128 protein-coding genes and 2 pseudogenes (1 of these 130 only partly in view) are annotated in these 110,186 nt (G+C 74.9%); 97 read left to right on the top strand and 33 right to left on the bottom strand.

Annotation, left to right across the window (positions count from 1 at the left end; all coding sequences use genetic code 11):
* From BMZ33_RS06280 to BMZ33_RS06270, 3 genes are all read right to left on the bottom strand, one after another.
* On the bottom strand, positions 1–214 hold the start of the coding sequence (locus BMZ33_RS06280) for an LLM class F420-dependent oxidoreductase (RefSeq protein WP_091108675.1). Its footprint begins 830 nt before the window's first position; only the first 214 of its 1,044 coding nucleotides appear in the window; its start codon is at positions 212–214; its stop codon lies beyond the left edge, outside the window.
* A gap of 90 nt (positions 215–304) precedes the next feature.
* On the bottom strand, positions 305–535 hold the full coding sequence (locus tag BMZ33_RS06275; protein ID WP_091108674.1) for a hypothetical protein: 231 nt from the start codon (positions 533–535) through the stop codon (positions 305–307).
* Between the two features lie 135 nt (positions 536–670).
* Positions 671–1,636: a chymotrypsin family serine protease gene (locus tag BMZ33_RS06270; protein WP_091108673.1), complete on the bottom strand. Its 966-nt coding sequence runs from the start codon at positions 1,634–1,636 to the stop codon at positions 671–673.
* A 626-nt stretch (positions 1,637–2,262) separates the two neighbouring features.
* Between BMZ33_RS06270 and rpsL the strand changes: the two genes are divergently transcribed.
* The 37 genes from rpsL (at position 2,263) to truA (ending at position 25,311) form a co-directional block, all read left to right on the top strand.
* Positions 2,263–2,637, top strand: a complete 375-nt coding sequence (gene rpsL / locus BMZ33_RS06265; RefSeq protein ID WP_012950487.1) for a 30S ribosomal protein S12 — start codon at positions 2,263–2,265, stop codon at positions 2,635–2,637.
* Between the two features lies 1 nt (position 2,638).
* The gene (rpsG, locus tag BMZ33_RS06260; protein WP_091108672.1) at positions 2,639–3,109 is read left to right on the top strand and encodes a 30S ribosomal protein S7; all 471 of its coding nucleotides are present in this window, start codon (positions 2,639–2,641) and stop codon (positions 3,107–3,109) included.
* 100 nt (positions 3,110–3,209) lie between these two features.
* On the top strand, positions 3,210–5,309 hold the full coding sequence (fusA, locus tag BMZ33_RS06255) for an elongation factor G (protein WP_091108671.1): 2,100 nt from the start codon (positions 3,210–3,212) through the stop codon (positions 5,307–5,309).
* An 88-nt stretch (positions 5,310–5,397) separates the two neighbouring features.
* Complete coding sequence (gene tuf / locus BMZ33_RS06250) at positions 5,398–6,591, top strand: elongation factor Tu (RefSeq protein ID WP_091108670.1); 1,194 nt, start codon at positions 5,398–5,400, stop codon at positions 6,589–6,591.
* 164 nt (positions 6,592–6,755) lie between these two features.
* Entirely contained in the window at positions 6,756–7,061 is a 306-nt protein-coding gene (gene rpsJ, locus BMZ33_RS06245; RefSeq protein WP_014742859.1) for a 30S ribosomal protein S10, read from the top strand.
* Between the two features lie 16 nt (positions 7,062–7,077).
* Positions 7,078–7,743 (top strand): 50S ribosomal protein L3, encoded by a 666-nt coding sequence (rplC, locus tag BMZ33_RS06240; RefSeq protein ID WP_091108669.1) that lies wholly within the window; start codon positions 7,078–7,080, stop codon positions 7,741–7,743.
* Positions 7,740–8,555, top strand: coding sequence for a 50S ribosomal protein L4 (gene rplD / locus BMZ33_RS06235; protein ID WP_091108668.1), 816 nt, complete (start codon positions 7,740–7,742; stop codon positions 8,553–8,555). Before rplC ends, rplD begins: the two co-directional genes overlap by 4 nt.
* Positions 8,552–8,854, top strand: a complete 303-nt coding sequence (gene rplW / locus BMZ33_RS06230) for a 50S ribosomal protein L23 (RefSeq protein ID WP_091108667.1) — start codon at positions 8,552–8,554, stop codon at positions 8,852–8,854. Before rplD ends, rplW begins: the two co-directional genes overlap by 4 nt.
* A gap of 44 nt (positions 8,855–8,898) precedes the next feature.
* Positions 8,899–9,732, top strand: a complete 834-nt coding sequence (gene rplB, locus BMZ33_RS06225; protein WP_091108666.1) for a 50S ribosomal protein L2 — start codon at positions 8,899–8,901, stop codon at positions 9,730–9,732.
* Positions 9,733–9,755: 23 nt separating this feature from the next.
* Positions 9,756–10,037, top strand: a complete 282-nt coding sequence (rpsS, locus tag BMZ33_RS06220) for a 30S ribosomal protein S19 (RefSeq protein ID WP_091108665.1) — start codon at positions 9,756–9,758, stop codon at positions 10,035–10,037.
* Between the two features lie 26 nt (positions 10,038–10,063).
* On the top strand, positions 10,064–10,543 hold the full coding sequence (rplV, locus tag BMZ33_RS06215) for a 50S ribosomal protein L22 (protein WP_091108664.1): 480 nt from the start codon (positions 10,064–10,066) through the stop codon (positions 10,541–10,543).
* The gene (gene rpsC / locus BMZ33_RS06210) at positions 10,543–11,451 is read left to right on the top strand and encodes a 30S ribosomal protein S3 (RefSeq protein ID WP_091108663.1); all 909 of its coding nucleotides are present in this window, start codon (positions 10,543–10,545) and stop codon (positions 11,449–11,451) included. The genes rplV and rpsC overlap by 1 nt, the downstream gene beginning before the upstream one ends.
* Positions 11,452–11,454: 3 nt before the next feature.
* Positions 11,455–11,871: a 50S ribosomal protein L16 gene (rplP, locus tag BMZ33_RS06205; RefSeq protein WP_012950475.1), complete on the top strand. Its 417-nt coding sequence runs from the start codon at positions 11,455–11,457 to the stop codon at positions 11,869–11,871.
* Complete coding sequence (gene rpmC / locus BMZ33_RS06200) at positions 11,871–12,104, top strand: 50S ribosomal protein L29 (protein WP_073421354.1); 234 nt, start codon at positions 11,871–11,873, stop codon at positions 12,102–12,104. The genes rplP and rpmC overlap by 1 nt, the downstream gene beginning before the upstream one ends.
* On the top strand, positions 12,101–12,400 hold the full coding sequence (rpsQ, locus tag BMZ33_RS06195) for a 30S ribosomal protein S17 (RefSeq protein WP_091108662.1): 300 nt from the start codon (positions 12,101–12,103) through the stop codon (positions 12,398–12,400). Before rpmC ends, rpsQ begins: the two co-directional genes overlap by 4 nt.
* A 219-nt stretch (positions 12,401–12,619) precedes the next feature.
* Positions 12,620–12,988, top strand: a complete 369-nt coding sequence (gene rplN / locus BMZ33_RS06190; protein WP_072919076.1) for a 50S ribosomal protein L14 — start codon at positions 12,620–12,622, stop codon at positions 12,986–12,988.
* Between the two features lie 2 nt (positions 12,989–12,990).
* The gene (gene rplX, locus BMZ33_RS06185) at positions 12,991–13,332 is read left to right on the top strand and encodes a 50S ribosomal protein L24 (protein WP_169063956.1); all 342 of its coding nucleotides are present in this window, start codon (positions 12,991–12,993) and stop codon (positions 13,330–13,332) included.
* A gap of 2 nt (positions 13,333–13,334) precedes the next feature.
* The gene (gene rplE, locus BMZ33_RS06180) at positions 13,335–13,919 is read left to right on the top strand and encodes a 50S ribosomal protein L5 (protein ID WP_091108661.1); all 585 of its coding nucleotides are present in this window, start codon (positions 13,335–13,337) and stop codon (positions 13,917–13,919) included.
* 19 nt (positions 13,920–13,938) lie between these two features.
* Complete coding sequence (locus BMZ33_RS06175; RefSeq protein ID WP_012950469.1) at positions 13,939–14,124, top strand: type Z 30S ribosomal protein S14; 186 nt, start codon at positions 13,939–13,941, stop codon at positions 14,122–14,124.
* A gap of 145 nt (positions 14,125–14,269) precedes the next feature.
* Complete coding sequence (gene rpsH, locus BMZ33_RS06170) at positions 14,270–14,674, top strand: 30S ribosomal protein S8 (protein ID WP_169063955.1); 405 nt, start codon at positions 14,270–14,272, stop codon at positions 14,672–14,674.
* Positions 14,675–14,688: 14 nt separating this feature from the next.
* Entirely contained in the window at positions 14,689–15,228 is a 540-nt protein-coding gene (rplF, locus tag BMZ33_RS06165; RefSeq protein ID WP_091108659.1) for a 50S ribosomal protein L6, read from the top strand.
* A complete protein-coding gene (gene rplR, locus BMZ33_RS06160) occupies positions 15,228–15,635 on the top strand; it encodes a 50S ribosomal protein L18 (protein ID WP_091108907.1) in 408 nt (135 codons plus the stop codon). The genes rplF and rplR overlap by 1 nt, the downstream gene beginning before the upstream one ends.
* A 40-nt stretch (positions 15,636–15,675) precedes the next feature.
* Positions 15,676–16,290: a 30S ribosomal protein S5 gene (gene rpsE, locus BMZ33_RS06155; protein WP_072919083.1), complete on the top strand. Its 615-nt coding sequence runs from the start codon at positions 15,676–15,678 to the stop codon at positions 16,288–16,290.
* Between the two features lies 1 nt (position 16,291).
* A complete protein-coding gene (gene rpmD, locus BMZ33_RS06150; RefSeq protein WP_091108658.1) occupies positions 16,292–16,471 on the top strand; it encodes a 50S ribosomal protein L30 in 180 nt (59 codons plus the stop codon).
* A gap of 13 nt (positions 16,472–16,484) precedes the next feature.
* Entirely contained in the window at positions 16,485–16,928 is a 444-nt protein-coding gene (gene rplO / locus BMZ33_RS06145; RefSeq protein WP_091108657.1) for a 50S ribosomal protein L15, read from the top strand.
* 135 nt (positions 16,929–17,063) lie between these two features.
* Entirely contained in the window at positions 17,064–18,374 is a 1,311-nt protein-coding gene (gene secY / locus BMZ33_RS06140; RefSeq protein ID WP_091108656.1) for a preprotein translocase subunit SecY, read from the top strand.
* A complete protein-coding gene (locus tag BMZ33_RS06135) occupies positions 18,374–18,973 on the top strand; it encodes an adenylate kinase (protein ID WP_091108655.1) in 600 nt (199 codons plus the stop codon). Before secY ends, BMZ33_RS06135 begins: the two co-directional genes overlap by 1 nt.
* A gap of 16 nt (positions 18,974–18,989) precedes the next feature.
* The gene (map, locus tag BMZ33_RS06130) at positions 18,990–19,847 is read left to right on the top strand and encodes a type I methionyl aminopeptidase (protein ID WP_169063953.1); all 858 of its coding nucleotides are present in this window, start codon (positions 18,990–18,992) and stop codon (positions 19,845–19,847) included.
* A gap of 252 nt (positions 19,848–20,099) precedes the next feature.
* On the top strand, positions 20,100–20,321 hold the full coding sequence (gene infA / locus BMZ33_RS06125; RefSeq protein ID WP_012950459.1) for a translation initiation factor IF-1: 222 nt from the start codon (positions 20,100–20,102) through the stop codon (positions 20,319–20,321).
* Between the two features lie 73 nt (positions 20,322–20,394).
* The gene (rpmJ, locus tag BMZ33_RS06120; RefSeq protein ID WP_012950458.1) at positions 20,395–20,508 is read left to right on the top strand and encodes a 50S ribosomal protein L36; all 114 of its coding nucleotides are present in this window, start codon (positions 20,395–20,397) and stop codon (positions 20,506–20,508) included.
* Positions 20,509–20,522: 14 nt separating this feature from the next.
* Complete coding sequence (rpsM, locus tag BMZ33_RS06115) at positions 20,523–20,903, top strand: 30S ribosomal protein S13 (RefSeq protein ID WP_091108654.1); 381 nt, start codon at positions 20,523–20,525, stop codon at positions 20,901–20,903.
* A 100-nt stretch (positions 20,904–21,003) separates the two neighbouring features.
* Positions 21,004–21,411: a 30S ribosomal protein S11 gene (gene rpsK / locus BMZ33_RS06110; protein ID WP_012950456.1), complete on the top strand. Its 408-nt coding sequence runs from the start codon at positions 21,004–21,006 to the stop codon at positions 21,409–21,411.
* Positions 21,412–21,446: 35 nt separating this feature from the next.
* Positions 21,447–22,073 (top strand): 30S ribosomal protein S4, encoded by a 627-nt coding sequence (gene rpsD, locus BMZ33_RS06105; protein ID WP_091108653.1) that lies wholly within the window; start codon positions 21,447–21,449, stop codon positions 22,071–22,073.
* A gap of 119 nt (positions 22,074–22,192) precedes the next feature.
* A complete protein-coding gene (locus BMZ33_RS06100; RefSeq protein ID WP_091108652.1) occupies positions 22,193–23,269 on the top strand; it encodes a DNA-directed RNA polymerase subunit alpha in 1,077 nt (358 codons plus the stop codon).
* A gap of 152 nt (positions 23,270–23,421) precedes the next feature.
* Entirely contained in the window at positions 23,422–24,078 is a 657-nt protein-coding gene (gene rplQ, locus BMZ33_RS24650) for a 50S ribosomal protein L17 (RefSeq protein ID WP_091108651.1), read from the top strand.
* A complete protein-coding gene (locus BMZ33_RS06090) occupies positions 24,075–24,455 on the top strand; it encodes a hypothetical protein (RefSeq protein ID WP_091108650.1) in 381 nt (126 codons plus the stop codon). The genes rplQ and BMZ33_RS06090 overlap by 4 nt, the downstream gene beginning before the upstream one ends.
* Before the next feature lie 7 nt (positions 24,456–24,462).
* A complete protein-coding gene (gene truA / locus BMZ33_RS06085) occupies positions 24,463–25,311 on the top strand; it encodes a tRNA pseudouridine(38-40) synthase TruA (protein ID WP_169064010.1) in 849 nt (282 codons plus the stop codon).
* Here truA and BMZ33_RS06080 read toward each other — a convergent pair whose 3' ends face one another.
* Entirely contained in the window at positions 25,312–25,974 is a 663-nt protein-coding gene (locus BMZ33_RS06080) for an NAD(P)H-binding protein (RefSeq protein WP_091108648.1), read from the bottom strand. It abuts the gene before it with no gap.
* Positions 25,975–26,004: 30 nt separating this feature from the next.
* Positions 26,005–26,604: a molybdenum cofactor guanylyltransferase gene (gene mobA, locus BMZ33_RS06075; protein WP_169063952.1), complete on the bottom strand. Its 600-nt coding sequence runs from the start codon at positions 26,602–26,604 to the stop codon at positions 26,005–26,007.
* A 41-nt stretch (positions 26,605–26,645) separates the two neighbouring features.
* On the opposite strand from mobA, the gene fdhD reads away from it, so the two are divergent.
* The gene (fdhD, locus tag BMZ33_RS06070) at positions 26,646–27,485 is read left to right on the top strand and encodes a formate dehydrogenase accessory sulfurtransferase FdhD (RefSeq protein ID WP_091108647.1); all 840 of its coding nucleotides are present in this window, start codon (positions 26,646–26,648) and stop codon (positions 27,483–27,485) included.
* 424 nt (positions 27,486–27,909) lie between these two features.
* On the opposite strand, the gene BMZ33_RS06065 is transcribed toward fdhD, so the two are convergent.
* The 3 genes from BMZ33_RS06065 to moeA are packed head-to-tail and all read right to left on the bottom strand — an operon-like array spanning position 27,910 to position 30,055.
* Entirely contained in the window at positions 27,910–28,398 is a 489-nt protein-coding gene (locus tag BMZ33_RS06065) for a MogA/MoaB family molybdenum cofactor biosynthesis protein (RefSeq protein WP_091108646.1), read from the bottom strand.
* The gene (gene moaC / locus BMZ33_RS06060) at positions 28,395–28,865 is read right to left on the bottom strand and encodes a cyclic pyranopterin monophosphate synthase MoaC (RefSeq protein WP_091108645.1); all 471 of its coding nucleotides are present in this window, start codon (positions 28,863–28,865) and stop codon (positions 28,395–28,397) included. The genes BMZ33_RS06065 and moaC overlap by 4 nt, the downstream gene beginning before the upstream one ends.
* Positions 28,862–30,055 (bottom strand): molybdopterin molybdotransferase MoeA, encoded by a 1,194-nt coding sequence (moeA, locus tag BMZ33_RS06055; RefSeq protein ID WP_091108644.1) that lies wholly within the window; start codon positions 30,053–30,055, stop codon positions 28,862–28,864. Before moeA ends, moaC begins: the two co-directional genes overlap by 4 nt.
* A 163-nt stretch (positions 30,056–30,218) precedes the next feature.
* Here moeA and BMZ33_RS06050 point away from each other — a divergent pair, with 163 nt between their 5' ends.
* The 9 genes from BMZ33_RS06050 to BMZ33_RS06010 all read left to right on the top strand — a co-directional run bounded on the left by BMZ33_RS06050 (position 30,219) and on the right by BMZ33_RS06010 (position 39,426).
* Positions 30,219–30,704: a beta-class carbonic anhydrase gene (locus BMZ33_RS06050; RefSeq protein ID WP_169063951.1), complete on the top strand. Its 486-nt coding sequence runs from the start codon at positions 30,219–30,221 to the stop codon at positions 30,702–30,704.
* A 201-nt stretch (positions 30,705–30,905) separates the two neighbouring features.
* On the top strand, positions 30,906–31,349 hold the full coding sequence (rplM, locus tag BMZ33_RS06045) for a 50S ribosomal protein L13 (RefSeq protein WP_091108643.1): 444 nt from the start codon (positions 30,906–30,908) through the stop codon (positions 31,347–31,349).
* Positions 31,346–31,765: a 30S ribosomal protein S9 gene (gene rpsI, locus BMZ33_RS06040; protein WP_091108642.1), complete on the top strand. Its 420-nt coding sequence runs from the start codon at positions 31,346–31,348 to the stop codon at positions 31,763–31,765. Before rplM ends, rpsI begins: the two co-directional genes overlap by 4 nt.
* An 11-nt stretch (positions 31,766–31,776) precedes the next feature.
* The gene (glmM, locus tag BMZ33_RS06035) at positions 31,777–33,120 is read left to right on the top strand and encodes a phosphoglucosamine mutase (protein WP_091108641.1); all 1,344 of its coding nucleotides are present in this window, start codon (positions 31,777–31,779) and stop codon (positions 33,118–33,120) included.
* A gap of 98 nt (positions 33,121–33,218) precedes the next feature.
* Entirely contained in the window at positions 33,219–35,093 is a 1,875-nt protein-coding gene (gene glmS / locus BMZ33_RS06030; RefSeq protein ID WP_091108640.1) for a glutamine--fructose-6-phosphate transaminase (isomerizing), read from the top strand.
* Between the two features lie 154 nt (positions 35,094–35,247).
* A complete protein-coding gene (locus BMZ33_RS06025; protein WP_091108903.1) occupies positions 35,248–35,625 on the top strand; it encodes a holo-ACP synthase in 378 nt (125 codons plus the stop codon).
* Positions 35,622–37,085: an NAD(P)H-hydrate dehydratase gene (locus tag BMZ33_RS06020; protein ID WP_091108639.1), complete on the top strand. Its 1,464-nt coding sequence runs from the start codon at positions 35,622–35,624 to the stop codon at positions 37,083–37,085. The genes BMZ33_RS06025 and BMZ33_RS06020 overlap by 4 nt, the downstream gene beginning before the upstream one ends.
* Positions 37,082–38,221 (top strand): alanine racemase, encoded by a 1,140-nt coding sequence (gene alr, locus BMZ33_RS06015; RefSeq protein WP_169063950.1) that lies wholly within the window; start codon positions 37,082–37,084, stop codon positions 38,219–38,221. Before BMZ33_RS06020 ends, alr begins: the two co-directional genes overlap by 4 nt.
* Positions 38,221–39,426, top strand: a complete 1,206-nt coding sequence (locus BMZ33_RS06010; RefSeq protein WP_091108637.1) for an alpha/beta fold hydrolase — start codon at positions 38,221–38,223, stop codon at positions 39,424–39,426. The genes alr and BMZ33_RS06010 overlap by 1 nt, the downstream gene beginning before the upstream one ends.
* 3 nt (positions 39,427–39,429) lie before the next feature.
* Here BMZ33_RS06010 and BMZ33_RS06005 read toward each other — a convergent pair whose 3' ends face one another.
* Positions 39,430–40,014, bottom strand: coding sequence for a TIGR04222 domain-containing membrane protein (locus BMZ33_RS06005; protein WP_280139186.1), 585 nt, complete (start codon positions 40,012–40,014; stop codon positions 39,430–39,432).
* Positions 40,015–40,084: 70 nt separating this feature from the next.
* Between BMZ33_RS06005 and BMZ33_RS06000 the strand changes: the two genes are divergently transcribed.
* The 3 genes from BMZ33_RS06000 to BMZ33_RS05990 are packed head-to-tail and all read left to right on the top strand — an operon-like array spanning position 40,085 to position 41,573.
* Positions 40,085–40,726, top strand: coding sequence for a uracil-DNA glycosylase (locus BMZ33_RS06000; protein ID WP_169063949.1), 642 nt, complete (start codon positions 40,085–40,087; stop codon positions 40,724–40,726).
* Positions 40,723–41,172, top strand: a complete 450-nt coding sequence (gene tsaE / locus BMZ33_RS05995) for a tRNA (adenosine(37)-N6)-threonylcarbamoyltransferase complex ATPase subunit type 1 TsaE (RefSeq protein ID WP_091108635.1) — start codon at positions 40,723–40,725, stop codon at positions 41,170–41,172. The genes BMZ33_RS06000 and tsaE overlap by 4 nt, the downstream gene beginning before the upstream one ends.
* Positions 41,169–41,573: an NUDIX domain-containing protein gene (locus BMZ33_RS05990; RefSeq protein ID WP_091108634.1), complete on the top strand. Its 405-nt coding sequence runs from the start codon at positions 41,169–41,171 to the stop codon at positions 41,571–41,573. The genes tsaE and BMZ33_RS05990 overlap by 4 nt, the downstream gene beginning before the upstream one ends.
* Here the strand turns inward: BMZ33_RS05990 and BMZ33_RS23095 are convergent.
* Positions 41,560–41,697: a PIN domain-containing protein gene (locus BMZ33_RS23095; RefSeq protein ID WP_169063948.1), complete on the bottom strand. Its 138-nt coding sequence runs from the start codon at positions 41,695–41,697 to the stop codon at positions 41,560–41,562. The genes BMZ33_RS05990 and BMZ33_RS23095 overlap by 14 nt on opposite strands.
* 356 nt (positions 41,698–42,053) lie before the next feature.
* Here BMZ33_RS23095 and tsaB point away from each other — a divergent pair, with 356 nt between their 5' ends.
* From tsaB to tsaD, 3 genes are read left to right on the top strand one after another with little or no spacing between them, the layout of a single operon-like run.
* Positions 42,054–42,692, top strand: coding sequence for a tRNA (adenosine(37)-N6)-threonylcarbamoyltransferase complex dimerization subunit type 1 TsaB (gene tsaB / locus BMZ33_RS05980; RefSeq protein ID WP_091108633.1), 639 nt, complete (start codon positions 42,054–42,056; stop codon positions 42,690–42,692).
* Positions 42,689–43,144, top strand: a complete 456-nt coding sequence (gene rimI / locus BMZ33_RS05975) for a ribosomal protein S18-alanine N-acetyltransferase (protein ID WP_169063947.1) — start codon at positions 42,689–42,691, stop codon at positions 43,142–43,144. Before tsaB ends, rimI begins: the two co-directional genes overlap by 4 nt.
* Complete coding sequence (gene tsaD / locus BMZ33_RS05970) at positions 43,141–44,175, top strand: tRNA (adenosine(37)-N6)-threonylcarbamoyltransferase complex transferase subunit TsaD (RefSeq protein ID WP_091108631.1); 1,035 nt, start codon at positions 43,141–43,143, stop codon at positions 44,173–44,175. Before rimI ends, tsaD begins: the two co-directional genes overlap by 4 nt.
* A 22-nt stretch (positions 44,176–44,197) precedes the next feature.
* On the opposite strand, the gene BMZ33_RS05965 is transcribed toward tsaD, so the two are convergent.
* Genes BMZ33_RS05965 through BMZ33_RS05955 form a run of 3 tightly spaced genes read right to left on the bottom strand, consistent with a single transcriptional unit; the run spans position 44,198 to position 46,853 of the window.
* Positions 44,198–44,995, bottom strand: a complete 798-nt coding sequence (locus BMZ33_RS05965; RefSeq protein WP_091108630.1) for a hypothetical protein — start codon at positions 44,993–44,995, stop codon at positions 44,198–44,200.
* Entirely contained in the window at positions 44,992–45,585 is a 594-nt protein-coding gene (locus tag BMZ33_RS05960; protein ID WP_091108629.1) for an RNA polymerase sigma factor, read from the bottom strand. The genes BMZ33_RS05965 and BMZ33_RS05960 overlap by 4 nt, the downstream gene beginning before the upstream one ends.
* A gap of 50 nt (positions 45,586–45,635) precedes the next feature.
* Positions 45,636–46,853, bottom strand: a complete 1,218-nt coding sequence (locus tag BMZ33_RS05955; RefSeq protein ID WP_091108628.1) for a THUMP-like domain-containing protein — start codon at positions 46,851–46,853, stop codon at positions 45,636–45,638.
* 181 nt (positions 46,854–47,034) lie between these two features.
* Here BMZ33_RS05955 and groES point away from each other — a divergent pair, with 181 nt between their 5' ends.
* Both groES and groL read left to right on the top strand, forming a co-directional pair.
* On the top strand, positions 47,035–47,343 hold the full coding sequence (gene groES / locus BMZ33_RS05950; protein ID WP_089402145.1) for a co-chaperone GroES: 309 nt from the start codon (positions 47,035–47,037) through the stop codon (positions 47,341–47,343).
* 155 nt (positions 47,344–47,498) lie between these two features.
* Positions 47,499–49,139 carry a chaperonin GroEL gene (gene groL / locus BMZ33_RS05945; protein ID WP_091108627.1) on the top strand — a complete coding sequence of 547 codons (1,641 nt, stop codon included), beginning with the start codon at positions 47,499–47,501 and terminating at the stop codon, positions 49,137–49,139.
* A gap of 176 nt (positions 49,140–49,315) precedes the next feature.
* On the opposite strand, the gene BMZ33_RS05940 is transcribed toward groL, so the two are convergent.
* A complete protein-coding gene (locus tag BMZ33_RS05940) occupies positions 49,316–49,615 on the bottom strand; it encodes a WhiB family transcriptional regulator (RefSeq protein ID WP_091108626.1) in 300 nt (99 codons plus the stop codon).
* 240 nt (positions 49,616–49,855) lie between these two features.
* Between BMZ33_RS05940 and BMZ33_RS05935 the strand changes: the two genes are divergently transcribed.
* Positions 49,856–50,587, top strand: a complete 732-nt coding sequence (locus BMZ33_RS05935) for a response regulator transcription factor (RefSeq protein ID WP_091108625.1) — start codon at positions 49,856–49,858, stop codon at positions 50,585–50,587.
* Here the strand turns inward: BMZ33_RS05935 and BMZ33_RS24645 are convergent.
* Positions 50,493–50,957: a GNAT family N-acetyltransferase gene (locus BMZ33_RS24645; protein WP_425283683.1), complete on the bottom strand. Its 465-nt coding sequence runs from the start codon at positions 50,955–50,957 to the stop codon at positions 50,493–50,495. The two genes, BMZ33_RS05935 and BMZ33_RS24645, sit on opposite strands and share 95 nt — an antisense overlap.
* A 34-nt stretch (positions 50,958–50,991) precedes the next feature.
* Positions 50,992–51,390 carry a DUF5319 family protein gene (locus BMZ33_RS05925; protein ID WP_091108901.1) on the bottom strand — a complete coding sequence of 133 codons (399 nt, stop codon included), beginning with the start codon at positions 51,388–51,390 and terminating at the stop codon, positions 50,992–50,994.
* A 189-nt stretch (positions 51,391–51,579) separates the two neighbouring features.
* On the opposite strand from BMZ33_RS05925, the gene guaB reads away from it, so the two are divergent.
* From guaB to guaA, 3 genes are read left to right on the top strand one after another with little or no spacing between them, the layout of a single operon-like run.
* A complete protein-coding gene (guaB, locus tag BMZ33_RS05920) occupies positions 51,580–53,118 on the top strand; it encodes an IMP dehydrogenase (protein WP_169063945.1) in 1,539 nt (512 codons plus the stop codon).
* A gap of 2 nt (positions 53,119–53,120) precedes the next feature.
* A complete protein-coding gene (locus tag BMZ33_RS05915; protein ID WP_091108623.1) occupies positions 53,121–54,257 on the top strand; it encodes a GuaB3 family IMP dehydrogenase-related protein in 1,137 nt (378 codons plus the stop codon).
* On the top strand, positions 54,257–55,819 hold the full coding sequence (guaA, locus tag BMZ33_RS05910) for a glutamine-hydrolyzing GMP synthase (RefSeq protein ID WP_091108622.1): 1,563 nt from the start codon (positions 54,257–54,259) through the stop codon (positions 55,817–55,819). The genes BMZ33_RS05915 and guaA overlap by 1 nt, the downstream gene beginning before the upstream one ends.
* 66 nt (positions 55,820–55,885) lie before the next feature.
* Here the strand turns inward: guaA and BMZ33_RS05905 are convergent, their stop codons facing one another.
* Positions 55,886–56,581 (bottom strand): helix-turn-helix transcriptional regulator, encoded by a 696-nt coding sequence (locus BMZ33_RS05905; RefSeq protein WP_091108621.1) that lies wholly within the window; start codon positions 56,579–56,581, stop codon positions 55,886–55,888.
* Between the two features lie 65 nt (positions 56,582–56,646).
* Here BMZ33_RS05905 and BMZ33_RS05900 point away from each other — a divergent pair, with 65 nt between their 5' ends.
* Positions 56,647–57,231, top strand: a complete 585-nt coding sequence (locus BMZ33_RS05900; RefSeq protein ID WP_091108899.1) for a dienelactone hydrolase family protein — start codon at positions 56,647–56,649, stop codon at positions 57,229–57,231.
* Between the two features lie 64 nt (positions 57,232–57,295).
* Here the strand turns inward: BMZ33_RS05900 and BMZ33_RS05895 are convergent, their stop codons facing one another.
* Positions 57,296–57,601 carry a hypothetical protein gene (locus BMZ33_RS05895; protein WP_091108620.1) on the bottom strand — a complete coding sequence of 102 codons (306 nt, stop codon included), beginning with the start codon at positions 57,599–57,601 and terminating at the stop codon, positions 57,296–57,298.
* Positions 57,594–58,469, bottom strand: coding sequence for a PspC domain-containing protein (locus BMZ33_RS05890; RefSeq protein ID WP_091108619.1), 876 nt, complete (start codon positions 58,467–58,469; stop codon positions 57,594–57,596). The genes BMZ33_RS05895 and BMZ33_RS05890 overlap by 8 nt, the downstream gene beginning before the upstream one ends.
* Before the next feature lie 239 nt (positions 58,470–58,708).
* On the opposite strand from BMZ33_RS05890, the gene BMZ33_RS05885 reads away from it, so the two are divergent.
* Both BMZ33_RS05885 and BMZ33_RS05880 read left to right on the top strand, forming a co-directional pair.
* Entirely contained in the window at positions 58,709–59,857 is a 1,149-nt protein-coding gene (locus BMZ33_RS05885) for an ATP-binding protein (protein WP_091108898.1), read from the top strand.
* On the top strand, positions 59,854–60,510 hold the full coding sequence (locus BMZ33_RS05880) for a response regulator (RefSeq protein ID WP_091108618.1): 657 nt from the start codon (positions 59,854–59,856) through the stop codon (positions 60,508–60,510). Before BMZ33_RS05885 ends, BMZ33_RS05880 begins: the two co-directional genes overlap by 4 nt.
* Positions 60,511–60,617: 107 nt before the next feature.
* Here BMZ33_RS05880 and BMZ33_RS05875 read toward each other — a convergent pair whose 3' ends face one another.
* The 4 genes and pseudogenes from BMZ33_RS05875 to BMZ33_RS05860 form a co-directional block, all read right to left on the bottom strand.
* Positions 60,618–61,352, bottom strand: a complete 735-nt coding sequence (locus BMZ33_RS05875) for a PIG-L deacetylase family protein (protein WP_091108617.1) — start codon at positions 61,350–61,352, stop codon at positions 60,618–60,620.
* 9 nt (positions 61,353–61,361) lie between these two features.
* Positions 61,362–62,279 (bottom strand): RNA polymerase sigma factor SigJ, encoded by a 918-nt coding sequence (gene sigJ, locus BMZ33_RS05870; RefSeq protein WP_169063944.1) that lies wholly within the window; start codon positions 62,277–62,279, stop codon positions 61,362–61,364.
* 26 nt (positions 62,280–62,305) lie between these two features.
* Positions 62,306–62,557: pseudogene (locus BMZ33_RS24640) on the bottom strand (carboxymuconolactone decarboxylase family protein); the annotation flags it as partial.
* A gap of 222 nt (positions 62,558–62,779) precedes the next feature.
* The gene (locus BMZ33_RS05860) at positions 62,780–63,064 is read right to left on the bottom strand and encodes a chorismate mutase (protein ID WP_091108615.1); all 285 of its coding nucleotides are present in this window, start codon (positions 63,062–63,064) and stop codon (positions 62,780–62,782) included.
* A 251-nt stretch (positions 63,065–63,315) separates the two neighbouring features.
* On the opposite strand from BMZ33_RS05860, the gene pcrA reads away from it, so the two are divergent.
* Positions 63,316–65,607, top strand: coding sequence for a DNA helicase PcrA (gene pcrA / locus BMZ33_RS05855; RefSeq protein ID WP_091108614.1), 2,292 nt, complete (start codon positions 63,316–63,318; stop codon positions 65,605–65,607).
* A 92-nt stretch (positions 65,608–65,699) separates the two neighbouring features.
* Here the strand turns inward: pcrA and BMZ33_RS05850 are convergent, their stop codons facing one another.
* The gene (locus BMZ33_RS05850; protein ID WP_169063943.1) at positions 65,700–66,482 is read right to left on the bottom strand and encodes a M23 family metallopeptidase; all 783 of its coding nucleotides are present in this window, start codon (positions 66,480–66,482) and stop codon (positions 65,700–65,702) included.
* A gap of 191 nt (positions 66,483–66,673) precedes the next feature.
* Positions 66,674–67,570, bottom strand: coding sequence for an alpha/beta fold hydrolase (locus BMZ33_RS05845; protein ID WP_091108896.1), 897 nt, complete (start codon positions 67,568–67,570; stop codon positions 66,674–66,676).
* Between the two features lie 192 nt (positions 67,571–67,762).
* Between BMZ33_RS05845 and BMZ33_RS05840 the strand changes: the two genes are divergently transcribed.
* The 10 genes from BMZ33_RS05840 (at position 67,763) to BMZ33_RS05800 (ending at position 77,016) form a co-directional block, all read left to right on the top strand.
* Positions 67,763–68,845 carry a hypothetical protein gene (locus BMZ33_RS05840; protein ID WP_169063942.1) on the top strand — a complete coding sequence of 361 codons (1,083 nt, stop codon included), beginning with the start codon at positions 67,763–67,765 and terminating at the stop codon, positions 68,843–68,845.
* On the top strand, positions 68,842–69,234 hold the full coding sequence (locus BMZ33_RS05835) for a cobalamin B12-binding domain-containing protein (RefSeq protein ID WP_091108612.1): 393 nt from the start codon (positions 68,842–68,844) through the stop codon (positions 69,232–69,234). The genes BMZ33_RS05840 and BMZ33_RS05835 overlap by 4 nt, the downstream gene beginning before the upstream one ends.
* A 63-nt stretch (positions 69,235–69,297) precedes the next feature.
* Positions 69,298–70,458 (top strand): ADP-forming succinate--CoA ligase subunit beta, encoded by a 1,161-nt coding sequence (sucC, locus tag BMZ33_RS05830; RefSeq protein ID WP_091108611.1) that lies wholly within the window; start codon positions 69,298–69,300, stop codon positions 70,456–70,458.
* A gap of 35 nt (positions 70,459–70,493) precedes the next feature.
* Positions 70,494–71,372, top strand: a complete 879-nt coding sequence (sucD, locus tag BMZ33_RS05825; RefSeq protein ID WP_091108610.1) for a succinate--CoA ligase subunit alpha — start codon at positions 70,494–70,496, stop codon at positions 71,370–71,372.
* Between the two features lie 87 nt (positions 71,373–71,459).
* Entirely contained in the window at positions 71,460–71,585 is a 126-nt protein-coding gene (locus BMZ33_RS24405; protein WP_280139185.1) for a hypothetical protein, read from the top strand.
* A gap of 183 nt (positions 71,586–71,768) precedes the next feature.
* On the top strand, positions 71,769–72,875 hold the full coding sequence (locus tag BMZ33_RS05820; protein WP_091108609.1) for a hypothetical protein: 1,107 nt from the start codon (positions 71,769–71,771) through the stop codon (positions 72,873–72,875).
* Positions 72,876–72,997: 122 nt separating this feature from the next.
* The gene (locus BMZ33_RS05815) at positions 72,998–74,191 is read left to right on the top strand and encodes a cell division protein PerM (protein WP_091108608.1); all 1,194 of its coding nucleotides are present in this window, start codon (positions 72,998–73,000) and stop codon (positions 74,189–74,191) included.
* 31 nt (positions 74,192–74,222) lie between these two features.
* Positions 74,223–74,831: a phosphoribosylglycinamide formyltransferase gene (purN, locus tag BMZ33_RS05810; protein ID WP_091108607.1), complete on the top strand. Its 609-nt coding sequence runs from the start codon at positions 74,223–74,225 to the stop codon at positions 74,829–74,831.
* Positions 74,828–76,381 carry a bifunctional phosphoribosylaminoimidazolecarboxamide formyltransferase/IMP cyclohydrolase gene (gene purH, locus BMZ33_RS05805; RefSeq protein ID WP_091108606.1) on the top strand — a complete coding sequence of 518 codons (1,554 nt, stop codon included), beginning with the start codon at positions 74,828–74,830 and terminating at the stop codon, positions 76,379–76,381. The genes purN and purH overlap by 4 nt, the downstream gene beginning before the upstream one ends.
* Complete coding sequence (locus BMZ33_RS05800; RefSeq protein ID WP_091108605.1) at positions 76,381–77,016, top strand: pentapeptide repeat-containing protein; 636 nt, start codon at positions 76,381–76,383, stop codon at positions 77,014–77,016. Before purH ends, BMZ33_RS05800 begins: the two co-directional genes overlap by 1 nt.
* 7 nt (positions 77,017–77,023) lie before the next feature.
* Here the strand turns inward: BMZ33_RS05800 and BMZ33_RS05795 are convergent, their stop codons facing one another.
* Positions 77,024–77,659 carry a hypothetical protein gene (locus BMZ33_RS05795; RefSeq protein WP_091108604.1) on the bottom strand — a complete coding sequence of 212 codons (636 nt, stop codon included), beginning with the start codon at positions 77,657–77,659 and terminating at the stop codon, positions 77,024–77,026.
* Positions 77,660–77,753: 94 nt separating this feature from the next.
* On the opposite strand from BMZ33_RS05795, the gene BMZ33_RS05790 reads away from it, so the two are divergent.
* The 5 genes and pseudogenes from BMZ33_RS05790 to BMZ33_RS24635 form a co-directional block, all read left to right on the top strand.
* Positions 77,754–78,623, top strand: a complete 870-nt coding sequence (locus BMZ33_RS05790) for a bifunctional methylenetetrahydrofolate dehydrogenase/methenyltetrahydrofolate cyclohydrolase (protein WP_091108603.1) — start codon at positions 77,754–77,756, stop codon at positions 78,621–78,623.
* Positions 78,620–78,913 (top strand): DUF3017 domain-containing protein, encoded by a 294-nt coding sequence (locus BMZ33_RS05785; protein ID WP_091108602.1) that lies wholly within the window; start codon positions 78,620–78,622, stop codon positions 78,911–78,913. Before BMZ33_RS05790 ends, BMZ33_RS05785 begins: the two co-directional genes overlap by 4 nt.
* Before the next feature lie 60 nt (positions 78,914–78,973).
* Entirely contained in the window at positions 78,974–79,927 is a 954-nt protein-coding gene (gene mdh / locus BMZ33_RS05780) for a malate dehydrogenase (RefSeq protein ID WP_091108601.1), read from the top strand.
* A gap of 62 nt (positions 79,928–79,989) precedes the next feature.
* Entirely contained in the window at positions 79,990–81,204 is a 1,215-nt protein-coding gene (locus BMZ33_RS05775; protein ID WP_091108600.1) for an NADP-dependent isocitrate dehydrogenase, read from the top strand.
* A 366-nt stretch (positions 81,205–81,570) separates the two neighbouring features.
* Positions 81,571–82,116: pseudogene (locus BMZ33_RS24635) on the top strand (hypothetical protein); the annotation flags it as partial.
* A gap of 165 nt (positions 82,117–82,281) precedes the next feature.
* Here the strand turns inward: BMZ33_RS24635 and BMZ33_RS05765 are convergent.
* Positions 82,282–82,635 carry a CAP domain-containing protein gene (locus tag BMZ33_RS05765; protein WP_091108894.1) on the bottom strand — a complete coding sequence of 118 codons (354 nt, stop codon included), beginning with the start codon at positions 82,633–82,635 and terminating at the stop codon, positions 82,282–82,284.
* On the opposite strand from BMZ33_RS05765, the gene BMZ33_RS22565 reads away from it, so the two are divergent.
* Together BMZ33_RS22565 and BMZ33_RS05760 are read left to right on the top strand one after the other, a co-directional pair.
* Complete coding sequence (locus BMZ33_RS22565; protein ID WP_136697204.1) at positions 82,619–83,437, top strand: hypothetical protein; 819 nt, start codon at positions 82,619–82,621, stop codon at positions 83,435–83,437. The genes BMZ33_RS05765 and BMZ33_RS22565 overlap by 17 nt on opposite strands.
* Positions 83,438–83,597: 160 nt before the next feature.
* A complete protein-coding gene (locus BMZ33_RS05760; RefSeq protein ID WP_091108598.1) occupies positions 83,598–84,914 on the top strand; it encodes a hemolysin family protein in 1,317 nt (438 codons plus the stop codon).
* A 31-nt stretch (positions 84,915–84,945) separates the two neighbouring features.
* Here BMZ33_RS05760 and galE read toward each other — a convergent pair whose 3' ends face one another.
* Entirely contained in the window at positions 84,946–85,902 is a 957-nt protein-coding gene (gene galE / locus BMZ33_RS05755; protein ID WP_091108597.1) for a UDP-glucose 4-epimerase GalE, read from the bottom strand.
* 42 nt (positions 85,903–85,944) lie between these two features.
* Between galE and hisC the strand changes: the two genes are divergently transcribed.
* The 4 genes from hisC to BMZ33_RS05735 are packed head-to-tail and all read left to right on the top strand — an operon-like array spanning position 85,945 to position 89,772.
* Positions 85,945–87,090, top strand: coding sequence for a histidinol-phosphate transaminase (gene hisC, locus BMZ33_RS05750; RefSeq protein ID WP_169063941.1), 1,146 nt, complete (start codon positions 85,945–85,947; stop codon positions 87,088–87,090).
* Positions 87,091–87,104: 14 nt separating this feature from the next.
* Positions 87,105–88,127 carry a tryptophan--tRNA ligase gene (gene trpS / locus BMZ33_RS05745; RefSeq protein ID WP_091108595.1) on the top strand — a complete coding sequence of 341 codons (1,023 nt, stop codon included), beginning with the start codon at positions 87,105–87,107 and terminating at the stop codon, positions 88,125–88,127.
* The gene (locus BMZ33_RS05740; protein WP_091108594.1) at positions 88,124–88,696 is read left to right on the top strand and encodes a 2'-5' RNA ligase family protein; all 573 of its coding nucleotides are present in this window, start codon (positions 88,124–88,126) and stop codon (positions 88,694–88,696) included. Before trpS ends, BMZ33_RS05740 begins: the two co-directional genes overlap by 4 nt.
* A 56-nt stretch (positions 88,697–88,752) precedes the next feature.
* Positions 88,753–89,772, top strand: coding sequence for a YihY/virulence factor BrkB family protein (locus tag BMZ33_RS05735; RefSeq protein ID WP_169063939.1), 1,020 nt, complete (start codon positions 88,753–88,755; stop codon positions 89,770–89,772).
* On the opposite strand, the gene BMZ33_RS05730 is transcribed toward BMZ33_RS05735, so the two are convergent.
* Positions 89,669–90,955, bottom strand: a complete 1,287-nt coding sequence (locus BMZ33_RS05730) for a D-alanyl-D-alanine carboxypeptidase family protein (protein WP_091108593.1) — start codon at positions 90,953–90,955, stop codon at positions 89,669–89,671. The genes BMZ33_RS05735 and BMZ33_RS05730 overlap by 104 nt on opposite strands.
* Before the next feature lie 261 nt (positions 90,956–91,216).
* Between BMZ33_RS05730 and BMZ33_RS05725 the strand changes: the two genes are divergently transcribed.
* The 10 genes from BMZ33_RS05725 (at position 91,217) to BMZ33_RS05680 (ending at position 102,898) form a co-directional block, all read left to right on the top strand.
* Positions 91,217–92,275, top strand: coding sequence for a BMP family lipoprotein (locus BMZ33_RS05725; RefSeq protein ID WP_169063938.1), 1,059 nt, complete (start codon positions 91,217–91,219; stop codon positions 92,273–92,275).
* 259 nt (positions 92,276–92,534) lie between these two features.
* Positions 92,535–94,139 (top strand): ABC transporter ATP-binding protein, encoded by a 1,605-nt coding sequence (locus tag BMZ33_RS05720; RefSeq protein WP_091108591.1) that lies wholly within the window; start codon positions 92,535–92,537, stop codon positions 94,137–94,139.
* Positions 94,136–95,365 (top strand): ABC transporter permease, encoded by a 1,230-nt coding sequence (locus BMZ33_RS05715; RefSeq protein WP_091108590.1) that lies wholly within the window; start codon positions 94,136–94,138, stop codon positions 95,363–95,365. The genes BMZ33_RS05720 and BMZ33_RS05715 overlap by 4 nt, the downstream gene beginning before the upstream one ends.
* Positions 95,362–96,648 carry an ABC transporter permease gene (locus BMZ33_RS05710; RefSeq protein WP_091108589.1) on the top strand — a complete coding sequence of 429 codons (1,287 nt, stop codon included), beginning with the start codon at positions 95,362–95,364 and terminating at the stop codon, positions 96,646–96,648. Before BMZ33_RS05715 ends, BMZ33_RS05710 begins: the two co-directional genes overlap by 4 nt.
* Entirely contained in the window at positions 96,648–97,055 is a 408-nt protein-coding gene (locus BMZ33_RS05705; protein WP_091108588.1) for a cytidine deaminase, read from the top strand. Before BMZ33_RS05710 ends, BMZ33_RS05705 begins: the two co-directional genes overlap by 1 nt.
* Entirely contained in the window at positions 97,052–98,329 is a 1,278-nt protein-coding gene (locus tag BMZ33_RS05700) for a thymidine phosphorylase (protein ID WP_091108587.1), read from the top strand. Before BMZ33_RS05705 ends, BMZ33_RS05700 begins: the two co-directional genes overlap by 4 nt.
* 52 nt (positions 98,330–98,381) lie before the next feature.
* Complete coding sequence (locus BMZ33_RS05695) at positions 98,382–99,290, top strand: ABC transporter ATP-binding protein (RefSeq protein WP_091108586.1); 909 nt, start codon at positions 98,382–98,384, stop codon at positions 99,288–99,290.
* Positions 99,287–100,093: an ABC transporter permease gene (locus BMZ33_RS05690; protein ID WP_091108585.1), complete on the top strand. Its 807-nt coding sequence runs from the start codon at positions 99,287–99,289 to the stop codon at positions 100,091–100,093. The genes BMZ33_RS05695 and BMZ33_RS05690 overlap by 4 nt, the downstream gene beginning before the upstream one ends.
* A 9-nt stretch (positions 100,094–100,102) precedes the next feature.
* Positions 100,103–101,179 (top strand): adenosine deaminase, encoded by a 1,077-nt coding sequence (locus BMZ33_RS05685; protein ID WP_091108584.1) that lies wholly within the window; start codon positions 100,103–100,105, stop codon positions 101,177–101,179.
* Positions 101,180–101,422: 243 nt separating this feature from the next.
* Complete coding sequence (locus BMZ33_RS05680) at positions 101,423–102,898, top strand: DEAD/DEAH box helicase (RefSeq protein ID WP_091108583.1); 1,476 nt, start codon at positions 101,423–101,425, stop codon at positions 102,896–102,898.
* Positions 102,899–103,016: 118 nt separating this feature from the next.
* Here BMZ33_RS05680 and BMZ33_RS05675 read toward each other — a convergent pair whose 3' ends face one another.
* From BMZ33_RS05675 to deoC, 4 genes are read right to left on the bottom strand one after another with little or no spacing between them, the layout of a single operon-like run.
* The gene (locus BMZ33_RS05675) at positions 103,017–104,588 is read right to left on the bottom strand and encodes a hypothetical protein (protein WP_091108582.1); all 1,572 of its coding nucleotides are present in this window, start codon (positions 104,586–104,588) and stop codon (positions 103,017–103,019) included.
* Positions 104,589–104,630: 42 nt separating this feature from the next.
* Positions 104,631–105,497: an aldehyde dehydrogenase family protein gene (locus BMZ33_RS05670; RefSeq protein ID WP_091108581.1), complete on the bottom strand. Its 867-nt coding sequence runs from the start codon at positions 105,495–105,497 to the stop codon at positions 104,631–104,633.
* The gene (locus tag BMZ33_RS05665; protein WP_091108580.1) at positions 105,497–106,942 is read right to left on the bottom strand and encodes an aldehyde dehydrogenase family protein; all 1,446 of its coding nucleotides are present in this window, start codon (positions 106,940–106,942) and stop codon (positions 105,497–105,499) included. The genes BMZ33_RS05670 and BMZ33_RS05665 overlap by 1 nt, the downstream gene beginning before the upstream one ends.
* Positions 106,943–106,944: 2 nt before the next feature.
* The gene (deoC, locus tag BMZ33_RS05660; protein WP_091108579.1) at positions 106,945–107,940 is read right to left on the bottom strand and encodes a deoxyribose-phosphate aldolase; all 996 of its coding nucleotides are present in this window, start codon (positions 107,938–107,940) and stop codon (positions 106,945–106,947) included.
* Between the two features lie 139 nt (positions 107,941–108,079).
* On the opposite strand from deoC, the gene upp reads away from it, so the two are divergent.
* The 3 genes from upp to BMZ33_RS05645 all read left to right on the top strand — a co-directional run bounded on the left by upp (position 108,080) and on the right by BMZ33_RS05645 (position 110,138).
* The gene (gene upp / locus BMZ33_RS05655; protein ID WP_091108892.1) at positions 108,080–108,703 is read left to right on the top strand and encodes a uracil phosphoribosyltransferase; all 624 of its coding nucleotides are present in this window, start codon (positions 108,080–108,082) and stop codon (positions 108,701–108,703) included.
* 2 nt (positions 108,704–108,705) lie between these two features.
* Positions 108,706–109,599 (top strand): Gfo/Idh/MocA family protein, encoded by an 894-nt coding sequence (locus BMZ33_RS05650; protein WP_091108578.1) that lies wholly within the window; start codon positions 108,706–108,708, stop codon positions 109,597–109,599.
* 113 nt (positions 109,600–109,712) lie between these two features.
* The gene (locus BMZ33_RS05645; RefSeq protein WP_091108577.1) at positions 109,713–110,138 is read left to right on the top strand and encodes a DUF805 domain-containing protein; all 426 of its coding nucleotides are present in this window, start codon (positions 109,713–109,715) and stop codon (positions 110,136–110,138) included.
* The last annotated feature ends 48 nt before the right edge of the window (positions 110,139–110,186 follow it).

Raw genomic sequence — 110,186 nt, 5'->3', positions numbered from 1 at the left:
TCAGGGCCGGGGTGCGGCTGTAGATCGGCAGGATGGCGCTCATGAGCTCGACGCGCTGGGTGACGGCGGCCAGGTAGCCGAGCTGGCTGACGGCGTCGAAGGTGTAGACCTCCGCGCACATGGCGAGGTCGAGACCCGCGGCCTCCAGGTCGACGATCTCCGCCGCGGTCTCCTGGAAGCCCCCCGCGTAACTGGCCTGGATGCCGATGCGCACCTGCACTCCTCTGGTCGGCGGCGCCCGCGTCGGCGCCAGCGCGACCGTAGCGGGTGCGCCGGAGGGGTCCGTGTGCCTCGGGGAGGCCGCTCAGGCGGTGCGGCTGCGCAGCGGGCGGATGGCGCCCACGACCTCGGTGACCACCCGCACGCCGTCCACGTCGCGGGGCACCCGGCCGGCGGCGTCGGCGTCGGCGACGTCGACCTTCACGACGTACCCCGTGTCGCGACGGGCCAGGCCGATCCCGACGACCCCCGACTGGGCCGACAGCCGGTCGGCGAGGGCGTTCTTGGCGGCGCGGGCGGCGGCACGGTCGGTCACGAGGGCTCCTCGCTGACGCCCGTCGGCCCGGTGCCCGGGGCGAGGGAGGCCCCGGGCGGCCGCGCGGGCTCGGTCACCTCCCCATGGTGCCCCGTCCTCGCCCGGAGCGACATCCCCCTGACCAGGGAGTGGACCTCAGGAGGCGACCCACTCCACCCCGAGCGCGGCCAGCACGGCCGACAGCGGGCTGGCGAAGGTGAGTCCCGCGCCGTGGGTGCCGCCCTGGGCGCTGCCGGCGAACAGCAGCGCCACCGGCGCCCGGTCGGCGCTGCGCCAGATCACCGACCCGCTGTCACCCCCGGCGGAGAAGGGGCCGGCCAGGCCCTCGATCTCGATCTGGTCGTCGAAGACGTGCACCCCGTCGTCGTACTGCACCGCCACGCCGTCGACCTCCACCGCGCTGACCCGGCCGCGGGTGTGCCCGGTGGTGCGGCCCACCTTCTCGACCTCCTCGTCGGGCTCGACCTCCAGGCCGTCGGGCACCGTGGCGGCCAGCGGGCCGCCGGGGAAGCCGCCCGGATCGGCCGCGACGCCCTCCTCGAGGATGGCCACGGCGGCGTCGACCCGGTTCGCCCCCCCGGTGAGGGGCGCGACGGCGGCCAGCGTGGCCACCCGGTCCGCGGACGTGCCGCCGTCGGCAGGACCGGGCTGCAGCACCGCGTCGCCCACCACCCCCGCGTCGGCGGCGGCGAGCACGTGGTTGTTGGACAGGACCGCCAGCCGCCCGCCCAGCCGGACGAAGCCGCCCAGGGTCCCCGCGGACACCGTGGGGTGGGCCACCGACAGCCCGGGCACCAGCGGCCGGGTGCGCCGCTGCAGCTCGCCGGGGGAGGGGGCGGCCAGGGGCCGTATCGGACCGGTCACCCGGACGTCGACCTCGCGGCGCACCGCGTCGTCGAGGCCGGTGAGCAGGATGCGCGCGTCGTCGGGGGCCGCCACGCGGATGGCCAGGTGGACACGGCCGGGGGCCACCGGCGCGAGCCCGATGGCCGGCCGCGTCCACAGCCGGCCGCCCAGCCCGCTCGCGGTGACCGCCGGGAAGCCCTCGGCCAGCCGGGCGGACAGGCGCGCCTTGAGCTCGCGCGCCGAGTCGATGAGCACGGTGACCTCCGTCGCTGTGGGTGGCTCTGCTGCGACCGACCGTAGGGGGAGGGTGTGACAGTCGCGCGCGCACCGACCGGCCGGGTGACCCGCCGTCCGGCACCCTGGCGCCGGGGCCCCGCCGCGGTACAGTCCTCGCCACCCCCGAGCGGTGCCCCGGCACCCCGCCCGGACGGCGGCCCCGGAATGCCCGGGGTGCCCCGGCCGTTGTGCGCGGCAGGTCCACTCCGGGGGCAGGCTCCACCTGCCCGTCCGGCGCCCGGGACCCGGCTTTGACCGCCTCCCAGCACGCGGGTATCGTGGTCAGCCGTGCCCAGGGTGTCCTGGGCCTGCTCCCGTTCGCGGTGCGCCTGGGTGTCCGGAGGTCCGTCCTCCAGGCCGCGGGTCCGCCCCGGCCGGCCGTCCACGACAGGACGGCGACCGGAGGTGGCGGCGCCGAGTCGCGGGGGGCGACCTGTCCGGTTCGACGCAGCGGCCGGTCCCGGGGAGGGCGACACGCCCGACCGCGGGGGCCGGAGGTGGCGGGCGAGCGGGACCAGGCGGCCCCGGCAGGACCGGCACCGGCGACACGACAGCAGCACCGTCCACAAGCACGACCCAGCGCAGGTAGGAGATCCAGGCCACCCATGCCCACGATCAACCAGCTGGTCCGCAAGGGCCGCGAGGACAAGGTCGAGAAGACCAAGACCCCGGCGCTGAAGGGCTCCCCTCAGCGTCGCGGCGTGTGCACCCGCGTGTACACGACGACGCCGAAGAAGCCGAACTCGGCGCTGCGGAAGGTCGCTCGCGTCCGCCTCACCAGTGGCATCGAGGTGACCGCCTACATCCCGGGCGTCGGCCACAACCTGCAGGAGCACTCGATGGTGCTCGTGCGCGGCGGCCGCGTGAAGGACCTCCCGGGTGTGCGTTACAAGATCATCCGCGGCTCGCTGGACACCCAGGGCGTCCGCAACCGCAAGCAGGCTCGCAGCCGGTACGGCGCGAAGAAGGAGAAGAGCTGACATGCCGCGCAAGGGCCCCGCGCCGCGCCGTCCGCTGGTCAACGACCCGGTCTACCAGTCGCCGCTGGTCACCCAGCTGGTGAACAAGGTCCTCGTCGACGGCAAGCGCTCGGTCGCCGAGTCGATCGTCTACGGCGCCCTCGAGGGCTGCCGCACCAAGACCGACACCGACCCGGTGGTCACGCTCAAGCGTGCGCTGGACAACGTGAAGCCGGCCCTCGAGGTCCGCAGCCGCCGCGTCGGTGGTGCGACCTACCAGGTCCCGGTCGAGGTCCGCGCCTCCCGCAGCACCACGCTCGGCCTGCGCTGGCTGATCCAGTACAGCCGCGCGCGCCGCGAGAAGACGATGACCGAGCGCCTCATGAACGAGCTGCTCGACGCCAGCAACGGCCTGGGTGCCGCGGTCAAGCGCCGCGAGGACACCCACAAGATGGCCGAGTCGAACAAGGCCTTCGCGCACTACCGCTGGTAGGTGCCACCCCGGCTGGCTCCGCCAGCCCCCGCGGCCGGCGGGTGTCCCGGGCCACCACCCGGAACACCGCACGCGGACCCGATCCAAAGAGGAGAGACCCATGGCCGACACCCAGGCCCAGCTCGCCAAGACCCGCAACATCGGGATCATGGCGCACATCGACGCGGGCAAGACCACGACGACCGAGCGCATCCTCTTCTACACCGGTATCAACTACAAGATCGGTGAGGTCCACGACGGCGCGGCCACGATGGACTGGATGGAGCAGGAGCAGGAGCGCGGCATCACCATCACGTCCGCCGCGACGAAGTGCTCCTGGAACGGCTACGACATCAACATCATCGACACCCCGGGGCACGTCGACTTCACCGTCGAGGTGGAGCGGTCCCTGCGCGTGCTCGACGGTGCCGTCGCCGTCTACGACGGTGTCGCCGGCGTGGAGCCGCAGACCGAGCAGGTGTGGCGTCAGGCGGAGAAGTACGGCGTCCCGCGCATGTGCTTCGTCAACAAGCTCGACCGCACCGGCGCGGACTTCTTCCGCTGCGTCGACATGATGGTCGAGCGGCTCGCCGCCAACCCCGCGGTGCTGCAGCTGCCCATCGGTGCCGAGGCCGACTTCATCGGCGTCGTCGACCTCGTGCAGATGCGCGCCCTCACCTGGCGCGGCGAGACCGCGATGGGCGAGGACTACGCGATCGAGGAGATCCCGGCCGAGCTGGCCGACCAGGCCGCCGAGTACCGCGAGAAGCTGCTCGAGGTCGTCGCCGAGACCGACGACGACCTCATGGAGGCCTACCTCGGTGGCGAGGAGATCTCCGTCGAGCGCCTGAAGGCCGCGATCCGCAAGGCGACCATCGCCGCGCAGATCAACCCGGTGCTCACCGGCACGGCCTTCAAGAACAAGGGCGTGCAGCCCCTGCTCGACGCGGTCACCGACTACCTGCCCAGCCCGCTGGACGTCGAGGCCATCGTCGGCACCGCCATGGACGGCGAGACCGAGGTCCTGCGGCACGCCGACGAGAGCGAGCCCTTCTCGGCCCTGGCGTTCAAGATCCAGACCGACCAGCACCTGGGCAAGCTGACCTACATCCGCGTGTACTCCGGGCGGCTGGACTCCGGGTCCCCGGTGCTCAACAGCACCAAGGACCGCAAGGAGCGGGTCGGCAAGATCTACCAGATGCACGCCAACAAGCGCGAGGAGCGCGCGGGCGTGGGTGCCGGTCAGATCGTCGCGGTCAACGGCATGAAGCAGACCACCACGGGTGACACGCTCTGCGACCCGCAGAAGCCGGTCATCCTGGAGTCGATGACCTTCCCGGCCCCGGTCATCTCGGTCGCCATCGAGCCCAAGACCAAGGGCGACCAGGAGAAGCTCGGGACGGCCATCCAGAAGCTGGCCGAGGAGGACCCGACCTTCCAGGTCAAGCTGGACGAGGAGACCGGCCAGACCGTCATCTCCGGCATGGGCGAGCTCCACCTGGAGATCCTGGTCGACCGGATGCGGCGCGAGTTCCGCGTCGAGGCAAACGTCGGCAAGCCGCAGGTCGCCTACCGCGAGACCATCCGCAAGGCGGTCGAGAAGGTCGACTACACCCACAAGAAGCAGACGGGTGGGTCCGGCCAGTTCGCCAAGGTGCAGGTGAGCATCGAGCCGCTCGAGGTCGCCGCCGACGGCCCGACCTACGAGTTCGTCAACGCCGTCACCGGTGGTCGCATCCCACGGGAGTACATCCCCTCGGTCGACCAGGGCATGCAGGACGCCATGCAGTACGGCATCCTCGCCGGCTACCCGATGGTGGGCGTCAAGGCGACCCTCGTCGACGGCCAGTACCACGAGGTCGACTCCTCGGAGATGGCCTTCAAGATCGCCGGCTCGATGGTCTTCAAGGAGGCCGCGCGCAAGGCCAGCCCGGCCCTGCTCGAGCCGATGATGGCCGTCGAGGTCGTCACGCCCGAGGACTACATGGGCGACGTCATCGGCGACCTGAACTCCCGGCGCGGGATGATCCAGGCGATGGAGGAGCGCTCCGGCGCCCGCGTCGTCCGGGCCCTGGTCCCGCTCTCGGAGATGTTCGGCTACGTGGGCGACCTGCGCAGCCGCACCCAGGGGCGGGCGAGCTACACCATGGTGTTCGACACCTACGCCGAGGTCCCGCAGAACGTGGCCAAGGAGATCATCGCCAAGGCCACGGGCGAGTGACCGCCGGGCGGGGTACCTCCCCGCCCGGCCCCCAGCAACCCCACCCCAGCGTCACGCACGACTGCGACACCACGAGGAGAGGAACCCAGTGGCCAAGGCCAAGTTCGAGCGGACCAAGCCGCACGTCAACATCGGCACCATCGGGCACATCGACCACGGCAAGACGACGCTGACCGCGGCGATCACCAAGGTCCTGCACGACAAGTACCCGGACCTCAACGAGGCGTCGGCCTTCGACCAGATCGACAAGGCGCCCGAGGAGAAGGCCCGCGGCATCACGATCTCGATCGCCCACGTCGAGTACCAGACGGAGAACCGTCACTACGCGCACGTCGACTGCCCCGGGCACGCCGACTACATCAAGAACATGATCACCGGTGCCGCCCAGATGGACGGCGCGATCCTGGTGGTCGCCGCGACCGACGGCCCGATGCCGCAGACCAAGGAGCACGTCCTCCTGGCCCGCCAGGTCGGTGTCCCCTACATCGTCGTGGCGCTCAACAAGGCCGACATGGTCGACGACGAGGAGATCCTCGAGCTCGTCGAGCTGGAGGTCCGCGAGCTGCTGTCCGAGTACGAGTTCCCGGGCGACGACGTCCCCGTGGTCCGCGTCTCGGCGCTCAAGGCCCTCGAGGGCGACGCCGAGTGGGGCGACAAGCTCATGGAGCTCATGACCGCCGTCGACACGGCGATCCCCGAGCCCGAGCGCGAGATCGACAAGCCGTTCCTCATGCCCGTCGAGGACGTCTTCACCATCACCGGTCGCGGCACCGTCGTCACCGGTCGCGTGGAGCGCGGCATCGTCAAGGTCTCCGAGACCGTCGAGATCGTCGGCATCCGCCCGAACTCGACCTCGACCACCGTCACCGGCGTCGAGATGTTCCGCAAGCTGCTCGACCAGGGCCAGGCCGGCGACAACGTGGGCCTGCTGCTGCGCGGCATCAAGCGCGAGGACGTGGAGCGCGGCCAGGTCGTCGTGAAGCCCGGCTCGATCACCCCGCACACCAACTTCGAGGGTTCGGTCTACATCCTCTCGAAGGACGAGGGTGGCCGTCACACGCCGTTCTTCAACAACTACCGTCCCCAGTTCTACTTCCGGACGACCGACGTCACCGGCGTCGTGACCCTGCCGGCCGGCACCGAGATGGTCATGCCGGGCGACAACACCGAGATGACGGTCGAGCTGATCCAGCCGATCGCCATGGAGGAGGGCCTGCGGTTCGCCATCCGTGAGGGTGGCCGCACCGTCGGCGCCGGTCGCGTCACCAAGATCATCAAGTAACACCCCTCGACGGGCGGCGGTGCACCCGCACCGCCGCCCGTCCCCGGGTGGCCGCGCTGTGCGCGACACCACCCGAACCGCTGGGGCCGACCGGATGACGGTCGCGACCTCCCGGCGTTCCCCAGCTACGAACGAACACCGATCGGCAGGAGCAGAAGACAGCGATGGCGGGACAGAAGATCCGCATCCGGCTGAAGGCCTACGACCACGAGGCGATCGACGCCTCGGCGCGGCGCATCGTCGACACGGTCACCAAGACCGGTGCGCGCGTCGTCGGCCCGGTGCCGCTGCCGACGGAGAAGAACGTGTACTGCGTCATCCGCTCGCCGCACAAGTACAAGGACTCGCGCGAGCACTTCGAGATGCGCACGCACAAGCGGCTCATCGACATCCTCGACCCGACGCCGAAGACGGTCGACGCGCTCATGCGCATCGACCTGCCGGCCTCGGTCGACGTGAACATCCAGTAAGGGACCGAGACCAGTCATGGCGAGTACGTTCCGCGGGCTCCTCGGCGAGAAGCTGGGGATGACCCAGGTCTTCGACGAGAACAACCGCATCGTGCCGGTGACCGTCGTCAAGGCGGGCCCGAACGTGGTCACGCAGGTGCGCACCCCCGAGGTGGACGGCTACTCGGCCCTCCAGCTCGGCTTCGGCGAGATCGACCCCCGCAAGGTGAACAAGCCCGAGGGTGGCCACTTCGCGAAGGCCGGCGTCACGCCGCGCCGTCACGTGGTCGAGCTCCGCACCGAGGACGCCGGCAACTACACGGTCGGCCAGGAGCTGACCGCCCAGGTGTTCGACGGCGTGGCCAAGGTCGACGTCATCGGCACCAGCAAGGGCAAGGGCACCGCCGGCGTCATGAAGCGCCACGGCTTCCGCGGCCTGGGCGCCGCGCACGGCACCCAGCGCAAGCACCGCTCGCCGGGCTCGATCGGTGGCGCGTCCACCCCCGGCCGCGTCTTCAAGGGCCTGAAGATGGCCGGCCGCATGGGTGCGGTGAAGACCACCACGCTCTCGCTCGTCGTCCACAAGGTCGACACCGAGCGCGGCCTCATCCTGATCAAGGGTGCCGTCCCCGGCCCGAAGGGTGGGCTCGTGCTCGTCCGGTCGGCGGTCAAGGGCGGTCCCGTGGGGAGTGACAAGCAGTGACCCAGTCCACCGTCACCGAGGGCGCGCGCGCCGACCGCCAGGTCGACGTCCGGACGCCGGCGGGGGAGACCTCCGGCAGCGTCACGCTGCCCGGTGACCTCTTCGACCGGCCCGCCAGCGTCGCGCTCCTGCACCAGGTGGTCGTGGCGCAGCTGGCCGCGGCCCGCCAGGGCACCCACGCCACCAAGACCCGCGGCGCCGTCAGCGGCGGTGGCGTCAAGCCCTACCGCCAGAAGGGCACCGGCCGCGCCCGCCAGGGCTCGATCCGCGCGCCGCAGTTCACCGGCGGTGGCACCGTCCACGGCCCCCAGCCGCGCGACTACTCGCAGCGCACCCCCAAGAAGATGAAGGCCGCCGCCCTGCGCGGTGCCCTCTCCGACCGGGCGCGCGAGGGCCGGGTGCACGTCGTGAGCACCTTCGTCGAGGGCGACGCCCCGAAGACCAAGGCGGCCCTGGCCACGCTCGACGCCGTCACCTCGGCCAAGCGGGTGCTCGTGGTCCTCGACCGCGACGACGTCCTCAACTGGGTGAGCCTGCGCAACGAGCCGCGCGTGCACCTGCTCGAGGCCGGCCAGCTCAACACCTACGACGTGCTGGTCGCCGACGAGGTGGTCTTCACCGAGACCGCGCTCGCCGAGTTCGTGGCCGGCCCGCACGGCACCGGCACCGGCACCGGCAGTGGCAGCGGCGGCACGTCGCTCACCAAGCCCGACCTGACGACGCCGGACATCCCGGGTGCCATCCCGTCGATCCAGCCGGCCCAGGGCACCACCGATCTGGACACCGACACCACCACCGAGGAGAAGGCGTGAGCGTCCGCGACCCCCGGGACGTCCTGCTGTCGCCGGTCATCTCGGAGAAGAGCTACGGGCTGCTGGACGACAACCAGTACACGTTCGTGGTGCTGCCCGAGGCGAACAAGACCCAGATCAAGATCGCCGTGGAGCAGGTCTTCAACGTCAAGGTCCTGTCCGTGAACACGGTCAACCGCCAGGGCAAGCGCAAGCGCAGCCGCGGCACCCGGCTGGGCAAGCGCAAGGACACCAAGCGCGCCATCGTCTCGGTGGCCCCCGGCGACCGCATCGAGATCTTCGGTGGTCCCGGCGCCTGAGCGCCGCGACCGTTCGGACCAGAGACAGAGGAACTGAGTCAGCAATGGCTATCCGCAAGTACAAGCCGACGACGCCGGGCCGCCGCGGCTCCAGCGTCGCCGACTTCGCCGAGGTCACCCGCGACCATCCCGAGAAGTCGCTGGTCCGGCCGCTGCACGGCCGCGGCGGGCGCAACGTCCACGGGAAGGTCACCGCGCGGCACCAGGGCGGCGGGCACAAGCGCGCCTACCGGGTCATCGACTTCCGCCGGGCCGACAAGGACGGCGTGCCGGCCACGGTCGCGCACATCGAGTACGACCCGAACCGCACCTCGCGCATCGCGCTGCTGCACTTCGCCGACGGCGAGAAGCGCTACATCATCGCGCCGGCCCGCCTGAAGCAGGGCGACACGGTGGAGTGCGGCCCCGCGGCCGACATCAAGCCGGGCAACAACCTGCCGCTGCGCAACATCCCGGTCGGCACGGTGGTGCACGCGATCGAGCTGCGCCCCGGCGGCGGGGCGAAGATCGCCCGCTCGGCCGGCACCAGCGTGCAGCTGGTCGCCCGTGAGGGCCGCTTCGCGCAGCTGCGCATGCCCTCGGGCGAGATCCGCAACGTGGACGTGCGCTGCCGCGCCACCGTCGGCGAGGTGGGCAACGCCGAGCAGTCGAACATCAACTGGGGCAAGGCCGGCCGCATGCGGTGGAAGGGCAAGCGCCCCACCGTCCGCGGTGTCGCCATGAACCCGGTGGACCACCCGCACGGTGGTGGTGAGGGCAAGACCTCCGGTGGTCGCCATCCGGTGAACCCGAAGGGCAAGCCCGAGGGCCGCACGCGCAAGCGCAAGGCCAGCGACGCCCTGATCGTGCGCCGTCGCCGCACCAACAAGAAGCGCTGAGCGGGTAGAGGAGTCCGACAGACATGCCACGCAGCCTCAAGAAGGGCCCGTTCGTCGACGACCACCTGCTCGCCAAGGTGGACGCCCAGAACGAGAAGGGCACCAAGACGGTCATCCGGACCTGGTCCCGGCGCTCGACGATCATCCCGGACATGCTCGGCCACACCATCGCCGTGCACGACGGGCGCAAGCACGTCCCGGTCTTCGTGACCGAGGCGATGGTCGGGCACAAGCTCGGCGAGTTCGCCCCCACCCGGACCTTCCGGGGCCACGTCAAGGACGACCGCCGGTCGCGGCGGGGCTGACCGGTCCCGGGAGAGAGAGACACGAGATGACTTCCCAGCTGGGAGAGGAGACGCAGGTCGCCCGGGCCACCGCCCGGTTCGTCCGCGTCGCCCCCATGAAGGCACGCCGGGTGGTGGACCTGATCCGCTACCTGCCCACCGACGAGGCCCTGGCCCTCCTGCGGTTCGCACCGCAGGCGGCCAGCGAGCCGGTGGCCAAGGTCGTCGCCAGCGCGGTCGCCAACGCCGAGCACAACCTGCGGCTGGACCCGGCCGCGCTCGTCGTCAGCGCCGCCTACGTCGACGAGGGCCCCACGCTCAAGCGGATCCGTCCGCGCGCGCAGGGCCGGGCCTACCGCATCAACAAGCGGACGAGCCACATCACCGTCGAGGTGACCGAGGTCGGCGCCAGCGCCGAGCTCGCCGGCAAGTCGCGCACCGCGCGCCGCCGTACCGGCCAGTCCGGCCCGGCCACGCAGCAGCAGGGCACGCAGCAGCGCTCCAACACGAGGGGAGGGACCCGCTAGTGGGTCAGAAGGTCAACCCGCACGGGTTCCGCCTGGGCATCACCACCGACTACAAGTCCCGGTGGTACGCCGACAAGCTGTACAAGGACTACGTCAAGGAAGATGTGGCCATCCGCAAGCTCATGACCAAGGGCATGGAGCGCGCCGGCATCTCCAAGGTGGAGATCGAGCGCACCCGTGACCGGGTCCGCGTCGACATCCACACCGCCCGGCCGGGCATCGTCATCGGCCGTCGCGGCGCGGAGGCCGACCGCATCCGCGGTGAGCTGGAGAAGCTGACCGGCAAGCAGGTGCAGCTCAACATCCTCGAGGTCAAGAACCCCGAGGCCGACGCCCAGCTGGTGGCCCAGGCCGTCGCCGAGCAGCTGTCGAGCCGGGTGAGCTTCCGCCGCGCCATGCGCAAGGCCATGCAGTCGGCCCAGCGCAGCCCGCAGGTCAAGGGCATCCGGGTGCAGTGCTCCGGGCGCCTGGGCGGCACCGAGATGAGCCGGTCGGAGTTCTACCGCGAGGGCCGGGTGCCGCTGCACACGCTGCGCGCGAACATCGACTACGGCCTGTACGAGGCCCGCACCACCTTCGGCCGCATCGGCGTGAAGGTGTGGATCTACAAGGGCGACGTCAGCGGCTCGCGTGCCGAGCGGGAGGCCCTCGAGGCCCTCGCCGCCCGGCAGCAGCGCCGCGAGCGCCCGCAGCGGCCGCGCCGCTCGGGCTCCAGCGGCACCACCGCCGGCGGCACCGAGGCCGGCCGCGCCGCGGCCGAGGGCACCACCGGCCGGGACACCGCCGACAGCACCGTGGCCGCGACCTCCGGCGAGGTCGCGCCCGAGCAGACCGTCGCCCAGGCCGCCGGTCCCGAGGGGACCGCGGCAGCCGAGAACACGGCGACCGAGACCCAGACGGAGGGCTGACACGTGCTGATCCCCCGGCGCGTCAAGCACCGCAAGCAGCACCACCCGAGCCGCTCGGGTCGGGCCAAGGGCGGCACCGAGATCAACTTCGGTGAGTACGCCATCCAGGCCCTCGAGCCGGCCTACGTGACGAACCGGCAGATCGAGTCCGCCCGTATCGCCATGACCCGGCACATCCGCCGTGGCGGCAAGGTGTGGATCTCGATCTACCCCGACCGTCCGCTCACCAAGAAGCCCGCCGAGACCCGCATGGGCTCGGGCAAGGGCTCGCCCGAGTGGTGGGTGGCCAACGTCAAGCCCGGCCGGATCATGTTCGAGCTGTCGGGCGTGGCCGAGCCGGTGGCCCGCGAGGCCATGCGCCGGGCCATCCACAAGCTGCCGATGAAGTGCCGCTTCATCACGCGTGAAGGAGAGGTGTGATGGCCGCCGGCCTGACCGCCCCGGAGCTGCGCGAGCTCTCGGCCGACGAGCTCGCCACGCGGCTGCGTGAGCACAAGGAAGAGCTCTTCAACCTGCGGTTCCAGGTGGCCACCGGCCAGCTGGACAACAACCGGCGGCTGCAGACCGTCCGCCGCGACATCGCCCGGATCTACACGATCATGCGCGAGCGCGAGCTGGGCCTCTCGGCTGCCCCGAACGAGGGTGTGGCATGACCGAGCCCGACAACTCCGCCGTCGCCAGCGGTCCCGGCCTGGCCGGCCGCGGCTACCGCAAGGTCCGCGAGGGCCTCGTGGTCAGCGACAAGATGGACAAGACCATCGTCGTCGAGGTCGAGGACCGCGTGAAGCACGGCCTCTACGGCAAGGTCCTCCGGCGCACCAGCAAGCTGAAGGCCCACGACGAGCAGGCGGTCGCCGGCATCGGTGACCGCGTGCAGATCATGGAGACCCGGCCGCTGTCGGCCACCAAGCGGTGGCGGCTGGTCGAGGTCCTCGAGAAGGCCAAGTAGCGACCGTCCGGGTCCTCCGGCACCTGTGACGCACGCCCTCCGGGCCGCGCCACGGGACCGGGTACCCTGGACGACTGGCGCCCCTCCGGGTGTGCGCCGCATCCCGGTACCCGTGTCGGACGCACCGGCGGCCCCGCCGCCGGTGCGTCCGCACGTGGGTGCCGGACAGCCGGTTCACCGTTCCGGCCCGGCTGTCACCACTGAGATTGGGAGTAGGACGTGATCCAGCAGGAGTCGCGGCTCCGGGTCGCCGACAACACCGGTGCGAAGGAGATCCTCTGCATCCGGGTGCTCGGCGGCTCCGGGCGGCGCTACGCGGGCATCGGTGACGTCATCGTCGCGACCGTCAAGGACGCGCTGCCCGGCGCCGGCGTCAAGCGCGGCGACGTCGTGAAGGCCGTCGTCGTCCGCACGGCCAAGGAGCGTCGTCGTCCCGACGGCTCCTACATCCGCTTCGACGAGAACGCCGCGGTCATCATCCGCGACAGCGGCGACCCGCGCGGGACCCGCATCTTCGGCCCCGTCGGCCGGGAGCTGCGCGACAAGCGCTTCATGCGGATCATCTCGCTCGCCCCGGAGGTGCTCTGACCATGACCGAGACGAAGAAGACCCCGTCGATGAAGGTCAAGAAGGGCGACACCGTGGTGGTGCTGTCCGGCCGCGACAAGGGCGCCAAGGGCCGGGTCATCGCCGCCTACCCCAAGCTGCAGAAGGTCCTCGTCGAGGGCGTCGGCCGCGTCAAGAAGCACACCCGCATCAGCTCGAACCAGCGGGGCGCGCAGCAGGGCGGCATCGTGACCCAGGAGGCTCCCATCCACGTCAGCAAGGTGATGGTGGTCGACTCCGAGGGCAAGCCGACCCGGGTCGGCTACCGCAAGGACGAGGAGGGCCGCAGCATCCGGGTGTCGCGGCGGACCGGTAAGGACCTGTGACGATGACTGCTCCCACCCGCGACCTCCCGCGCCTGCTGGCCCACTACCGGGAGTCGATCGTGCCGGCCCTCCAGGAGGAGTTCGGCTACGGCAACGTCATGCAGATCCCGCGCGTGACCAAGATCGTCGTCAACATGGGCGTCGGCGAGGCGACCCGTGACGCCAAGCTCATGGACGGTGCGGTCCGCGACCTCACCGCCATCACCGGCCAGCGGCCGGCCGTCGTCCGGGCCCGCAAGTCCATCGCCCAGTTCAAGCTGCGCGAGGGCATGCCCATCGGCGCCAAGGTCACCCTGCGCGGCGACCGCATGTGGGAGTTCCTCGACCGGCTCCTGGCGCTGGCCCTGCCCCGCATCCGCGACTTCCGCGGCCTCAACGCCAAGCAGTTCGACGGCCACGGCAACTACACCTTCGGGCTGACCGAGCAGTCGATGTTCCGCGAGATCGACGTCGACAAGATCGACCGTCCCCGCGGCATGGACATCACGCTGGTCACCACCGCCACGACCGACGAGGAGGGTCGCGAGCTGCTCCGCCTGCTCGGCTTCCCCTTCGCCGGCCAGACCGTCGTGAACACGACCCGCTGAGCCGGGGCAGGAGAGACAGATGGCCAAGAAGGCGCTGATCAACAAGGCGGCCCGCAAGCCCAAGTTCGCGGTCCGCGGCTACACCCGCTGCCAGCGGTGCGGTCGCCCGCACTCGGTCTTCCGCAAGTTCGGCCTGTGCCGGATCTGCCTGCGGGAGATGGCGCACGCCGGCGAGCTGCCCGGCGTGAGCAAGTCGAGCTGGTAACAGGACCCGTCCGGCCGTCCTGCAGGGTCCCGTCGCGAGCTCGCGAGCGACGGGGGGCAGGGTGGCCTTTCACCACTGATCGCCGAGAGGCCCACGCGAGGGACGTGTGCGGAACCGCGGCGAGAGAGGCACGACACCCATGACGATGACCGACCCGATCGCGGACATGCTCACGCGGCTGCGCAACGCGAACACGGCCTACCACGACTCGGCGGCGATGCCGTCGTCGAAGCTCAAGACGCACATCGCCGAGATCCTCCAGCAGGAGGGTTACATCGCCGGCTGGCGCGTCGACGACGTCGAGAAGGACGGCGCCACCCGCAAGGAGCTGGTGATCGACCTGAAGTACGGCCCGAACCGCGAGCGCAGCATCGCCGGGGTGCGCCGGGTGTCCAAGCCGGGCCTGCGGGTCTACGCGAAGTCGAACGCACTGCCCAAGGTGCTCGGCGGCCTCGGGGTGGCGATCATCTCCACCTCGACCGGGCTGCTGACCGACCGGCAGGCGAACAAGAAGGGCGTGGGCGGGGAAGTCCTCGCCTACGTCTGGTAAGAGGAGCGAGCGAGATGTCACGGATCGGACGACTGCCGATCACCGTGCCCGGTGGTGTCGACGTCGCCGTCGACGGCCAGACGGTCAGCGTGAAGGGCCCCAAGGGCTCCCTCTCGCACACCGTCGCCGCGCCCATCACGGTCGCGAAGGCCGAGGACGGTGTCCTCACGGTGCAGCGCCCCGACGACGAGCGCGAGAGCCGGGCCCTGCACGGCCTGTCCCGCACGCTGATCGCCAACATGATCACCGGCGTCACCGAGGGGTACACCAAGACCCTCGAGATCGTCGGCGTCGGTTACCGCGTCCAGGCCCGGGGGAGCGACCTCGAGTTCGCCCTCGGCTACAGCCACCCGGTGCCGGTCAGGGCCCCGGAGGGCATCACCTTCACCGTCGAGTCGCCCACGCGCCTGCGCGTCACCGGCATCGACAAGCAGCAGGTCGGCCAGGTGGCCGCCAACATCCGCGGCCTGCGGAAGCCCGACCCGTACAAGGGCAAGGGCGTCCGGTACCAGGGCGAGGTCGTGAAGCGCAAGGTCGGGAAGACGGGTAAGTGATGGCTCAGACCGAGAAGACCGCTCGGGTGCACACGCCCGTCGGCACCGACATCAGCACCGCGCGCCGCGTCTCGCGGCTGCGCCGCCACAACCGGCTCCGCAAGCGGGTCGCGGGCACGGCGGAGCGCCCGCGCCTGGTGGTCAACCGCAGCTCGCGGCACATCCACGTCCAGGTCGTCGACGACACCGTCGGCCGTACTCTGGTCAGTGCCTCGACGCTGGACGCCAGCCTGCGCAGCGCCGAGGGCGACAAGTCCGCCCTCGCCCGCCGGGTGGGGTCCCTGGTCGCCGAGCGCGCCCAGGCCGCCGGCATCACCAAGGTCGTGTTCGACCGTGGTGGCAACCGCTACCAGGGCCGCATCGCCGCACTCGCCGACGGTGCGCGAGAGGGCGGGCTGGACTTCTGATGAGCAGCTCCGCGAACCAGCAGATCGAGAGGGACGTCTGATGCCAGGACCACAGCGACGCGGCGGCGGCGCCGGCGGCGGCAACGACCGCCGCGACCGTCGTGACGGCGGGCGGGGGCCCGGCGGCGCGCCTGCCGAGAAGAGCAACTTCATCGAGCGCGTGGTGGCCATCAACCGCGTGTCGAAGGTCGTCAAGGGTGGTCGGCGCTTCAGCTTCACCGCCCTGGTGATCGTCGGCGACGGTGACGGCACCGTGGGCGTCGGCTACGGCAAGGCCAAGGAGGTGCCCGCGGCGATCGCCAAGGGCGTCGAGGAGGCCAAGAAGCACTTCTACAAGGTGCCGCGCATCGCCAGCACCATCCCGCACCCGGTGCAGGGTGAGGCGGCGGCCGGTGTCGTGCTGCTCAAGCCGGCCAGCCCCGGTACCGGTGTCATCGCCGGTGGCCCGGTGCGCGCGGTCCTCGAGTGCGCCGGCATCCACGACGTGCTGTCGAAGAGCCTCGGCTCGTCGAACCCGATCAACATCGTGCACGCCACCATGCAGGCGCTGAAGGACCTCGTCCGCCCGGAGGAGATCGCCGCCCGTCGCGGGCTGCCCCTCGAGGACGTCGCCCCGGCCGCCATGCTGCGGGCCCGTGCGGGTCAGGGGGTCTGACGTGGCGCAGCTGAAGGTCACCCAGGTCCGGTCGGCGATCGGCACGAAGCCCAACCAGCGGCAGACGCTGCGCTCGCTGGGCCTCAAGCGGATCAACGACTCGGTCGTGCAGGAGGACCGTCCCGAGATCCGCGGGATGGTCGCGGCAGTGACGCACCTCGTCGCCGTCGAAGAGATCTGAGCAGGGACTCACCATGACTCTTAAGGTCCACCACCTGCGTCCGGCCCCGGGCGCCCACACCCCCAAGACGCGCGTCGGCCGGGGTGAGGGCTCCAAGGGCAAGAGCGCCGGTCGCGGCACCAAGGGCACCGGCGCGCGCGGCAACACCTCCCCGCGCTTCGAGGGCGGTCAGACGCCGCTGCACATGCGGCTGCCCAAGATGTCGGGCTTCAAGAACCCGAACAAGGTCGTGTTCCAGGTCGTCAACCTCGACCGGATCGCGGCGCTGTTCCCGCAGGGCGGGCACGTCGACCCCGACTCGCTGGTCGCGGCCGGCGCCGTCCGGCGTGGCCACCCGGTCAAGGTCCTCGGCACCGGCGAGCTCGGCGGGGTGAAGGTCACCGTGCACGCGCACGCCTTCTCGTCCTCCGCGGCCGACAAGATCGCCGCGGCCGGGGGCAGCACCACCCGCATCTGAAGGAGGACCCTCTCGCCTCCCCCAGCCGCTCACGAGCCGGCGGCGGGGCGCTGCGAGGGGGCCTGACGACGGGCCCGTCCCGCTCCGCGGGACGGGCCCGTTGCTAATGTCACTCGACCGACTAGGGGAGGGCACGTGCTGCAGGCGTTCGCCGCGGCGTTCCGGACGCCAGACCTCCGGCGGAAGTTGCTGTTCTCCCTGGCGATCATCGCCGTGTACCGCCTCGGCGCGGCGATCCCGGGACCCGGCGTCTCCGTCGAGGCCATCAACAGCTGCCTGGAGCAGGCGCAGGCGGGCTCGCAGCGCGACGTCTACTCGCTGGTCAACCTGTTCTCCGGCGGAGCGCTGCTGCGCCTGTCGGTGTTCGCGCTCGGGATCATGCCCTACATCACGGCGAGCATCATCGTGCAGCTGCTGGTGGTGGTCATCCCGCGCTTCGAGCAGCTGAAGAAGGAAGGCCAGTCGGGTCAGGCCAAGCTGACCCAGTACACCCGCTACCTGACGATCGCCCTGGCGATCCTGCAGAGCACCGGCATCATCGCGCTGGCCCGCAGCGGCCAGCTGTTCCCCGGCTGCCAGCAGGAGATCATCCCGTCGGACAGCATCTGGTCGACCATCGTCCTGGTCGTCACCCTGACCGCCGGCACCGCCGTCATCATGTGGCTGGGCGAGCTGCTCACCGAGAAGGGGATCGGCAACGGCATGTCCGTGCTGATCTTCACCTCGATCGCCGCGCGCATCCCGGCCGAGGGCGGGTCCATCCTGCAGACCCGCGGCGGCGTCGTCTTCGCCGTCGTCTGCGCCTTCGCCCTGCTGATCATCGGCGCTGTCGTCTACGTCGAACAGGCGCAACGGCGCATCCCGGTGCAGTACGCCAAGCGGATGGTCGGCCGCCGGATGTACGGCGGGACGTCGACCTACCTGCCGCTGAAGGTCAACCAGGCCGGTGTCATCCCGGTCATCTTCGCCTCGTCGCTGCTCTACCTGCCGCAGCTGATCACCCAGCTGCAGGGGGACGAGACCGGGCCGGTCCGGCAGTTCTTCGAGAACTACGTCATCGACCAGAGCAGCCCGGTGCACGTCGCCCTGTACTTCGGCCTGATCGTGTTCTTCACGTACTTCTACGTGTCGATCACCTTCAACCCGGAGGAGCGGGCCGACGACATGAAGCGCTACGGCGGCTTCATCCCCGGCATCCGCCCGGGCCGGCCGACGGCCGAGTACCTGCAGTACGTGCTGTCCCGGATCACCCTGCCCGGGTCGATCTACCTCGGGATCGTCGCGGTGCTGCCCAACTTCTTCCTGTCGATCACCCAGCAGGGAGCGAACCAGAACTTCCCGTTCGGCGGGACGGCAGTGCTGATCATGGTGGGAGTGGGCTTGGAGACCGTGAAGCAGATCGAGACGCAGCTCAACCAGCGCAACTACGAAGGGTTCCTGAAGTAGTGCGCGTCGTGCTGCTCGGCCCCCCGGGGGCGGGCAAGGGGACCCAGGCGCAGATCATCGCCGGCCGGCTGGAGGTGCCGGCCATCTCGACCGGCGACATCTTCCGCGCCAACGTCAGCGGACGGACCGACCTCGGGAAGCAGGCGAAGTCCTACATGGACGCCGGCGACCTGGTGCCCGACGAGATCACCGTGGCCATGGTCAAGGACCGGCTGGCCGAGGACGACGCCAAGGCCGGCTTCCTGCTCGACGGCTTCCCGCGGACCATCGCCCAGGGCGAGCAGCTGCGCGGCTCCCTCGAGGACCTGGGCCAGCACCTCGACTGCGTGCTCGAGCTCGTCGTCGAGGAGGAGGAGCTGGTGCGCCGCCTGTCGGGGCGCCGGATGCTCGTCGACGGCGAGTGGGTGCAGCGCGACGACGACAAGCCCGAGACCGTCCGGCACCGCCTGGAGGTCTACCGGGAACAGACCGCGCCCCTGTCGGGCTTCTACGAGTCCGAGGGACTGCTCGCGCAGGTCGACGCCATCGGGTCGATCGAGGAGGTCACCGCTCGCGCGATGGCCGCCCTGGAGCGGTCCGGGCAGCCCAACGACAGCTGAGGGGACGGCGCCGCCGATGTCGGCCGGGATCCTGACCCGCCTCCCCCTGCTGGCCAAGTGGAGTGGACGCATGATCCAGATCAAGACGCCGCACGAGATCGAGCTGATGCGTGGTGCCGGCCTCGTCGTCGCCCGGGCCATCAGCGCCGTGCGGGCCGCCGTCCGGCCGGGGGTGACGACCGGTGAGCTCGACGCGATCGCCGAGGACACCATCCGGTCGGCGGGCGCCATCCCGTCGTTCCTGGGCTACCACGGGTTCACCGGCAGCATCTGCGCCTCCATCAACGACGAGGTCGTGCACGGCATCCCGGACCCGCAGCGGGTGCTCGCCGAGGGCGACAACATCTCGATCGACTGCGGCGCGATCCTCGAGGGCTGGCACGGCGACTCCGCGGTCACCGTGACCGTGGGGCCGCCGTCGGCCGAGGACGCCGCGCTCATCGAGGTCACCGAGCGCTCGATGTGGGCGGGCCTCGCCCGCGCCGTCGCCGGCGGGCGGCTGACCGACATCAGCGCCGCGGTCGAGTCGGTCGTCGTCGCCGAGGCGCACCCCTACGGGATCGTCGACCACTACGGCGGGCACGGCATCGGCACCGAGATGCACCAGGACCCGCACGTCCTCAACTACGGGCGGCCCGGCCGGGGACCGCGGCTGGTCCCGGGACTCGCGCTGGCCATCGAGCCGATGGTGACCGTGGGCGACCCGGCCACCGCCGAGCTCGAGGACGGCTGGACCGTCGTCACCAAGGACGGGTCGCGGGCCGCCCACTTCGAGCACACCGTCGCCATCACGCCCGAGGGCCCCTGGGTCCTCACGGCCGAGGACGGCGGCGTCGCGGGCCTGGCCCCGTTCGGGATCACACCCCGCACCTGAGCCTCCGGCCCGGGCCCGGCTGTGACGGGGACCGGGTTGGAGCGCCCTGCGACAGCGGGGTACAGTGAACGACGGCGTTCGCGCCGTCCTGTCGTCGTGCTGTGGCCGCACGGCCCGGGACGCCCTCGCGGGAGCGTCTGCACCACCTGTTCTGCACCCACCGAGTACGACCCCTGCCGGGCCCCGGCATGGTCGCACGCGGATGGAGCACCAGACCACCAGCACCACCGAGTCAGGGAGGCCGTGTCGGGCATGGCGAAGAAGGACGGGGCCATCGAGGTCGAGGGTCGCGTCGTCGAGCCGCTGCCCAACGCGATGTTCCGGGTCGAGCTGCAGAACGGACACCGGGTGCTCGCCCACATCAGCGGCAAGATGCGCCAGCACTACATCCGCATCCTGCCCGAGGACCGCGTGGTCGTGGAGCTCTCGCCCTACGACCTGACGCGCGGTCGCATCGTCTACCGCTACAAGTGACCGCCGCCGGCGCGGGGCACCCGAGGGTGCCGTGCAGGCGGCCATCGATCGACAGGAATGAGGGGCGGCACCGGTGAAGGTCCAGCCGTCGGTGAAGAAGATCTGCGACAAGTGCAAGGTGATCCGCCGGCACGGCCGGGTCATGGTCATCTGCGACAACGCCCGCCACAAGCAGCGGCAGGGCTGAGGGAGTACCTGGACATGGCACGACTGGCCGGCGTCGACCTGCCCCGCGAGAAGCGGATGGAGATCGCGCTCACCTACATCTACGGCATCGGCAAGGCCCACGCCAAGGAGACCCTGGCCGCGACGGGCGTCAGCCCCGACCTGCGCGTCCGGGACCTCGGTGACGAGGACCTGCTGAGGCTGCGCGACTACATCGACGAGCACTTCCGCGTCGAGGGCGACCTGCGCCGCGAGGTGGCCGCCGACATCCGCCGCAAGGTGGAGATCGGCTGCTACCAGGGCCTGCGTCACCGCCGCGGGCTGCCCGTGCACGGTCAGCGCACCCGCACCAACGCGCGCTCGAGCAAGGGCCCGCGCAAGACCATCGCCGGCAAGAAGAAGGCCGGCAAGAAGTAGGCCGCAGGCGCGCCGCCGCGGCGACCCGTGAGGGCGGGAGCGGCGGCGCGCCTCCGTGCTGCACCTGGCCACTGATCGTTCAGAAGGAAACCGGAGAGACATGCCTCCCAGGGCTCGCGCCGCGGCTGGTGCCAAGAAGGTCCGCCGCAAGGAGAAGAAGAACGTCGCCCACGGCGCCGCGCACATCAAGAGCACGTTCAACAACACGATCGTGTCGATCACCGACCCGACCGGGAACGTCATCAGCTGGGCCTCCGCCGGCCACGTCGGCTTCAAGGGCTCGCGCAAGTCCACGCCGTTCGCCGCCCAGATGGCCGCCGAGAACGCCGCGCGCAAGGCCCAGGAGCACGGCATGCGCAAGGTCGACGTCTTCGTGAAGGGCCCGGGCTCGGGCCGCGAGACCGCGATCCGGTCGCTGCAGGCCACCGGCCTCGAGGTCGGCCAGATCCAGGACGTGACCCCGCAGCCGCACAACGGCTGCCGCCCGAAGAAGCGCCGCCGGGTCTGACCGGCCACTGACGAGAAGAACGAGGAGTACCTGACGTGGCCCGTTACGCCGGAGCCGACTGCCGCATGTGCCGGCGCGAGAAGATGAAGCTGTTCCTCAAGGGCAGCAAGTGCGAGTCCCCGAAGTGCCCGATCGAGATCCGGCCCTACCCGCCGGGCGAGCACGGCCGGGGCCGCAGCAAGGACAGCGAGTACCTCCTCCAGCTGCGCGAGAAGCAGAAGGCCCGCCGCATCTACGGCGTCCTCGAGAAGCAGTTCCGCGGCTACTACGAGGAGGCCAACCGCAAGACCGGCAAGACCGGTGAGGTCCTGCTGCAGATCCTCGAGTCCCGCCTGGACAACGTCGTGTACCGGGCCGGCTGGGGCGAGAGCCGCGACATGGCCCGCCAGCTGGTCAAGCACGGCCACATCCGGGTCAACGGCCGCAAGGTCGACATCCCGTCCTACCGGGTGAGCGCGAACGACATCGTCGAGGTCGCGGAGAAGTCGCGGCGCATGGTGCCCTTCGAGATCGCCCAGGCGCGCGCCGGCGAGCGGCCCGTGCCGCCGTGGCTGGAGGTCATCAGCGGCCAGCTGCGCGCCGTCGTCCACAGCGTCCCGGCCCGTCAGGTGATCGACACCCCGGTCCAGGAGCAGCTGATCGTCGAGCTCTACTCCAAGTAGGGGCTCGCAGCACCACTGCACCACCCGGCCCCGGCGGGCGGACGGATGTCCGCCGGGGCCTGCACCACCCCCTCACGGCGTCATATGGCGGTCGCCGGAGGAACCCAAGGAGAACACCCATGCTCATCGCACAGCGCCCCACGCTGACCGAGGAGACGATCTCCGAGCAGCGCTCGCGGTTCGTCGTCGAGCCGCTGGAGCCCGGCTTCGGCTACACCCTCGGCAACTCCCTGCGCCGCACGCTCCTGTCCTCGATCCCCGGTGCTGCCGTGACCAGCATCCGCATCGAGGGGACCCTGCACGAGTTCACCACCGTGCCCGGGGTCAAGGAGGACGTCACCGAGATCATCCTCAACCTCAAGGGCCTGGTCGTCAGCTCCGACTCCGACGAGCCGGTGACCATGTACCTGCGCAAGCAGGGCCCCGGTGAGGTCACCGCCGCCGACATCGCGCCGCCGGCCGGTGTCGAGGTGCACAACCCCGACCTGCACATCGCCACCCTCAACGGCAAGGGCCGTCTCGAGGTCGAGCTGGTCGTCGAGCGGGGCCGCGGCTACGTGCCGGCGCCGCAGAACAAGCAGCCCGGGCAGGAGATCGGCCGGATCCCGGTCGACTCGATCTACTCGCCGGTCCTCAAGGTCACGTACGCCGTCGAGGCCACCCGCGTCGAGCAGCGCACCGACTTCGACCGCCTGGTCGTCGACGTCGAGACCAAGCCCTCGATCGCCCCCCGCGACGCCATCGCCTCCGCCGGCTCGACGCTCGTCGAGCTGTTCGGCCTGCTGCGCGAGCTCAACGTCGACGCCGAGGGCATCGAGGTCGGCCCGAGCCCGGCCGAGGCCGCCGACATCGCGAACTTCTCGATGCCGATCGAGGACATGGACCTCACCGTCCGGTCCTACAACTGCCTCAAGCGCGAGGGCGTGCACACCGTCGGCGAGCTGGTCACCCGCTCGGAAGCCGACCTGCTCGACATCCGCAACTTCGGGGCCAAGTCGATCGACGAGGTCAAGATGAAGCTGGCGGCCATGGGCCTGGCGCTCAAGGACAGCCCGCCCGGGTTCATCCCCACCTCGGTCGAGAGCTACGACGAGGGCTACGAGACCGACGCCTACCACGGCACCGGTGAGTACGGCGCCGAGTACGGGCAGGTCCAGTACGACGACGGCTCCTACCAGGAGACCGAGCAGCTCTGACGCTGCGCCGGCCGGGCGGTGGGGGAACCCGCCGTCCGGCCGGGCCGCCGGGCACCGCACACTGGCACCGCCCGGCACCCCGAGCACAGACGACAGCACCACCCGGAGAGCAGCCGGCACACGCCCGCCCGGCCGCCTGAGGAAGGACCGACATGCCCACCCCCACCAAGGGCCCCCGCCTCGGCGGGTCCGCCTCGCACGAGCGGCTGATGCTGGCGAACCTGGCCACCTCGCTGTTCGAGCACGGGCGCATCACCACCACCGAGGCGAAGGCCAAGCGGCTGCGCCCGTTCGCCGAGAAGCTGGTGACCTTCGCCAAGCGCGGTGACCTGCACGCCCGCCGCCAGGTCATGACGGTCATCCGGGACAAGGACGTCGTCCACCACCTGTTCGCCGAGATCGGCCCGCGCTTCGAGAACCGGCCCGGCGGCTACACCCGCATCACCAAGGTCGGCCCGCGCAAGGGCGACAACGCCCCCATGGCCGTCATCGAGCTCGTCGAGGCCCTGACCGTGGCCCAGGAGGCCGTCGGCGAGGCCGAGCGCGCCCGCGGCACCCGCTTCGCCGCCGGTGCCGGTGCGGCCGCTGCCTCCGGCGAGGTCACGGCCGACGCCGTCGAGGCCGCCGCCACCGACGAGGCGCCGACCAGCGACACCGCCGACACCGAGACCGCGGTCGCCGACGAGGTGGACGCCACGGAGGCCGCCGAGGCCGCCGCCGAGCCCGCCGAGGCCACGACCGCCGACGCCACGACCGCCGAGGCCACGACCGACGCGGACGACGCCGAGGGCACCGGCGGCGCCCGGTGACCGAGGGCCGGCCGGGCGAGGGCGGCAACGCCGGCGCCTCCGGGGTGCGCCCCGGCGGCGGCGACCAGGGCGCGACGTTCGAGGGCGAGACCACCGGGCCGGGCGGCGACACCTCGCCCGCCGTCGTCGGTGGCGACGTCGACCCCGAGGCGCAGCAGGTCGTCACCGACCTGTTCAACCCCGACGGGGACCGCCAGGACGACGGCGCCGTGACCCCGGAGCCGAAGGCGGAGAACCTGGCCGTGGTCGACGACCCGACCCTCCCGCCGGACGTGGCCGCGGCCGCGGCCGCGGAGATCGAGGCCGCCGAGATCGGCGACGCGGCGACCGCGGGCACCCACGCCCCGGGCGGCGAGTCCGCGCCCGACCCGAAGTGAGCGGTCGCTGACCGACACGCACCTGCACGACGAGCCCGCCACCGGTCCCGGTGGCGGGCTCGTCCGTTGCCGGCTGTCGGTCGCCTACGACGGCACCGCGTTCTCCGGATGGGCCCGCCAGCCCACCCGGCGCACCGTGCAGGGCGAGCTCGAGGCGGCGCTGGCCACGGTGCTGCGCTGCCCGGTCGACCTGACCGTCGCCGGCCGCACCGACGCCGGCGTGCACGCCACCGGGCAGGTCGCGCACGCCGACGTCCCCCGGGCCGCGTGGGAGGAGCAGCGCGAGCGGCTGGTCCGGCGGCTGCGCGGCGTCCTGCCGGCCGACGTCGCCGTGTCCGCGGTCGCGGAGGCGCCGCCCGGCTTCGACGCCCGCTTCGGCGCGCTGGCCCGCCACTACGCCTACCGGCTCACCGACGCCGACTCCGGGCCCCCGCCGCTGCGCCGGGCCGACACCGTCGGCTGGCCCCGCCGGGTCGACGCCGCGGCCATGGACCACGCGGCGGGGCTGATGCCCGGGGAGCACGACTTCGCCGCCTTCTGCCGGCGCCGGGAGGGCGCGACCACGGTGCGCACGCTGCTCGCGCTGGCCGTGGCCCGGGAGGGCGACCTGGTGACCGTGAGCGCGTCGGCCGACGCCTTCTGCCACTCGATGGTCCGCAGCCTCGTCGGGGCGCTCCTCGCGGTCGGCGAGGGCCGGCGGGCCCCCGGCTGGCCGGCCGGCCTGCTGACCCGCCGCGAACGGGCGGGGGACGTCCTCGTCGCCCCGCCCGGCGGGCTGACCCTCGTGCGGGTCGACTACCCGCCCGACGCCGACCTCGCCGCCCGCGCGCAGGTCACCCGCGCGCGCCGCCCCTGATCAGGGCAGGGCGGCGACGGCGTCGGCGATCGGGGTCTCCCCGCTCACCAGCTCGACGACCTCGTCGGTCTTCCCGGCGTCGAGGAGGGCCAGCAGCACCGCGGCGACGTCGTCCCGGGGCACCTCGCCGTACTCGACGCCGTGCGCCAGGGTGACCCGCCCGGTGCCCGGGTCGTCGGTGAGCCGCCCCGGTCGCACGATCACGGTGTCGAGGCCCGGCCGCGGCAGGATCACGTCCTCGGCGCGCAGCTTGGCCTGCAGGTAGACGGCGAACACCGGGTCCATGCCCTGCGGCGTCCCCTGGCGGGCCTGCTCGACGCCCATCGAGGACACCAGCAGGTAGGGGCGGACACCCGCGCGCTCGGCCGCGTCGGCGAGCAGCACGGCCGCGCCGTGGTCGACGGTGTGCTTGCGGGCCTCGCCGCTGCCGGGCCCGGCGCCGGCGGCGAACACCACCGCGTCGGACCCGCGGACGGCGTCGGCGACCTCGTCCACCGAGGCGGACTCCAGGTCGAGGACGACGGGGGAGACGCCGTCGGCCTCGAGGTCGGCGGCGTGGTCGGGGTTGCGGACGAGGCCGAGGACGGTGTCCCCCCGGGCGGCCAGCAGGCGTCCGAGGCGGCGGGCGACCTGTCCGTGGGCTCCGGCGATGGCGACGCGCATGGCGGCTGCCCTACCCGCGGCCCGGTGGGGTCACCCCCGGTCGCGGTCCCGGGCCGCGGCGCGCGCCCGCTCGAGGTCGGCGGGGGTGTCGCAGTCGGTCCACGGCGCGGGCCGGCCGGGTGCGCGCGCGGGGTGGTGGCGGGTGACGGCCAGGCGGGCGAGCACCCGGCGCACCGGCACCGGCCCGGCAGTGCCGGCGAGCGCGGCGCGCAGCGGAGCGGTCCGCCAGACGCCGAGCAGGTACTGGTCGCGGCCGGCGTCGTCGACGACGAGGACGCCGTCGCCGGTGAGCCGTTCGCGCAGGTCGCGCACGAGGGACGCGGTCAGGAAGGGCAGGTCGCCGGCCAGCACCGCCACCACGTCGGCGTCGACGGCGGAGAGCCCGGCACGCATCGCGGCCACCGGCCCACCCCCGGGTGGCTGCTCGCGCACGACGCGGACGCCCCCGGGCACCGGCTGCGGCGGGCCGACGACGACGCGCGGGTCGGCGTCGGCGACGGCGGCCAGGACGGCGGCCAGCATCGTCCGCCCGCCCACCTCCAACTGGGGCTTGGCCCGCCCGCCCAGCCGCGCGGCGCGGCCGCCGGCGAGCACCACGGCCGCGTAGGGCGGGGGCTCCGGCGCGATCACGCCCCGACCGTAGGGGCCGGGCCTGGGTACCGTCGCCCCTCGTGGGACGAGTCACCAGCCGCACCCCGGTCCTGCGCATCCGGGGTCCCGTGCACACCACCCGACCCGACACGGTCGCCGCCGAGGAGCCGCTGGAGATCCGCCTGGCCGGCTCGCCCCTGGCGGTCACCATGCGCACGCCGGGGGCCGACTTCGACCTGGTACACGGCTTCCTGGCCACCGAGGGCGTCATCGCCGGCATCGAGGACGTCGCCGGGCTGCGCTACTGCAACTCCGTCGACGACGAGGGCCGCAACACCTACAACGTCGTCGACGTCGACCTCGCGCCCGGCGTGGAGCCGCCCGACACCGCGCTGGACCGCAACTTCCTCACCTCGAGCTCGTGCGGGGTGTGCGGCAAGGCGAGCATCGACGCGATCCGCACGCGCAGCCGGCACGACGTCGCCGCCGACCCCACCCGGCTGGAGCTGGCCACCCTGCTGGCGCTGCCCGACCGGCTGCGGGCCGCCCAGCAGGTGTTCGAGAAGACCGGCGGGCTGCACGCGGCCGGGCTGTTCACCGCCGACGGCGAGCTGGTGGCGCTGCGCGAGGACGTCGGCCGGCACAACGCGGTGGACAAGGTGGTCGGCGACGCGGTGCGCGAGGGCCGGCTGCCGCTGACCGGGCACGTGCTGATGGTCAGCGGCCGGGCGAGCTTCGAGCTCACCCAGAAGGCGGCGATGGCCGGCATCCCGGTGCTGGCCGCGGTGTCGGCGCCGTCGTCGCTGGCGGTGGAGCTGGCCGCCGACGTCGGCATCACGCTGGTCGGCTTCCTCCGCGGGGACGGCTGCAACGTCTACGCCCGCTCCGACCGCATCGTCCTGCCCGACCAGGTGCAGTGACCGGGTAGGTCGTCGAGGCGGCTGACCGGTGGTTGGTGCCGGACCACGGCGGCTGCGCTGCACCGGGCGCAGCGCGAACGCGCCGTCGACCGCGACGCAGGTCGCCGGCGGGGACCGGCTGGACGACCTGCTCGACCACCTGGACCCGCACCACCCGGCCGGTGGGAGGCGGCGCCTGGCGGGGGACACCGCCGTGGGCGTCGACCGTGAGCCGGCCCCGGCCCGGGCACCTCGGTCCCGCGGTCGGGCCACCAGGCGGTCACCAGCCGGTGGTGGAGGAGCAGGCCGAGGTCCGCGTGGTCCGGGGCCGGCAGGGGAGTCCTGCCAGACGAGCGACCGGCTGACCCGGTCGCCCTCGCCGGGCGGCGGGTGGCAGCACTCGACCTCCCAGCCGGCGAGGAGACCTCGACGTCGGGTGCCTCGCTCAGTGGTCGCCGCCGCGCAGCTGCGAGACCACGTGGGGGAGCAGCGGGCCGAGGACGGCGAGCCCGTCCCTCACGCCGCCGGTCGAGCCGGGCAGGTTCACGACCAGCGTGCGTCCGGCCGTGCCGGCGATCCCGCGCGAGAGCACGGACGTGGGCACCTCCGGCTGGCCGTGGCGGCGCACCGCCTCGGCCAGACCCGGGGCCTCGCGCTCGACCACCGCGCGGGTGGCCTCGGGCGTGACGTCGGTCGGGGACAGGCCGGTGCCGCCGGTGGTGAGGACGACGTCGGCGCCCGACGCGACCGCCTCGCGGATCACCGCGGCCAGCGCCTCGACGTCGTCCGGGCGCACGTGCGGCCCCTCGACCGCGAAGCCGAGCTCCCGCAGCCCCTCGGCCAGGGCCTGCCCGCTGCGGTCGGGGTAGACCCCGGCCGAGGCGCGGTTGGACGCGGTGACGACGACGGCCCGCGCACCCTCCGGCAGGCTCACCGCCGCCACTCCCCGCTCTTGCCGCCGGACTTGGCCAGCAGCCGGACGTCGGTGACCGACGCCCGCGGGTCCACGGCCTTGACCATGTCGATCACCGTCAGGCCGGCGACGGCGACGGAGGTCAGGGCCTCCATCTCCACCCCGGTGCGGTCGGCGGTGCGGGCGGTGGCGACGATCTCCACGGCGTCGTCGGCCACCGTCACGTCGACGGTGACGCCGTGCAGCGCGATGGGGTGGCACAGCGGCACGAGGTCCGGCGTCCGCTTGGCCCCGGCGATGCCGGCGATCCGGGCGACGGCGACGGCGTCGCCCTTGGGCACGCCCTGACCGCGCAGCAGCGCGACCACCTCCGGGCTGACCAGCACCCGCCCGGCGGCGGTCGCCTCCCGGGCGGTGACGGGCTTGGCGGACACGTCGACCATCCGGGCGGCCCCGGACTCGTCGACGTGCGTCAGGCGGTCGGTCACTGCAGCGCTCCCTCGATCAGGACGACGTCGACCGCGGCGCCCGCGGGCAGCTCGGTGACGTCCTCGGGCACGACGACCAGGCAGTTGGCCCGGGCCAGGTGGGCGACCAGGTGCGAGCCCGGCCCGCCGACCTGGGACACCTGCCCCGCGTCGTAGCGGCCGCGCAGGAACTGGCGCCGGCCGGCGGGGGAGCGCAGCGGCGCGGTCAGGGTGGCCGGCGCGCGCAGCCGGTCGGGCGCCGCGTGGCCGAGGGCGCGCCGCAGCGCCGGGCGCACGAACACCTCGAACGACACGAACGAGCTCACCGGGTTGCCCGGCAGGGTGACCACCGGGACGCCGTCCACCGTGCCCGCCCCCTGCGGCCCGCCCGGCTGCATGGCGACCTTGCCGAACTCGACGGTGCCCAGCGTCCGGAACGCGTCCTTGACCACCTCGTAGGCGCCGGCGCTCACCCCGCCGCTGGTGACCAGCAAGTCGGCCCCGGCCAGCGCGGCGCGCACGGTGCCGAGGAACTGGTCGACGTCGTCGGGCACGAAGTGCAGCCGCCGGGCGGTGCCGCCGGCGTCCTCGACCGCGGCGCACAGCAGCAGCGAGTTGGACTCGTAGACCTGCCCGGGCAGCAGCGGCTCCCCGGGTTCGACCAGCTCGCTGCCGGTGGAGAGCACCAGCACCCGCGGGCGGCGGCGCACCCACAGCGTGCGGACGCCGACCGCCGCGGCCAGCCCGAGCTGCGCGGCGCCCAGCGGGCTCCCGGCGGTCAGCGCGACGGTGCCCGCGGTGATGTCCTCCCCGGCGTGGCGCAGGTGGGTGCCCGCGGCGGGCGCGTCGCGGATCTCGACGACGTCGGTGGCGGCGTCGGTGAGCTCCACCGGGACGACGACGTCGGCGCCCGGCGGCAGCAGCGCGCCGGTCATGATCCGCTGCACGGTGCCCGGGGCGAGCGGGACGACGTCGGTGCGGCCGGCGGGGACGTCGTCGGCGACGGGCAGCCGCACCGGCAGCCCGGTCAGCTCGGCCGAGCGGGCGGCGTAGCCGTCCATCGCGGAGTTGTCGAAGCCCGGCAGCGGCACGGTCGCGGACACGTCGCGCGCCAGGACGCGGCCGTGCGCGGCGGCCAGGGGCACCTCCTCCTCGCCGAGCGGTGCGAGCAGGGCGGCCACCGCCGCCTGGTGTTCCTCGACCGTGCGCACCCGGTCATCCTGGCGGATGGGCCGGCGTCCGGCTGGCGGGTGTCCGGGACCCCGGGCGGGCAGGCCGCGTGCGGACGCCGGAGCGGCATAGGAAGCTCTCCCCACGCCCGCGCGCCTCAGCCGTGCGGGAACTCCCCCTGCCGCCACACGAGAGGAGCCGCACGTGGCCGAGTACGAGCGGATGCTGGCCGCCAACGAGGAGTGGGCCCGGGACTTCGCCGGTCAGCTGCCGGTCGCGCCGAAGCGGAAGGTCGCCGTCGTCGCCTGCATGGACTCGCGCATGCCGCTGTTCCCGCTGCTCGGCCTGGAGGTGGGTGACGCGCACGTCATCCGCAACGCGGGCGGGGTCGTCACTGACGACACCATCCGGTCGCTGACCATCTCCCAGCACCTGCTCGGCACCCGCGAGGTCGTGCTGGTGCACCACACCGACTGCGGCCTGCAGAAGACCGACGACGCCTCCTTCGCCGACCTCGTCGAGCAGGCCACCGGCGTCCGGCCCCCGTGGCCGGCGCGCGCCTTCACCGACGTCGACGAGGACGTCCGCGAGTCGATCCGGCTGCTGCAGGAGAGCCCCTTCCTGCTCTCGAAGGACGTCTGCGGCACCGTCTACGACGTCTCGACGGGGCGCCTGCGCCGGGTCGACTGAGACCGCACCCCGAGGCGTGACCGGCACGGACCGCTGAGCGGGACGCCGTCGACGGCCGGGCCGCGTCGGCCCTGCGGACCGACTGGTATCGTCGTCGGCTGGTGCGCGGCCGCCGGCTGGTGCGCGCGTGCCGTCCCCGTCTCCCGTGCTCGGTGAGGCGATCCCACCAGCCGCCCCGACGACGACGGAGACACGAGCGCCGTGCGCACGTACACACCCAAGCCCGGCGAGGTCACCCGCGCCTGGCACGTCATCGACGCCACCGACGTGGTGCTCGGTCGACTCGCCAGCCAGGTCGCGACCCTGCTGCGCGGCAAGCACAAGCCCCAGTTCGCCCCGCACGTCGACGTCGGCGACTTCGTCGTCGTCGTGAACGCGAACAAGATCGCGCTGACCGGCTCCAAGCGCGACCAGAAGACCGCCTACCGCCACTCCGGCTACCCGGGCGGCCTGCGCGCCATCAACGTCGGCGACCAGCTGCGCACCCACCCCGACCGCGTCGTCGAGCGCGCGGTGAAGGGCATGCTGCCGCACAACAGCCTGGGCCGGCAGATGGTCAAGAAGCTGAAGGTGTACGCGGGTCCGGAGCACCCGCACTCCGCCCAGCAGCCCCAGACCTTCGAGATCAAGCAGGTGGCCCAGTGACCTCCGCCCTGACCGTGACCGACGCCGAGGGGCGTCCCGTCCAGACCGTCGGCCGGCGCAAGGAGGCCGTCGTCCGCGTGCGGCTCGTGCCGGGCACCGGCCAGTTCCGCCTCAACGGCCGCACCCTCGAGCAGTACTTCCCGAACAAGGTGCACCAGCAGCTCATCCGCGAGCCGTTCGTCACCCTCGAGAAGACCGAGCAGTACGACGTCATCGGCCTGCTCAAGGGCGGCGGCGTCACCGGCCAGGCCGGCGCGCTGCGCCTGGCCATCGCCCGCGCCCTCATCGAGGTCGAGGCCGAGGACCGTCCCGCGCTGAAGAAGGCCGGCTTCCTCACCCGTGACGCGCGGGTCAAGGAGCGCAAGAAGTACGGCCTGAAGAAGGCCCGCAAGGCGCCGCAGTACTCGAAGCGCTGACCGGTCCGCCCGTGGGTCGCCTCTTCGGGACCGACGGCGTCCGGGGTCGGGCCAACGCCGACCTCACGCCGGAGTTGGCCCTCTCGGTGGCCCGGGCGGCCGCCGGCGTGCTCGCCGACCGCGACGGGACCTCACGTCCCGTCGCGGTCGTCGGCCGTGACCCCCGCGCCAGCGGGGAGATGCTGGAGGCCGCCGTGGTGGCCGGCCTGGCCAGCGCGGGCGCGGAGGTGCTGCGCGTGGGGGTGCTGCCCACCCCCGCCGTCGCCTTCCTCACCGCCTCCACCGGCGCGGACCTCGGCGTGATGATCTCGGCGAGCCACAACCCGATGCCCGACAACGGCATCAAGCTGTTCAGCCGCGGCGGGCACAAGCTGCCCGACGCCGTCGAGGCCGCCATCGAGCGGACCGTGCTCGCCGGGGACGGCCCCGGCCACCGCCCGACCGGGGCGGACGTCGGCCGGGTCCGCGACCTGCCCGGCGGCGCCGGCGACTACGCCGCCCACCTGCTGTCGACGCTCCCCGCGCCCGTCGAGGGGCTGCGCCTGGTCGTCGACTGCGCGCACGGCTCGGCCGCGACCTGCGCGCCGGACGTCTACCGCCGTGCCGGCGCCGCGGTCACCGTGATCGGTGGCGAGCCCGACGGCTGGAACACCAACGACGGCGTGGGCTCCACCCACCTGGGCCCGCTCACCGAGGCCGTCCGCGAGACCGGGGCCGACCTCGGCATCGCGCACGACGGCGACGCCGACCGCTGCCTGGCGGTCACCGCCGACGGCCAGGTCGTCGACGGCGACGCGATCCTCGCCGTCTGCGCCCTCGGCCTCAAGGAGCGCGGCGCGCTCACCCAGGACACCGTCGTCGCCACGGTGATGAGCAACCTGGGCTTCCACCACACGATGCGCGACGCCGGCATCGCGGTGCACACCACCGCCGTCGGCGACCGCTACGTGCTCGAGGCGCTGCGCGCCCGGGGGCTGAGCCTCGGCGGGGAGCAGAGCGGCCACCTGGTCTTCCTCGACCACGCCACCACCGGCGACGGCCTGCTGACCGGCCTGGCCCTGCTCTCGCGCATGGCGGTCACCGGCGCCTCGCTGGCCGAGCTCGCCTCCGTGGTGCAGCGGCTGCCGCAGACGCTGGTCAACGTGCCCGTCCGCGACCGCATCGCCGTCGTCGAGAGCGAGGAGGTCGCCGGTGCGGTCAACGCCGCCGAGACCGAGCTCGGCGACGACGGCCGGGTGCTGCTGCGCCCGTCGGGCACCGAGCAGCTGGTCCGCGTGATGGTCGAGGCCCCCACGCAGGAACAGGCCGACGGGATCGCCCGGCGCCTGGCCGAGGTCGTCTCCGCCGTCGGGTAGCCCGCGGGGCCCGGCCGCGTGGGACGCGTGGGGCGCCCCGGCCGTGTCGCACCGGCGGAGGACGGATCGGTCCGCCACCGCCGGTACCCTCGGTCCACATGTGCGGCATCGTGGGTTACGTCGGCCCGCAGAACGCCCTGGACGTCGTCCTGGAGGGTCTGCGCCGGCTGGAGTACCGGGGCTACGACTCCGCGGGCGTGGCCGTCCGGGTCGGCGGGTCCGGCGGCGGGCAGCTGGCCTCGGCCAAGAAGGCCGGGAAGCTGGCCAACCTCGAGAAGGTGCTCGCCGACCAGCCGTTGCCCGAGTCGACCATCGGCATCGGGCACACCCGCTGGGCCACCCACGGCGGGCCCACCGACCGCAACGCCCACCCGCACCTGTCGGCCGACGGCCGGGTGGCCGTGATCCACAACGGGATCATCGAGAACTTCGCCGCGCTGCGCGCCGAGTGCGAGGCCGCCGGCGTGGAGTTCCGCTCCGACACCGACACCGAGGTCGTCGCCCACCTGCTGGCCGCCGTCTACCCGGAGCTGCCCGAGGGCCCGGGCCGCCTCGCCGAGGCCCTGCGTGCGGTGTCCCGCCGGCTCGAGGGCGCCTTCACCCTGGTCGCCGCACACGCCGACGAGCCCGACACCCTCGTCGCCTCCCGCCGCAACAGTCCGCTGGTGGTCGGCGTCGGCGACGGCGAGTACTTCCTCGGCTCCGACGTCGCCGCGTTCATCGCGCACACCCGCGAGGCCCGCGAGCTCGGCCAGGACCAGGTCGTCGAGATCGACCGCACGCGCGGGCTGACCGTCACCGACTTCGACGGCGCGCCGGCCGAGCCGGTCGCCTACACGGTCGACTGGGACGCCGCGGCCGCCGAGAAGGGCGGTCACGACTGGTTCATGCTCAAGGAGATCGCCGAGCAGCCGCAGGCGGTCGCCGACACCCTGCTCGGCCGGCTGGGCGACGAGGGCGACCTGGTCCTCGACGAGATGCGCCTGTCCGACCAGGAGCTGCGCGACATCGACAAGGTCTTCGTCGTCTCCTGCGGCACCTCCTACCACGCCGGGCTGATCGCGAAGTACGCCATCGAGCACTGGACCCGCATCCCGGTCGAGGTCGAGGTGGCCAGCGAGTTCCGCTACCGCGACCCGGTGCTCGACCGCTCGACGCTGGTCGTCGTCATCAGTCAGTCGGGCGAGACGATGGACACCCTGATGGCGCTGCGGCACGCCAAGGACCAGAAGGCCCGCGTGCTGGCGATCTGCAACGTCAACGGCTCGACGATCCCGCGCGAGTCAGACGCCGTGCTCTACACCCACGCCGGTCCGGAGATCGCCGTCGCCTCCACCAAGAGCTTCCTGGCACAGATCGTCGCCTGCTACCTCGTCGGCCTGATCCTCGCCCAGGTGCGCGGCATCAAGTACGCCGACGAGGTCGCCGTGATCGTGCGCGAGCTGCAGAAGCTGCCCGAGGCCGTGTCGCAGGTGCTCGGCCAGATGGAGCCGGTGCGCGAGCTCGGCCGCTCCATGGCCGACGCCGGCACGATCCTCTTCCTCGGCCGCCACGTGGGCTTCCCGGTGGCGCTGGAGGGCGCGCTGAAGCTCAAGGAGCTCGCCTACATCCACGCCGAGGGCTTCGCCGCCGGCGAGCTCAAGCACGGCCCCATCGCGGTCATCGACGAGGGCACCCCGGTGGTCGTCATCGTCCCCTCGCCGCGCGGGCGCAGCCTGCTGCACGGCAAGGTCGTCTCCAACATCCAGGAGGTCCGGGCGCGCGGTGCGCGGACCATCGTGATCGCCGAGGAGGGTGACGAGGACGTCGTCCCCTACGCCGACCACCTGATCCGGGTGCCGCGCACGCCCACCCTGCTGGCGCCGGTGGTGACGACCGTCCCGCTGCAGGTGCTGGCCTGCGAGATCGCCGCCACCCGCGGCTACGACGTCGACCAGCCGCGCAACCTGGCCAAGAGCGTCACCGTCGAGTAGGGGACCCCGCTGCCCCTGCACGGGGCCGTTCGCGCACGTCACCGGTCCTCGCGGTGTGGTGCCCGTCCTCACCCTGCAGCGCGAGGGCGCGCACCACACGGTGAGGCCGGCCGGCCGGACGGCGGCGGGCGGGGCCGCACGGCAGACTGGCCCGGTGATCGTCGGGGTCGGGATCGACGTGGTGCCGGTGGCCCGCTTCGCCGAGTCGCTGGTGCGCACCCCCGGACTGCGCGACCGGCTGTTCACCGCGGCCGAGCAGGTGACCCCCTCGGGCGGGGACCGGACGGCGGAGTCGCTGGCCGCGCGCTTCGCCGCCAAGGAGGCCCTGGCCAAGGCCCTGGGCGCACCGGGCAGCCTGCGCTGGCACGACGCGGAGGTCACCGTCGGCGACCACGGCCGCCCGCGGCTGGAGGTGCGCGGCAGCGTCGCCCGCCGCGCGGAGGCCCTGGGCGTCGAGTCGTGGCACCTCTCGCTGAGCCACGACGGCGGCATCGCCTCCGCGGTGGTCGTCGCCGAGGGGACGCCGGCGTGATCGGGCTGTCCACGGCCGCCGAGGTCCGCGCCGCCGAGGACGTGCTGCTGGCCCGCACCCGCGAGGGCGTCCTCATGCAGCGGGCCGCCACCGGGCTGGCCACCGTCTGCCTGCGGCTGCTCGGCCGCGCCCACGGCACCCGCGTCACCGCGCTGGCGGGCGCCGGCAACAACGGCGGGGACGCGCTCTTCGCCGGCGCCCACCTCGCCGCCCGCGGCGCCCGCGTCACCGCCGTCCTGCTCGACCCCGACCGCGCCCACCCGGCCGGCCTGGCCGCGCTGCGCCGCGCCGGTGGCCGCGTCACCGGACCGGAGGGACCCGACGGGCTCGACCGCGCCGACCTCGTCCTCGACGGCGTCGTCGGCACCGGTGGCCGGGGCGGGCTGCGGCCTCCGGCCGCGCGGCTCGCCGGGCGGGCGGCCGCCGGACCGGGGATGACCGTCGCCGTGGACGTCCCGAGCGGCGTGGACGCCGACACCGGCGCGGTGGCGGGCGAGGCGTTCGCCGCCCTGCACACCGTGACCTTCGGCGCGGTGAAGCCGGGGCTCGTGGTGGGCGACGGGCGCGGGTGCGCCGGCACCGTCCACCTCGTCGACATCGGCCTCGGCCCGCACCTGGCGGCGCCGCGGGCGCACCAGCTCACCGACGCCGACGTCGCCGCGCACCTGCAGCCGCCCGAGCCCGGCGACGACAAGTACTCCCGCGGGGTGGTGGGCGTCGTCGCGGGCTCGGCGGTGTACCCGGGCGCCGCCGTCCTCTGCACCGGAGCGGCGCTGCGCACGCGGCCGGGGCTGGTCCGCTACGCCGGGACGGCCGGGGACGGCGTGCGCGCCGCCTGGCCGGAGGCGATCGTCACCGACGGCCGGCCCGCCGACGCCGGCCGGGTGCAGGCCTGGGTCGCCGGACCCGGGATGGGCACCGACGACGACGCCCGTGGCGCGCTCGCCGAGGTGCTGGCCACCGACCTGCCCGTGGTCGTGGACGCCGACGCGTTGACGATGGCCGCCCGCGAGCCCGACCTGGTGCGCGGGCGGGGCGCGCCCACCGTGCTCACCCCGCACGACCGCGAGTTCGAGCGCTTCGGCGTGCCGGTGGGCACCGACCGGATCGGTGCCGCGCGCCGGCTGGCCGCCGACCTGGGCGCCGTCGTGCTGCTCAAGGGCGACGCCACCGTGGTGGCCGGCCCCGGCGGGACGGCGTTCGTCAACGCCACCGGCACCTCCGAGCTGGCCACCGCGGGCACCGGCGACGTCCTCGCGGGGATCCTCGGGGCCCTGCTGGCCACCGGCACGCCGCCCGCGCAGACCGCCGCGGCCGCCGCCCACCTGCACGGCCGCACCGGGCAGCTCGCCGCCGCGCGCGGCCCCCTCGTCGCGAGCGACCTGGTGCGCCACCTGCCCCGGGCCGTCGGCCTGGTGCGCGGGTCCGCGACGGGGAGCCTGCGAGACTCGGGGGCGTGAGCGAGCGAGTGCCCCGGGCCGAGGTGGTCGTCGACCTCGACGCGATCGCGGCCAACACCGCGGTGCTGCGCGGGCGGGTCGGCCGGCCGCTGATGGCGGTGGTGAAGGCCGACGGCTACGGGCACGGACTGGTCCCCGCCGCGCGCGCGACGCTGGCCGGGGGAGCCGACTCACTCGGCGTCGCCGTGCTCGAGGAGGCCCTCGCGCTGCGCGCCGCCGGGATCACCGCGCCGGTGCTCGCCTGGCTGCACACGCCCGGCAGCGACTACGCCGCCGCGCTGGCCGCCGACGTCGAGGTGTCGGTCAACAGCGAGCGGGCGCTGGCCGAGGTGGTCGGCGCGGCCCGCGCGACCGGCCGGCCGGCCCGGCTGCACCTGTGCGCCGACACCGGCCTGTCGCGCGAGGGCGCCGGCGCGGCCGACTGGCCCGGGCTGGTCGCCGCCGCCGCCCGGGCCCAGGACGACGGCGACCTCACCGCCGTCGGGCTGTGGAGCCACCTGGCCTACGCCGACGCCCCGACGCACCCCACCATCGGCGCGCAGGTCCGCGTGTTCGAGGAGGCCGTGGCCATCGCCCGGCGGGCCGGGCTGACGGACGCCCGGCTGCACCTGGCCAACTCCGCGGCCACGGTCGCGCTGCCCGGGACCTGGTTCGACATGGTCCGCCCGGGGATCGCCGTCTACGGGCTCGACCCGCTCGGCGGCGACGCGGCCGCGCACGGACTGCGGCCGGCGATGACGGTGCGGGCGCGGGCGGCGCTGACCAAGCGGGTGCCCGCCGGGGTCGGCGTCTCCTACGGCCACACCTACTCGCCCGACCGCGAGACCACGCTCGTGCTGGTCCCGGTCGGCTACGCCGACGGCGTCCCGCGGGCGGGCGGCAACCGCGCGCCGGTGCTGGCCGCGGGCGCGCGGCGCACCATCGCGGGGCGGGTGTGCATGGACCAGTTCGTGCTCGACGTCGGCGACGACGAGGTGCGGCCCGGCGACGAGGTGGTCCTCTGGGGCCCCGGCGACTCCGGCGAGCCCACCGCGCAGGACTGGGCGGACGCCGTCGACACCATCCACTACGAGCTGGTCACCCGGGTCGGCGGGCGGTTCACCCGCCGCTACACCGGGACCGCGGGGGCCGTCTGATGGCACGCAGGCAGGAGGCGCGGCAGCAGCCGGCGCACCCGGGGCTGGCCGAGGCGGTCGCGCGGCACCCGGTGGTCGCCGGTGCCGGCGCCGTCGTCGGCCTGGCGGCCGCGACCGCCGCGCTGGGGGTGACCGTCGCCCGGATCGCCACCCGCCGGGTGCGCGCCGACCGGCTCAGCCCCACCGGCGCGCTGCCCGAGGGCGCCACCGAGACCGACCTGCGCGAGGACGACCCGCTCGGCCCGTCCGCGCGCCGCGCCGACCGCACCGCGCTGGTGCAGGCCGACGACGGCGTGCTCATCGCGGTGGAGGAGGTCGGCCCGCTCGACGCGCCGCTGACCGTCGTCTTCGTGCACGGCTACACGCTGTCGATGGCCTCGTGGACCTACCAGCGGCGGTCCCTGGGCGCGGCGCTGGCCACCGCCAACGGCCACCGGCCGGCCGCCCGGCTGGTCTTCTACGACCAGCGCGGGCACGGCTCGTCCACCCGCGGGCCGGCCGAGCACGCCACGATCGAGCAGCTGGCCCGCGACCTGGCCGGCGTCCTCGAGGCGCGGGTGCCCACCGGCCCGGTCGTGCTGGTCGGGCACTCGATGGGCGGCATGACGGTCATGGGCCTGGCCGACGTCCACCCCGGGCTGTTCGGCCGGAAGGTGGTCGGCGTCGCCCTGGTGTCGACCTCCAGCGGCAACATCGCCGAGCTCGACTTCGGCCTGCCGGACTTCCTGACCCGGCTGCGCGCCGCCGTCCTGCCGGTGGCGGCCTGGACGATGCGCCGCCGCCCGGGCTTCGCCGAGCGCACCCGCCGGCTGGCCGCCGACGTCGTCTCGGCGGCCACCCGCTCGCTGTCGTTCGCCTCCACCGACGTCGACCCCCGGCTGGGCCGCTACGTCGACGCGATGATCGCCGGGACGCCGGTCGACGTGATCGCCGAGTTCTACCCGGCGCTGGTCGGCCTGGACGAGACCGGTGCGCTCGAGCCGCTGCGCCGCGTGCCGGTCCTCGTGCTCACCGGCGACGCGGACAAGATGATCCCCAAGGAGCACAGCGACACCCTGGTCGAGCACCTCCCGGACGCCGAGTACGTCGTCGTCCCGGACGCCGGCCACCTGGTCCCGCTGGAGAAGCCCGACGAGGTGACGCGGGCGCTGTCGGGGCTGCTGCGCCGGGTCGCCGCCGAGACCGCGGGGCGCCCGCGCGACTGAGGGTCAGCCCCGGCCCTCGAGGTGGTGCGCGAGCAGCTGCTCGCGGGTGCGGCGGGCGACGTCGTAGCCGTCGGCGAAGGTCAGCTCCCACGGCGTCCCGGCGCCGGGCACGACTGGACGGCGGGGTGGCTCCAGGACCGCCGCCCGCAGCGCCGGGTCCGCCAGCTGCCGGAGGCCGGCCACGGCCACCCGCCGCACCGGGTCGCCAGCGCCGGCACGGGCCTCCCGCAGCAGCCGGCGGCCCGCGGCCGTGGGGCCGACGAGCCGCCCGAGCAGCCCCTCGCGCCGCAGCCGCCGGACCACCGCGGTCACCCGGTCGTCGCCGAGGGCGCGCCAGCGGACCGTCTCGACCGAGCGCCGGCCCCGGGTCCCGACGGCGTCGAGGACCGCGGCCTCGACCGGGTGGCGGCGCCGCGCGTCGGCGACCTGCAGCTCGCCCGGGGCCACGGCCCGCACCCGGCCGGTGACGACCAGGGCGACGAGCGCGGCGTCGACGACCCGCTGCGTCCCGCCGGCGAGGCAGGCCACGTCGTACACGTCCGGCTGCGGCGTCATGGCGGCTCCTCGGGACGCGGGGCTCGTGCGCACACGGTGGCACCCCGCCGCCGGCGGCGGAAGCCCGCGGGCCCCGTCGCGGCGGCCACCGTAGGGTCGGGACGTGGCCGCACCCCGCCCGCCCCGGTTCGACGCCCGGACCCGGGAGATGGCCGAGGAGGTCGCCCGCACCGCCGCGGCGGCCGCCGACTGGCCCGCGCTCGCCGCAGCGGCGAGCCCCTGCGTCGCCTGTCCCGAGCTGGCGACCACCCGGCAGCACGTCGTCGTCGGCGACCCGCCCGCGCGCGGCCCGGCCCGTTTCGCGCTGATCGGGGAGGCGCCCGGCGCGAACGAGGACGAGACCGGGCGGCCCTTCGTCGGGAGGTCGGGGCAGCTGCTCGACCTGCTGCTCGCCGAGGCCGGGCTGGACCGCGCCGAGGCCGCGGTGCTCAACATCGTGAAGTGCCGGCCGCCGGGCAACCGCACACCGAAGACCCCCGAGGTCGCCCGCTGCAGCGGCTGGCTGCGCCGCCAGCTCGAGCTGCTCGACCCTCCCGTCGTCGTCGCGCTCGGGCTGTCCTCGGCCAAGTGGTTCCTCGGCCCGAGGACCGTCCTCGCCGAGGCCCGCGGCCGCCCGCACGACGTCGGCGGCCGGGCCGTCTGGGCCACCTACCACCCCTCGGCGGCGATCCGCTTCGGCCCGGCCGGGGCGCCGCGCGCCGGGCTGCTGGCGGACCTGACGTCGGTCGCGGCGAGCCTGCGGTGAGACGCGAGCACCTCCTGCCCCGCCCCGAGGACACCCGGGCCCTGGGCGCCGCGCTGGCCGCCGTCGTCGGGCCCGGCGACCTGCTGGTGCTCACCGGCCCGCTCGGCGCCGGCAAGACCGCGCTCACCCAGGGCCTCGGCGCGGGCCTGGGGGTGTCCGAGCCGGTCACCTCACCGACGTTCGTCATCGCCCGGGTGCACCGCGGCGGGCGGCTGCCGCTGGTGCACGTCGACGCCTACCGCCTGGGCAGCGGAGCCGACGTCGACGACCTCGACCTCGACGCGTCGGCCGAGGAGTCGGTGACCGTCGTCGAGTGGGGCGCCGGGCTGGTCGAGCAGCTCGCCGACGAGCACCTCGAGGTCCGGCTCGACCGGCGCGAGGACGACGTCCGCACCGCCGTCCTCGTGCCGCGGGGCCCGGGCTGGGAGCGGCGGCTGGAGGGGTGAGCGCCCACCACGTCGTGGCCGGGGCGCTGGTCCGGGGGCCGCGGGTGCTGCTCGGACACCGGTCGCCGGGCCGCCGCTGGTACCCCGGCGTCTGGGACCTGCCCGGCGGGCACGTCGAGCCGGGCGAGGACGAGCGCGCGGCCCTGGTGCGCGAGCTGCGCGAGGAGGTCGGCGTCCGCGCTCCCCTCGTGGACGGCGAGCCGGCGCTGCGGGTGGCCGACGGGGAGATGGCGCTGGCGGTCTACGCCGTCCGCGCGTGGACGGGGGAGCCGGGCAACCGGCAGCACGGGGAGCACGACGAGCTGCGGTGGGTGACCGCCGCGGAGGCCCGCGGGCTGGCGCTGGCGCACCCCTCCTACGCCGAGCTGGTCGAGCGCCTCGCCGGGGCTACGGAGCGGTGAGCAGCTCGACGTCGCGCTGACCGGCCAGCGTGGCGAGACCCGCATCGACGGTGACCACGCTCGTCCGGTGCCGTCGGGCGAGGGTGGGCAGGTGGGCGCCGGTGACCTGGCGGTGCCCGGCCACCCGGGGGGAGCGCACTCGGCAGGGCCCTCGCGTTGGACGAGACGCGCACGGAGCCGCTCCCGGTGACCGGGCAGGCCGCCCACCCCGCCGCAGCGTTCCTGGTGGACCACGAGCGGATGGCGACGTGGTGGACGTGCGAGTCCCAGGCCAGGGCGACCAGGGCGTCGACGTCCACCAGCGCCACGCCGGCTCGGTCCTCGTCGAGGGCCCGGCGCACCATCGCGGCGGTGACGCGCGGGCTCCCCGCGGGGACGCGGACCACGGGCAGGCCGTCCTCGGTCGTCCGCACGCGGTGACGCCATCGCACCAGCGCATCACCAGAGGTCCCTCCGGCACGACGACTAACCTGACCTCCCGTGCTCGTCCTCGCCCTCGACACCGCGACCCCCACCCTGGTCGCCGGGGTCGCCCGCCGGTCGGCCGACGGCGACGTCGAGGTGCTCGCCGAGCGGGCGGTGCCCTCGGGCAACCGGCACGCCGAGCTGCTGGTCCCCGCGGTGCGCGAGGCGCTCGCCGCGGCCGGCGTGGCACTGGCCGACGTCGGCGCCGTGGTCGCCGGCCTGGGGCCCGGGCCGTTCACCGGGCTGCGGGTCGGCGTGGTCACCGCCGCGGCGCTGGCCGACGCCCGCGGCGTCCCCGCGGTCGGCGTCTGCTCGCTCGACGCGGTCGGCACGGGGGAGCGGACGGTGGTCACCGACGCCCGCCGCAAGGAGGTCTACTGGGCCGCCTACGACGCGGCCGGGGCACGGACCGGCGGGCCCGGCGTGGTCCGCCCCGAGGAGCTGGCCGCCGCCGGCCCGCTGGTCGGCGACCCGCGGTTCGCCGACCGGCTGGGCGCCCCGGTCGCGCCCGCCGAGGTGACGACGGCGGGCCTGCTGCGCGCGGCCGGGCCGCAGCTCGACGACCCGTCGTCGGCCGGACCGCTGGTGCCGCTGTACCTGCGCCGGCCCGACGCGGTCCCGCCGACGTCCTTCAAGCCGGTGACGACGTCGTGAGCGTGCGGCTTCGGCCGATGCGGCTGGCCGACCTCGACGCCGTCCTGCGGCTGGAGGAGGAGCTCTTCGCGCCGGACACCTGGACGCGCGCGATGTACCGCGACGAGCTCGCGCGCACCGACACCCGGCACTACCTGGTCGCGGTCGACACCGACGGGGAGGCCGTCGTCGGCTACGCGGGCCTGATCGCCTACGCCGACGAGGCGCACGTGGCCACGATCGGCGTCGCCGGCGCCCGGCAGGGGGAGGGGATCGGCGCGCGGCTGCTCGACGCGCTGCTGGCGGAGGCCGACCGGCGCAGCCCCGTGGTGCTGCTCGAGGTGCGCGCCGACAACCCCCTGGCGCAGGGGCTCTACCGGCGGCGCGGGTTCACCGAGATCGGCCGGCGGCCGCGCTACTACCAGCCGAGCGGGACGGACGCGGTCGTGATGAGGCGGGAGGTGCGGCGGTGAGCGAGCCGCTGGTCGTCGGGTTCGAGACCTCGTGCGACGAGACCGGGGTCGGCGTCGTCCGCGGGCGGACGCTGCTGGCCGACGCGCTGGCCACCTCGGTGGCCGAGCACGAGCGCTTCGGCGGCGTGGTGCCCGAGATCGCCTCGCGGGCGCACCTCGAGGCCATGGTCCCGACCGTGCACCGCGCGCTGGCCGAGGCCGGGGTCGCGGCGTCCGACGTCGACGCCGTCGCGGTGACCGCCGGACCGGGGCTCACCGGCGCGCTGCTGGTGGGGCTGGCCGCGGCCAAGGCGTACGCGCTCGCGCTGGACGTGCCGCTGTACGGCGTCAACCACCTGGCCGCGCACGTCGCCGTCGACGAGCTGCAGCACGGCCGGCTGGCCGAGCCGTCGCTGGCGCTGCTGGTGTCGGGCGGGCACAGCTCGCTGCTGCTGGTGCCCGACCTGTCCCGCGAGGTGACCTCGCTGGGCCGCACGGTCGACGACGCCGCCGGCGAGGCCTTCGACAAGGTCGCCCGGGTGCTCGGCCTGCCCTTCCCCGGCGGCCCGCCGATCGACCGCGCCGCCCGCGAGGGCGACCCGTCGGCGATCGCCTTCCCGCGCGGGCTCACCGGCCCCCGGGACGCGCCCTACGACTTCTCGTTCTCCGGCCTCAAGACCGCCGTCGCGCGCTGGGTCGAGGCCCGGCAGAGGGCGGGGGAGCCGGTGCCGGTGGCCGACGTCGCCGCCTCGTTCCAGGAGGCGGTGGCCGACGTGCTCACCGCCAAGGCCGTCCGCGCCTGCCGGGACCACGGCGTGGACCACCTCGTGCTCGGCGGGGGAGTGGCGGCCAACTCGCGGCTGCGGGCACTGGCCGAGGAGCGCTGCGCGGCGGCCGGGATCGTGCTGCGGGTGCCCCGCCCGGGGCTGTGCACCGACAACGGCGCGATGGTCGCCGCGCTCGGCTCGCGGCTGGCCGAGGCCGGCGTCGAGCCGTCGGCGCCCGACCTGGGCGCCGACAGCTCGCTGCCGATCGACGTCGTCACCCCCTGACCCCGCCTTCTGCGACGGGCGGTCAGTAGGTGTCCGCGAGCACCGTCGTCGTCACCGACCCCGCGCCGTCGGTGACCCGGACGCGGACGGCGCGGTCGTCGGCGGTGATCCCCGGCCACCACGCGGCCCACCAGCCGTCCTCGACGGTGGCCGTGACCACCTCCCCGCCCGGCAGGACCAGCTCCACCGCCACCACGTCGGCAGCACTGCGGCCGTAGGCGGTCGAGCCGTACAGGTCCTCCCCGTCGGACGCCTGCGTCGTGCCGAGCCCGGCCGCGCGCACACCCGAGGCCGGCGCGCCGTCAGGCAGCTCCTGGCGGGCGGTGCCCACCACGCCGTCCGGGCCGGACAGGCAGTCCCCGACGGTGCCCCCGCCGACGAGGACGGTCAGCCCCCACGGCCCGCGGACGTCGACCACGGCCGGTCGCTGCTCGGCGGGGAGGAACGGGTGCTCCGCCGTCCAGGAGGCGCCGGCCTCGGCCGGCGTCCGCGCGAGGGCCTGGGTGCAGGCCGCGGCCAGCGCCGAGCGCTGCGCCGGGGTCGCGGCGTCGGGCAGGTGCGACCAGTCCGCGACGGCCGGCGGCGTCGTCCCCCCGGGGACGAGGACCAGCGCCGCGGCCACACCGGCCGCGGCGACGGTCCCGGCGGCGGCCCGCCGCCACGCCCGCGCGGGGGCGCGGAACGGGAGGACGACGCCGTCCCGGCCGGGATCGGCGGCGGCCACCCGGCGGGCGGTCCGGAGGAAGCCGGGCGGGAGGTCGGGCAGGTCGGCGTCGCTGACCAGTGCGGCGCCGGACAGCCGCTCGTCGGTGGCGGTCACGGGGTCTCCTCGGGAGCGGTGTCGCTGTCGGTGTCGAGGCGGGTGAGGGCGGTGCGCAGCCGGGTGCGGGCGCGGTGCAGGCGGACGCGGGCGGTGCCGGGCGCCAGCCCGAGCGCGGTGGCGGCCCCGGCGGGGGTCAGGCCCTCCCAGGCGACGAGGGTGAGCAGCTCCCGGTCGGCGTCGGACAGCCCGGCGAGCGCCTGCCGCACGCGGCGGGCGTCGGCACGGGCGGCGAGGAGCGCCGCGGGGTCGGGCACGCCGTCGGCCTCTCCGCCGAGGTCGGCGGCCAGGCGCTGCCCCAGCCGGCCGGAGCGGACCCGGCTGCGCTGCAGGTTGGCCAGCGTCAGCCGGGCGACGCCGAACAGCCACGGCCGCCGGCCGTCCTCGTCCTGCGGGACCTGGTCGGGGCGTCGGCAGACCACCACGAAGACGTCCGACACGAGGTCGAGGGCCTCCTCGCGACCGGCGCACCGGCGCAGGGCGTAGCCGAGCAGGGCACGCCCGTGCTCGCGGTACAGGTCCTCGACCGGGTCGCCGGGTGGGGACGGGCGGGCGGTCGGCACGGGAGGCGGGTCCTCGGTGACGGTCACGCCCTCCGCATGTCCGGTCCCCGTCGGCCGTTACAGCGGCACCGCACGCCTCAGCCCGCGACGTCGCAGACGAGGGCCGTCGGGGCGCCGGCCACGCGGGTGACGACGACGGTCGCCGTCCCGGCACCCGGGCCGCGCAGCTGCCGGCCGAGCGTCTCGGGCTCGACCGCCGAGCCGCGCTTCTTCACCACCACCCGGCCGACGCCGCGCGCCCGCAGCAGCGCGCGCAGCCGCTTGAGGTTGAAGGGCAGGACCTCGTCGACGCGGTGGGAGGAGACCCAGGGGGAGTCCGCGGCGGCGTCGGAGGTCAGGTAGGCGATCGTCGGGTCGACCAGGGTCGCGCCCAGCTCCGTGGCCGCCAGGGACACCAGCCCCGACCGGATGACGGCGGGGTCGGGCTCGTGCAGCCAGCCGCGCACCGGCCCGGCGTCGGCCGGTCCCGGGTCCGCGTCGGCGGTCAGCTCGTGCGCCACCCCGCGGCGGACGACGGTGGCCCGCCGCCAGGCCGCCGAGACACCGGTGCCCCACAGCAGCGCCTCCACGATCGAGCCGCGCACCGACACCCACTCGGCCTCCACGCCCGCGGGCACCCGCTCGTGGTCCAGGCCCGGCGCCACCTTGACCACCGCGCGCGGCACCCGGTCCAGCAGCGTGGCCACCGTCGACCACGGCGGCGACCAGGAGTCGGGGTGCAGCCGGCGGCGCCCGTCCGCCCGCCGCGCCGGGTCGAGGACGGCGGCCCCGCACCCGGCCACCTCGCCGCCGCCCGCGGCGTCCACGAGCTCGACGACGTCGCCGGCGAGCACCCACACGTCGTCGTCCACGCCGAGCGCGGCGGCGTTGACCGCGGTCAGCTCCCGGGCCACCGGGTCGCGGTCGACGGCCAGCACCCGGGCGCCGGCCCGGGCGAGGGCGATCGTGTCGGTGCCCGACGCACAGCCGAGGTCGGCGGCCGAGTCGGTGCCGTCGGCCAGCAGCCGGGCGGCGCGGCGGGCGGCGAGCTCCGGCCGGCCGGCCTGCTCGAGGGTGTCGGCGGTGAGGAACAGGACGTCGGCGTCGGCGCCGAGGACCGGGCGCGCGCGGGCACGCAGCCGGGCCAGCTCCCAGGCGGGGCCGGCCAGTTCCGGCCCCACCTCCGCGCGCAGCCGGGCCACGCCGGCCAGCACGTCGGCCCCCTCGGCGAGCAGCGCCGCGGCGCGGGCAGTGGCCGCCGTCCCCTCGGGTGTCCGCAGCAGCCGCAGATGGGTCAGGACGGCGTCGTCGGGCACCGCCCCAGCCTCCCGCAGGGCCGGTTCCCGCTCCCCGGTGACCCGGTTGAGTGGCTGGCACTCTCCTGGGTAGAGTGCCAATCGACACGGGTCCGCGCCTGACCCCCGCGACGGCAGGCCCAGACCCCGTGCCACAACGTGCAACCCACCCGCCGTCCGATCCCGAAGGGGGCGTCACCTCGTGACGACCGCTACCAAGGTCACCATCAAGCCGCTCGAGGACCGTGTCGTGGTCCAGGCCAACGAGGCCGAGACCACCACCGCCTCCGGCCTGGTCATCCCGGACACCGCCAAGGAGAAGCCGCAGGAGGGCACGGTCATCGCCGTGGGCCCCGGCCGCATCGACGACAACGGCAACCGCGTCCCGCTCGACGTCAACGTCGGCGACGTCGTCATCTACTCGAAGTACGGCGGCACCGAGGTCAAGTACGCCGGCGAGGAGTACCTGGTGCTCTCCGCCCGCGACCTGCTCGCCGTCGTCGAGAAGTAGTAGAAGGACCTCGTCCTCCTCATCCCCCGCGAGCTCGGGACGAGCCTCTGGACGAGGCCGTTCCAGTACGTCACCCGACCGCCCCGGCGACCCGACTGACCGGGTCCCGGGGCGGTCGTCGTCCGACCCTGTTCTCCCCTGATCGGAAGGGCCCCATGGCCAAGATCATCAAGTTCAACGAGGACGCCCGCCGGGCGCTCGAGCGCGGCGTCGACAAGCTCGCCGACACGGTCAAGGTGACCCTCGGCCCGCGCGGCCGCAACGTCGTCCTCGACAAGAAGTTCGGCGCCCCGACCATCACCAACGACGGCGTCACCATCGCCCGCGAGGTCGAGCTCGACGACCCGTACGAGAACCTCGGCGCGCAGCTGGCCAAGAACGTCGCCACCAAGACCAACGACGTCGCCGGTGACGGCACCACCACCGCCACGGTGCTGGCCCAGGCGCTGGTCAAGGAGGGCATGCGCAACGTCGCCGCCGGCGCCAACCCGATGGGGCTCGGCCGCGGCATGCGCGCCGCCGTCGACGCCGTGTCCACGGCCCTCGACGAGGTCGCCATCCCGGTCGACGACCAGGCCGCCATCGCCGGCGTCGCCACCATCTCCGCGCAGGACGCCGAGGTCGGTGCCCTGATCAGCCAGGCGATGGAGAAGGTCGGCAAGGACGGCGTCATCACCGTCGAGGAGAGCAACACCCTCTCCACCGACCTCGACGTCACCGAGGGCGTGCAGTTCGACAAGGGCTACCTCTCGCCCTACTTCGTCACCGACGCCGAGGCGATGGAGGCCGTCCTCGACGACGCCCTCGTGCTGCTGGTCCAGGGCAAGGTCGGCGCGCTGGCCGACCTGCTGCCGCTGCTGGAGAAGGTGCTCGGCACCGGCGCCCGCCCGCTGCTGATCGTCGCCGAGGACGTCGAGGGCGAGGCGCTGTCCACCCTCGTCGTCAACTCGATCCGCAAGACGATCAAGGTCGTCGCGGTGAAGTCGCCCTACTTCGGCGACCGCCGCAAGGCGTTCATGACCGACCTCGCCGTCGTCACCGGCGGCCAGGTGGTCAGCGAGGACGTCGGCCTCAAGCTCGACCAGGTCGGCCTCGAGGTGCTCGGCACCGCCCGCCGCGTGACGGTCGACAAGGACACCACCACGATCGTCGACGGCGGCGGCACGCAGCAGGCCATCGGCGACCGGGTCGCCCAGATCCGCCGCGAGATCGAGGCCACCGACTCCGACTGGGACCGCGAGAAGCTGCAGGAGCGGCTGGCCAAGCTCGCCGGCGGCATCGGCGTCATCCGGGTCGGCGCGGCCACCGAGGTCGAGCTCAAGGAGCGCAAGCACCGCATCGAGGACGCCATCGCCGCCACCCGCGCCGCGGTGGAGGAGGGCGTCGTCCCCGGCGGTGGCTCCGCGCTGGTGCACGCCGCCACCGCGGTCGACGCGCTGGACCTCTCCGGTGACGAGCTGACCGGCGCCCGCGCCGTGCAGCGCGCGCTGGAGGCCCCGCTGGCCCGCATCGCCGACAACGCCGGCTTCGAGGGCCGCGTCGTCGTCGCCAAGGTCCGCGACCTCGGCGCCGGCCAGGGCTTCAACGCCGCCACCGGCGAGTACGGCGACCTGGCCGCCCAGGGCGTCATCGACCCGGTCAAGGTCACCAAGGCCGCGCTGGGCAACGCCGCGTCGATCGCCGCGATGGTGCTCACCACCGACTCCGCCGTCGTCGAGGCGCCGGAGGAGGAGGACCACGCGGGAGCCGGGCACCACACCCACGGTCACTCGCACGGTCACGGCCACAGCCACTGAGGAAGGACCTCCCTGCCCCCACCGCTCGCACGCTCGCGGCGGGGCCCTGCAGGGGGGCCGCTCCGGTCCCTCGCCGCTCACCGACTCGCGGCGGGGGACCGGGCGGGGTCGACCCGCACAGACGAGAGGGCCGGTCCAGCAGCTGCTGGACCGGCCCTCTCGGCGTCTGTGGGTGCTCAGACCCCCGCGGCGACGGCGGCGGGTTCCGCGGCGATCAGCCGGGCCCGCTCCTCCTCGCTCATGCCGCCCCACACGCCGTAGGGCTCGCGGACGCTGAGCGCGTGCTTGAGGCAGGCGTCGACGACGGGGCACTTGGCGCACACGGCCTTGGCGGCCGCCTGGCGCCGCGCCCGGGCCGGACCGCGCTCGCCGTCGGGGTGGAAGAACAGGGCGGTGCTCTCACCGCGGCACGAGCCGTGGAGCTGCCAGTCCCACACCTCGGCCACGGGTGTCGGCAGTCGGCGGATGTCAGCCATCTGTGTCCTCCTCGGCTCGGCGAGCCGGAGGGGGCGACCCGGCTGCACGGGAGCCGGTGCCCGAGGGTCCCCGGGGTCAAACACAGTGGGGTCCGACATTTTCCCGCCCACCGTCTCCCCCCGCAGGGTGAGCACGCCTGTCGCCGCCCCCACCGGACGCTCATGGTGGCTCCAGGCCGTGCCGTTACCCGGGTCGAGTGACCCCACGCCCCGCACGGCCGGGGGAAGACAGGAGCTGCAGTGATCGACGACAGGATGCGCGGTCCCGGCCACGGTGCCACCACCGTGTGGGTGTACGACGAGCGCCGCCGTGTCCGCGACGACGTCGCCTCCCGCCTGGTGGCCCTGCCGTTCGTCGGCCGGGTCGAGGTCGTCGGTGACGCCGCCACGCTGGTCCAGCGGCTGGCCACCCGCCAGCCCGACGTGCTGCTGGTCGGCACCCAGCGCGCGGTGGACACCGGCCTGACCGTGGCCACCCAGGTGCTGCGCAGCCACCCGACCGTGCCGGTGCTGGTGCTCGGCGCACCGGACGACGCCGAGACGGTCCGTGCCGCCGTCGCCGTCGGTGCCCGCGGGTACCTCCGCTGGGACGCCAGCGCCCTGGAGATGGGCCTGGGCCTGTCCCGGGTGGGGCTGCGGGCCGACGGCCGGCCGCCGCAGCCGGCCGCCCCGGTGCCGCTGGCCTCGGTGGGCGCTCCGGCGCCCTCGTGGGCGGCGCCGCTCAACGGCGCGGGCCCGCGGGTCGTGAGCACGACGGTCCGCGAGAGCGCGCCGCCGGTCACCCTGTCGATGCGCGAGATGCAGGTGCTCACCGGCATGAGCCAGGGCAAGAGCAACGCCCAGATCGGCCGCGAGCTCTACCTGTCCGAGGACACCATCAAGACCCACGCGCGCCGGCTGTTCCGCAAGCTCGGCGCCAAGGACCGCGCCGAGGCGGTCGCCACCGGCTTCCGCCGCGGCATGATGACCTGAGCCGGACGACCACCCGCCGAGGGCCCCCTCCGATCGACGGAGGGGGCCCTCGACGCGTTCCGGCGGGTGCCCGGTAGACCCGCAGCAGCGGCCGGTGGCCGGCCCGTGTCGTCCACCCGGCGGGCCGGGTGCCGGCGGCCGTCCAGCCGAGCCGCTCGTACAGCGCGATCGCCGGGCCCGCGTCGTCGACGACGTCGAGCACCAGCCCCAGCCCCTCCGCCGCGGCCCAGGCCGTCGCCGCACCGAGCAGCGCGGCGCCCAGGTCCAGCCCGCGCGCGTCCGGCGCGACGAACAGCCGGCTGACGGCGCACCCGTCGCCCTCGCGCGTCACGCAGACGTGTCCGGCGACGGCGCCGTCCCGCGTGGACAGGTCCGCCGGCAGCCGCCTCCGGACGACGGCGGGGCTAGTCGTCGCGGGCGTGCCGACCGCCGCGGGAGCCGCCGCCGGGCTCCTCGCGCTCGGCCATCGCGGCGATCCCGTCGGCGTAGCCGCTGGCGTAGTCCCAGCTCACGTAGTCGGCCGGGTCGGGGTCGAACGGCGGCTCGTGCCGGCCGGTCTGCCCCTCCTCGAGCAGCTGGCGCAGGTTGGCCTGCATCAGCGCCCAGTCGACGTGGTGCTCCTCGTCGCAGTCGGGGCAGTCGACGACGATGCCCTTGATCCCGGTGGGCTCGAGCAGCGTGCGGAAGACCTCGAGCTCGGCCAGGTCGTCGAGGACGCCGGCCCGCTCCTCCATCGACAGCGGCGGTGGCGGGTCCGAGGGCCCGAAGCCGGACCCCGGGGACTCGTCGTCGAAGGAACTCACGGTGCCCTCCTCCCACGCGCCGGTGGCGCTGACGCTGCCGCTCGGGCGCACGGGTCGCGCGTCCGGGGGACCACGGTAGTCGCCCCCGCCGACCGATCCCCACGTGCAGCGGGAAGCGGCGTCCCGGCCGCGGAGGACCCCGGCCTACGATCGAGGACGGTTCCCGCGCGCCCGGCCGGGGCTGAGCCGATGGAGAGGGTGGCGGCCACCATGCAGCCCGACGACCGGACCCCCGAGCTGCCGGCGAAGTTCGCCCCGCTCGGCCTGACCTACGACGACGTCCTGCTCATCCCCGGTGAGTCCGACGTCGTCCCCGCCGAGGTGGACACCAGCAGCCGGTTGACCCGCGGGATCCGGATCGCCGTCCCGCTGCTGTCCAGCGCGATGGACACCGTCACCGAGGCCCGCATGGCGATCGCCATGGCCCGCGTCGGCGGCGTCGGCGTCCTGCACCGCAACCTCGCCGCCGAGGAGCAGGCCGGCCAGGTCGACCTGGTGAAGCGCTCCGAGGCCGGCATGGTCACCAACCCGGTCACCTGCTCACCGGACAACACCCTCGCCGAGGTCGACGCGCTCTCGGGCCGCTACCGGATCTCCGGCGCCCCGGTGGTCGACGACGAGGGCGTGCTCATCGGCATCGTCACCAACCGCGACATGCGCTTCGAGACCGACCCGCACCGGCTCGTCCGCGACGTCATGACCCCGATGCCGCTGGTGACCGCCCCGGTCGGCGTCGACGCCGACACCGCGCTGCGCCTGCTGTCCCAGCACAAGATCGAGAAGCTGCCGATCGTCGACGACGCGGGGCGGCTGCGCGGCCTGATCACGGTCAAGGACTTCGTCAAGCGCGACCAGTACCCGAACGCCACCAAGGACGCCGACGGCCGGCTCGTCGTCGGGGCTGCCCTCGGCGTGGGCGAGGACGCCTTCAAGCGGGCGGGCCTGCTGGTCGACGCCGGTGTCGACGTGCTCGTCGTCGACACCGCGCACGGCCACCAGCGCGCCGTCCTCGACATGGTCGCCCGGGTGACGAAGGAGTTCGGCGGCGACGGCGGCGTGCAGGTGGTCGGCGGCAACATCGCCACCCGTGCCGGCGCGCAGGCGCTGGTCGACGCCGGCGCCGACGCCGTCAAGGTCGGTGTCGGCCCGGGCTCGATCTGCACCACCCGCGTGGTCGCCGGCGTCGGCGTCCCGCAGATCAGCGCCATCTACGAGGCCAGCCTCGCCGCGCGGCCGGCCGGCGTGCCGGTCATCGCCGACGGCGGCCTGCAGTACTCCGGCGACATCGCCAAGGCCCTGGTCGCCGGCGCGGACACGGTGATGATCGGCGGGCTGTTCGCCGGGGTCGAGGAGGCCCCGGGCGAGCTGGTCTTCATGAACGGCAAGCAGTTCAAGACCTACCGCGGCATGGGCTCGCTGGGCGCCATGCAGAAGCGCGGCAACCAGTCCTTCAGCCGCGACCGGTACTTCGCCGACGACGTCCTCTCCGACGACAAGCTCGTCCCCGAGGGCATCGAGGGCCAGGTGCCCTACCGCGGGCTGCTGGCCACCGTCGCCCACCAGCTCGTCGGCGGGCTGCGCGCGTCGATGGGCTACGCCGGCGCGGCCACCGTCGCCGACCTGCAGGAGCGCGGCCGGCTGACCCGCATCACCTCGGCGGGCCTGACCGAGAGCCACCCGCACGACATCCAGATGACCGTCGAGGCCCCCAACTACCGAGGACGCTGACGATGCCCGCGCGCGACACCGTCGAGATCGGCCTCAACCGCTTCGCCCGCCGGGGCTACGACCTCGACGAGGTCTCGATCGTGCCCTCCCGCCGGACCCGCGACGTCGACGACGTCTCCACGGCCTGGCAGATCGACGCCTTCCGGTTCGACATCCCGCTGGTCACCAGCCCCAGCGACGCCGTCGTCAGCCCGGCGACGGCCATCGCGGTCGGTCAGGCCGGCGGCCTCGGCGTGCTCAACGCCGAGGGCCTGTGGACCCGCTACGACGACCCGCTGCCGGTGTACCGGCAGCTGTGCGACGCCGCCGCCGAGGCGTCGCTGCCGGTGGCGCTGCTGCAGCAGGTCTACGCCGAGCCGGTCAAGCCGGACCTGATCACCGCGCGGATCAAGGAGGTGCGCGACGCCGGGGTCACGACGGCGGTGCGGGTCTCGCCCCAGCACACCGAGCAGCTGGCGCCCGCGGTGCTCGCCGCGGGGGTCGACCTGCTGGTCATCCAGGGCACGATCGTCTCCGCCGAGCACGTGACCACCCAGGGCGCCGCGCTCAACCTCAAGGAGTTCATCGCCGACCTCGACGTCCCGGTGGTCGTCGGCGGCGCGGCCAACTACACGACCGCGCTGCACCTCATGCGCACCGGCGCGGCCGGCGTGGTCGTCGGCGTGGGCGCCGACAGCTTCTCCACCGCCGACGCCGTCATGGGCATCCGGGTGCCGCTGGCCAGCGCGATCGCCGACGCCGCGGCCGCCCGCCGCGACTACCTCGACGAGACCGGCGGGCGGTACGTGCACGTCATCGCCAACGGCCGGATCGAGACCAGCGGGGCGATCGCGCGGGCGCTGGCCTGCGGGGCCGACGCCGTGCAGATCGGCGAGCCGCTGCGCGCCGCGCGGGAGGCCCCGGCCGGCGGCGTCTGGTGGGACTCGGTGGCCGCCCACCCGCGGCTGCCGCGTGGCGGGACGTCGGCACCGGTCCCGGCCGCCGGGACGCTCGAGCAGGTGCTGCTCGGCCCGGCCGAGACCGCCGACGGGCGCACCAACCTCTTCGGGGCGCTGCGCCGCACGATGGCCAAGACCGGCTACCGCGACCTCAAGGAGTTCCAGCGGGTGGACCTCGTCATCGGCGGTCGATCCGACTGATGGACTTCCCGACCGTCCTCGTCGTCGACTTCGGCGCGCAGTACGCCCAGCTCATCGCCCGGCGCATCCGCGAGGCCGGCGTCTACTCCGAGATCGTGCCCTCGTCGGTGTCCGCCGACGAGGTGCTCGCCCGGGAGCCCGCGGCGATCGTGCTCTCCGGCGGGCCGTCGAGCGTCTACGCGGAGGGGGCGCCGCAGCTCGACCCGGCGCTGTTCGAGGGCGGGGTGCCGGCGTTCGGCATCTGCTACGGCTTCCAGGCGATGGCCGCCTCCCTCGGCGGCACCGTGGCCCGCACCGGCGACCGCGAGTACGGCGGCACGCCGCTGACGGTCACCACCGGCGGGCGGCTGTTCGGGACCCTGCCGGTCGAGCAGTCGGTGTGGATGAGCCACGGCGACGCCGTCAGCGCCGCCCCGCCCGGGTTCACCGTCACCGCCACCTCCACGGGCGCGCCGGTCGCCGCCTTCGAGGACGTCGACCGGCGGCTGGCCGGGGTGCAGTTCCACCCGGAGGTGCGCCACACCGCCCACGGGCAGACGGTGCTCGAGCACTTCCTGTTCGACATCGCCGGCCTCGAGCCCACCTGGACGATGGCCAACGTCGTCGAGGAGCAGGTCGAGCGGATCCGTGCGCAGGTGGGGGAGGGGCGCGCGCTGTGCGCGCTGTCCGGCGGGGTGGACTCCGCCGTCGCCGCAGCACTCGTGCAGCGGGCCATCGGCGACCGGCTGACCTGCGTCTACGTCGACCACGGGCTCATGCGCGAGGGCGAGACCGAGCAGATCGAGCGGGACTTCGTCGCCGTCACCGGGGTGGACCTGCGGGTCGTCGACGCCCGCGAGCAGTTCCTCACCGCGCTCGCCGGCCTCGCCGACCCGGAGCAGAAGCGCAAGACGATCGGCCGCGAGTTCATCCGGGTGTTCGAGCAGGCCGCCCTCGACGTCGTCGGCGACGCGAAGGAGCACGGGGAGTCGGTCGACTTCCTCGTGCAGGGGACCCTCTACCCCGACGTCGTCGAGTCCGGCGGCGGCACCGGGACGGCGAACATCAAGAGCCACCACAACGTCGGCGGGCTGCCCGAGGACCTCCAGTTCACCCTCGTCGAGCCGCTGCGGACGCTGTTCAAGGACGAGGTCCGCGAGGTCGGACTGCAGCTCGGGCTGCCCGAGTCGATGGTGTGGCGCCAGCCGTTCCCCGGCCCGGGGCTGGGCATCCGCATCGTCGGCGAGGTGACCCGGGAGCGGCTCGACGTGCTGCGGCGGGCCGACGCCATCGTGCGTGCCGAGCTCACCGCCGCCGGGTTGGACCGCGAGATCTGGCAGTGCCCGGTGGTGCTGCTGGCCGACGTCCGCTCGGTGGGCGTGCAGGGCGACGGGCGCACCTACGGCCACCCGGTCGTGCTGCGGCCGGTGTCCAGCGAGGACGCCATGACCGCCGACTGGACCCGGCTGCCCTACGACCTGCTGGCGCGCGTCTCCACCCGGATCACCAACGAGGTCCCCGAGGTCAACCGGGTCGTCCTCGACGTGACGAGCAAACCGCCCGGCACCATCGAGTGGGAGTGAGGACCCTCCTGCCCCCACTGCTCGCAGGCTCGCAGCGGGACCCTGCAGGAGGGCCGTTCCAGCAGGTCACCACGGGGACCTCACGGCGTGGGCGTCGGGCGGCGGGGTGCCGTAGAGGGCGGGGTCGCGCTCGGGTGCCGGCTCGGTCGTCAGGTCGGCGGCCTCGATGCGGTCCCACCGGAACCAGCGTGGCGCGTCCCGCTCCCGGCACCAGCCGACCAGGTACCAGTGGCCGCCGGTGCGGGCCACGAGCCGCGGCTCCACCCGCCGGCGTGACGGCGTCCCCTCCCGGTCGCGGTAGGTGATCGCCAGGACGCGGCGCTCTCCCAGCGCCCGCTCGACCACCGCGGCGGTGCCCGGCCGCACCCCGGACGGCGCGCGCACCCACACCCGGCCCCCGAGTCGCTCGGCCTCCGCCCGTGCCTGGGGCGCCATCACGTCGAGCACCTTCTCCAGGGCCGCCCGGCCGTCGACGGCGAAGGGCGCGTCCCCCGACCCGGCCAGCGCGACGGCCACTGCCACCGCCTGCGCCGGCGTGAGGTTGACCGGCGGGAGGGTCGCGGCCGCGTCGAGCACGTAGCCGCCGCCCGGGCCGGCGCTCGCCCAGATCGGCACGCCCGCCTGCTGCAGCGCGCTGACGTCGCGCTTGACCGTGCGGGTGGAGACCTCCAGCCAGGAGGCCAGCCGCTGCGCCGTCCGCCCGCGGCGCCCGGCCCGGCGCAGCTCCTCGGTGAGCGCGTGCAGGCGGTCGGTGCGGTTCACGGCCGTGATCCTGCCCGGAGACGGTGACAGGACGGTGTCACCGGGACACCGGCACCGTGGCGGGCATGGCATCCATCGCGCTGTTCCACTCCGTCCTCGGCGTCCGTGCCGGGGTCCTCGACGCCGCCGGCCGGCTGCGCGCCGCCGGGCACGACGTCCTCGTCGTCGACCAGTACGGCGGCCGGTTCTTCGACGACTACGCGGAGGCCGGCGCGCACGCCGGGTCGGTGGGGTTCCCGGCGCTGATGGCGGCGGCGCTCGAGGCGGTCCGCGACCTGCCCGACGGCTTCGTGGCCGCGGGGTTCTCCAACGGCGCGGGCATGGCCGAGTACGTCGCCACGCGGCGCCGGTGCGCCGGGGTGCTGCTGTTCTCCGGCGCGCTGCCGGTGGCGGTGCTCGGGGCCCCGTCCTGGCCGGCGGGGCTGCCGGCGCAGCTGCACACCGCCGCCGGGGACCCCCTCCGGTCCGCCGGGTGGGCCGCGCAGCTCGCCGACGAGGTGGCGGCCGCCGGCGGGGAGCTGGAGGCGTTCGAGTACCCGGGGGAGGGACACCTGTTCACCGACCCGGGCCTGCCCGCCGAGTACGACCCGGTGGCCACCGAGGCGCTCTGGCGGCACGCGCTCGCCTTCTGCGCCCGGGTGGCCGGCTGACCACGACGGAGGGCCCGGGGAGCGGGTGCTCCCCGGGCCCTCCTGCTGTCCGCCCCCGTGGTGGTCAGCCGCGCCTGCGGCGGGTCCTGCGCAGCTCGGTGACCAGGAGCGCGACACCGGCGCCCACCAGCAGCAGCCAGAGCAGGCCGCCGTCGGCCAGGAGGTCCAGCGGCAGGGCGACCCCGGCGAGGACCACCAGTGCGAGGACGACGTAGACGACGCCCGGGACGAGGGTCACCAGGTCCGGCCGGCGCCGCGGCGGCAGCGGGGCGTCCCGGGTCTCCAGCGCGGTGGGGTACTGCCACTGGTCGGCCAGCGCGCGCTCCTGCCAGCCGGTCGGGGTGGTGGGGAACTCGCTGTAGTCAGGCACGGGACACCTCCACGTCACCGAGGCCGGAGTGGATGGTCAGGACGAGGTCGACGTCGCCGTCACCGTCGTCCCCGCGGAACAGGCCGCCGTCGGGGCCCTGGTCGAACAGGTCGACGTCGCCGAGGCCGTGCTCGACGTCGACGCGGACGTCGAAGTCGTCGGGCACGGTCACGTCGAGGTCGCCCAGGCCGTGGTCGACGCGCACCTCCAGCGGCGTGTCGACCTCGCCGACGTCGAGCCGGGACAGGTCGAGGTCGAGGTCGCCGGCGCCGACGCTGTAGGTGCTGCGCACGTCGGCGACCGAGGTCGGCCGGTGGTCCTGGTCGCCGATGCCCCCGACCTCGTCGTCGATCTCGGGCACGGCGGAGGTGAACAGCACCGCCAGCGACAGGACGGCACCGACGGCGATCAGCCCGCCGCGCGGCGAGCGGCCGCGGCTGAGGCTCGAGGCCACCAGCCCCAGGCCCACGACCAGCAGGGCGGAGGCGAGGAAGCCGCGCGAGCCGAGGTCGAGGTCGGTGTAGCGGGTGACGAGGACCAGCAGCCCGACGATGATCAGCAGCCCCGCGACGGTGAACGCGGCGACGGGGGAGCGGGGACCGGCCGGCTCGGCCGGGACGCCGTCGGCGCGGGTGCGCGGCCCGGCCGGCATCAGCAGCCACAGCAGGGCGTAGACGAGGACGCCGGAGCCACCGGCGAGGGTGAGGGCGACGAAGCCGACCCGCCAGAGCAGCGGGTCGATGCCGCTGTACTCGGCCAGCCCGCCGGCGACACCGCCGGCGACCTTGTCGGTGCGGCTGCGCCGGAGCGAGGGACGGGTGATCGGCGGTGGTTCGGCCGGGGGAGCGGGAGGGGGTGCGGCGGTCATGGCAGGGAGCGTGCCGAGGGGACCGCCCGCCCGGTATCGGGGAAGGCCCCCATCCGACCCTGGTCCGCCTCCTCCGGGGGCTTCCCGGTACCGGGACGGGGTCGCGCGGTGCGACGATCGTCGCCGTGACGAGGACGGCGACGACCCCCGTGGGCGCACCCGCGCCGGCACCCGCGCCCGCGCCCGCGGCCGCTCCGGCTCCGGCCGCACCCGCCCCGGCCGCGGTCGCGGTCGCCACGGTGGACCGCCCCCCGCTGGTCCGGCCCCGCTCCGGCCGGCTGCTGGCCGGGGTCGCGGCGGGGACGGCGGCGCACCTGCGCGTCGACCCGCTCGTCGTCCGGGTGGTGCTGGTCGCGCTGGCCACCGCTGCCGGCATCGGCGTCGTCGTCTACGCGCTGCTGTGGTTCTTCGTCCCGCAGGGGGAGGTCGTCGCGGCGCCCGGGGCCGCCGAGCCCAGCCGGCGGCAGACCCTCGGCCTGGTGCTCACCGGGCTGGGCGCCGTGGTGCTGCTGGGCAACCTCGCCACCTGGGGCGGCGGCGACCTCGTCGCACCGCTGCTGCTGCTCGGCGGCGGCCTGGCCGTCATCTGGCGCCAGCTCGACACCGACCGCACCCTGGCCCGGCCCGGCGTCCCGTGGGTGCTGGCCGGCGGCGCGGTGCTCGCCGCCGGCGGCGTGGTGCTGCTGCTGGCCACCACCGGCCAGCTGGCCAACGCCCGCAACGGGTTCGCCGCGACCCTGGTGATCCTCGCCGGCCTGGTGCTGGGCACCGCGCCGCTGTGGCGCCGGCTGCTCGACTCCCGCGCCGCCGAGCGCACCGCCCGCATCCGGTCGGAGGAGCGCGCCGCCGTGGCCGCGCACCTGCACGACTCGGTGCTGCAGACCCTGGCGCTCATCCAGCGGCACGCCGGCGACCAGCAGGCCGTCGCCCGGCTGGCCCGCAGCCAGGAGCGCGAGCTGCGCAGCTGGCTCTACGAGCCGGCGACCGCGGCCGGCGGCACGTGGGCCGGCCTGGTCTCGCAGATGGTCGCCGAGGTCGAGGCCGACCACGCGCTCACGATCGACCCGGTCGTCGTCGGCGACGCGCCGGTCGACGACGCGCTCGCCGCGCTCGGGGCGGCCACCCGCGAGGCACTGGTCAACGCGGCCAAGCACGCCGGCGTGGCCTCGGCCGACCTGTACACCGAGGTGACCGCCCAGTCGGTGTCGGTGTTCGTCCGCGACCGCGGCACCGGCTTCGAGCCGGCCGCGGTGCCCGGCGACCGGCGCGGGCTGAGCGACTCGGTGACCGGGCGGGTGGCCCGCATCGGCGGGACGGCGACGGTCCGCTCGGCGCCGGGCGAGGGCACCGAGGTGGAGCTGGTGCTGCCCCGCGAGGCCGCCGCGTGAGCACCCGCGTGTTCCTGGTCGACGACCACGCGATGGTCCGCGCCGGGGTGCGCCACGAGCTGGGCGACGCGGTCACCGTGGTGGGCGAGGCCGCCGACGTCGACTCCGCCATCGCCGGCATCCGGGCCGCCGCCCCCGACGTGGTGCTGCTCGACGTCCACCTGCCCGGCGGCGACGGGCGCGCGGTGCTCGAGGCCCTGCGTGCCGAGCTGCCGGAGACCCGCTGGCTGGCGCTGTCGGTGTCCGACGCCGCCGAGGACGTCATCGCGGTCATCCGCGCCGGAGCCCGCGGCTACGTCACCAAGACCATCTCGGGGCCGGACCTGCGCGCCGCGGTGCAGCGGGTGGCCGAGGGCGACGTCGTCTTCAGCCCCCGGCTGGCCGGCTTCGTGCTCGACGCCTTCGCCGCCAGCGCGCCGTCCGCCCCCCGGGCCGAGGACCCGGCGACCGACCCCGGCCTGGACCTGCTCAGCGCCCGCGAGCGGGAGGTCATGCAGCTGCTGGCCCGCGGCTACACCTACCGCGAGATCGGCTCGCGCCTGTTCATCTCGGTGAAGACGGTCGAGTCGCACGCCTCCAACGTGCTGCGCAAGCTGCAGCTGTCCAACCGCAACGAGCTCACCCGCTGGGCCGCGACGAACCGACTCCTCTGACCGCCTCTCGCGCGGCTGGCAGGAGGACGAGAGCGCCCTGCGCGGTGGGACTCAGCGCGGCTGGGGGACGGCACGTGGCCGCGGTGGGAGCCCGGGAGGGCGACAGGTCACGCCGTGTGGACGACGTGGAAGGCCTCGGCGAGGTGGCCCTCGGGCAGGCCGAAGCGGCGGGCGGTCTGCGCCATCCAGCCGGTGACGAACTCCTCGAGGTCGTCGACGTGGCTGACCTGCGTCACGTGGCTCTTCAGCGCCGCGAACTTCAGCTCGACGACGTCGGTGACGTCGACGGCGTGGTCGGCGCGCGGGCTGGCACCGAGCCACACCTCGCCCACCGTCCAGGCGTCGAGCCCCTCGTCGGCGAGCAGCTCGGGGAACGCGAACGGGTTGCGGGCGTCGGGGTAGACCGCGCGCAGCGTCGACTCGCCCACGGTCATGTGGTCGGGGTGGCTGGCGCCGATCCGCTCGTACCAGCGCTCCGGCGAGCTGGTGAGCACCCGCTGCGGGCGCACCTGCCGGATGACGCGGGAGATGTCGCGGCGCAGGTCGAGGGTGAGCTCCAGGCGGCCGTCGGGGTGGCCGAGGAACCGGACGTCGGTGACACCGACCGCCGCGGCCGCCGCCCGCTGCTCCTCCCGTCGCAGGGGACCCATCCGCTCCCGCGGGGTCTCGTCGAAGCCGCCCGCGTCGCCGTCGGTGACGATGCAGTAGGTGACCTGGGTGCCCGCCGCCGTCCAGGTCGCCACCGTGCCCGCACTGCCGAAGTCGACGTCGTCCGGGTGGGCGAGCACGCAGAGGGCGCGCTCGACGTGCTCGGCGGGCTTGCGGGGTGGGGGCGCGGTCACCGGCGGAGCCTATGCGGCTCCCGTGGCGGCCCTCAGCCCGGAGAGCTTGTCGGGGTTCAGCACGACGAGGACCTGCTCCACCAGCCCGCCGGTGACGACGAGCGAGACCGCGACGTAGGGGCCCTCGTCGGTCCAGGCGGCCACCCCGGGCCGGCCGTTGACCTCCGCCAGGCCGATCCGGAGCCCCGGAAGCGACGCCCCGCCGGAGACGACGGCGGTGAGGAAGCGGGCCACCTCGTCCGCACCGGTGATCGGGCGCAGCGCCGCCTTCGCCCGCCCTCCGCCGTCGGTCACCAGGACCGCCCCGGGAGCGAGCGCGGCCACCAGCGCGTCGACGTCACCGCCCAGGCAGGCGGCCAGGACGCGCTCGGTGACCTCGCGGTGCGCCCGCCGGTCGGCGTCGAAGCGGGGACGGCGGGCGGCGACGTGCTCGCGCGCCCGGTGCCCGAGCTGCCGGACCGCGGCCTCCGACCGGCCCAGGGCCGCGGCGACCTCCGCGGCGGGCACGGCGAACACCTCGCGCAGGACGAACACCGCCCGCTCGGCGGGGGACAGGCTCTCGAGGACGACGAGCAGCGCCAGCGAGACCTCGTCGCCGAGCACCGCCTCGTCGGCCGGGTCGCCCGCATGCTCGGTGAGCAGCGGCTCGGGCAGCCACGGGCCGACGTGGGTCTCCCGGCGGGCGCGGGCGGAGGTCAGGCGGTCCAGCGCCAGCCGGGTCGTCGTCCGCACCAGCCAGGCGCGCGGGTCGGCGACGTCGTCCCGGTCGGCGGCCGACCAGCGCAGCCACGCGTCCTGGACGGCGTCCTCGGCGTCGGCGACGCGGGCCCGGCCGTTCTCCACGGCGACCATCGTCGTGAGCTCGACCAGGGCGGCGTCGTCGAGGTCGCGGCGCAGCCCGGCGACCATCTCGTCGGTGACGCCCATGGGCGGGTGCTCATGGCCTCGGCGTACTCCACGACCCGCCGCTCGAGGTCGGTGAGCGTGTCGCTGTCCCGCCAGGCGGGGACCGCGCCCCGCTTGGCCGGGTCCACGCCCGCCTGGGTGGTCACCCACCAGCCGAAGTCGACGCACCAGGAGCAGCCGACGGTGACCGCGGCGGACATGACGGCGAGCGACTCCAGCGTGGGGTCGAGCCGGTCCCACTGGGCGAGGGACCGCTCGTGGCGGAGCTGGGTGAGCAGCAGCCGCGGGTGGTGTCCCATCGCGGCGGCGGGGTCGAGCCGGGCGCCGTAGGTCCGGCGCGAGTACCGGTCGACGGCGCGGGTGACGAGCGTGCGCGGCGGGTCGAGCGGGATGCGGGCGGTGCCGGTGCCGGTCATGGCGGTGTCCTCTCCATCGGGTGTCCGTGGAGACGACGCAGCCGCGCGGGACGTGACGGGGCGGCCCCCGTCCAGGGCCCCGCCGCGAGCGTGCCGGGGGGCTCCTCAGAGCCGGCCGCGGCCCTGACGGAGCAGCATCATGCCGAGCGCGGCGCCGTCGGGACCGAGCGCGTCCTGGAAGCGGGCGATCACCTGCTGCTCGCGCGCCAGCGACAGGCGGGTGCCGCCGGACTCCCGGCGCAGGCGGCCGATCTCGGAGGAGACGGCCAGCCGGCGCTGCACCAGCCGGATCAGCTCGGCGTCGCAGGCGTCGATGTCCTCGCGCAGCTCGGCGATGCGGGCGTCGGCGTCCGGCACGGTGGCGGGCTCGGTGGGGAGCATGGCGGTCATCGGTTCCTCCGGGGCGGGGCGGTGGCCGTCGGACCCCGAGAACGAGAAACGCCCCGGGCTCCTCGGGCCCGGGGCGTTCGTTGCGGCGGCTGCTCAGCCAGCGGCGACGGACACCGGGACCCGGTGTCCGTAGTAGAACTCGGTGACGGCGAGCAGCACGCGGGGAGTGTGTCACACCACTCCGGGCCGGCGCCACGGCCGGTCCGGCGCCGGGCGGGGGCGTCGTCCGTGCGAACTACAGTGGTGTGGCTATGAGCAGCGTGCAGCAGGCCCTCCCCGGTACCGCCGCGCTCCAGCGTTCCGCCCCCGGCTCGGCCGGCCGGGAACTGGACCGCATGCTGGCGGGCCTCAACGGCCCCCAGCGCCAGGCCGTCGTCCACGAGGGCGGCCCGCTGCTCATCGTCGCCGGCGCCGGCTCGGGCAAGACCCGCGTGCTCGCGCACCGGATCGCCTACCTGCTCGGCGCCCGCGGCGTCCAGCCCGGCGAGGTCCTGGCGATCACGTTCACCAACAAGGCCGCCGGCGAGATGAAGGAGCGCGTCGCCCAGCTCGTGGGCCCCCGCGCCCGCGCCATGTGGGTCTCGACGTTCCACTCGATGTGCGTGCGCATCCTGCGCGCCGAGGCGGCCAAGCTGGGCCTGAAGTCCTCGTTCACGATCTACGACCAGGGCGACTCCGTGCGGCTGATGACCATGGTCGCCCGCGACCTGGACCTCGACGCCAAGCGCTACCCGGGCCGCAGCCTCGCCGCGCAGGTCTCCAACCTGAAGAACGAGCTGGTCGACGAGGAGTCCTACGACCCCCAGACGGCACCGGAGAAGGTGCTCAAGGAGGCCTACACGCTCTACCAGCGGCGGCTGCGCGAGGCGCACGCGCTGGACTTCGACGACCTGATCATGACGACGGTCAACCTGCTGCAGGCCTTCCCCGACGTCGCCGAGCACTACCGGCGCCGCTTCCGGCACGTGCTGGTCGACGAGTACCAGGACACCAACCACGCGCAGTACGTGCTCGTCCGCGAGCTGGTCGGCACCGGTGAGGGGCCGGTGCCGCCGGCCGAGCTGTGCGTCGTCGGCGACGCCGACCAGTCGATCTACGCCTTCCGCGGCGCGACGATCCGCAACATCGACGAGTTCGAGCGCGACTACCCGCAGGCCACGACGATCCTGCTCGAGCAGAACTACCGCTCCACGCAGCGGATCCTCAAGGCGGCCAACACCGTCATCGCCAAGAACACCGGCCGCCGCCCCAAGAACCTGTGGACCGACGCCGGCGACGGCGAGCTGATCGAGGGCTACGTCGCCGAGAACGAGCACGACGAGGCCGCCTGGGTCGCCGAGCAGGTCGACGCGCTGGTCGACGAGGGCAAGGCGGCCCCCAGGGACATCGCCGTCTTCTACCGGACCAACAACGCCTCCCGTGTCTTCGAGGAGGTGTTCATCCGCGTCGGCATGCCCTACAAGGTCGTCGGCGGGGTGCGCTTCTACGAGCGCAAGGAGGTCCGCGACGCGATCGCCTACCTCAAGGTGGTCGCCAACCCGGCCGACGTGGTCAGCCTGCGCCGGGTGATCAACACCCCCAAGCGCGGCATCGGCGACAAGGCGGAGTCCTGCGTCGAGCAGTTCGCCGACCGCGAGCGGATCGCCTTCGCCTCGGCGCTGCGCCGCTGCGGCGAGATCACCACCCTGGCGCCGCGATCGCTGAAGAACCTGCAGGAGTTCGTGGCGCTGCTGGAGGAGTTCGAGCAGCTGGTCGAGTCCGGGTCGGGCCCGGCCGCGCTGCTGGAGAGCATCCTCGACCGCACGGGCTACCTGGCCGAGCTGGAGGCGAGCACCGACCCGCAGGACGAGGGGCGCGTCGACAACCTCAACGAGCTGATCTCCGTCGCCGCGGAGTTCGAGGCGGCCAACCCCGGCGGCACGGTCACCGACTTCCTCGAGCAGGTCTCGCTGGTGGCCGACGCCGACCAGATCCCCGTCTCCGGCGACGAGGCCGGCGTCGTCACGCTGATGACGCTGCACACCGCCAAGGGCCTGGAGTTCCCGGTCGTGTTCCTCACCGGGCTGGAGGACGGCGTCTTCCCGCACCTGCGCGCGCTGGGTGACCCGCGGGAGCTGGAGGAGGAGCGGCGGCTGGCCTACGTGGGCATCACCCGCGCCCAGCAGCGGCTCTTCCTCTCCCGCGCCACGGTGCGCACCAGCTGGGGGCAGCCGGCCTACAACCCGCCCTCACGGTTCCTCGACGAGCTGCCCACCGACGCCGTGCACTGGGCCCGGCTCGACCCCACGCCGGCGCCGAGCACCGGGTCGGCCCAGCAGCGGGTGGCCGCCACGGGGCTGTCCACCGGCGGGCTGCGCGGCGGCCGTGGCAACCGCGCGGTCGTCTCCGTCGAGGTCGGCGACCGGGTGAGCCACGACGCGTTCGGCCTGGGCACGGTGGTCGAGGTCAGCGGCGCCGGTGACAAGGCGCAGGCCACCGTCGACTTCGGCTCGGGCGGCACCAAGCGCCTCGTGCTGCGCTACGCCCCGCTCGTCAAGCTCTGAGCAGTCGCGGGAGTCCCGCAGCGGGGGCGTTCCTCGTGCGGTGCGGGTGCTGCAGGACCCGCACCGCACGAGGAACGCCCCCGGAGGTGGGGTCAGAGGGTGACGCCGTGCTCGGCGAGCCACTCCTCGGGGTCCAGCGGCCGGCCGGTCATGCTGCCGCGGTTGATCTGGTAGTGCAGGTGCGGACCGGTGGACTGGCCCTCGTTGCCGATCTTGGCGATCTGGTCACCGGCGTGCACGAGGTCGCCGGCCTCGACGTCGTAGTAGCGCATGTGGCCGTAGACGTGCACGTTGCCGTCGGCGTCCTGGATCCAGACGGCGTTGCCGTAGCCGGAGGCCGGGCCGGCGCGGAGCACGACCCCGTCGGCGGCCGCGTAGATCGGCGTGCCGAGCGGGCCGGCGAGGTCGATGCCGTAGTGCATCTGACCCCAGCGCATGCAGAAGCAGGTGGTCATGCGGCCCTGCGCCGGCAGCACGACCTGCGGCTCGCGGGCGGCGCGGGAGGCGGCGAGCTCGGAGAGCCGCCGCTGCGCCTCGGCCTCGGAGATGCCGCGGCGGGCCTCGGCGTCCTCCAGGGCCCCGGTCAGGCCGATGTCGGCCGCGCCCAGGCCGTAATCGGCGGCGCTGACGGTGGTCGGGGCGGGGGTGCCACCGGTGAAGGCGGGGACACCGGCGAGGACGGCGCCGGCCACGAGGGCGGCCAGCCACAGCGGTCCCCGCCGTCCCGGCGGGCGGCGGACGGCACGGCGCGCGGCGGGCCCGGCCGGCCGGCCGGCGTCCTCGCCCCGGTCCGCGGACGGCGCCGGCGCGGCGGTGACGGGCGGGGGACCACCCGCCGGGCGCTCGAGGAGCGCGGGACCACTCTGCCGGGTCACGGGACACCCTTCGTCCACGCTCCCGGGGCAGCCGCGCGGGGCGGCCCGTCGGGGGAGCGACGGCGGTGGAGGCGCCGGGGAGGCGCCCGCCGGTGGGTACCGGCGCCGTGATCGGACCGTAACGTTGCGTCAGGTCCGGACCCGGCAGGCGACGCTGCGTGTCGCCAAGTCTGCCGTCGGTGAGGAAGGCCTCAGGCGACCGCGGCCGGGGCCGGCCGGACGGGCGTGGCGGTGCGCAGCCCGGCGAGGGTGGCGGCGACCTCGTCGACGACGCCCCGGTGGAACGGCAGCGTCATGTGCCCGACGCCGCGGACGAGCACGTTGCGCGCCCCGAGGTCGGGGTGGTCGCAGCGTCCCGCGCGGGAGGGGACGACGACCTGGTCGAGGTCGCTGTAGACAGCGGTCACCGGCGTGGACCAGCCGGGCGCGGGCAGGGCGAGCTCCTGCAGCACCGCCGACCCCGGCCGCAGCTGGCGGATCATCGGGGTGGGCAGCAGGTGGGCCAGCACCGAACCGCCGTGCGGCGTCCCCAGGGTCACCAGCGACCGCACGCGCTCGGCGCCGCCCTGCCGCTGGACGTGGTAGCGGGCGATGAGCCCGCCCAGGCTGTGCCCGACGACGTGCACCTGGTCGTGTCCGGTCTGCGCGCAGATCCGCTCGATGTGCGCGCCGAGGTCGCGGGCGCCCGCGGCGACGTCGCCGAGGAAGGGGCTGTAGTTCCAGGTGCACACCTGGGCGAAGCCGCGCCGGCGCAGGCCGCGGCGCATGAGGGTGAAGATCGAGCGGTTGTCGACCAGCCCGTGCACCAGCAGCACGGGGATGCGGGCGGCGAGCGGGTCGGCGGCGAACAGCGCGCGGACGGCGGGGGGCTGCTCACCGGGCCGCACGCGGGGGTCCAGCCGCAGCACCTCGGTGCGCGCGCCCAGCGGGTAGAGCAGTGCGTGGGCGCCGACCCAGGCCAGCTCGGCCAGGCCGCCGGCGACACCGGAGGGGGAGGCGAGCGCCCGCAGGAGGTCCCGTGGCGCTCCCGGGAGGAGCTCCTCGGTGTGCGACTCTGGACGGCGCCCGGCTTCTTCGGTCGCTCGCATGAGCTGGTCCTCCCCGTTCACGGGCCGCCGTCGTGGTCCCGGGAGCCGAGAGCCCGTCGGCGACCGGAGCACCGCTGTCGTGCTCCGTTCACAGGACGGTAATGCCCAGGTGTGGCGACGGTCACACGAGACGGCACCGGATCTCGACGACATCGAGTCCGGTTCGTGACACTTCTCGACGAAGGGGGACCCGTGGCCGGCCGGGACCGCTCAGTCCGCGACGACCGCACCCGGGGCGGCACCGCCCGGCGCACCGGCCCGGCGGCCGCGCGGGCCCGTCGCCCCGCGCCCGACCGGCGAGGGACGACGTCCGGTGGCCGCACCACGACGGTCGACCGTCCCCGTGCTGCTGCGGACGGACTGCTCGTCGGCGACGTCCCCACGGGGGCCCGGGTCGCCGGTGTCCTCCTCGTCCTGGCCGGGCTGGCCGGCGCGGCCGCGCTCTTCCCCCGCTACCTGGTCGTCGGCGGCGAGGAGCTGACCCTGGGCGGGGGCCCGGGCGCCGTGCTGGCCGGGCTGCTCGTCCCGCTGGTCTCCGTCGCGGTCGGTGCCGGGCTGGCGGCCGGCCGCGTCCCGCGCTTCGGCCTGGCCGCCGCCGCGGTGGGCGGGGCGCTCGCGGTCGGCGGGCTGCTCATCGAGCTCTACCGGGGCAGCTCCTCGACGGTGCGCCCCGGCATCGAGGTGCTGGCCGGCGAGCGGGTGCTCACCAGCTCGGTCGAGACCGGCCCCGGCTGGCTGCTGCAGGTCGCCGCGCTGGGCCTGGCCGTCCTCGCCGGCGGGTGCGCCGTCCTGGTGTGGAGCCGCACGCGCATGGAGGACCGCGGCGCCCTCGACCCGGCCCGGCCCGGGCTGGCCGGTGCCGCGGTGCTGCTGGGCGTGCTGACCGTGCTGTGCCTGGCGCTGCCGGCCGCCGACGTCCCCGACCGGCTGGTCGACGACCCGGCCACCGGCCTGGAGGTGGTCGTCGAGCAGCAGGGCCCGCAGGCGCTGCTCGAGCGGCCGGGTCTGGCGCTGCTGGGCGGGCTGCTGCTGGCCGGCGCGGTGCTGCTGGCCGCCGTCCTCGCGCCCTCGCTCCGGCCGCGGCTGGCGGCCGTCGGCGGGCTGCTGGCCCTCACCGTGACCGTGCTCGCCGCCGGGCTGACCGGCCTGCGCGACGCGGTGGCCTCCCCGGACCTCGAGTGGACCGTGCCCGGTGCCGGCCTGCTGGTCGCGGGCCTGGCCTACGCGCTGCTCACCGTGCTCGCCTGGCGGGTCGGGCGGACGGCCGGCGGGTGAGCACCGAGCGGCTGCGCGTCGTCGTCGCCGGGCCCGGGGGAGCCGACGACCCGCGCGCCGTGGCGCTGGCCCGCGCGCTGCGCGACGCCGGCGCCGAGGTGGTGCTCACCGGCGTCCCGGCCTCGGCCGGCCGGCTGGCCGCCACCGTCGTCCAGGAGGACGCCGACGCCGTCGGGCTGGCCGGCGCGCCGCCGGAGCTGCTCGCGGGGGTGCTCGAGCGGCTGGCCGCGGCCGGTGCCGACGACGTCACCCCCTTCGTCCTGGGCGACGGCGACGGTGTCCCGGACGGCGTCCGGGCCTTCCCCGACGGCACCCCGCCCGAGGACGTCGTCGCCGCGCTGCACCGTGACCAGGGGTGTTCCGGATCCGCCTCGGACGCGGCGCTGTGACCCTGCTCGCACGTCTCACGCCGGTGACGCGGGCCCGCAACGCGGGAGCTACGGTGCTCGTTCGTGGATCTCTTCGAGTACCAGGCGCGTGACCTGCTGGCCTCGCACGGCGTGCCCGTGCTGCCCGGCGGCGTGGCCGAGACACCCGACCAGGCCGAGGCGATCGCGCGGGAGATCGGCTCGCGCGTCGTCGTCAAGGCGCAGGTGAAGACCGGTGGGCGCGGCAAGGCCGGCGGCGTGAAGCTGGCCGACGACGCCGACGAGGCGCGTGCCCGGGCCCAGGACATCCTCGGCCTGGACATCAAGGGCCACATCACCCACCGCGTCATGGTGGCCCAGGCCAGCGACATCGCCGAGGAGTACTACTTCTCCTACCTCCTCGACCGCGCCAACCGCACCTTCCTGGCCATGGCCAGCGTGGAGGGCGGTATGGAGATCGAGCAGCTCGCCGTCGAGCGTCCCGAGGCGCTCGCCCGCATCCCGGTCGACGCCACGGTCGGCGTCGACACCGCCAAGGCCGCGGAGATCGTCGACGCCGCCGGGTTCGCCCCCGAGGTGCGCGACCAGGTGATCGCCATCGCCGTGCAGCTGTGGGACGTCTTCGCCAAGGAGGACGCCACCCTGGTCGAGGTCAACCCGCTGGCCAAGGCGCCCGACGGCACCGTGCTCGCGCTCGACGCCAAGGTGACCCTCGACGAGAACGCCGCCTTCCGGCACGAGAGCCACGCGGCGCTCGAGGACTCCGCCTCCGCCGACCCGCTCGAGGCGCGGGCCAAGGAGAAGGACCTCAACTACGTCAAGCTCGAGGGCGAGGTCGGCATCATCGGCAACGGCGCCGGCCTGGTGATGAGCACGCTGGACGTCGTCGCCTACGCCGGGGAGGAGTTCGGCGGCGTGAAGCCGGCCAACTTCCTCGACATCGGTGGCGGCGCGTCGGCCGAGGTCATGGCCAACGGCCTGGAGATCATCCTCTCCGACCCGGCCGTGAAGAGCGTCTTCGTCAACGTCTTCGGCGGCATCACCGCCTGCGACGCCGTCGCGAACGGCATCGTCTCCGCCCTCGACATCCTCGGCGACGAGGCCACCAAGCCGCTGGTGGTCCGGCTCGACGGCAACAACGTCGAGGAGGGGCGCCGCATCCTCGCCGAGGCGAACCACCCGCTGGTGACCGTGGTCGACACGATGGACGGCGCCGCGCGCCGGGCCGCCGAGCTCGCTGCCTGACCGCCGCCCGCCACCTCCAGACAGGATCTCAAGAGATGTCGATCTTCCTCAACGAGAACAGCAAGGTCATCGTCCAGGGCATGACCGGCTCGGAGGGGCGCAAGCACACCCAGCGCATGCTCACCTCCGGCACGGCCATCGTCGGCGGCGTCAACCCGAAGAAGGCGGGCTCGAGCGTCGACTTCGAGGGCGCCGGCGTCCCGGTGTTCGGCAGCGTGTCCGAGGCCATGCAGGAGACCGGCGCCGACGTCAGCGTCATCTTCGTGCCGCCGGCCGGCGCCAGGGGTGCGGTCATCGAGGCCGTCGACGCCCAGATCGGGCTGGCCGTCGTCATCACCGAGGGCATCCCGGTGCACGACTCGACCTACTTCTGGGCGCACGCCCAGGGCGGTGCCACCCGGATCATCGGCCCGAACTGCCCCGGCCTGATCAGCCCCGGCCGCTCCAACGCCGGCATCATCCCGGCGAACATCACCCAGCAGGGCAGGATCGGCCTGGTCAGCAAGTCCGGGACGCTGACGTACCAGATGATGTACGAGCTCCGGGACATCGGTTTCTCCACCGCGATCGGCATCGGCGGCGACCCGGTCATCGGCACCACGCACATCGACGCGCTGCAGGCCTTCCAGGAGGACCCGGAGACCGAGGCCATCGTGATGATCGGCGAGATCGGCGGCGACGCCGAGGAGCGGGCCGCCGACTTCATCAAGGCCAACGTCACCAAGCCGGTCGTCGGCTACGTCGCCGGTTTCACCGCGCCCGAGGGCAAGACGATGGGTCACGCCGGCGCGATCGTGTCCGGCTCGGCCGGCACCGCGCAGGCCAAGAAGGAGGCCCTCGAGGCCGCCGGCGTCCGCGTGGGCAAGACCCCGTCGGAGACCGCCCGCCTCATGCGGGAGCTCGTCGGCGCCTGATTCGAGGACCCCTGCAGGGCCCCACCACTCGCAGGCTCGCGGTGGGGCCCTGCAGGGGGCCACCTGAGCAGTGACGGGGGCGCGGCGGTGGTCGAGCCCGGCACGCGGCTGGTGCTCACCGCGGGCGCCTGCCCGCTGGACGCCGACGGCGCGGCCGGGCTCGGCGACCACGACCCGCCGAGCACGCTGCTCGGGGTGGCCGTCCTGGGGTAGCCCGACCAGCTCGTCGAGGTGGACGCGGTCGCCGTCGTGCGCGACGGGTGAGGGGTCCGGTCACGGGCCGGTCCCGATCCCGCCCGCGCCGGGGAGGACGCTGCGGGGCGTGGTTGCTGCCGGTCCCCCGGGGCAGGAGCATCCGCGTCGCGCCGTACCGATGTGACGAGAGGTGGTCCACGCATGACGTCCAGCCAGCCGCCCGAGCAGCCCGGGACTCCCGGGCAGCCGGGACCGGGCGGCCAGCCGGGATACGGGCAGCCTCCCGCCTCCCCCTACGGCCAGCCGCAGCCGGGTCAGCCCGCCCAGGACCAGCAGCCGCACCACGAGGAGCAGGCGCCGGCACTGGGCTGGGGTCAGCAGCCGTACGGCGTCCCCCACGGCCAGCCGCCACCGTCCGGCCCCGGCCCGGGACGCCCGGCCGGCGCCGGCGTCGACCTCGAGCGGCTGGGGGTCGCCGACCTCGTCGTCGCCGGGGGGGCCCTGCTCTACCTGGTGCTGGCGCTGCTGCCGTGGGTCACCTACTCCAGCGACGACTTCGGCATCCCGGGCTTCGACGTGCCGGCGGTGAGCTACAGCTTCACCGGCTTCGACGTCAGCGGCCTGGTGCCCTCCAGCTTCGTGCTCCTGCTGCTCGCCGCGGTGTGGGCGCTGCTGCCGGCCGTCGTCGACCTGCGGCTGGGCTTCCCGCGCAGCTGGGTCACCGTCGGTCTCGCCGGCCTGGCCACGCTGCTCACGCTCGTCGCCTGGTTCCAGGCGCTCGAGCTCGGGTTCTCCCTCGTCGGGTCGCTCGCGCTGCTGGTCGCCGCCGCCGTCACGGTGTTCGCGGTGCTGCGGCTGCTGCCCGAGCTGCGCGACCGTCCCACCCTGCCCGGCGGTCCGGCCGCTGCGGCGCAGTGGGCCGGCCGGCGGGCACCGGAGTTCGGCCCGTCGGGCCACCCCGGGGTCGGGCAGTCGACCGGGTCCGGCCGCACCCCGGGTCAGCCCTGGGCTCAGCAGCCGTACGGCCAGCCCGGCTACGGCTCGCCGTACGCGCAGCAGCCGTACGGCCAGCCGGGCTACGCGCAGCAGCCGTACGGCCAGCCCGGCTACGGGCAGCCGCAGGACGGCCAGCCTCCCTACTGGCAGCACGGCTACGGCCAGCAGTACGGGCAGCCGCAGTACGGCCAGGCTCCCCACGGGCAGCCGCAGTACGGGCAGCCCCACCCCTCGCCGCCGGCCACCGACCCGGGTGCGGAGCGACCCGACCGGCCCGGCGGCTCCAGCGCCTCGGGTCAGGGCTCGTCCTGAGCTGACGACGGCCCCGACGAGGGCCGGCGGCACCCGCCGCCGGCCCTCGTCGGCGTCCGGGGCCGGAGGCCGCCCGGCGCGTGCGACGCCCATCCGGTCGCGGGGCTTGCGAGAGTGGGGGCGTGGTCTCCCTGCTGGCGCGTCTGCCCCTGCCCGGGCAGACCGACCCCGACGCCCGCCGGCCCTGGTACCCCGTCGCGCTCGCGGCTGCCGCCACCGTCGCGGTCAGCGTGCTGGGCCTCGTCGGCCTGGGCCTGGCCGTCGTCGTGGTGCAGACCCTCGACCCCTCCGGCGGCCTGCCGGTCGGCGGGTCGGCGCGGGTGGCCGGGCAACTGTGGCTGCTCGCCCAGTTCGGCGGGCTGCAGCTGTCGTCGGGGCCGCTGGTGCTCGCGCCCCTGCTGCTCACCCTCGCCGTCGCGGGGGGGCTCTCGCAGGCCGCGCGGGGGGTGACGCGCGTGGTCGAGCCCGAGGACGCCCGCGCGGTCGCCGGCGTCGTGGCGGCCGTCGTCGCCGTCCACGTGCTGCTCTGCGTGCTGCTCGCGCTGGTGGTGGACGGTCCGGGCGCGCGCACCGACCTGCTGCGCTGCGCCGCCGGGCCGGCGGCGCTGGCCGCCGTCGCCGCGGGCTGGGGGGCGCTCCGCGAGAGCGACCTGCCCGCCGCCGGGGGCGGCCGGCTGCCCGGCCCGGCCCGTGCCGTGCCGCCCGCCGTGCTCGCGGGCCTGCTGACCGCCCTCGGCCTCGGGCTCGCGGTCGTCGCGGTCGCGGTGGCCGCCGACGCCGCCGGGTACGCCGCCGTCTCCCGCGCGCTCGGTGGCTCGGGCGCCGGCGCGGTGGGGTTGCTCGCGCTCGGCGCGCTGCTGCTGCCCAACGCCGCCGCGGCCGCGCTCGGGGTGGCGGCCGGGCCCGGCTTCTCGCTCGGCACCGCCACCGTCGTCTCCGTGCACGGCGTGAGCCTCGGCCCGGTGCCCGCGCTGCCGCTGCTGGCCGCCCTGCCCGACACCCAGGCCGTGCCCCTCCTGGCCTTCGTCTCGCAGGTCGTCCCGGCGCTGGGGGGCCTCGTCGCCGGCACCGCGCTGGGCCGCCGCCTCGCCGACGACGCCGGCTCGGTGGTCGCCGGCCTCTGGGGGCTGCTCACCGGGGTGCTGCTGGGGCTCGCCTCGGGCGTGCTCGTCGCCGTGGCCGGCGGGTCGCTCGGCGACGGCGCCCTCGCCGGCGTCGGCGCGCCGCCGGTCGCCACGGCGCTGTCGATCGGCGCCCAGGCCGGCATCGCCGCCGCGGTCGCCGCCGCCGTCACCCGCTGGCGGTCCCTCGGCTGAGCCGGCCGCCGTCCCGTCTAGGGTCGCGGTCGTGCCCGCCGCCGCCCCGACCCCGCGGGCACGCGTCGTCGTCCTGCTCTCGGGCACCGGGTCGCTGTGCGCCGCGCTGCTCGAGGCCGCCGAGGACCCCGGCTACCCGGCCGAGGTGGTCGCCGTCGGAGCCGACCGCGACGCCCCCGGTCTCGCGCACGCCCGCCGCCGCGGCCTGCCGACCTTCACCGTCGCCCTGCGCGACTTCCCCGACCGGGCCGCCTGGGACGCCGCGCTGGCCGGCGCGATCGCCGCGCACGAGCCGGACTGGGTGGTCTCGGCCGGTTTCATGAAGATCGTGGGGCCGGCCGTGCTGGCCCGCTACGAGGGCCGCCTGGTCAACACCCATCCGGCGCTGCTGCCGGCCTTCCCGGGCGCGCACGCCGTCCGCGACGCGCTCGCCGCCGGGGTCGCGGTCACCGGCAGCACCGTGCACCTGGTCGACGCCGGCGTGGACACCGGGCCGGTGCTGGCCCGGCGCGAGGTCGCGGTGCTCCCCGGCGACGACGAGGAGCGCCTGCACGAACGGATCAAGGCCGTGGAGCGCACGCTCCTGGTGGAGACGGTGGCGCGACTCGTCACCGGGACGACGGAGGAGAGCCCCCGATGACCGAGACCCGGACGCCGGTGCGCCGTGCCCTGCTGGGCGTCTACGACAAGGCCGGCATCGAGGAGCTCGCCCGCGGCCTGGCCGACGCCGGCGTCGAGCTGGTCAGCACCGGCGCCACCGCCCGCCGGATCGCCGACGCCGGCGTGCCGGTGACGCCGGTCGAGCAGGTCACCGGCTTCCCCGAGTGCCTCGACGGGCGGGTCAAGACGCTGCACCCCGCGGTGCACGCCGGCATCCTCGCCGACCGGCGCAGGGACGAGCACGTGCGGCAGCTCGACGAGCTCGGCATCGCCGCCTTCGACCTCGTGGTGGTCAACCTCTACCCGTTCCCCGAGACCGTGGCCTCGGGCGCGTCGCCCGACGAGTGCGTCGAGCAGATCGACATCGGCGGCCCCGCGATGGTGCGCGCCGCCGCGAAGAACCACCCGTCGGTCGCCGTCGTCGTCGACCCGGCCCGCTACGGGGAGGTGCTGGCCGCGGTCGCCGCGGGCGGCTTCACCCTCCAGCAGCGGCGGTCGCTGGCGGCCGCGGCGTTCCGGCACACCGCCTCCTACGACATCGCCGTCGCCTCGTGGATGGGCAACGTCGTCGCGCCCGACGACGACTCGGGGTTCCCCACGTGGGTGGCCGCGAGCTGGGAGCGCGCCGACGTGCTGCGCTACGGGGAGAACCCCCACCAGCGGGCCGCCCTCTACCGCAGCGGCGAGCCGGGGCTGGCGCACGCCGAGCAGCTGCACGGCAAGCAGATGTCCTACAACAACTACGTCGACACCGACGCCGCGTGGCGGGCCGCGCACGACCACGCCGACCCCTGCGTGGCGATCATCAAGCACGCCAACCCCTGCGGGATCGCCGTCGGCACCGACATCGCCGCGGCCCACCGCAAGGCGCACGCCTGCGACCCGGTGTCGGCGTTCGGCGGGGTGATCGCGGCCAACCGCGAGGTCGACCTGGCGATGGCCGAGCAGGTGGCCGGGGTGTTCACCGAGGTGGTCGTGGCCCCCTCGTTCACCCGGGACGCCGTCGAGGTGCTGACGGCGAAGAGGAACATCCGGCTGCTGCGGCTGCCCGAGGCCGGCCGGCCCCCGGTCGAGCTGCGGCCGGTCAGCGGCGGGCTGCTGCTGCAGAGCGCCGACCGCATCGACGCCGACGGCGACGACCCCACCACCTGGACGCTGGCCTGCGGGGAGCCGCTGGACGCCGCCGGCCTCGACGACCTGGTCTTCGCCTGGCGCTCGGTGCGCGCGGTGAAGAGCAACGCCGTCCTGCTGGCGCACGACAAGGCCACCGTCGGCGTCGGCATGGGCCAGGTGAACCGGGTGGACTCCGCCCGGCTGGCGGTCGCCCGGGCGGGGGAGCGGGCCACGGGGTCGGTGGCCGCGTCCGACGCCTTCTTCCCCTTCGCCGACGGCCTGCAGGTGCTGCTCGACGCCGGGGTGCGCGCGGTGGTGCAGCCGGGCGGGTCGGTGCGCGACGAGGAGGTCGTCGCCGCGGCGCGCGCGGCCGGCGTCCCGCTCTACCTCACCGGCACCCGCCACTTCGCCCACTGATGGCGGGGCCGAGGCCGCACCTCGGGCCGCCCGAGGACGGGGCCGAGGTGGTCGGCGCCGACCTCGCGCGGGTCGACTGGTGGGGTGCCGAGCTCGAGGGCGTCACCTTCACCCGCTGCCGCTTCGACGACGCCGACCTCACCGAGCTGGTCACCCGGCGCTGCGTGTTCGACTCCTGCGTGCTCACCGGCGTGCGGATGAGCGGCTCGCGGCACCGGGGGAGCGCCTTCCTGTCCTGCCGGTTCGACCGGGCCCGCCTCTTCGACGCGGTGTGGGAGGGCTGCAAGCTCACCGGCTCGCAGTTCCCCGGCGCGGTGCTGCGGCCGCTGACCACCACCGACTCCGACTGGAGCTGGACCTCGCTGCGCGGCGTGGACCTCTCGGGCAGCGACCTCTCCGGCCAGCGCTTCCGCGAGGCCGACCTCACCGACGCCGACCTGCGCGAGTGCGACCTCACCGGCGCCGACCTCGACCGCGCCCGCGTGCAGCGCGGCACCCGGCTGCGGGGCAGCGACCTGCGCGGCGCGCGCACCGAGGCGCTGGCGTGGCGGGCCCTCGAGCTCACCGGCGTCCGCCTCGACGTCGGCCAGGCCGTACAGGTCGCCCTCGCCCACGGCGCCGTCGTCGACGGCTGAGCGCGCGTCAGCGCCGGGCGTACCGCCGGCCGGTGAGCATGGCCTTGAGCGCGCCCAGCAGGCCCAGGACGCCGACCGCGCAGGCGAACCAGAAGCCCAGCCGGAACGCGCCGGGGTCCCAGCCCTCGGAGGCGAGCGGCACCAGCACCGCGGCCAGCGCCAGCAGGCTGACGAACAGCGCCAGCACGCCGAGGAGGCGGTGCGTGCGCGCCGGGAGCCACATCAGCAGGCCCAGGAGCAGCAGCACGCCGCCACCGAGGACGACGGCCAGCGGCTGCCAGAACCCGGAGTCGACCAGGGTCCCGAACCCGCTGCCGAGCTCGTCGAAGCCGCGCACGACGAGGTCCCAGCCGATGTCGCCCGGGTCGCGCAGCCAGCTCAGCGCCAGGCTCACCGCGGCCGCGATCCCGGCCAGCAGGCACAGCAGGCCGCCCAGGGAGTCCGGGCCGCGGACCGCGACCGGCTCGGTGGGGTAGCTGGGTGTCGTGTAGTAGTTCTCGCCCGTGCCGGGGTAGCCGTGCCCGCCGGTCCCGGCCGGGGACGCCCCGCCGCCCACCGGGGACAGGCCGGGCGACGTCTGCTCCCGCCAGTCGCGCTGCTCGCCGGCGCCGACCTGGCGGGGAGACGGGTCGCGCTCGGTCATCTGCTCTCCTGGCGGGCCGGCGGTGCGGGTGGACTCGGCTGCGAGGGTAGGGCCGGGAGGGCTGCCCCGGGGACGCCTCCGGCACACTGTCGAGGTGCCCGCGACGATCCTCGACGGCAAGGCGACCGCTGCGACCATCCGTCAGGAGCTCACCTCACGGGTCGCCGCGCTGACCGCCGCCGGCCACCGCCCGGGCCTGGGCACGCTGCTCGTCGGCGACGACCCGGGCAGCCGCTGGTACGTCAACGCCAAGCACTCCGACTGCGCGCAGGTCGGCATCGCGAGCATCCAGCGCGAGCTCCCCGCGACGGCCACGCAGGCCGACGTCCTGGAGGTCGTCGCGGAGCTCAACGCCGACCCGGCGTGCACCGGCTACATCGTCCAGCTCCCGCTGCCGCGGCAGGTCGACGAGTACGCCGTCCTCGAGGCGATGGACCCGGCCAAGGACGCCGACGGCCTGCACCCGGTCAACCTCGGCCGGCTCGTGCTCGGCGTCGACGGGCCGCTGCCGTGCACCCCGGTCGGCATCGTGGAGCTGCTGCGCCGCTTCGGGGTGCCGGTCGCCGGCGCGGAGGTCGTCGTCGTCGGCCGCGGGATCACCGTGGGCCGCCCGCTCGGCCTGCTGCTCACCCGCCGCACCGAGAACGCGACGGTGACCCTCTGCCACACCGGCACCCGCGACCTGGCCGCGCACCTGCGCACCGCCGACGTCGTCGTCGCCGCGGCCGGCGTGCCGGGCCTGGTCACCGCCGACACGGTCAAGCCCGGCGCCGCGGTGCTCGACGTCGGCGTCAGCCGGGTCGACGGCAAGATCGCCGGGGACGTCGCGAAGGACGTCGTCGACGTGGCCGGGTTCGTGGCACCCAACCCCGGCGGCGTCGGGCCGATGACCCGGGCGATGCTGCTGCAGAACGTCGTCCTGGCCGCCGAGCGGGCCGCGGGCGTCGAGGCGCTGTCCGCGTGAGCCGCCCGCCCCTCTACACGCGCCGGCCCTTCCTGGCCGGCCTGCTGCGCCAGCTCCCGCTGCTGGCGGTGCTGCTGGCGGTCGGGGTGGGGCTGGCGATGGTCGCGCTGGAGCACTGGCGGCGCGGGCTGCTCGTCGTCGGGCTGGCGCTGGTCGGGGCCGCGGGGCTGCGGCTGGTCCTGCCGCTGCGCCGGGTCGGCTTCCTGGCCGTCCGCAGCCGGCCGGTCGACGTCGTCCTGATGGGCGGGACCGGCGTGCTGCTGACGGCGCTCACCCTGGCGGTCCCGTGACGCCCGGGTGCGGCCGACCGCGGGGCGCGCGGCCTGGACCGCCGGGCTAGGTTGACGCGCATGGCAGAGCAGCCCCGGAACGGGAAGGTCACCGTCGTCGGTGCCGGTTTCTACGGCTCCACCACCGCCCTGCGACTCGCCGAGTACGACGTCTTCGAGACCGTCGTGCTCACCGACATCGTCGAGGGCAAGCCCGAGGGCCTGGCCCTCGACATCAACCAGTCCCGTCCCATCGAGGGCTTCGAGACGAGGGTCGTCGGCGTCGGCGGCGGCTCCTACGAGGGCACCGAGGGCTCCGACGTCGTCGTGGTCACCGCCGGCCTGCCCCGCAAGCCCGGGATGAGCCGCATGGACCTCATCGAGACCAACGCCGGGATCGTCCGCCAGGTCGCCGAGAACATCGCGCAGACCTCGCCGGACGCCGTCGTCATCGTCGTGTCCAACCCGCTGGACGAGATGACCGCCCTGGCCCAGCTGGCCACCGGGTTCCCCAAGAACCGGGTGATGGGCCAGGCCGGGATGCTCGACACCGCCCGGTTCAGCAACAACGTCGCCGAGGAGCTCGGCGTCCCGGTGTCCTCGGTGCGGACGCTGACCCTCGGCTCGCACGGCGACACGATGGTGCCGGTGCCCTCGCGCTGCACCGTCGACGGCAAGCCGCTGGCCGACGTGCTCGCCGCCGACCGCATCGAGCACCTCGTCGACCGCACCCGCAACGGCGGCGCGGAGGTCGTCGCGCTGCTCAAGACGGGGTCGGCGTACTACGCGCCGTCGGCGGCCGCGGCCCGCATGGCCCGCGCCGTCATCGAGGACTCCGGCGCCGTCATGCCCGTGTGCGCGTGGGTCGACGGCGAGTACGGGATCTCCGGCGTCTACCTGGGCGTCGAGGCCGAGATCGGGCGCGAGGGTGTGCGCCGGGTGGTCGAGGGGGACCTGTCCGAGAGCGAGCTGGCCGGGCTGCGCGAGGCGGCCGAGGCGGTGCGCGCCAAGCAGGCCGACGTCGCGGATCTGTGACCGCCGGCCGGTGACCGACTTCCGGCCCGACGGGCCGGAGCTGTAGAGAGGGAATGCCTGACGTGAGCAAGATCAAGGTCGAGGGCACCGTCGTCGAGCTCGACGGCGACGAGATGACCCGGATCATCTGGCAGTTCATCAAGGACCAGCTGATCCTGCCGTACCTCGACGTCAACCTGGAGTACTACGACCTGGGCATCGAGCACCGCGACGCCACCGACGACCAGGTCACCGTCGACTCCGCCAACGCCATCAAGCAGCACGGCGTCGGCGTCAAGTGCGCCACCATCACCCCGGACGAGGCGCGGGTCGAGGAGTTCGGCCTGAAGAAGATGTGGCGCTCCCCGAACGGGACGATCCGCAACATCCTCGGCGGTGTCATCTTCCGCGAGCCGATCATCATGCAGAACGTGCCGCGGCTGGTGCCCGGCTGGACCAAGCCGATCGTCGTCGGCCGTCACGCCTTCGGTGACCAGTACCGCGCCACCGACTTCACGTTCCCCGGCGAGGGGACGCTGACCCTGACCTTCACCCCGAAGGACGGCGGCGAGCCGATCGAGCACGAGGTCTTCCGGTCGCCGGGCTCGGGTGTCGCGCTCGGCATGTACAACCTCGACGAGTCCATCCGCGACTTCGCCCGCGCCTCGCTGAACTACGGGCTCAACCGGCAGTACCCGGTGTACCTGTCGACCAAGAACACGATCCTCAAGGCCTACGACGGCCGGTTCAAGGACCTCTTCCAGGAGGTCTTCGAGGCGGAGTTCGAGTCGAAGTTCGACGAGGCCGGCATCACCTACGAGCACCGGCTCATCGACGACATGGTCGCGGCGTCCCTGAAGTGGGAGGGCGGCTACGTCTGGGCGTGCAAGAACTACGACGGCGACGTCCAGTCCGACACCGTCGCGCAGGGCTTCGGCTCGCTCGGCCTGATGACCTCGGTGCTGATGAGCCCCGACGGCCGCACCGTCGAGGCCGAGGCCGCACACGGCACGGTGACCCGCCACTACCGGCAGCACCAGCAGGGCAAGGAGACGTCGACCAACCCGATCGCGTCGATCTTCGCCTGGACCCGGGGCCTGGCCCACCGCGGCAAGCTCGACGACACCCCCGAGGTCACCCGCTTCGCCGAGACCCTGGAGAGGGTCTGCATCGACACCGTCGAGGGCGGCCAGATGACCAAGGACCTCGCGCTGCTGATCAGCAAGGACCAGCCGTGGCTGACCACCCAGGACTTCCTGGCGGCCATCGACACCAACCTGCAGAAGGCCATGGCCTGACCTGTTGACGCCCGTCGCGGGGGATGAACACACGCCAGTGGCCCCCTCTTCGCCTCCGAGGGGGCCACTGGCGCGTTCTCGGCCTGTGGACGGGACCCACGAGGCGCTCCTGACGCGCGAGGGTCACTCCGTGCCGATCCCGCCTGCCCGCCCGTCCGCCCTCCGGGGCCGCGTCCTCCGGGGGACCACGGTCCTGCGGCAGGGTCTGCTCACGCCCGAGCAGCTGCGCAGCTCGGCCTGGGTCCGGCTCGGGCGCGACGTCCACGCCGACTCGTCGGTTCCGGTGACGCACCGTCTGCTGGTGAGCGCGGGAGGGCTCACGCTCCCGGCCGGTGGTCGCTTCGCCGGGCGCAGTGCCGCGGTCCTGTGGGGTGTGCCCGGCGTCGCTGCCCCCGAGGACCAGGTCGAGGTGGTGCTGCCGGACGGCCGGCGGTGGCACGCCGGTGTGGGTGTCCGGGTCCGGAGGCTGCTGCCCGGACAGCGGCTCGTCCGGTGCGGGAACCGGCGCTGCCTGCCTCGCGCGGACACCGCGGTCGACGTGACGCGCTCCGGCGACCTGGACGAGGCGGTCGCCCTGCTCGACCGGCTGGTGCAGGTGGGCCTGGCGCCACCGGAGGACGTCCGTGCGACCGCCGCGCTGCTCCGGCGTGCCGGGGGAGCGCCCAGGCGGCCGTGGTCTCCCGGCTGGCCGACGGTCTGGCGGAGTCGCCGCAGGAGACCCGGTTGCGGCTCCTCCTGCACCGGGCCGGCCTGCCGCCGGTCGCCCGGTACCGCGTCCTCGACGAGGCCGGGTTCGTCGCGCGGGTCGACCTCACCCACCCCGAGCTGCGGCTGGTCGTCGAGTACGACGGACTGTGGCACGCCGAGCGGCGGACGTTCCTCGACGACCGCCGCCGGCTCGACCGGCTGAACGCCGCCGGCTGGACCGTCCTGCACGTGACCGTCGACGACCTGCGGCGCCCCGCGGAGCTCGTCGCCCGCGTGCGTCCACTCCGCGCGCCCGCGGGTCCGCGGCAGCGAACGCAGGCTGAGCGCCCCTGGGCGTCGGCGACAGGGCGTCCTGCGCGTGTTCGTCGCTCAGCCGAAGAGCTGGGTCCACCAGGGGCCGCCGGAGCCCTCGGCCACGCCCACGCCGAGCTTCGTCAGCGAGCAGTTCAGGATGTTGGTCCGGTGCCCGGGGCTGTCCATCCACGACGCCATGACCGCTGCGGCGTCGCGCTGCCCGGCAGCGATGTTCTCCGCCCGCGCGTAGGTCACCCCGGCGGCCCGGGCCCGGTCGAAGGGGTCGAGCCCCTCCGGGGTGTCGTGCGAGAAGTAGCCGCGGTCGCGCATGTCCGCGCTGTGCGCCCGGGCGACGGCGGCCAGCGCGGCGTCCGCGGCCACGGGCCCGCAGCCGGCGGCGGCGCGCTCCTGGTTGACCAGCGCCAGCACCGCACCCTCCGCGGAGGACCCCGCCGGGACGGCGGCCTGCGCCACCGGCCCGCCCGACGCCGACGGCGAGCCCGACGTGCCCGGTGCCGTGCCGGAGCCCCCGGCCGACGACGACCCGGCCGACGACGACCCGGCCGACGACGACCCGGCCGCCGACGACCCGCCGGACGACGAGCCGCCGGACGGCGAGCCGCCGGACGAGGAGGCCGATCCCGCGGCACCGGTCGTGGAGCCCGGGGCCGGCGAGGAGCCGGTCGTCGCCGGGCCGGACGAGGTGCCGCCGGACGAGGTGCCGCCGGACGCCGTCGCGCCGCCCGTCGTCCCCGGCACGGACGGCGCACCGGCAGCGGACGAGCCGGCCGACGACCCCGTGGACGGCGACCCCGCGGACGGCGACCCCGCGGAGGAGGCGGCCGACGAGGACCCGGCGGGACCCGACCCGGGTGCTGATCCCGGCGTGGTCTCCGGCGCGGTGGTCTCCGGCGCGGTGGTCTCCCCGTCGACGCCCAGCTCCACCACGCCGGTGAGCGGCTCGTCCGCGGTGGGGACCCCGGCCGAGGTCGCCGCGGACTCGGTCGCGGTCAGCCCGCCCCGGCCGGCGGCCAGCAGCGGGACGACCAGGACGACCCCGGCGACGACCAGGACGACGAGCAGGACCCGCCAGAGGCCTCGGTGGCGGGGACGCGGCAGCGGGGCCGGGCGGCCCGGGCGGGCGGCGTGGCGAGCGGACGGCGGCGGGGCGGAGGGGCGGTGGCGCACGAGGGGGAAGACCTCACGTATGTCGACAAATCACCTTCTGTGACTCCGTGGAGACTAGCCGTAGCCGAACCGTGATCGCCAGGGTCGTCTCCCAGGAGCCCCGTCGCGGACGCCGGTGTGGGCAGGGCGGACCGTCCCCGGCAGCATGGACCCCGGCGTCGGTCCGAGGCGCCGTCCGCCGAGCATGGAGGAGCGCGCCGCCGGTGAGCGACGTCTGGCTCAACACCGTCATGGTCGTCGTCTTCGTCCTGGTCGGCGGCTTCTTCGCCGGCGCGGAGATCGCGCTGGTCTCGCTGCGGGAGTCGCAGGTCCGGACGCTGGCCGAGCGCGGCCGCCGCGGCCGCGCCGTGCAGCGCCTGCTCAGCGACCCCAACCGCTTCCTGTCCGCGGTCCAGGTGGGGGTGACGCTGGCCGGGTTCTTCTCCGCGGCCTTCGGTGCCAGCACCCTGTCCCGGCCGTTCGCCGACTGGCTGGTGCAGCGCGGCGTGCAGGAGGGCCTCGCCGGCACGCTGGCCCTCGTCCTGGTGACCGTCGCGATCAGCTACCTGTCGCTCGTCGTCGGCGAGCTGACGCCCAAGCGGCTGGCGCTGCAGCGCGCCGAGGGCTTCTCGCTGGTCGTCGCCCGGCCGCTGAACACCATCGCCCGGCTCTCCCGCCCGGTGATCTGGCTGCTGTCGGCGTCGACGGACGTGCTGGTCCGCCTGCTCGGCGGCGACCCCAGGGCCAGCGGCGAGGCGATCAGCCAGGAGGAGCTGCGCGACCTGGTCGCCGCGCACGAGTCGCTGAGCAGTGACGAGCGCCGGCTCATCGACGAGGTGTTCCGCGCCGGCGACCGCGAGGTGCGCGAGGTGATGACCCCGCGCACCGAGGTGGAGTTCCTGGAGGCCTCGACCACGGTCAGCCGCGCCGCCCGCCAGGTCGCCGACTCCAGCTGGTCGCGCTACCCGGTGGCCGGCCGCGACCAGGACGACGTCGTCGGGTTCGTGCACGTGCGCGACCTGCTGCTGCCGACCCACCCGGCCGGCCGGGCGGCGACCGTCGGCGACCTCGCCCGCGAGGTCAAGCGGCTGCCCGGGACCGCCGGCGTGCTGACCGCCCTGTCGGAGATGCGCCGGGAGAACCAGCACCTCGCGATCGTCGTCGACGAGTACGGCGGCACCGACGGCATCGTCACCCTCGAGGACCTCATCGAGGAGGTCATCGGGGAGATCTACGACGAGTACGACGCGGAGGTCGCCGCGGAGGACGGCGAGGTGCCCGGCGGGCCGCAGGAGGTCGACGGGCTGCTCAACCTCGACGACTTCGCCGAGGCCACCGGCCTGCGGCTGCCCGAGGGGCCCTACGAGACCGTCGCCGGCTACGTCCTCGCCGAGCTCGGCCGGCTGCCCGAGGTGGGCGACGCGGTGGAGGCCGAGGGGCGCACGCTGACCGTCCTCGAGCTCGACGGACGGCGGATCGCCCGGCTCGCGGTCACCCGCGCCGCCGACCCCGAGCCCGCCGTCGCCGACCCCGAGGGCTGAGACGCCCGCCGCGCGCGGCGGCGGCGGCGCCTCACGCGCGCTGCCGGGCGACCTCCCAGGCGTCCCGCACGATGCCGGTCAGGTCGGTGTGCCGCGGCGACCAGCCGAGATCGGCCCGGATCCGGTCGCTGGAGGCCACCAGCTGCGCCGGGTCGCCGGCCCGCCGCGGGCCGACCTCGACCGGCACCGGGTGCCCGGTCACCTCGCGGACGGCGTCGACCACCTGCTGCACGGAGAACCCGGTGCCGTTGCCCAGGTTGTAGACCCGGTGCTCGCCCGGCTCCGGCGCGGTCAGCGCCAGCAGGTGGGCGTCGGCGAGGTCGGAGACGTGGATGTAGTCGCGGATGCAGGTGCCGTCGGGGGTCGGGTAGTCCTCGCCGTAGACGGTGATCGACTCGCGCCGGCCCGCCGCGACCTGCAGCGCGATCGGGATGAGGTGGGTCTCGGTGGTGTGCCGCTCGCCCAGGCCGTGGGCGGCGCCGGCCACGTTGAAGTAGCGCAGGCTGACCGCGGCGAAGTCGTGGGCGGCCGCGTACGAGGTCAGCATCGCGTCGACGGCGAGCTTGGTGGCGCCGTAGGTGTTGGTGGGCCGGGTCGGCGCGTCCTCGCGGATCGGCACCTGCTCGGGCTCGCCGTAGGTGGCGGCGGTGGAGGAGAAGACGATCCGCCGGCAGTCGACGGCCCGCATCGCCTCCAGCAGCGCCAGCGAGCCGCCGACGTTGTGCTCCCAGTACAGCTCCGGTTCCACCTGCGACTGGCCGACCAGGCTCTTCGCGGCGAAGTGCAGCACCGCCTCGGGCCGGACGTCGGCCAGCACCGGGCCCGACTCCTGCAAGCGCGCCTGCACCAGCAGGGCGCCGTCGGGCACCGCGTCGGCGTGCCCGGTCGAGAGGTCGTCGAGCACCGTGACCTCGTGGCCGCCCTCCAGGAGGACGGCGGTGACTACGCTGCCGATGTAGCCGGCCCCACCGGCGACGAGTACGCGCACGGGGCCACCTTATGAGTTGTCGCGCGGGAGGACCCGTCCGTGGTGAGCGCACGTCCGGCGGTGCAGGCACTGCCGGCCTACAAGCCGGGGCGCAACCCGGCCGACCTGGCCCGCGAGCTCGGCGTCGACCACGCCGTGAAGCTCGCCAGCAACGAGGTGCCGTTCCCGCCCCTGCCGGCCGTCGTGCAGGCGCTGGCGGCGACGGCGGGGGAGACCCACCGCTACCCCGACAACGGCGCCGCGGTGCTCACCGCCGCACTGGCCGAGCGCTACGGCGTCGCGCGCGAGCAGGTGGTGCCCGGGTGCGGCGCGGTCATGCTGTGCCAGCAGCTGGCCCAGTCGTTCAACGACCCCGGCACCGGGCTGGCCTTCGCCTGGCGGTCGTTCGAGATGTACCCGCTGCTGGCCCAGGTCGCCGGTGCGCGCAGCACCCAGGTGCCGCTGGTGCCCTCCACGCCCGGCGGCGCGCCCGACACCCACGACCTCGACGCGCTCGCCGCGGTCGTCGACGAGACCACCCGGGTGGTCTTCGTCTGCAACCCGAACAACCCCACCGGGACGGCGGTGCGGCGGGCCGGCCTGGAGCGCTTCCTCGACCGGGTGCCCCCGACGGCGCTGGTCGTGCTCGACGAGGCCTACCGCGAGTTCGTCACCGACCCCGACGTCCCCGACGGCCTCGAGCTGATGCGTGGCCGGCCCAACGTCGCGGTGCTGCGCACCTTCTCCAAGGCCTGGGGGCTGGCCGGGCTGCGCGTGGGCTACCTGGTGGCCGAGGACCCCGCCGTCGCCGACGCCGTCCGCCGCACGCACGTGCCCTTCAGCGTCTCGAGCCTCGCGCAGGCCGCCGCCGTCGCCGCGCTCGGCAGCGCCGACGAGGTCGCTCGCCGGGTCGCCGCCGTCGTCGGCGAGCGCGACCGGCTCACCGCCGCGCTGCGCGAGCGGGGCCTCCAGGTGCCCGACAGCCAGGCCAACTTCGTGTGGCTGCCGCTGGGCGAGGCCAGCGCGCCCACCGCCGCGGCCCTGGAGGCGCGCGGGGTGATCACCCGCCCGTTCGCCGGCGAGGGGATCCGGGTGACGGTCGGCACCCCGGAGGAGGACGACGTGTTCCTCGCCGCCCTCGACGCCGCCCTCGACGCCGCCCTCGACACGGCCCTCGACGACGTGCACACCGGCACGCCGGTCACCTGAGCCGCGCTGGTTTGATGGCCGACGTGCCTCTTCCCCGTGTGCTCTCCGGCATCCAGCCGACGGCGGGCTCGTTCCACCTCGGCAACTACCTGGGTGCGCTGCGGCAGTGGGTCGCGCTGCAGGAGACCGCCGAGGCCTTCTACTGCGTGGTCGACCTGCACGCGATCACCATGGACTGGGACCCCGAGGAGCTGCGCCGCAACACCCTGACCGCGGCCGCCCAGCTGCTGGCTCTCGGCGTCGACCCGGAGCGCAGCACGCTGTTCGTGCAGAGCCACGTCCCCGAGCACGTGCGGCTGTCGTGGGTGCTGGAGTGCGTGGCCCGCTTCGGCGAGGCCAGCCGGATGACGCAGTTCAAGGACAAGAGCCAGCGGGAGGGGACGGCGGGCTCCTCGGTCGGGCTGTTCACCTACCCGGTGCTGCAGGCCGCCGACATCCTCGTCTACCGCGCCGACGAGGTCCCCGTGGGCGAGGACCAGCGCCAGCACCTCGAACTGACCCGCGACATCGCCACCCGCTTCAACGGCCGCTTCGGCGACACCTTCACCCTGCCCGCCGCCCGCATCCCCGAGGGCGCGGCGAAGGTGCTCGACCTGCAGGCGCCGGAGAAGAAGATGAGCAAGAGCCTGCCGCCGGCCGGCTGCGTGTTCCTGCTCGACGACCCGAAGGTGACGGCGAAGAAGATCCGCTCGGCGGTCACCGACACCGGTCGTGAGGTGGTGGCCGACCCGGTGGGCAAGCCCGGCGTCACCAACCTGCTGACCATCCACAGCGCGCTGTCGGGCCGGTCGGTGCCCGAGCTCGAGGAGCACTTCGCCGGGCGCGGTTACGGCGACCTGAAGAAGGAGCTCGCCGAGGTCGTCACCGACTTCCTCACCCCGGTCCGCGAGCGCACCCAGGAGCTGCTCGACGACCGCGCCGAGCTGCAGCGGGTGCTCGCCCGCGGCGCCGAGCGGGCGCGCGAGGTGGCCGGTCGCACGGTGCGCGAGGTGTACGACCGGGTCGGTTTCCTGCCTGCGGCGGGAGCGGACGCGTGAACGACGACACCTTCGTCGGACGCAGCCGGACGGCGCCGCCGCAGACGTCCGTCGTCGGGGTGCTGGTGCCCGTCCCCGAGCCGTGGGCGCAGGTGCTCGTCGACTGGCGGTCGAAGGTGGGCGACCCGCAGGCCACCCTGGTCCCGCCGCACGTCACCCTGCTGCCACCCACCGAGGTGCCCTCCGCCGACCGGCCGGCGATCACCGAGCACCTCGCCCGCGTCGCCGCCGGCCACCCGCCCTTCGAGATGCACCTGTCGGGCACCGGCACCTTCACCCCGGTCTCCGACGTCGTCTTCGTCACCGTCGCCAAGGGCATCGGCAACTGCGAGCTGCTCGCCTCCGACGTCCGCTCCGGCCCGCTGGCCCGCGTGCTGTCCTTCCCGTACCACCCGCACGTCACCGTGGCCCACGACGTCCCGGAGGACATGCTCGAGCTGGCCTACACCGGCCTGTCGGACCTGTCCGCCGAGTTCCCGGTCACCTCGTTCACCGAGTTCGAGCAGACCCCGGCCGGCACTTGGGCCGTGGCCCGCGAGTACCCCCTCACCGGCCCGCCGTTCCGCTGAGGGACAGCCGCACGGCCGTCGCGCGCGGGCACCCCGGGACGGGGAGACTCGGCTGGGTGGGTGCCCCCAGCGACGACCGGTCGGGGCCGGACGCGGCACCCCGCGGGGGCGCGCTGCGCCGGCCGTGGGAGCGGGTCGCCGGCCTGGGCGACCGGTTCACCGCCGTCGTCGAGGGGCAGCGCCGCCGGCGGCCGTGGCTGGACCACCTCGCCCGCGCCGGGGGCCGCTACACCCGCACGCAGGGCGACCTGATGGCCGCCGGCGTCACCTACTTCGTGTTCCTGGGGCTGTTCCCGGTGCTGCTGCTGGTCGCCTCGGTGATCGCGCTGGTGCTCTCCGGGGACGCGCTGCTGCAGCGGGAGCTGTTCACCGCCGTCCGCGAGGCGTTCCCCGGCGCCACCGGCCGGCAGATCGTCAGCGAGCTGCGCTCGGCGGTGGGCGCGGCCGGGATCACCACGCTGCTCGGCGCGGCCGGCTTCCTCTACGCCGGCCTGCGCGCCATGGACAAGCTGCGCATCGGCATGGAGCGGATCTGGAAGGGCGAGGCCGACGAGCCGGAGTTCTGGCGGGACAACCTGGCCGACCTCGTCGCGCTGGTCGCCCTGGGCGCCGCGGGCCTGGCCAGCATCGGGCTGACCGGCTTCGCCACGCAGGCCGCCTCCTGGGTGCTCGAGCAGCTCGGCGTCCAGGGTGCTCCCGGCCTGGCCGTCCTCACCGGCGCGCTCGGGCTGGCGCTGGCCTTCGCCGGCGACGTCGTGGTGTTCCTGTGGCTGCTGCGGGTGGTGCCCTCGACCTCCCACCCGCTGCGGCTGCTGCTGCCCGGCGCGCTGTTCGGGGCCGCCGGCTTCGAGGTGATGAAGCTGCTCGGCAGCCTCTACCTGTCGCTGATCTCGGGCAACGTGACCTCGTCGGCCTTCGGCGGTGCGGTCGGCACGCTGGTGTGGATCAACGTGGTGGTCCGCTTCGCGTTCTTCACCGCCGCCTGGACCGCGACCCTGCCGTCCCTGTCGGCGGCGGCGCCCGTCGTCCGCGAGGAGCCGGTGCCGGCCGCCGCACCGCCCGCCGTCGTCCGGTGAGCGTCGCGGCGACCACCGCGACCGCCGCCGTCCCGAGGACGGCGGCCCAGAGCCCGCGCGGGCCGTCGCCGTCCGTCGCCGCCGGGCCGGCGGCCACCCCGGCGGGGGCGACCGGGGACGGCGTCGGGGCGGCCGCGGGCGCCGGCGCCGGGACGTCGGCCGCCGAGCGCACCAGCGTGCCGACGCCGCCGAGCGACGGCGGGACGCCGAAGCCCCAGTCGAGCAGCAGGGCGGCCTGGTCGGCGGCGCGCAGCGGCCGGTTCTCGGTGCCCATCACGCTGGCCACCAGCCGCCGCCCGTCGCGCTCGGCCGCGGTGACGAAGGTGTGCCGGGCGGCGTCGGTGAACCCGGTCTTGCCGCCCAGCCCGCCCGGGTAGCCGGCCAGCGGGTTCTCGTTCTGGATCTGGAAGCCCGGCGAGCGCCCCTCCACCCCGGGCACCTGCGCGAGCGGCGTGGTGAGGACCGCGGCCGTGACCGGGTCGGCGACCAGCTCGCGGAAGAACAGCGCCAGGTCGTAGGGGGAGGAGGACTGGCCGGCGACGTCGAGCCCGGACGGCGTCCCGGCCACGGTGTCGAAGGCCCCCAGCTCCAGCGCGGTCGCGTTCATCGCCTGCACCGTGGCCTCGGTCCCGCCGTAGGCCCGGGCCAGCGCGTTGGCGGCGTCGTTGCCCGACTGCAGCACCATCGCCTCGAGGAGCAGCGACACCGGGTAGCGGCCCCCGGCGACCATGCCGACGCGGCTGCCCTCCACCGCCTCGTCCTCGACGGTGCCCTCCACGACGGCGGCGGGGTCGAGCCGGTGGGCGAGGGTGAGCAGCGTCAGCGTCTTGAGCGTGCTGGCCGGGTAGTAGCGGCCGTGCGGGTCGCGCGCGGCGAGGACGTCGCCGCTGTGGGCGTCGGCGACCAGCCAGCCGGCCGCGGCCAGCCCGTCGGGCAGCGGGGGAGCGCCGTCGACCACCACGGTGCCGCGCGTGCCCAGGCGCTCGCCGCCCACGGTGACGCCGCCGGGACCCGAGCCCTGCGGTGGGCCGCCCGGCGGTGGCGCGGTGGGCGTGGGGGCGGCGGGGTCGGCCGTCGGGCGCGGCGCCGCCGTCCCCGGGGCGGCCGACGCGGGGGAGGCGAGCAGCAGCACCAGCAGCACGGCGAGCAGGACCGACAGTCGCGTCCCGGGTCCTCGCCGCACGGGCCGGACGCTAGTCGCGGCGGCGCGGCCCGGTCGCGGGACCGGGCCGCGTGGCGCGCGCCACGACCGGGTGGACGTTCGCAACGATCGCGTCTCGGTCCGCCTCCGGGATGAGGGCGGCGGCGCCACCCGCGGTTAGCGTGCCCGAGTCGCCGCCTCGCGCGCCCGGTGCGAGCCGGACCGTTCCCGGACGCGGCGCCATCGGACCCGACGGGAGCCCCCCACCGAACCGGGGGAGCTCCCCGCAGAGAGGAGAGCGTCTTGCGCCGAGCGCGGAAGATGAAGGTCGCGGCGCTGGTGCTGGCCGCCAGCACCGCCCTGAGCGCCTGTGCCAGCGACGAGGCCGGCAGCGGCGGCGGCGGTGGCGGCTCGGAGGGCGGCAGCGACGAGCTGCGGATCGGCCTGGCCTTCGACACCGGCGGCCGCGGCGACCGCTCGTTCAACGACGCCGCCGTCGCCGGGCTCGAGGCCGCCCGTGAGGAGCACGGTGGCGAGTTCCAGGACCTCAGCCCCAACGCCGACGCCTCCAACCGCGCCGACCTGCTGACCCAGCTGGCCGACGAGGGCTACGACCCGATCATCGCGGTCGGCTTCGCCTACGGCGAGGTCATCGGCGACGTCGTCGAGCAGTACCCCGACACCACCTTCGCGATCATCGACTCCTCGGCGGCCGAGGTCGGCGCCGACAACCTCACCGGCCTGCTGTTCGCCGAGGAGCAGGGCTCCTTCCTCGCCGGCGTCGCGGCCGCGCTGAAGTCCGAGACCGCCCACGTCGGCTTCGTCGGCGGCGTCGAGAGCCCGCTGATCCAGAAGTTCGAGGCCGGGTACGTGGCCGGCGCCCAGGCGGTCAACCCGCAGATCACCATCGACCGGCAGTACATCTCGCCGGCCGGTGACTTCACCGGCTTCAACGCCCCCGACCGCGGCCTGCTGGTCGCCCAGGGCATGTACGAGGCCGGCGCCGACATCGTCTACCACGCGGCGGGCGGCTCGGGTCTCGGCGTCTTCCAGGCCGCCGCGGCGGCCGGCGGGCGCGCCATCGGCGTCGACTCCGACCAGTTCCAGACCGTCGACGACCCGGCGCTGCAGGCCGTGATCATGACCTCGATGCTCAAGCGGGTCGACAACGCGGTCTCGGCCTTCATCGACTCCTACGTCGACGGCAGCGTCGAGGGCGGTTCCGACATCGTCTACGACCTGGAGGCCGAGGGCGTCGGCCTGTCCACCTCGGGCGGGCAGATCGACGACATCCAGGACCAGATCGACGACTACCGCCAGCAGATCGTCGACGGCGAGATCGAGGTCCCGACCACCCCGTGACGCCCGCCGGCCACCCGGCCGGCCGATCGCGCGGTCACCACACGGCGGGCCCGGGGGAGCACACCCCCCCGGGCCCGCCGTCGTGACGAGCGGGTGCCCCGGCGGTCGCACCCGTCGGGGAGGATGCGCAGCCGTGCCGGTCGGCGACGGTCCGGCGGCGGTGCACGCCGGGGCGTGGTCGATCCCACGCCCCCGGTGCAGCAGAGTGGACGCGAGCCCGCACACCCGCGGGCCGCAAGCGACGCAGGAAGGGCCCACCATGGCCACAGCAGGCACCTCGGGCGGCACGCCGGCCGGCCTGAGCACGGGCGGGACCGGGGCAGGTGGCGCCGGCGGTGAGGCGCCCCTGGCCGTCGAGCTGCGCGGCATCACCAAGCGGTTCCCCGGCGTGGTCGCCAACCGCGACATCGAGCTGCGCGTCCGCCGCGGTGAGGTGCACGCCATCGTGGGCGAGAACGGCGCCGGCAAGTCGACGCTGATGAAGACGCTCTACGGCGAGCACCGGCCCGACGAGGGCCAGATCCTGCTCGACGGCCGCGAGGTGTCCTTCCGCAGCCCGGCCGACGCGATCGCCGCCGGGATCGGCATGGTGCACCAGCACTTCATGCTGGCCGACAACTTCACGGTCCTGGAGAACGTCGTCCTGGGCAGCGAGCCCACCCGGGGCGGCCGGCTCGACCGGGCCACCGCCCGCCGGCGCATCACCGAGATCTCCGAGCGCTACGGCCTGGGCCTGCGCCCCGACGACCTGGTGGAGGACCTCGGCGTCGGCGACCGGCAGCGGGTCGAGATCGCCAAGGTGCTCTACCGCAACGCGCGCACGCTGATCCTCGACGAGCCGACCGCCGTCCTCGTGCCCCAGGAGGTCGACGAGCTCTTCGGCAACCTCGCCGAGCTCAAGCGCGAGGGCCTCACCGTCATCTTCATCTCGCACAAGCTCGACGAGGTGCGGCGGGTGGCCGACGCGATCACCGTCATCCGCCGCGGCACCACCGTGGGCACCGCCGACCCGAGGACGACGACCGCCCGGCAGCTCGCCGAGATGATGGTCGGCGCGGAGCTGCCCTCGCCGGAGATCCGCACCTCCACGGTCCGCGAGACGCCGGTGCTGCGGCTGCGCGAGGTCACCGTCGGCGCGCCCACCGGCCGCCCGCCGGTCGACGCGGTGAGCCTGACCGTCCGCGAGGGCGAGGTGGTCGGCATCGCCGGCGTCGAGGGCAACGGCCAGGCCGAGCTCGTCGACGCCGTCATGGGACTGCGCCCGCTGGCCGCCGGCACCGTGCACCTCGGCGACGACGACATCACCACGTGGAGCACCCGGGCCCGCCGCGAGGCCGGCCTGGGCCTCATCCCCGAGGACCGGCACCGGCAGGGCATGCTGCTGGACGCGCCGCTGTGGGAGAACCGGATCCTGGGCCACCAGACCCGCCCGCCCGCGGTGAAGGGCCCGTTCATCGACCGCCGCGCCGCCCGGGCCGACACCGCGCGGATCATGCGCGACTACGACGTCCGCGCCCCCGGCCCGGACACGCTGGCCGTCGCGCTCTCCGGCGGCAACCAGCAGAAGCTGATCGTCGGGCGGGAGATGAGCGCGAGGCCGCGGCTGCTGCTGGCCGCCCACCCCACCCGCGGGGTCGACGTCGGCGCGCAGGGCGCCATCTGGCGGCTGCTGGAGGAGGCCCGGGCCGAGGGGATGGGCATCCTGCTGATCTCCGCCGACCTCGACGAGCTGATCGGCCTGTCGGACACGCTGCACGTCATGCTGCGCGGCCGGCTGGTGGCCACCCTCGACCCCTCGGTGGTCACCCCCGAGCAGCTCGGCGGCCACATGACCGGCGCGCAGACCGCGGCGGGTGCGGCGTGAGCGTCCTCCGCCGGGTCGGCCTGGCGCTGTTCGCCCCCGTCCTCGCCGTCGTCGTCGCCGTCGTCATCTCCTCGGCGGTGATGGCGGCGCTGCAGGTGGACCCGTTCCGCGTCTTCGCGGTCATGGTCGACTTCGGCGACACCCCGAGCCAGCAGGTCACCGCGATCGTGGTGGTCCTCAACCGGGCGGTCCCGCTGTTCCTCGCCGGCCTCGCGGTGGCGATCGCCTTCCGCATGGGGCTGTTCAACATCGGCGTCGAGGGTCAGTACCGGCTGGCGACCGTCCTGGCCGCCGGCGTCGGCGCCGCCGTCGCGCTGCCCGGCCCGCTGCACGTGCTGCTCATCGTGGTGGTGGCGATGGCCGTCGCGGCGATCTGGGCGGGCATCGTCGCGGTCCTGAAGGTGACCCGCGGCGTCAGCGAGGTCATCAGCTCGATCATGCTCAACGTCATCGCGCTGGGCATCGCGTCGTTCCTGCTCACCGGGCCGCTGCGCGGCAGCCCCGAGGGCGCGTCGATCATCAGCACCGCCGAGATCCCCGAGTCGGGCTGGGTGCCCAGCCTCAACGGCGTCTTCGGCGTCCTGGGCCTGGCCGACCCGCCCCGGCAGCTGTACGGCTTCCTCGTCGTGGCGCTCGTGGTCGGCGCGGTCATCGCGGTGCTGCTCAACCGCACCCGCTTCGGCTTCGACCTGCGGGCGGCGGGCCTGTCGCCCTCGGCGGCCAGCGCCAGCGGCGTCGACTCCCGCGCCATGGTGGTCAAGACGATGCTGCTCTCGGGCGCGGTGGCCGGGCTGATCGGCATGCCCGACCTGCTCGGCTCGACGCACGCCTACACCACCGACTTCACCTCCGGGCTGGGCTTCCTGGGCATCGCCGTGGCCCTGCTCGGCCGCAACAAGCCGATCGGCATCGCGCTCGGCGCGCTGCTGTTCGCCTTCCTCGACCGGGCGCTGGTGCCGTTGCAGATCCAGGACTTCCCGGCGTCGGTCGTCACGATCATCCAGGGCACCATCGTGCTCGCCGTCGTCGTCGCCAACGAGGTCGCCCGCCGGGTGGCCCGCCGCTCCGCCGAGCGCGGCTCCGGCCCCGCGGCCGCGGTCGCCGGTGACGGCAGCACCGGCCCCGGGCAGGCCGCCGGCGGGGCGGGCGAGGGCACCGGCGCCGGCGTCAGCCGGACCACGGGTGCCGGACAGCGCACCGACGAGCGGCAGGAGACCGGGGCATGAGCGCCGTCGCGACCCCTCCCGGCAGCGGGACCCGCCCCAGCCGCGGCCCGCTGACCGACCTGCTCACCGGCGGCGGCCGCGCCCGCCGGCTGACCTGGCTGCTGCTGGGCGTCCTGCTGCTGGTCTCGGTCGTGCGCGTCGTCAGCGGCCAGGAGGCGCTCACCGGCTCCTCGACCATCGCCGCGGCGCTGCTGCTGGCCGTGCCGATCGGCCTGGCCGCCCTCGGTGGCCTGTTCGCCGAGCGCGCGGGCGTGGTGAACATCGGCCTCGACGGGATGATGATCCTGGGCACCTGGGGCGCCGGGTTCGCCGGCTACCAGTGGGGCTGGGGCGCCGCCGTCGTCGGTGGGCTGGTGTTCGGCGCGATCGGCGGGCTGCTGCACGCCGTCGCCACGGTGACCTTCGGCGTCGACCACGTGGTGTCCGGCGTGGCGATCAACATCCTCGCCGGCGGCCTGGTGCGCTTCCTGTCCGAGCTGCTCTACAGCGACAACCCGGCCGGCGGTGGCGTCACCCAGTCCCCGCCGGTGAAGGGGGACCCGCCCACCTTCTCGGTCCCGGTGCTGTCCTCCGGTCCCGACCTGCTCGGTTCGCTGGAGCGCCAGCACTGGTTCCTGGTCAGCGACCTCGCCGGCGTGCTGCGCGGGCTGACCAGCGGCGTCGGCCTGCTCACCCTCGTCGCGGTGCTGCTGGTGCCGGCGTCCTACCTGCTGCTGTGGCGGACGGCGTTCGGGCTGCGGCTGCGCTCGTGCGGTGAGAACCCGGCGGCGGCCGACTCGCTCGGCGTCCCGGTGTACCGGCTCAAGTACGTCGCCGTGCTGACCTCCGGCGCCCTCGCCGGGCTGGGCGGGGTGTTCCTCGTCTTCATCGCCGGCATCTACCGCGAGGGGCAGGTCAACGGCCGCGGCTTCATCGGCCTGGCCGCGCTGATCTTCGGCAACTGGCGGCCCGGCGGGCTGGCCGCGGGCGCGGCGCTGTTCGGCTTCACCGACGCCCTGCAGCTGCGCAGCCGCTCCGCCGTCGTCGCGCTGTTCCTGCTCGTGGCACTGCTGCTCGCCGCCGTCGCGGTGGTGCAGGCGCGGCGGGGGAGGCTGCTGCCGGCGGGCATCGCCGCGGTGGTGGCGGCCGCGGCGCTGGTCGGCTTCCTGACCGTCGACGAGCTGCCGCCGGGCCTGGTGTCGTTCACGCCGCACCTGACCACGCTGCTCGTGCTGTCCCTGGCCTCGCAGCGCCTGCGGATGCCCAAGGCCAACGGGCTGGTCTACCGACGAGGGGAGCACTAGTGGCCCCCGACCCCGACTGGGACGCCCTGCGGGCGGCGGCCCGGGAGGCCATGACGCACGCCTACGCCCCGTACTCCGGCTTCCCGGTCGGTGTGGCCGGGCTGGTGGACGACGGCCGGGTGGTGACCGGCTGCAACGTGGAGAACGCCTCCTACGGGCTGGGCCTGTGCGCCGAGTGCGGGATGGTGAGCGACCTGGTCCGCAGCGGCGGCGGCCGGCTGGTCGCCGTGGCCTGCGTCGACGGCGGGGGCCGGCCGCTGATGCCCTGCGGGCGCTGCCGGCAGCTGCTGTGGGAGCACGGCGGTGCCGACATGCTCATCGAGACCGTGTCGCTCGGCATCGTGCCGATGCGCGAGGTGCTGCCCGACGCCTTCGGCCCCGACGACCTGGTGGAGGGCCGGCGGTGACCTTCGACGCGATCGACGTCATCCGCACCAAGCGCGACGGCGGGCAGCTCAGCGCCGAGCAGATCCGCTGGGTGGTCGACGCCCACACCCGCGGGGCGGTGCCCGACGAGCAGGTCAGCGCGCTGCTCATGGCGGTGTTCTTCCGGGGCATGGCGCCCGGGGAGCTCGCCGCCTGGACGCAGGCGATGATCGACTCCGGGGAGCGCAAGGACCTCTCCTCGCTGGGCCGCCCGACCGCCGACAAGCACTCCACCGGCGGGGTGGGCGACAAGACGACGCTGCCGCTGGCGCCGCTCGTGGCCGCGTGCGGCGTGGCGGTGCCGCAGCTGTCCGGCCGCGGGCTGGGCCACACCGGCGGCACGCTGGACAAGCTCGAGTCGATCCCCGGCTGGCGGGCCGACGTCCACGAGGAGGCCTACCTGGCGCAGCTGCGCGAGGTGGGCGCGGTGATCTGCGCGGCCGGGCACGACCTGGCGCCGGCGGACAAGAAGCTCTACGCGCTGCGCGACGTCACCGGCACCGTCGAGTCGATCCCGCTGATCGCCAGCTCGATCATGAGCAAGAAGATCGCCGAGGGCGCCGACGCGCTGGTGCTCGACGTCAAGACGGGGTCGGGCGCGTTCATGAAGGACCCGGCGTCCTCCCGCGAGCTGGCCCGCACGATGGTCGGCCTCGGCGAGGCGGCCGGGGTGCGCACGGTGGCCCTCGTGACGGCGATGGACCGGCCGCTGGGCCGCGCGGCGGGCAACGCCGTCGAGGTGGCCGAGTCGGTGGAGGTGCTGGCCGGGGGCGGGCCGGCCGACCTGGTGGAGCTCACCCTCGCGCTGGCCCGGGAGATGCTCGCCGGTGTCGGGCGCGACGACGTCGACCCGGCGGACGCGCTGCGCGACGGCCGGGCCATGGACGTGTGGCGGCGGATGATCGCCGCGCAGGGCGGCGACCCGGACGCGCCGCTGCCGCAGCCGGCCGAGCGGCACGTGGTGACCGCCCCGGCCACCGGCACGCTGACCCGGGTGGACGCCTATGCCCTCGGCGTGGCCACCTGGCGGCTCGGCGCCGGGCGGGCGCGCAAGGAGGACCCGGTGTCGGCCGCGGCCGGCACCACCTGGACGGCGACCGTGGGGGAGCGGGTCACCGCGGGCCAGCCGCTGCTGGAGCTGCAGACCGACGACGCGAGCCGCATCCCGCGGGCGCTGGAGGCGCTGGAGGGCGCGATCGGCGTCGACACCTCCGACGAGCCGCTGCCCCTGGTGCTGGAGCGCATCACCGCCTGACCCCGGGGGGCGGTCGGCGCGGTGCCGGGTCCGGAGGGGACACTGTTCCCTCGTGACCAGTACGTCCGCGTCCGTGGTGGGTGACAGCCGGCCGCGGCCCGGCGACCCGCTCGACCCGGACGCCGCGATCTCCGTCCGCGGCCTGGTCAAGCGCTACGGCGACCGCGCCGCCGTCGACGGGCTGGACCTCGACATCCGCCGTGGCGAGATCTTCGCCCTGCTCGGGCCCAACGGTGCCGGCAAGACCACGACCGTCGAGGTGCTGGAGGGCCACCGCCGGCGCGACGGCGGCGAGGTGCGGGTGCTCGGGGTCGACCCGGCCCGGGGCGGGCGCCGGTGGAAGGCCGAGCTCGGCATCGTGCTGCAGTCCGGCGCCGGGGACAGCCAGCTGTCGGTGCGCGAGCTGCTCGAGGCCCGGGCCGCCTGCTACGGCGACCCGCGCGACCCCGGCGAGGTGCTCGAGCTGGTGGGCCTCACCGAGAAGGCCGGTGCCCGCGGGCGCACGCTGTCGGGCGGCCAGCGCCGCCGCCTCGACGTCGCGCTGGGTATCGTCGGCCGGCCGCGGCTGCTGTTCCTCGACGAGCCGACCACCGGCTTCGACCCCGAGGCACGGCGGCAGTTCTGGTCCCTCATCCGCTCCCTGCGCGACCTGGGGACGACGATGCTGCTCACCACGCACTACCTCGACGAGGCCGAGACGCTCGCCGACCGGGTCGGCGTCATCGCCCGCGGGCGGCTGGCCGAGGTCGCCGTCCCCACCGCGCTGGGCGGGCGCGGCTCGGCGCCGGCCGTGGTCGGCTGGACCGAGGACGGCGTCCGGCGGACCGCCGAGACCGCGACCCCGACCGCGTTCGTCCGCGACCTGGCCGCCCGCTTCCCCGGCGAGGTGCCCGACCTGACCGTCGGCCGGCCCACGCTCGAGGACGTCTACCTGAAGATGATCGGGGGGTCCGGCGAGTGACCGCCCCCGCCCTGCCCTCGCTGGCGCGCGTCTACGGCACCCGCGCGCGGGTCGAGCTCAAGGAGTTCTTCCGGCAGCGCGAGTCGGTGGTGTTCACCCTCGCCTTCCCGGTGATCCTGCTGCTCGCGCTGGGCGCCGTGCTCGACTACGACCTCGGCGCCGGCGTCGACTTCCCGCAGTACTTCATGGCCGGGGTGATCACCGCGGGCATCGTGGGTGCCAGCCTGCAGAACCTGGCGATCCACATCGCCGGGGAGCGCTCCGACGGCACGCTCAAGAGTCTCGCCGGGACGCCGATGCCGGCCAGCGCCTACTTCGCCGGCAAGGTCGTGCAGGTGCTCGCCGTGGCGGTGGCCACGATCGCGCTGCTGCTCGGCGTCGGCGTGCTCGTGTACGGCATCGACCTGCCCTCCGGCGCCGACTGGCTGACCTTCGCCTGGGTGTCGGTGCTCGGCGCCGCGGCGTGCACGCTGCTGGGGATCGCCGTCTCGACGCTGTGCCGCAACGGCCGCTCGGCGTCGGCCACGGTCACCCCGATCGCGCTGGTGCTGGAGTTCGTCTCCGGCGTCTTCCTGCCCTTCGACCAGGTGCCCGGCTGGCTGCAGGACGTCGCCGCGGTCCTCCCGGTGAAGTGGGTGGCCCAGGGGCTGCGCTCGGTGTTCCTGCCCGACGCGCTCGCCGCCCAGGAGCCGGCGGGCTCGTGGGAGCTCGGCCGGGTGGCCCTGGTGCTCGGCGCCTGGTGCGTCCTCGGGCTGGTGCTCTGCGTCCTGACCTTCCGCTGGCAGGACCGCGACACCAGATAGCGTCTCCGGGTGCCCGCACCGCTCGACGCCGACTCGATCCGCCGCGCCCCCAAGGTCCTCCTGCACGACCACCTCGACGGCGGGCTGCGACCTCAGACGGTGCTCGAGCTCGCCGACGAGGCGGGCTACCGCGACCTGCCCCCGGGCGACGCCGCGGGGCTGGGCCGCTGGTTCCGGCGGGCCGCCGACTCGGGGTCGCTGGTGCGCTACCTGGAGACGTTCGCGCACACCGTCGGGGTCATGCAGCGCCCGGAGGCCGTCCGCCGGGTGGCCCGCGAGTGCGCGCTGGACCTCGCCGCCGACGGCGTCGTGTACGCCGAGGTCCGGATGGCCCCGGAGCTGCTGACCGCGGGCGGCACGCCGATCGAGGAGGCCGTGGAGGCCATCCTCGACGGCTTCGCGCAGGGCAGCTCCGAGGCCGCGGCCGCGGGCACCCCGATCACCGTGGGCGCCCTGCTGTGCGCGATGCGGCAGGCCGACCGGTGGGAGGAGGTCGCCGGCCTCGTCGTCCGGTACCGGGACGCCGGCGTCGTCGGCTTCGACCTGGCCGGCCCGGAGATCGGCTTCCCGCCCGACCGGCACCCCGAGGCCGTCGCGCTGCTCGACCGCGCCGGGGCGCACCGCACGATCCACGCCGGCGAGGCGGCCGGCGTCGACAGCATCCGCGCCGCCCTGGACGGCGCCCGCGCCGAGCGCCTCGGTCACGGCGTGCGCATCGCCGACGAGGCCCCCGGCGAGGGCCCGCTCGGGCCGCTGGCGCGGCGGGTGCTCGAGGAGCAGGTGCCGCTGGAGGTCGCGCCGTCGTCGAACGTTCAGACCGGCGCCTACCCCTCGATCGACCGGCACCCCGTGGGCCGCCTGCACCGGCTCGGGTTCGCGGTCACGGTGAACACCGACAACCGGCTGATGAGCGGGGTCTCGGTCACCAGCGAGCTCGTCGACGTCGCGGCGGCGCACGGCTGGGGCTGGGACGACGTCCAGACGGTGACCGAGCGGGCGCTGGCCGCGGCCTTCGCCGACGACGCCGAGCGGGCCCGGCTGCTCACCGGCGTCGTCCGGCCGGGGTTCGCGGCGCTGCGTGCCTGACCTGCGGTGACGACGGCCACCGTGCTCGCCGGAATCCCCGGCTGATCACCGCTGCTACCTTGGGTGTGCCGGCACTCGCCGGACATCCTCCCGGACGGTCCGTCCGGGCATGAGCGCATCCGTGCAGATCCGCCGCGTCCACGACGCCCGCGATCGCCAGTGAGGACGCCGACCCTCTCGACGGGGTGGCGCCCGCGCACCACCACGGGACGCGCCCGAGCTGTATCGGAGTCCCACACCCGCATGTCCTCGTTCGACCCCGTCGACGCCGTCGACACCCGGATCGACCCCCAGAACGACCTCGAGAACGCCACCGAGCCGGCCGCCGGGCCGGCCGGTCCCTCCTTCGCCCGGCTGGGGCTGCCCCAGCCGCTGGTGACCGCGCTGGAGCGGCGCGGCATCCACTCGCCGTTCGCCATCCAGGCCACCGTCCTGCCCGACGCCCTCGCCGGGCGCGACGTGCTGGGCAAGGCCGCGACGGGGTCGGGCAAGACGCTGGCCTTCGGCCTGCCGATGCTGGCCCGCCTGGGCCTCACCGCGCGCCGCGGGCCGCGCGCCCCGCGCGCCCTGGTGCTCGTGCCGACCCGCGAGCTCGCCCAGCAGGTCAGCGACAACCTGGCGCCGCTGGGCCAGGCCACCGGCGTGCAGTTCGCCACCGTCTACGGCGGTGCCCCGATGCACCGCCAGATCACCCAGCTGCGCCGCGGCGTCGACGTCGTCGTCGCCACCCCCGGCCGGCTGCAGGACCTGATCAGCCAGGGCGAGGCCACCCTCGCCGAGGTCGAGGTCAGCGTCGTCGACGAGGCCGACTTCATGTCCGACCTCGGCTTCCTGCCGGTCGTGCAGGAGCTGCTCGACCAGACCCGCCCCGACGCCCAGCGGCTGCTGTTCTCGGCCACGCTGGACGGCGAGGTCGACACCCTGGTCCGCCGCTACCTCACGGACCCGGCGCGGCACGAGGTCAGGCGGGCCGGTGACGACGCCCCGCCCGCGGAGCACCTGGCCTACAGCGTCGCCTTCCGCGACAAGGTGCCGCTGACGCAGGAGCTGGCCGCCCGACCGGGCCGGACCATCGTCTTCGCGCGCACTCAGCTCGGCGTCGACCGGCTGACGGAGAACCTGCAGGCGGTCGGCATCAAGGCCGAGGCCATCCACGGCGGCCTGCCCCAGTCGGCGCGCCGCCGGGCGCTGGAGGCGTTCACGGACGCCCGCAGCCCGGTGCTGGTGGCCACCGACGTCGCCGCCCGCGGCATCCACGTCGACGACGTCTCGCTGGTCCTGCACTACGACCCGCCGGCCGACCACAAGACCTACCTGCACCGCTCCGGGCGCACCGCCCGCGCCGGTGCCGCGGGTGTGGTCGTCTCCCTCCTGCTGCCGGACCAGGTCGGCCAGGCCAAGCGCCGGTTCCGCCAGGCCAAGGTCGACCCGCAGGTCAGCCGCGTCCGCCCCGGCGACGCCCCGATCGCCGAGCTGGTGGCCAGCGGCGTGCCGGTGGAGCCGGTCGAGCGTCCGGCCCGAGAGTCGCGCCGTCCGCACGGCGGCCCCGCCGGCCGGCGTCCCCGCCGCGACGGGGAGCGGCCCCGCCGCTCGCCCGACGGTGAGCGGTCGCGGCGTGACGGCGACCGGCCGCGGCGCCCGTACGGGGACCGCGACCGGTTCCGCGGCCCGGGCGAGCGTGGCGGACGCCCCGACCGTCCGGCGCCCGCGCGCGACTAGCGCAGGACCCTCCAGCGGCCGGTCCCGGGATCTCCCGGGGCCGGCCGCTGTGCTGTCCGGAGCGACGTCGTGCTCTGACCGCAGTGCGGATCAGAGCACGACGAGCGGCGGGGACCCCTCAGTGCCGGAAGACCAGCGCCCCGCTGACCTGGGTGACGACCTCGTCCCACGCCGTCCGCAGGGCCGCCGCGTCCTCGGCGGGCAGTGGTGCCGCCGGCTCCCGCTCCGCGCGGGCGACCGCCCGGCCGAGCGGTGCGCCGGGCGCCAGCAGCTCGTCGACGCGGGTCAGCCGGGCGTACTCGGCGACGTCGCGGACGCCCTCGACCGGCTGGGCGAACACCGTGTGGTCGACCAGCCCGGCCGCGCCGCCGGCCACCTCGCCGAGCACCTCGGACAGCTCGGTGAGGTCGTAGCGGTCCTGCTCGGCCGGCAGCGGGAGGGTGTCGGTGTCGGCGACCTCCGGCCACGACGCGATCTCGGTGAGGTCGTGCTCCTCGCCGCGGGCGCAGAAGCGGGCGAGGTCGGCGGGGGTGTCGAAGAGGTACACCTCGCCGTCGCGGCCGAGGAAGCGGGCGACGTCCTCGACGTAGCAGCGCAGCGTCACCCCGGCGCCCTCGGGGACGACCAGTTCCACCGGCAGGATGCCCACGGCCTCCCAGAACTCGGCCGCCGCCGCGACCGCGGCCGGGGTGGCGCTGACCCGGCCGCCGCCGCGGATGGTGCTCGTGCCGGCGGTGGCGGCCTCGGCCGGCGCGGCGGCCGTCGAGCCCGCGGCGGGCCGGTCGCCCGAGCCGTCCGAGCCCCGGGCCACCGTCCGCTCCGGGCCGCGCCCGCCGCCACCGGCCGGGCGCCCCGGCGTCACGCCGACCGCGGCCCCGGTGTCGGTGTCGGTGTCGGTGTCGTCGGCGTCCTCGGTGTCGTCGAGGTCGTCCTCGTCCTCGGCGGCCGACGGGTAGGCGTCCAGGGTCGTGGTGCCGGCGCCGGTCCAGTCGAGGTGGGCCGACAGCTCCTCGACGACGTCCTCCCACAGCTCGTCGAGGGCCCCGCCGACGCCGACCCAGGCGTCCTCACCGGAGCGGCCGACGAAGGCCTCCACGCCCAGGCCGAGCGAGCCGATCTCCGGGCGGGCGACCAGCTCGGCCAGCGCCGGGAACTCGGTCTCGTCCTCGTCGTCCGCGGTGGCGTCGTCGTCCTCGGTGTCGTCCTCGGTGTCGTCCTCGGTGTCGTCCTCGGTGTCGTCGGAGGACGCGGAGGCGGCGCGCCGGCGGGTCACCGGCTCGTCGTCCGCGTCGTCGCCGGCGGTGTCCAGGCACTCGGCCAGCCGGCTGACGATGTCGATGGTCGCCGAGAGCTCCTCGACGGCCCACCGGTCGGGGTTCTCCGCGGCGATGTCGTAGACACCGTCGAGGTCGTAGCGGTGGTCGTCGTCGGGGGTCAGGTCCTCCGCGCCCAGGCCGGTGACCACCGGCCAGACCGGGTGGTCGGCGAGGTCGTGGTCGGTGCTGGTGCGGCAGAACGCGGCCAGCGCTGCCGGGGTGGGGAACAGGTGGACGGTGGCGGTGTCGGTCTCGGAGGTGCCGAGGAAGGCCTGCCACTCCTCGCCGTCCTCCTCCCACGGCGGCGCCCACAGGGTGTAGCCGGTGCGGTCGTCGAGGGTGAGGGCGATGGGGACGATGCTGGGCCTGGCCACGGAGCCCATCCTGCCGGGTCCGGCCGGGAGCGCACGCCGGGGTCAGAGCCCGATCGGGTGCCAGACCGTCTTGGTCTCCAGGAACGGGGTCATGCGGGACAGGCCCGGGTCGGCGCTCCAGTCCGGCTCCTCCGCCGGCGGGCGCAGCACCCGCTTGATGCTCCCGGCGGCCAGCCGCTCGAGCTCCATCGCCTGCGCCGGCGGGGCGCCGGTGAGGTCGATCGCGTCGACGTCGTCGTGCTCGGCCAGCCACGGGCCGATCTCGCCGGCGTCACCGGTGAGCAGGTTGACCACCCCGCCGGGGACGTCGCTGGTGGCCAGCACCTCGCCCAGCGTCACCGCCGGCAGCGGCCGGTCCCGCGACGTGACGACGACGGCGGTGTTGCCGCCGGCCAGCACCGGGGCGAGCACGCTGACCAGGCCGAGCAGCGACGAGCGCTGCGGCGCCAGGACGGCGACCACGCCGGTCGGCTCGGGCGTGGAGAAGTCGAAGAACGGCCCGGCGACCGGGTTGGCGCTGCCCAGCACCGACGCCAGCTTGTCGGTCCACCCCGCGTACCAGACCCACCGGTCGACGGCGGCGTCGACGACGGCGCGGGCGCGGCCGGCCGACAGCCCCTCGCCGGCGGCCACCTCCTCGCAGAACTGCGCCTGCCGGCCCTCCATCACCTCGGCGACCCGGTAGAGCACCTGGCCGCGGTTGTAGGCGGTGGCACCCGACCACTTCGCGAACGCGCCGCGGGCGGCGACGACGGCGTCGCGGGCGTCCTTGCGGGAGGCCCACGCGGCGTTGGCGAGGAACGCCCCGCGCGCGTCGGTGACCGCGTAGGTGCGGCCGGACTCCGAGCGCGGGAACGCCCCGCCCAGGTAGAGCTTGGACGTCTTGCGGACGGCCAGGCGGTCGGTCATCAGTGGGACGCCCCCTTGAGGTAGGCGGCCAGCCCCTGCCGGCCGCCCTCCCGGCCGTAGCCGGACTGCTTGTAGCCGCCGAAGGGCGACGTCGGGTCGAACTGGTTGAAGGTGTTGGCCCACACCACGCCGGCGCGCAGCCGGTCGGCGATGGCGAGGATCCGCGAGCCCTTCTCGGTCCAGACGCCGGCCGACAGCCCGTAGGTGGTGTTGTTGGCCTTGGCCACCGCCTCGTCGGGCGTGCGGAAGGTCAGCACCGACAGCACCGGGCCGAACACCTCGTCGCGGGCGATCCGGTGGGCGGGGGAGACGTCGGTGAACACCGTCGGCGGGAACCAGTAGCCGCGGTCGGGCAGGTCGCAGGCCGGCTGCCAGCGCTGCGCGCCCTCGGCCTCGCCGATCCCCACCAGCTCCCTGATCCGCTCCAGCTGCTGGTGGGAGTTGATCGCCCCGATGTCGGTGTTCTTGTCCAGCGGGTCGCCCACCCGCAGCGTGCCGATCCGCCGCTGCAGCGAGGCGATCACCTCGTCGTGCACCGACTCCTGCACCAGCAGCCGGGAGCCCGCGCAGCAGACGTGGCCCTGGTTGAAGAAGATGCCGCGCACGATGCCCTCGACGGCCTGGTCGACCGGGGCGTCGTCGAAGACGATGTTGGCCGCCTTGCCGCCGAGCTCCAGGGTCAGCACCTTGCGGGTGCCGGCGACGGCGCGGGCGATCGAGCGGCCGACCTCGGTCGAGCCGGTGAAGGCGACCTTGTCGACGTCGGCGTGCTCCACCACGGCCCGGCCCGTCTCGCCGGCGCCGGTCACGACGTTCACCACGCCGGGCGGCAGGTCGGCCTGCTGGCACACCTGCGCGAACAGCAGCGCGGTGAGCGGCGTGGTCTCGGCCGGCTTGAGGACGACGGTGTTGCCGGTGGCCAGCGCCGGGGCGACCTTCCACGCCAGCATGAGCAGCGGGAAGTTCCACGGGATGACCTGGCCGGCCACGCCGTGCGGCCGCGGGTCGGGGCCCAGGCCGGCGTAGGCGAGCTTGTCGGCCCACCCCGCGTGGTGGAAGAAGTGCGCCGCGGCCAGGGGCACGTCGACGTCGCGGGACTCCCGGATCGGCTTGCCGTTGTCCAGCGACTCCAGGACGGCGAACTCGCGGGCCCGCTCCTGCAGGATCCGGGCGATCCGGAACAGGTACTTGCCGCGGTCGGCCGGGCGCATCGGCCCCCACACGCGGGTGTACGCGCGGCGGGCGGCCCGCACCGCGCGGTCGACGTCGGCCTCGGTGCCCACCGCGACCTCGCTGAGCACCTCCTCGGTGGCCGGGTTGACCGTCTTGAGGGTCTCGCCGGAGCCGTCGACGAACTCGCCGTCGACGAACAGGCCGTAGGACGGCGCGACGTCGACGATCGAGCGGGACTCGGGTGCGGGGGCGTACTCGAAGGGGTTGGCCATGGTCAGTCGACGCTCACGTGGTCGGGGCCGGAGTAGTGGCCGGTGCGCAGCTTCTGCCGCTGCAGGAGCAGGTCGTTCAGGAGGCTGGAGGCGCCGAGGCGGAACCAGTCGGGGGACAGCCAGTCGGCACCGACGGTCTCGTTGACCAGCACCAGGTGCTTGACCGCGTCCTTGGTGGTGCGGATCCCGCCGGCGGGCTTGACGCCGACCTGCCGGCCGGTGGCGGCGCGGAAGTCGCGGACCGCCTCCAGCATCACCAGGCAGACCGGGAGCGTCGCCGCGGGGGAGATCTTGCCGGTGGAGGTCTTGACGAAGTCGGCACCGGCCAGCATCGCCAGCCAGGAGGCGCGGCGGGCGTTGTCGTAGGTGACGAGCTCGCCGGTCTCGAGGATGACCTTGAGGTGCGCTCCTCCGCAGGCCTCCTTGACGGCCACGATCTCCTCGAACACCTCGAGGTAGCGGCCGGAGAGGAACGCGCCGCGGTCGATGACCATGTCGATCTCGTCGGCGCCGTTGCCCACCGCGTCACGGACGTCGGCGAGCTTGACCTCCCGGCTGGCCCGCCCGCTGGGGAACGCGGTGGCGACGGCGGCGACGCGGATGCCGGTGCCCGCCAGCGCCTCGCGCGCGACGCCGGCCAGGTCGCCGTAGACGCACACCGCGGCCACCGCCGGGGCGGTGGGGTCGGCGGGGTCGGGCCGGCGGGCCTTGGCCGCCAGGGAGCGGACCCTCCCCGGGGTGTCGGCGCCCTCGAGCGTGGTCAGGTCGACCATCGAGATGGCGGTGTCGATCGCCCAGGCCTTGGCCGTGGTCTTGATCGAGCGGGTGCCGAGGGTGGCGGCGCGCTGCTCGGCCCCCACCTGGTCGACACCGGGCAGGCCGTGCAGGAAGGCGCGGAGGGCGGCGTCGGAGCGGGTCACGTCGTCGAACGCCGTCCCGGGCCCGGGGCCGGGCCGGGTCCCGGCCGCCAGCGTCCCGGGGTCGAGCACGTGGGTCATGCGGCCATCCTCCCAGTGCGGACCGTCGTCCAGGACCGCGGTCGCTCACAGGTGTGGCCCGGCGCCACGGACCGGCCGAGCGGGAGGGTGCCGGATCGACGGGGCGGCGGTGGTCCACCCGGCCGCTACGGTGGCGCCCGTGCAGCTGACCGTCGTCGACCACCCGCTGGCCCGCGCCCGACTGTCGCGGATGCGCGACCAGCGGACCGACAACGCCGCGTTCCGGGCGGCGCTGCGCGAGCTGACCCAGATGCTGGTCTACGAGGCCACCCGCGACCTGCAGGTGGCCGAGGAGCCGATCACCACGCCGGTCACCACGACGACGGGCTACCGGCTGGCCGCACCGCCGCTGATCGTGCCCGTGCTGCGCGCGGGCCTGGGCATGGCCGACACCGCGCACGGGATGCTGCCGGAGTCGCAGATGGGCTTCGTCGGCCTGGCCCGCAACGAGCAGACGTTCCAGCCGGAGGCGTACATGGCCTCGCTGCCGGAGTCGCTGGTCGGCCGGCACGTGTTCGTCCTCGACCCGATGCTGGCCACCGGCGGGTCGCTGGTGCACTGCTGCACGCTGCTCACCGACCGCGGTGCCACCGAGATCACCGTGCTGTGCGCGCTCGCCGCCCCGGCCGGGCTCGAGCGGCTGGAGCACAGCGGGCTGCCGCTGCGGGTGTTCACCGCCAGCGTGGACGAGGGGCTGGACGACCAGGCCTACATCGTCCCCGGCCTCGGCGACGCCGGCGACCGGCAGTTCGGCGCGGTCTGACCGTGCGCTTCGCGGTCCTCGGCACCGGCTACTGGGCCCGCCGCGTCCACGCGGCCACCCTGGCCGACCACCCCGACGCCGAGCTCGCCGGCGTCTGGGGGCGCGACGCCGCCCGGGCCGCCGAGGCCGGCGCCGAGTTCGAGGTCCCGGGCACCGACGACCTCGACGCGCTGCTGGCCGACGTCGACGCCGTCTCGATCGCGGTGCCGCCCGACGTGCAGGCCGGGCTCGCCGTCCGCGCTGCGGAGGCCGGGCGGCACCTGCTGCTGGAGAAGCCGCTGGCGCTCTCCGTCGAGGACGCAGACCGGGTGGCCGGCGCCGTCCGGGCCGCCGGCGTGGCCTCCGTGGTGCTCTTCACCGACCGGTTCCGCCCGGAGACGGCGACCTGGCTGGCCCAGGCCGCGCGCGGCCGGCTGGCCGGGGGTGCGGTGAGCTGGCTGGGGTCGCTGGCCGGGAGCCCCTTCGACACGCCCTGGCGGCGCGAGCACGGCGCGCTGTGGGACGTCGGCCCGCACGCCCTCGGGCTGCTCGTCCCGGCACTGGGCCCCGTCGTCTCCGTGCAGGCCGGGGCCGGCCGCGGCGACACCGTGCACCTGGTGCTGCAGCACGACTCCGGGGCGGCCAGCACGGTGACGGTCTCCTCCACCGTGGCCGAGCTGGCCGCCGGGGTGGAGGTGTCGGTGCACGGCGACGCCGGCCGGCTGGTCCTGCTGCCGGAGCGGGAACCCGCCGCCGTCCTCGACGCGGCCCGGGTGGCGGTGACCGACCTGGTCCAGGCGGCGCTGACCGGCGGGACCCACCCGCTCGACGCCGGGTTCGCCCGCGACGTCGTCGTCGTGCTGGCGACCGCCCAGCGGGCGCTGGCCTCGGGCTGCCGGGAGGCCGTGCCGGCCTGACTCCCGGTGCAAGTGCCGGCCAGGTCGGGGCCAACCGCCGTCCAAGTCCCCGTCGCGACCCTCCGTCCGTCGTCCTGGAGCCCCGAACGAGGGCCGGACGAGGGAGGAACGACGTGAACGGGAACTGGTACCTGCGGCGCGGGCGGATCGGGCGCGGCACCTACTGGCTGCAGTACGTGCTGCCGATGGCCCTCGCCGGCCTCGCCGCCGCCGTGGCCGACCTGTCGCTGGGGCTGGCCTGGTCCTCGACGTCCTCCGTGGCCGACGGCTCCTCGTTCGAGTACTCGGCCACGTACTCGGGCGGGCCGATCTCGCTGCTGGTCTCGCTGGTGCTCCTGGTGCCCTCGGTGAGCGCGGCGGTCACCCGGCTGCACGACCGCGGGCACTCGGCCTGGTGGCTGCTGTGGGCGTTCGTGCCGCTGGTGGGCGGGATCGTCCTGCTGGTCACGCTCTGCTTCCTGCCCGGCACCCCCGGCCGCAACGAGTACGACCTGGACGGCCACCCGGCCCGGTGGGAGCCCCAGCTCGTACACCGGTGAGACGGGTCGACGGGGCGGCCGGCCTGGGGAGGTGCGGATGACCTGCCC

Source organism: Geodermatophilus dictyosporus (genome assembly GCF_900115505.1).
Taxonomy (GTDB): domain Bacteria; phylum Actinomycetota; class Actinomycetes; order Mycobacteriales; family Geodermatophilaceae; genus Geodermatophilus; species Geodermatophilus dictyosporus.
The sequence above is the reverse complement of the archived record's forward strand: the minus strand, read 5'-3'. Positions and strand labels throughout refer to the sequence as shown.

Excerpts from the sequence above, each read along its gene's own strand:
- rpsL (WP_012950487.1), top strand. The coding sequence starts at position 2,263 with ATGCCCACGATCAACCAGCTGGTCCGCAAGGGCCGCGAGGACAAGGTC.
- rpsG (WP_091108672.1), top strand. The coding sequence starts at position 2,639 with ATGCCGCGCAAGGGCCCCGCGCCGCGCCGTCCGCTGGTCAACGACCCG.
- fusA (WP_091108671.1), top strand. The coding sequence starts at position 3,210 with ATGGCCGACACCCAGGCCCAGCTCGCCAAGACCCGCAACATCGGGATC.
- rpsJ (WP_014742859.1), top strand. The coding sequence starts at position 6,756 with ATGGCGGGACAGAAGATCCGCATCCGGCTGAAGGCCTACGACCACGAG.
- rplC (WP_091108669.1), top strand. The coding sequence starts at position 7,078 with ATGGCGAGTACGTTCCGCGGGCTCCTCGGCGAGAAGCTGGGGATGACC.
- rplB (WP_091108666.1), top strand. The coding sequence starts at position 8,899 with ATGGCTATCCGCAAGTACAAGCCGACGACGCCGGGCCGCCGCGGCTCC.
- rpsS (WP_091108665.1), top strand. The coding sequence starts at position 9,756 with ATGCCACGCAGCCTCAAGAAGGGCCCGTTCGTCGACGACCACCTGCTC.
- rplV (WP_091108664.1), top strand. The coding sequence starts at position 10,064 with ATGACTTCCCAGCTGGGAGAGGAGACGCAGGTCGCCCGGGCCACCGCC.
- rpmC (WP_073421354.1), top strand. The coding sequence starts at position 11,871 with ATGGCCGCCGGCCTGACCGCCCCGGAGCTGCGCGAGCTCTCGGCCGAC.
- rpsQ (WP_091108662.1), top strand. The coding sequence starts at position 12,101 with ATGACCGAGCCCGACAACTCCGCCGTCGCCAGCGGTCCCGGCCTGGCC.
- rplX (WP_169063956.1), top strand. The coding sequence starts at position 12,991 with ATGACCGAGACGAAGAAGACCCCGTCGATGAAGGTCAAGAAGGGCGAC.
- rplE (WP_091108661.1), top strand. The coding sequence starts at position 13,335 with ATGACTGCTCCCACCCGCGACCTCCCGCGCCTGCTGGCCCACTACCGG.
- BMZ33_RS06175 (WP_012950469.1), top strand. The coding sequence starts at position 13,939 with ATGGCCAAGAAGGCGCTGATCAACAAGGCGGCCCGCAAGCCCAAGTTC.
- rpsH (WP_169063955.1), top strand. The coding sequence starts at position 14,270 with ATGACCGACCCGATCGCGGACATGCTCACGCGGCTGCGCAACGCGAAC.
- rplF (WP_091108659.1), top strand. The coding sequence starts at position 14,689 with ATGTCACGGATCGGACGACTGCCGATCACCGTGCCCGGTGGTGTCGAC.
- rplR (WP_091108907.1), top strand. The coding sequence starts at position 15,228 with ATGGCTCAGACCGAGAAGACCGCTCGGGTGCACACGCCCGTCGGCACC.
- rpsE (WP_072919083.1), top strand. The coding sequence starts at position 15,676 with ATGCCAGGACCACAGCGACGCGGCGGCGGCGCCGGCGGCGGCAACGAC.
- rplO (WP_091108657.1), top strand. The coding sequence starts at position 16,485 with ATGACTCTTAAGGTCCACCACCTGCGTCCGGCCCCGGGCGCCCACACC.
- map (WP_169063953.1), top strand. The coding sequence starts at position 18,990 with ATGTCGGCCGGGATCCTGACCCGCCTCCCCCTGCTGGCCAAGTGGAGT.
- infA (WP_012950459.1), top strand. The coding sequence starts at position 20,100 with ATGGCGAAGAAGGACGGGGCCATCGAGGTCGAGGGTCGCGTCGTCGAG.
- rpsM (WP_091108654.1), top strand. The coding sequence starts at position 20,523 with ATGGCACGACTGGCCGGCGTCGACCTGCCCCGCGAGAAGCGGATGGAG.
- rpsK (WP_012950456.1), top strand. The coding sequence starts at position 21,004 with ATGCCTCCCAGGGCTCGCGCCGCGGCTGGTGCCAAGAAGGTCCGCCGC.
- BMZ33_RS06100 (WP_091108652.1), top strand. The coding sequence starts at position 22,193 with ATGCTCATCGCACAGCGCCCCACGCTGACCGAGGAGACGATCTCCGAG.
- rplQ (WP_091108651.1), top strand. The coding sequence starts at position 23,422 with ATGCCCACCCCCACCAAGGGCCCCCGCCTCGGCGGGTCCGCCTCGCAC.
- BMZ33_RS06080 (WP_091108648.1), bottom strand. The coding sequence starts at position 25,974 with ATGCGCGTCGCCATCGCCGGAGCCCACGGACAGGTCGCCCGCCGCCTC.
- glmS (WP_091108640.1), top strand. The coding sequence starts at position 33,219 with ATGTGCGGCATCGTGGGTTACGTCGGCCCGCAGAACGCCCTGGACGTC.
- BMZ33_RS06010 (WP_091108637.1), top strand. The coding sequence starts at position 38,221 with ATGGCACGCAGGCAGGAGGCGCGGCAGCAGCCGGCGCACCCGGGGCTG.
- groL (WP_091108627.1), top strand. The coding sequence starts at position 47,499 with ATGGCCAAGATCATCAAGTTCAACGAGGACGCCCGCCGGGCGCTCGAG.
- BMZ33_RS05940 (WP_091108626.1), bottom strand. The coding sequence starts at position 49,615 with ATGGCTGACATCCGCCGACTGCCGACACCCGTGGCCGAGGTGTGGGAC.
- guaB (WP_169063945.1), top strand. The coding sequence starts at position 51,580 with ATGGAGAGGGTGGCGGCCACCATGCAGCCCGACGACCGGACCCCCGAG.
- BMZ33_RS05915 (WP_091108623.1), top strand. The coding sequence starts at position 53,121 with ATGCCCGCGCGCGACACCGTCGAGATCGGCCTCAACCGCTTCGCCCGC.
- guaA (WP_091108622.1), top strand. The coding sequence starts at position 54,257 with ATGGACTTCCCGACCGTCCTCGTCGTCGACTTCGGCGCGCAGTACGCC.
- BMZ33_RS05900 (WP_091108899.1), top strand. The coding sequence starts at position 56,647 with ATGGCATCCATCGCGCTGTTCCACTCCGTCCTCGGCGTCCGTGCCGGG.
- BMZ33_RS05890 (WP_091108619.1), bottom strand. The coding sequence starts at position 58,469 with ATGACCGCCGCACCCCCTCCCGCTCCCCCGGCCGAACCACCGCCGATC.
- sigJ (WP_169063944.1), bottom strand. The coding sequence starts at position 62,279 with ATGGGCGTCACCGACGAGATGGTCGCCGGGCTGCGCCGCGACCTCGAC.
- BMZ33_RS05860 (WP_091108615.1), bottom strand. The coding sequence starts at position 63,064 with ATGACCGCCATGCTCCCCACCGAGCCCGCCACCGTGCCGGACGCCGAC.
- pcrA (WP_091108614.1), top strand. The coding sequence starts at position 63,316 with ATGAGCAGCGTGCAGCAGGCCCTCCCCGGTACCGCCGCGCTCCAGCGT.
- BMZ33_RS05845 (WP_091108896.1), bottom strand. The coding sequence starts at position 67,570 with ATGCGAGCGACCGAAGAAGCCGGGCGCCGTCCAGAGTCGCACACCGAG.
- sucD (WP_091108610.1), top strand. The coding sequence starts at position 70,494 with ATGTCGATCTTCCTCAACGAGAACAGCAAGGTCATCGTCCAGGGCATG.
- BMZ33_RS05820 (WP_091108609.1), top strand. The coding sequence starts at position 71,769 with ATGACGTCCAGCCAGCCGCCCGAGCAGCCCGGGACTCCCGGGCAGCCG.
- purH (WP_091108606.1), top strand. The coding sequence starts at position 74,828 with ATGACCGAGACCCGGACGCCGGTGCGCCGTGCCCTGCTGGGCGTCTAC.
- BMZ33_RS05800 (WP_091108605.1), top strand. The coding sequence starts at position 76,381 with ATGGCGGGGCCGAGGCCGCACCTCGGGCCGCCCGAGGACGGGGCCGAG.
- BMZ33_RS05795 (WP_091108604.1), bottom strand. The coding sequence starts at position 77,659 with ATGACCGAGCGCGACCCGTCTCCCCGCCAGGTCGGCGCCGGCGAGCAG.
- mdh (WP_091108601.1), top strand. The coding sequence starts at position 78,974 with ATGGCAGAGCAGCCCCGGAACGGGAAGGTCACCGTCGTCGGTGCCGGT.
- trpS (WP_091108595.1), top strand. The coding sequence starts at position 87,105 with ATGGCCGACGTGCCTCTTCCCCGTGTGCTCTCCGGCATCCAGCCGACG.
- BMZ33_RS05720 (WP_091108591.1), top strand. The coding sequence starts at position 92,535 with ATGGCCACAGCAGGCACCTCGGGCGGCACGCCGGCCGGCCTGAGCACG.
- BMZ33_RS05710 (WP_091108589.1), top strand. The coding sequence starts at position 95,362 with ATGAGCGCCGTCGCGACCCCTCCCGGCAGCGGGACCCGCCCCAGCCGC.
- BMZ33_RS05680 (WP_091108583.1), top strand. The coding sequence starts at position 101,423 with ATGTCCTCGTTCGACCCCGTCGACGCCGTCGACACCCGGATCGACCCC.
- BMZ33_RS05670 (WP_091108581.1), bottom strand. The coding sequence starts at position 105,497 with ATGACCGACCGCCTGGCCGTCCGCAAGACGTCCAAGCTCTACCTGGGC.
- BMZ33_RS05665 (WP_091108580.1), bottom strand. The coding sequence starts at position 106,942 with ATGGCCAACCCCTTCGAGTACGCCCCCGCACCCGAGTCCCGCTCGATC.
- deoC (WP_091108579.1), bottom strand. The coding sequence starts at position 107,940 with ATGACCCACGTGCTCGACCCCGGGACGCTGGCGGCCGGGACCCGGCCC.